The organism is Modestobacter sp. Leaf380, from assembly GCF_001424485.1.
Classification (GTDB): domain Bacteria; phylum Actinomycetota; class Actinomycetes; order Mycobacteriales; family Geodermatophilaceae; genus Klenkia.
The window spans coordinates 113,238-228,580 of record NZ_LMQC01000001.1; the positions used below are offsets into that span (position 1 = coordinate 113,238).

General features: G+C 73.9%; 94 protein-coding genes and 1 pseudogene (2 of these 95 cut by a window edge). 26 read left to right on the forward strand and 69 right to left on the reverse strand.

Annotated elements, in window-relative coordinates; genetic code table 11:
* The 4 genes from cimA to serA all read right to left on the reverse strand — a co-directional run.
* A protein-coding gene (cimA, locus tag ASG41_RS00570) for a citramalate synthase (protein WP_056288259.1) crosses the window boundary here: on the reverse strand, positions 1–922 show its 5' portion. It extends 686 nt beyond the left edge of the window; the window shows 922 of its 1,608 coding nt (coding positions 1–922); the start codon lies at positions 920–922; its stop codon lies off the left edge, out of view.
* A 520-nt stretch (positions 923–1,442) separates the two neighbouring features.
* Positions 1,443–2,465: a 3-isopropylmalate dehydrogenase gene (locus tag ASG41_RS00575; RefSeq protein ID WP_056288261.1), complete on the reverse strand. Its 1,023-nt coding sequence runs from the start codon at positions 2,463–2,465 to the stop codon at positions 1,443–1,445.
* Positions 2,466–2,574: 109 nt separating this feature from the next.
* Positions 2,575–6,081, reverse strand: coding sequence for a S8 family serine peptidase (locus tag ASG41_RS00580; RefSeq protein WP_056288265.1), 3,507 nt, complete (start codon positions 6,079–6,081; stop codon positions 2,575–2,577).
* A 505-nt stretch (positions 6,082–6,586) separates the two neighbouring features.
* Positions 6,587–8,188 (reverse strand): phosphoglycerate dehydrogenase, encoded by a 1,602-nt coding sequence (gene serA, locus ASG41_RS00590; protein ID WP_056288271.1) that lies wholly within the window; start codon positions 8,186–8,188, stop codon positions 6,587–6,589.
* A 185-nt stretch (positions 8,189–8,373) separates the two neighbouring features.
* On the opposite strand from serA, the gene ASG41_RS00595 reads away from it, so the two are divergent.
* From ASG41_RS00595 to ASG41_RS00605, 3 genes are all read left to right on the forward strand, one after another.
* Positions 8,374–9,288: a hypothetical protein gene (locus ASG41_RS00595; RefSeq protein WP_056288274.1), complete on the forward strand. Its 915-nt coding sequence runs from the start codon at positions 8,374–8,376 to the stop codon at positions 9,286–9,288.
* 92 nt (positions 9,289–9,380) lie between these two features.
* On the forward strand, positions 9,381–9,947 hold the full coding sequence (locus tag ASG41_RS00600) for a hypothetical protein (protein WP_056288276.1): 567 nt from the start codon (positions 9,381–9,383) through the stop codon (positions 9,945–9,947).
* Positions 9,944–10,369 carry a hypothetical protein gene (locus tag ASG41_RS00605; RefSeq protein ID WP_056288279.1) on the forward strand — a complete coding sequence of 142 codons (426 nt, stop codon included), beginning with the start codon at positions 9,944–9,946 and terminating at the stop codon, positions 10,367–10,369. The genes ASG41_RS00600 and ASG41_RS00605 overlap by 4 nt, the downstream gene beginning before the upstream one ends.
* An 87-nt stretch (positions 10,370–10,456) precedes the next feature.
* Here ASG41_RS00605 and ilvC read toward each other — a convergent pair whose 3' ends face one another.
* The 6 genes from ilvC to ilvD form a co-directional block, all read right to left on the reverse strand.
* On the reverse strand, positions 10,457–11,482 hold the full coding sequence (gene ilvC / locus ASG41_RS00610) for a ketol-acid reductoisomerase (protein ID WP_056288282.1): 1,026 nt from the start codon (positions 11,480–11,482) through the stop codon (positions 10,457–10,459).
* Between the two features lie 89 nt (positions 11,483–11,571).
* Complete coding sequence (gene ilvN, locus ASG41_RS00615) at positions 11,572–12,084, reverse strand: acetolactate synthase small subunit (RefSeq protein ID WP_056288286.1); 513 nt, start codon at positions 12,082–12,084, stop codon at positions 11,572–11,574.
* Positions 12,085–12,169: 85 nt separating this feature from the next.
* Positions 12,170–14,071: an acetolactate synthase large subunit gene (locus tag ASG41_RS00620; RefSeq protein ID WP_056288289.1), complete on the reverse strand. Its 1,902-nt coding sequence runs from the start codon at positions 14,069–14,071 to the stop codon at positions 12,170–12,172.
* A gap of 218 nt (positions 14,072–14,289) precedes the next feature.
* The gene (locus tag ASG41_RS25145) at positions 14,290–17,031 is read right to left on the reverse strand and encodes a bifunctional diguanylate cyclase/phosphodiesterase (RefSeq protein WP_157518883.1); all 2,742 of its coding nucleotides are present in this window, start codon (positions 17,029–17,031) and stop codon (positions 14,290–14,292) included.
* Positions 17,032–17,033: 2 nt separating this feature from the next.
* Complete coding sequence (locus tag ASG41_RS00630) at positions 17,034–19,667, reverse strand: bifunctional diguanylate cyclase/phosphodiesterase (RefSeq protein WP_157518885.1); 2,634 nt, start codon at positions 19,665–19,667, stop codon at positions 17,034–17,036.
* Between the two features lie 127 nt (positions 19,668–19,794).
* Entirely contained in the window at positions 19,795–21,516 is a 1,722-nt protein-coding gene (gene ilvD, locus ASG41_RS00635; RefSeq protein WP_235564280.1) for a dihydroxy-acid dehydratase, read from the reverse strand.
* Between the two features lie 80 nt (positions 21,517–21,596).
* Between ilvD and ASG41_RS00640 the strand changes: the two genes are divergently transcribed.
* Entirely contained in the window at positions 21,597–21,962 is a 366-nt protein-coding gene (locus ASG41_RS00640; protein ID WP_157518887.1) for a PH domain-containing protein, read from the forward strand.
* A gap of 175 nt (positions 21,963–22,137) precedes the next feature.
* Here ASG41_RS00640 and ASG41_RS24425 read toward each other — a convergent pair.
* Positions 22,138–22,728, reverse strand: a pseudogene (locus tag ASG41_RS24425) (NAD(P)-dependent oxidoreductase); the annotation flags it as partial.
* Between the two features lie 312 nt (positions 22,729–23,040).
* Here ASG41_RS24425 and ASG41_RS00650 point away from each other — a divergent pair.
* Positions 23,041–24,204, forward strand: a complete 1,164-nt coding sequence (locus ASG41_RS00650; protein WP_056288303.1) for a sorbosone dehydrogenase family protein — start codon at positions 23,041–23,043, stop codon at positions 24,202–24,204.
* A 55-nt stretch (positions 24,205–24,259) separates the two neighbouring features.
* On the opposite strand, the gene gatB is transcribed toward ASG41_RS00650, so the two are convergent.
* The 4 genes from gatB to gatC are packed head-to-tail and all read right to left on the reverse strand — an operon-like array spanning position 24,260 to position 27,769.
* Positions 24,260–25,759 (reverse strand): Asp-tRNA(Asn)/Glu-tRNA(Gln) amidotransferase subunit GatB, encoded by a 1,500-nt coding sequence (gene gatB, locus ASG41_RS00655; protein WP_056288306.1) that lies wholly within the window; start codon positions 25,757–25,759, stop codon positions 24,260–24,262.
* Positions 25,756–25,947, reverse strand: coding sequence for a hypothetical protein (locus ASG41_RS00660; protein WP_056288308.1), 192 nt, complete (start codon positions 25,945–25,947; stop codon positions 25,756–25,758). The genes gatB and ASG41_RS00660 overlap by 4 nt, the downstream gene beginning before the upstream one ends.
* The gene (gene gatA / locus ASG41_RS00665) at positions 25,944–27,458 is read right to left on the reverse strand and encodes an Asp-tRNA(Asn)/Glu-tRNA(Gln) amidotransferase subunit GatA (RefSeq protein WP_056288311.1); all 1,515 of its coding nucleotides are present in this window, start codon (positions 27,456–27,458) and stop codon (positions 25,944–25,946) included. Before gatA ends, ASG41_RS00660 begins: the two co-directional genes overlap by 4 nt.
* On the reverse strand, positions 27,455–27,769 hold the full coding sequence (gene gatC / locus ASG41_RS00670) for an Asp-tRNA(Asn)/Glu-tRNA(Gln) amidotransferase subunit GatC (protein WP_056288314.1): 315 nt from the start codon (positions 27,767–27,769) through the stop codon (positions 27,455–27,457). Before gatC ends, gatA begins: the two co-directional genes overlap by 4 nt.
* 206 nt (positions 27,770–27,975) lie before the next feature.
* Between gatC and ASG41_RS00675 the strand changes: the two genes are divergently transcribed.
* The gene (locus tag ASG41_RS00675; protein ID WP_056288317.1) at positions 27,976–28,638 is read left to right on the forward strand and encodes an ACT domain-containing protein; all 663 of its coding nucleotides are present in this window, start codon (positions 27,976–27,978) and stop codon (positions 28,636–28,638) included.
* Positions 28,639–28,688: 50 nt separating this feature from the next.
* Here ASG41_RS00675 and ligA read toward each other — a convergent pair whose 3' ends face one another.
* The 12 genes from ligA to ASG41_RS00735 form a co-directional block, all read right to left on the reverse strand.
* Positions 28,689–31,049 (reverse strand): NAD-dependent DNA ligase LigA, encoded by a 2,361-nt coding sequence (ligA, locus tag ASG41_RS00680; RefSeq protein WP_235564281.1) that lies wholly within the window; start codon positions 31,047–31,049, stop codon positions 28,689–28,691.
* A gap of 48 nt (positions 31,050–31,097) precedes the next feature.
* A complete protein-coding gene (locus tag ASG41_RS00685; protein WP_082556437.1) occupies positions 31,098–32,165 on the reverse strand; it encodes a methionine synthase in 1,068 nt (355 codons plus the stop codon).
* Positions 32,149–34,311 carry a bifunctional UDP-sugar hydrolase/5'-nucleotidase gene (locus ASG41_RS00690; RefSeq protein ID WP_235564283.1) on the reverse strand — a complete coding sequence of 721 codons (2,163 nt, stop codon included), beginning with the start codon at positions 34,309–34,311 and terminating at the stop codon, positions 32,149–32,151. Before ASG41_RS00690 ends, ASG41_RS00685 begins: the two co-directional genes overlap by 17 nt.
* 510 nt (positions 34,312–34,821) lie before the next feature.
* Positions 34,822–35,916 carry a tRNA 2-thiouridine(34) synthase MnmA gene (gene mnmA, locus ASG41_RS00695; protein ID WP_056288321.1) on the reverse strand — a complete coding sequence of 365 codons (1,095 nt, stop codon included), beginning with the start codon at positions 35,914–35,916 and terminating at the stop codon, positions 34,822–34,824.
* Positions 35,913–37,109, reverse strand: a complete 1,197-nt coding sequence (locus ASG41_RS00700; RefSeq protein ID WP_056288325.1) for a cysteine desulfurase family protein — start codon at positions 37,107–37,109, stop codon at positions 35,913–35,915. The genes mnmA and ASG41_RS00700 overlap by 4 nt, the downstream gene beginning before the upstream one ends.
* Positions 37,106–38,494, reverse strand: a complete 1,389-nt coding sequence (locus tag ASG41_RS00705) for an MFS transporter (protein ID WP_056288327.1) — start codon at positions 38,492–38,494, stop codon at positions 37,106–37,108. Before ASG41_RS00705 ends, ASG41_RS00700 begins: the two co-directional genes overlap by 4 nt.
* Positions 38,491–40,026 (reverse strand): ATP-dependent DNA ligase, encoded by a 1,536-nt coding sequence (locus ASG41_RS00710; RefSeq protein WP_056288329.1) that lies wholly within the window; start codon positions 40,024–40,026, stop codon positions 38,491–38,493. The genes ASG41_RS00705 and ASG41_RS00710 overlap by 4 nt, the downstream gene beginning before the upstream one ends.
* A gap of 188 nt (positions 40,027–40,214) precedes the next feature.
* Positions 40,215–41,177 (reverse strand): electron transfer flavoprotein subunit alpha/FixB family protein, encoded by a 963-nt coding sequence (locus ASG41_RS00715; RefSeq protein WP_056288332.1) that lies wholly within the window; start codon positions 41,175–41,177, stop codon positions 40,215–40,217.
* 39 nt (positions 41,178–41,216) lie between these two features.
* Positions 41,217–41,996 (reverse strand): electron transfer flavoprotein subunit beta/FixA family protein, encoded by a 780-nt coding sequence (locus tag ASG41_RS00720; protein ID WP_056288335.1) that lies wholly within the window; start codon positions 41,994–41,996, stop codon positions 41,217–41,219.
* A gap of 122 nt (positions 41,997–42,118) precedes the next feature.
* Complete coding sequence (locus ASG41_RS00725; RefSeq protein ID WP_235564285.1) at positions 42,119–43,225, reverse strand: PLP-dependent cysteine synthase family protein; 1,107 nt, start codon at positions 43,223–43,225, stop codon at positions 42,119–42,121.
* A 25-nt stretch (positions 43,226–43,250) separates the two neighbouring features.
* Positions 43,251–44,036, reverse strand: coding sequence for an enoyl-CoA hydratase/isomerase family protein (locus ASG41_RS00730; RefSeq protein WP_056288338.1), 786 nt, complete (start codon positions 44,034–44,036; stop codon positions 43,251–43,253).
* A 232-nt stretch (positions 44,037–44,268) separates the two neighbouring features.
* Entirely contained in the window at positions 44,269–45,081 is an 813-nt protein-coding gene (locus tag ASG41_RS00735; protein WP_056288341.1) for an ABC transporter ATP-binding protein, read from the reverse strand.
* 74 nt (positions 45,082–45,155) lie between these two features.
* On the opposite strand from ASG41_RS00735, the gene glgX reads away from it, so the two are divergent.
* Positions 45,156–47,300: a glycogen debranching protein GlgX gene (gene glgX / locus ASG41_RS00740; RefSeq protein WP_056288344.1), complete on the forward strand. Its 2,145-nt coding sequence runs from the start codon at positions 45,156–45,158 to the stop codon at positions 47,298–47,300.
* Complete coding sequence (locus ASG41_RS00745; protein ID WP_056288347.1) at positions 47,297–47,746, forward strand: cupin domain-containing protein; 450 nt, start codon at positions 47,297–47,299, stop codon at positions 47,744–47,746. Before glgX ends, ASG41_RS00745 begins: the two co-directional genes overlap by 4 nt.
* Positions 47,747–47,765: 19 nt before the next feature.
* Here ASG41_RS00745 and ASG41_RS00750 read toward each other — a convergent pair whose 3' ends face one another.
* From ASG41_RS00750 to glgP, 4 genes are all read right to left on the reverse strand, one after another.
* Positions 47,766–47,963 carry a YbdD/YjiX family protein gene (locus tag ASG41_RS00750; RefSeq protein WP_056288352.1) on the reverse strand — a complete coding sequence of 66 codons (198 nt, stop codon included), beginning with the start codon at positions 47,961–47,963 and terminating at the stop codon, positions 47,766–47,768.
* Positions 47,960–50,161 (reverse strand): carbon starvation CstA family protein, encoded by a 2,202-nt coding sequence (locus ASG41_RS00755; RefSeq protein ID WP_056288355.1) that lies wholly within the window; start codon positions 50,159–50,161, stop codon positions 47,960–47,962. Before ASG41_RS00755 ends, ASG41_RS00750 begins: the two co-directional genes overlap by 4 nt.
* Positions 50,162–50,209: 48 nt before the next feature.
* Positions 50,210–51,199 carry an FHA domain-containing protein gene (locus tag ASG41_RS00760; protein ID WP_056289994.1) on the reverse strand — a complete coding sequence of 330 codons (990 nt, stop codon included), beginning with the start codon at positions 51,197–51,199 and terminating at the stop codon, positions 50,210–50,212.
* Between the two features lie 211 nt (positions 51,200–51,410).
* Entirely contained in the window at positions 51,411–53,960 is a 2,550-nt protein-coding gene (gene glgP, locus ASG41_RS00765; RefSeq protein WP_056288359.1) for an alpha-glucan family phosphorylase, read from the reverse strand.
* A 141-nt stretch (positions 53,961–54,101) separates the two neighbouring features.
* Here glgP and ASG41_RS00770 point away from each other — a divergent pair, with 141 nt between their 5' ends.
* The 5 genes from ASG41_RS00770 to ASG41_RS00790 all read left to right on the forward strand — a co-directional run bounded on the left by ASG41_RS00770 (position 54,102) and on the right by ASG41_RS00790 (position 63,858).
* Positions 54,102–56,105 carry an alpha-1,4-glucan--maltose-1-phosphate maltosyltransferase gene (locus ASG41_RS00770; RefSeq protein ID WP_056288363.1) on the forward strand — a complete coding sequence of 668 codons (2,004 nt, stop codon included), beginning with the start codon at positions 54,102–54,104 and terminating at the stop codon, positions 56,103–56,105.
* A 102-nt stretch (positions 56,106–56,207) separates the two neighbouring features.
* On the forward strand, positions 56,208–58,058 hold the full coding sequence (gene treS, locus ASG41_RS00775) for a maltose alpha-D-glucosyltransferase (RefSeq protein ID WP_056288366.1): 1,851 nt from the start codon (positions 56,208–56,210) through the stop codon (positions 58,056–58,058).
* The gene (locus tag ASG41_RS00780; RefSeq protein ID WP_056288370.1) at positions 58,055–59,425 is read left to right on the forward strand and encodes a hypothetical protein; all 1,371 of its coding nucleotides are present in this window, start codon (positions 58,055–58,057) and stop codon (positions 59,423–59,425) included. The genes treS and ASG41_RS00780 overlap by 4 nt, the downstream gene beginning before the upstream one ends.
* A gap of 55 nt (positions 59,426–59,480) precedes the next feature.
* Positions 59,481–62,246, forward strand: coding sequence for a 1,4-alpha-glucan branching protein GlgB (gene glgB / locus ASG41_RS00785; protein ID WP_082556441.1), 2,766 nt, complete (start codon positions 59,481–59,483; stop codon positions 62,244–62,246).
* 175 nt (positions 62,247–62,421) lie between these two features.
* Positions 62,422–63,858, forward strand: coding sequence for a neutral zinc metallopeptidase (locus ASG41_RS00790; protein ID WP_056288373.1), 1,437 nt, complete (start codon positions 62,422–62,424; stop codon positions 63,856–63,858).
* Positions 63,859–63,892: 34 nt separating this feature from the next.
* On the opposite strand, the gene ASG41_RS00795 is transcribed toward ASG41_RS00790, so the two are convergent.
* The gene (locus ASG41_RS00795; protein ID WP_082556517.1) at positions 63,893–64,873 is read right to left on the reverse strand and encodes a tetratricopeptide repeat protein; all 981 of its coding nucleotides are present in this window, start codon (positions 64,871–64,873) and stop codon (positions 63,893–63,895) included.
* Positions 64,874–65,250: 377 nt separating this feature from the next.
* Here ASG41_RS00795 and ASG41_RS00800 point away from each other — a divergent pair, with 377 nt between their 5' ends.
* Together ASG41_RS00800 and ASG41_RS00805 are read left to right on the forward strand one after the other, a co-directional pair.
* Positions 65,251–65,805 (forward strand): C40 family peptidase, encoded by a 555-nt coding sequence (locus ASG41_RS00800; RefSeq protein WP_056288375.1) that lies wholly within the window; start codon positions 65,251–65,253, stop codon positions 65,803–65,805.
* Positions 65,806–66,009: 204 nt separating this feature from the next.
* Positions 66,010–66,885 (forward strand): hypothetical protein, encoded by an 876-nt coding sequence (locus ASG41_RS00805; RefSeq protein ID WP_056288378.1) that lies wholly within the window; start codon positions 66,010–66,012, stop codon positions 66,883–66,885.
* A 162-nt stretch (positions 66,886–67,047) separates the two neighbouring features.
* Here ASG41_RS00805 and ASG41_RS00810 read toward each other — a convergent pair whose 3' ends face one another.
* Genes ASG41_RS00810 through ASG41_RS00820 form a run of 3 tightly spaced genes read right to left on the reverse strand, consistent with a single transcriptional unit; the run spans position 67,048 to position 70,706 of the window.
* Positions 67,048–68,520, reverse strand: a complete 1,473-nt coding sequence (locus ASG41_RS00810; RefSeq protein ID WP_056288381.1) for an NAD(P)/FAD-dependent oxidoreductase — start codon at positions 68,518–68,520, stop codon at positions 67,048–67,050.
* A 24-nt stretch (positions 68,521–68,544) separates the two neighbouring features.
* A complete protein-coding gene (gene meaB / locus ASG41_RS00815) occupies positions 68,545–69,501 on the reverse strand; it encodes a methylmalonyl Co-A mutase-associated GTPase MeaB (protein WP_056288384.1) in 957 nt (318 codons plus the stop codon).
* A gap of 2 nt (positions 69,502–69,503) precedes the next feature.
* The gene (locus ASG41_RS00820) at positions 69,504–70,706 is read right to left on the reverse strand and encodes an acetyl-CoA C-acetyltransferase (RefSeq protein WP_056290004.1); all 1,203 of its coding nucleotides are present in this window, start codon (positions 70,704–70,706) and stop codon (positions 69,504–69,506) included.
* Positions 70,707–70,866: 160 nt separating this feature from the next.
* Here ASG41_RS00820 and mce point away from each other — a divergent pair, with 160 nt between their 5' ends.
* The 6 genes from mce to ASG41_RS00850 all read left to right on the forward strand — a co-directional run bounded on the left by mce (position 70,867) and on the right by ASG41_RS00850 (position 77,547).
* A complete protein-coding gene (gene mce / locus ASG41_RS00825) occupies positions 70,867–71,322 on the forward strand; it encodes a methylmalonyl-CoA epimerase (RefSeq protein WP_056290007.1) in 456 nt (151 codons plus the stop codon).
* Between the two features lie 116 nt (positions 71,323–71,438).
* The gene (ccrA, locus tag ASG41_RS00830) at positions 71,439–72,770 is read left to right on the forward strand and encodes a crotonyl-CoA carboxylase/reductase (RefSeq protein WP_056288387.1); all 1,332 of its coding nucleotides are present in this window, start codon (positions 71,439–71,441) and stop codon (positions 72,768–72,770) included.
* Between the two features lie 99 nt (positions 72,771–72,869).
* On the forward strand, positions 72,870–73,946 hold the full coding sequence (locus ASG41_RS00835) for a hypothetical protein (protein ID WP_056288392.1): 1,077 nt from the start codon (positions 72,870–72,872) through the stop codon (positions 73,944–73,946).
* 183 nt (positions 73,947–74,129) lie between these two features.
* Positions 74,130–75,896 (forward strand): hypothetical protein, encoded by a 1,767-nt coding sequence (locus ASG41_RS00840; protein WP_056288395.1) that lies wholly within the window; start codon positions 74,130–74,132, stop codon positions 75,894–75,896.
* 120 nt (positions 75,897–76,016) lie between these two features.
* Positions 76,017–76,880, forward strand: coding sequence for a DUF4397 domain-containing protein (locus tag ASG41_RS00845; protein WP_056288397.1), 864 nt, complete (start codon positions 76,017–76,019; stop codon positions 76,878–76,880).
* Positions 76,881–76,908: 28 nt separating this feature from the next.
* Positions 76,909–77,547 (forward strand): class F sortase, encoded by a 639-nt coding sequence (locus tag ASG41_RS00850; protein WP_082556443.1) that lies wholly within the window; start codon positions 76,909–76,911, stop codon positions 77,545–77,547.
* A gap of 30 nt (positions 77,548–77,577) precedes the next feature.
* On the opposite strand, the gene ASG41_RS00855 is transcribed toward ASG41_RS00850, so the two are convergent.
* The 5 genes from ASG41_RS00855 to ASG41_RS00875 form a co-directional block, all read right to left on the reverse strand.
* Positions 77,578–77,886: a hypothetical protein gene (locus ASG41_RS00855; RefSeq protein WP_056288400.1), complete on the reverse strand. Its 309-nt coding sequence runs from the start codon at positions 77,884–77,886 to the stop codon at positions 77,578–77,580.
* A 28-nt stretch (positions 77,887–77,914) separates the two neighbouring features.
* Positions 77,915–79,696 (reverse strand): 3-hydroxyacyl-CoA dehydrogenase family protein, encoded by a 1,782-nt coding sequence (locus ASG41_RS00860; RefSeq protein ID WP_056288403.1) that lies wholly within the window; start codon positions 79,694–79,696, stop codon positions 77,915–77,917.
* Between the two features lie 121 nt (positions 79,697–79,817).
* Positions 79,818–80,489, reverse strand: a complete 672-nt coding sequence (gene nucS, locus ASG41_RS00865) for an endonuclease NucS (protein WP_056288406.1) — start codon at positions 80,487–80,489, stop codon at positions 79,818–79,820.
* Between the two features lie 44 nt (positions 80,490–80,533).
* Positions 80,534–81,895 carry a dicarboxylate/amino acid:cation symporter gene (locus ASG41_RS00870; protein ID WP_056288409.1) on the reverse strand — a complete coding sequence of 454 codons (1,362 nt, stop codon included), beginning with the start codon at positions 81,893–81,895 and terminating at the stop codon, positions 80,534–80,536.
* Between the two features lie 162 nt (positions 81,896–82,057).
* The gene (locus tag ASG41_RS00875) at positions 82,058–82,831 is read right to left on the reverse strand and encodes an enoyl-CoA hydratase-related protein (protein ID WP_056288412.1); all 774 of its coding nucleotides are present in this window, start codon (positions 82,829–82,831) and stop codon (positions 82,058–82,060) included.
* Positions 82,832–82,909: 78 nt separating this feature from the next.
* Between ASG41_RS00875 and ASG41_RS00880 the strand changes: the two genes are divergently transcribed.
* Positions 82,910–83,626, forward strand: coding sequence for a YqjF family protein (locus ASG41_RS00880; protein ID WP_235564287.1), 717 nt, complete (start codon positions 82,910–82,912; stop codon positions 83,624–83,626).
* A 6-nt stretch (positions 83,627–83,632) separates the two neighbouring features.
* Here the strand turns inward: ASG41_RS00880 and ASG41_RS00885 are convergent, their stop codons facing one another.
* Positions 83,633–85,624: a protein meaA gene (locus ASG41_RS00885; protein WP_056288416.1), complete on the reverse strand. Its 1,992-nt coding sequence runs from the start codon at positions 85,622–85,624 to the stop codon at positions 83,633–83,635.
* A gap of 134 nt (positions 85,625–85,758) precedes the next feature.
* Between ASG41_RS00885 and ASG41_RS00890 the strand changes: the two genes are divergently transcribed.
* A complete protein-coding gene (locus ASG41_RS00890; protein ID WP_056288419.1) occupies positions 85,759–86,082 on the forward strand; it encodes a hypothetical protein in 324 nt (107 codons plus the stop codon).
* Between the two features lie 11 nt (positions 86,083–86,093).
* Here the strand turns inward: ASG41_RS00890 and murA are convergent, their stop codons facing one another.
* Positions 86,094–87,377 carry a UDP-N-acetylglucosamine 1-carboxyvinyltransferase gene (gene murA, locus ASG41_RS00895; protein WP_056288422.1) on the reverse strand — a complete coding sequence of 428 codons (1,284 nt, stop codon included), beginning with the start codon at positions 87,375–87,377 and terminating at the stop codon, positions 86,094–86,096.
* Positions 87,378–87,435: 58 nt separating this feature from the next.
* Here murA and ASG41_RS00900 point away from each other — a divergent pair, with 58 nt between their 5' ends.
* Positions 87,436–88,053 (forward strand): cob(I)yrinic acid a,c-diamide adenosyltransferase, encoded by a 618-nt coding sequence (locus ASG41_RS00900; RefSeq protein WP_056288425.1) that lies wholly within the window; start codon positions 87,436–87,438, stop codon positions 88,051–88,053.
* Here the strand turns inward: ASG41_RS00900 and ASG41_RS00905 are convergent.
* The 7 genes from ASG41_RS00905 to ASG41_RS00935 all read right to left on the reverse strand — a co-directional run bounded on the left by ASG41_RS00905 (position 88,050) and on the right by ASG41_RS00935 (position 93,135).
* Positions 88,050–88,454 carry a DUF2550 domain-containing protein gene (locus tag ASG41_RS00905; RefSeq protein ID WP_056288428.1) on the reverse strand — a complete coding sequence of 135 codons (405 nt, stop codon included), beginning with the start codon at positions 88,452–88,454 and terminating at the stop codon, positions 88,050–88,052. The two genes, ASG41_RS00900 and ASG41_RS00905, sit on opposite strands and share 4 nt — an antisense overlap.
* 47 nt (positions 88,455–88,501) lie before the next feature.
* Positions 88,502–88,891: a F0F1 ATP synthase subunit epsilon gene (locus ASG41_RS00910; protein ID WP_056288431.1), complete on the reverse strand. Its 390-nt coding sequence runs from the start codon at positions 88,889–88,891 to the stop codon at positions 88,502–88,504.
* Positions 88,892–89,048: 157 nt separating this feature from the next.
* Positions 89,049–89,342, reverse strand: coding sequence for a hypothetical protein (locus ASG41_RS00915; protein WP_056288434.1), 294 nt, complete (start codon positions 89,340–89,342; stop codon positions 89,049–89,051).
* A gap of 232 nt (positions 89,343–89,574) precedes the next feature.
* The gene (locus ASG41_RS00920; RefSeq protein ID WP_200938667.1) at positions 89,575–90,246 is read right to left on the reverse strand and encodes a trans-aconitate 2-methyltransferase; all 672 of its coding nucleotides are present in this window, start codon (positions 90,244–90,246) and stop codon (positions 89,575–89,577) included.
* Positions 90,243–91,082: a ChbG/HpnK family deacetylase gene (locus tag ASG41_RS00925; protein ID WP_056288437.1), complete on the reverse strand. Its 840-nt coding sequence runs from the start codon at positions 91,080–91,082 to the stop codon at positions 90,243–90,245. Before ASG41_RS00925 ends, ASG41_RS00920 begins: the two co-directional genes overlap by 4 nt.
* Positions 91,079–91,825 carry a glycosyltransferase family 2 protein gene (locus ASG41_RS00930; RefSeq protein WP_056288439.1) on the reverse strand — a complete coding sequence of 249 codons (747 nt, stop codon included), beginning with the start codon at positions 91,823–91,825 and terminating at the stop codon, positions 91,079–91,081. The genes ASG41_RS00925 and ASG41_RS00930 overlap by 4 nt, the downstream gene beginning before the upstream one ends.
* Positions 91,825–93,135: a hypothetical protein gene (locus ASG41_RS00935; RefSeq protein WP_056288442.1), complete on the reverse strand. Its 1,311-nt coding sequence runs from the start codon at positions 93,133–93,135 to the stop codon at positions 91,825–91,827. The genes ASG41_RS00930 and ASG41_RS00935 overlap by 1 nt, the downstream gene beginning before the upstream one ends.
* 197 nt (positions 93,136–93,332) lie before the next feature.
* Here ASG41_RS00935 and ASG41_RS00940 point away from each other — a divergent pair, with 197 nt between their 5' ends.
* Positions 93,333–94,223, forward strand: coding sequence for a hypothetical protein (locus ASG41_RS00940; RefSeq protein WP_157518889.1), 891 nt, complete (start codon positions 93,333–93,335; stop codon positions 94,221–94,223).
* Between the two features lie 139 nt (positions 94,224–94,362).
* On the opposite strand, the gene atpD is transcribed toward ASG41_RS00940, so the two are convergent.
* The 12 genes from atpD to ASG41_RS01000 all read right to left on the reverse strand — a co-directional run bounded on the left by atpD (position 94,363) and on the right by ASG41_RS01000 (position 105,494).
* Positions 94,363–95,808: a F0F1 ATP synthase subunit beta gene (gene atpD, locus ASG41_RS00945; RefSeq protein WP_056288448.1), complete on the reverse strand. Its 1,446-nt coding sequence runs from the start codon at positions 95,806–95,808 to the stop codon at positions 94,363–94,365.
* 64 nt (positions 95,809–95,872) lie between these two features.
* Positions 95,873–96,841 (reverse strand): F0F1 ATP synthase subunit gamma, encoded by a 969-nt coding sequence (locus ASG41_RS00950; RefSeq protein ID WP_056288452.1) that lies wholly within the window; start codon positions 96,839–96,841, stop codon positions 95,873–95,875.
* A 3-nt stretch (positions 96,842–96,844) separates the two neighbouring features.
* On the reverse strand, positions 96,845–98,482 hold the full coding sequence (atpA, locus tag ASG41_RS00955) for a F0F1 ATP synthase subunit alpha (protein WP_056288457.1): 1,638 nt from the start codon (positions 98,480–98,482) through the stop codon (positions 96,845–96,847).
* A 91-nt stretch (positions 98,483–98,573) separates the two neighbouring features.
* Positions 98,574–99,392 (reverse strand): F0F1 ATP synthase subunit delta, encoded by an 819-nt coding sequence (locus ASG41_RS00960; protein WP_056288460.1) that lies wholly within the window; start codon positions 99,390–99,392, stop codon positions 98,574–98,576.
* Complete coding sequence (locus ASG41_RS00965; protein ID WP_235564289.1) at positions 99,392–99,979, reverse strand: F0F1 ATP synthase subunit B; 588 nt, start codon at positions 99,977–99,979, stop codon at positions 99,392–99,394. The genes ASG41_RS00960 and ASG41_RS00965 overlap by 1 nt, the downstream gene beginning before the upstream one ends.
* Before the next feature lie 49 nt (positions 99,980–100,028).
* Positions 100,029–100,256 (reverse strand): ATP synthase F0 subunit C, encoded by a 228-nt coding sequence (gene atpE / locus ASG41_RS00970; protein ID WP_056288464.1) that lies wholly within the window; start codon positions 100,254–100,256, stop codon positions 100,029–100,031.
* Positions 100,257–100,346: 90 nt separating this feature from the next.
* Complete coding sequence (gene atpB / locus ASG41_RS00975) at positions 100,347–101,180, reverse strand: F0F1 ATP synthase subunit A (protein ID WP_056288467.1); 834 nt, start codon at positions 101,178–101,180, stop codon at positions 100,347–100,349.
* The gene (locus ASG41_RS00980) at positions 101,177–101,566 is read right to left on the reverse strand and encodes an AtpZ/AtpI family protein (protein ID WP_056288469.1); all 390 of its coding nucleotides are present in this window, start codon (positions 101,564–101,566) and stop codon (positions 101,177–101,179) included. Before ASG41_RS00980 ends, atpB begins: the two co-directional genes overlap by 4 nt.
* Before the next feature lie 2 nt (positions 101,567–101,568).
* Positions 101,569–102,069, reverse strand: coding sequence for a hypothetical protein (locus tag ASG41_RS00985; protein WP_056288471.1), 501 nt, complete (start codon positions 102,067–102,069; stop codon positions 101,569–101,571).
* The gene (locus ASG41_RS00990; protein ID WP_056288474.1) at positions 102,066–103,349 is read right to left on the reverse strand and encodes a glycosyltransferase family 4 protein; all 1,284 of its coding nucleotides are present in this window, start codon (positions 103,347–103,349) and stop codon (positions 102,066–102,068) included. The genes ASG41_RS00985 and ASG41_RS00990 overlap by 4 nt, the downstream gene beginning before the upstream one ends.
* Positions 103,350–103,409: 60 nt before the next feature.
* Positions 103,410–104,693 (reverse strand): serine hydroxymethyltransferase, encoded by a 1,284-nt coding sequence (gene glyA / locus ASG41_RS00995; protein ID WP_056288477.1) that lies wholly within the window; start codon positions 104,691–104,693, stop codon positions 103,410–103,412.
* 159 nt (positions 104,694–104,852) lie between these two features.
* Positions 104,853–105,494, reverse strand: coding sequence for an L-threonylcarbamoyladenylate synthase (locus ASG41_RS01000; RefSeq protein WP_056288480.1), 642 nt, complete (start codon positions 105,492–105,494; stop codon positions 104,853–104,855).
* Between the two features lie 33 nt (positions 105,495–105,527).
* On the opposite strand from ASG41_RS01000, the gene ASG41_RS01005 reads away from it, so the two are divergent.
* The gene (locus ASG41_RS01005; protein ID WP_056288481.1) at positions 105,528–106,289 is read left to right on the forward strand and encodes an endo alpha-1,4 polygalactosaminidase; all 762 of its coding nucleotides are present in this window, start codon (positions 105,528–105,530) and stop codon (positions 106,287–106,289) included.
* Here ASG41_RS01005 and prmC read toward each other — a convergent pair.
* From prmC to lysA, 8 genes are all read right to left on the reverse strand, one after another.
* Positions 106,265–107,125 (reverse strand): peptide chain release factor N(5)-glutamine methyltransferase, encoded by an 861-nt coding sequence (gene prmC, locus ASG41_RS01010; RefSeq protein ID WP_082556519.1) that lies wholly within the window; start codon positions 107,123–107,125, stop codon positions 106,265–106,267. The genes ASG41_RS01005 and prmC overlap by 25 nt on opposite strands.
* Positions 107,122–108,192 (reverse strand): peptide chain release factor 1, encoded by a 1,071-nt coding sequence (prfA, locus tag ASG41_RS01015; RefSeq protein ID WP_157518891.1) that lies wholly within the window; start codon positions 108,190–108,192, stop codon positions 107,122–107,124. Before prfA ends, prmC begins: the two co-directional genes overlap by 4 nt.
* Positions 108,193–108,324: 132 nt before the next feature.
* On the reverse strand, positions 108,325–108,549 hold the full coding sequence (gene rpmE / locus ASG41_RS01020; RefSeq protein ID WP_056288484.1) for a 50S ribosomal protein L31: 225 nt from the start codon (positions 108,547–108,549) through the stop codon (positions 108,325–108,327).
* Between the two features lie 223 nt (positions 108,550–108,772).
* A complete protein-coding gene (gene rho, locus ASG41_RS01025; RefSeq protein WP_056288487.1) occupies positions 108,773–111,367 on the reverse strand; it encodes a transcription termination factor Rho in 2,595 nt (864 codons plus the stop codon).
* Between the two features lie 252 nt (positions 111,368–111,619).
* Positions 111,620–112,537 carry a homoserine kinase gene (thrB, locus tag ASG41_RS01030; RefSeq protein WP_056288491.1) on the reverse strand — a complete coding sequence of 306 codons (918 nt, stop codon included), beginning with the start codon at positions 112,535–112,537 and terminating at the stop codon, positions 111,620–111,622.
* Between the two features lie 6 nt (positions 112,538–112,543).
* Positions 112,544–113,635: a threonine synthase gene (thrC, locus tag ASG41_RS01035; protein WP_056288494.1), complete on the reverse strand. Its 1,092-nt coding sequence runs from the start codon at positions 113,633–113,635 to the stop codon at positions 112,544–112,546.
* Entirely contained in the window at positions 113,632–114,984 is a 1,353-nt protein-coding gene (locus tag ASG41_RS01040; protein ID WP_056288497.1) for a homoserine dehydrogenase, read from the reverse strand. Before ASG41_RS01040 ends, thrC begins: the two co-directional genes overlap by 4 nt.
* Positions 114,981–115,343, reverse strand: the end of a protein-coding gene (gene lysA, locus ASG41_RS01045) for a diaminopimelate decarboxylase (RefSeq protein ID WP_056288500.1). It continues 1,119 nt past the right edge of the window; 363 of the gene's 1,482 nt are visible here — the last part of the coding sequence; its start codon lies beyond the right edge, outside the window; it ends in the stop codon at positions 114,981–114,983. The genes ASG41_RS01040 and lysA overlap by 4 nt, the downstream gene beginning before the upstream one ends.

Here is a 115,343-nt window from a genome sequence, read left to right on the forward strand (position 1 = left end):
CCTTGTGCGCGAACGCCGAGGCCCCGACGAAGGGCTGGTGGTCGTCGGGGGTCAGGTTGGCCAGCTCGGCGACCGCGTGGCTGACCCGGCTCAGCTCCGCCAGGCACTCCTCCGGCACGACCGGGAGCCCCATCTTGGTGACCAGGTTGCCGATCAGCGTGAAGGTGTCGGCGTTGCCGGCCCGCTCGCCGTAGCCGTTCGCCGTCCCCTGGACCTGGGTGGCCCCGGCCTCGACGGCGGCGAGGGAGTTGGCGACGGCGCAGCCGGTGTCGTCCTGGCAGTGGATGCCCAGCTGGCCCTCCACCCGGGCCCGGACGTCGGCGACCACCCGGCCGATGCCGCTGGGCAGCATCCCGCCGTTGGTGTCGCACAGCACGCCGACCTCGGCACCGGCGGCGAAGGCGGCGCGCAGGACGGCGACGCCGTGGTCGGGGTCGACGGCGTACCCGTCGAAGAAGTGCTCGCAGTCGACGAACACCCGCCGGCCGTGGCCGACCAGGAAGGCGACCGTGTCGGCCACCATCGCCAGGTTCTCCTCCGGCGTGGTGCGCAGGGCGTCCCGCACGTGCCGCAGGTCGGACTTGGCGACCAGGCAGACCACCGGTGCCCCGGAGTCCAGCAGCGCCCGCACCTGGGCGTCGTCCTCCACCGCGACCCCGGCCTTGCGGGTGGCGCCGAAGGCGACCAGCACCGCGTGCCGCAGCGTGAGCTCGGTGCGGGCGCGGGCGAAGAACTCGGTGTCCTTGGGCAGGGCCCCGGGCCAGCCGCCCTCGATGTAGGAGACCCCGACGTCGTCGAGCAGCCGGGCGACGGCGAGCTTGTCGGCCACCGAGTAGGTGATGCCCTCGCGCTGGGCGCCGTCGCGCAGGGTGGTGTCGAAGACCTGGACGACGGGGCCGACGGGGGTCTGCTGCTCGGTCACGGGGTGCCTCTCGAGGGGGGTGCGGGGCCGGACACGAAAAAACCCCCCGGGGTACGGAGGGTCGGCGCGCAGTCGGGGAGCTGACTGCGCGCTAGGTGATGATCGTGCCGGCGGTGTGCATCGCCGCAGATGGTGGCACCCGCGGTCCGCGAGGGGCAAGCGCCCGAGGGCGCCCGCCGTCCGCGACGCGCCGGTCCCGGCCCCTGTTCGGCGCACGGGTGCGCACCGACAGCGCGGGTGCGCGCCCACTCCGCCTTCCCGGGCCCGGGGCCCGCGTGGGCGCGCACCAGCCGCGCGGCTGCGCGCCCCGGTCCCCCGCCGCCGTCCCGGGCTCGCGACCCGCGTGGGCGCGCACCGGCGGCGCGCGTGCGCCACGAGGCCGCCCGGGTTCTCCGGACAGCAGCGTGGGCGCGCACCGGCGGCGCGGGTGCGCCACGAGGCCGCCCGGGTCCCCCGGACAGCAGCGTGGGCGCGCACCCGCGGAGGGGTGCGCGCCCACGGGGCGACGGTGCGGGTCGGGTCAGCCGCCGGCGAGGGCGGCCAGCCGGTCGCCGACCTCCGACGTGCGGACGGCGGCGCGCGGGTCCCGGGTGGACAGGTCGAAGGCGACCGCGGCGTTGACCCGGCGGGCCTGGTCGGCTCGGCCCAGGTGGTCCAGCAGCAACCCGACCGACAGCACGGTGGCCGTGGGGTCGGCCTTGCCCTGCCCGGCGATGTCGGGCGCCGAGCCGTGCACCGGCTCGAACATCGAGGGGTTCACGCCCGAGGCGTCCAGGTTGCCGCTGGCGGCCAGCCCGATCCCCCCGGTCACGGCGGCGGCCACGTCGGTGACGATGTCGCCGAAGAGGTTGTCGGTGACGATGACGTCGTACCGGCTGGGGTCGGTCACGAAGAACATCGCCGCGGCGTCGACGTGCTGGTAGGCGACCGCGACGTCGGGGAACTCCACCGACAGCTCCTCCACCGTGCGCGACCACAGCGACCCGGCGTGGGTCAGCACGTTGGTCTTGTGGATCAGCGTCAGGTGCTTGCGGGGGCGCAGGACGGCGCGCTCGAAGGCGTACCGGACGACCCGCTCCACCCCGAACGCGGTGTTCAGGCTGACCTCGGTGGCGACCTCGTGCGGGGTGTCGCGGCGCAGGACGCCGCCGTTGCCCACGTAGGGGCCCTCGGTGCCCTCGCGGACACACAGCATGTCGATCTCGCCGGGGCTGGCCAGCGGGCTGGTCACGCCGTCGTACAGCTTGGCCGGGCGCAGGTTGACGTGGTGGTCGAGCTCGAAGCGCAGCTTGAGCAGCAGCCCGCGCTCCAGGATGCCGGCGGGCACGCTGGGGTCACCGACCGCGCCGAGCAGGATCGCGTCGTGCTGGCGCAGCTCGTCGAGCACGGTGTCGGGCAGCAGCTCACCGGTCCGCTGCCAGCGCGCGGCGCCCAGGTCGTAGGTGGTGGTCTCGACGTCCGGGGCGACCTCGCCCAGGACCTTGAGGCCCTCGGCCACCACCTCGGGGCCGATGCCGTCTCCAGGGATCACTGCCAGGCGCATGAGGCAAGAGGCTAGTGCCCGCGCAGGTCAGGACCGGCACCCGGACGCACCGACGCCCCCCGCAGGTGGTTCACGCGGGGGGCGTCGGTGTCGGGGCTGCTGCCGGGGGTCAGCCGGCGGGCGGCGCCTCCGTGCTGGCGGGTGCCTCGGTGGCGGGTGCCTCCGCAGCGGGTGCCTCGGTGGCGGGTGCCTCGGCTGCCGGCGTCTGGGTCACCGGGGCCGCGGGGGGCTCGGTCACCTGCTCGTCCGGCGGCGTCGGGTCGACCGGGGTGCCCTCGGCCGGCGGCGCCGGTGTCACCGTGGCGTCCCCGGCGGCCGGCGCGATGCCGACCGACTGGGTCCGACCGGCTGCACCGCTGTTCTGGTGCAGCACGACCATCGCGCCCGCGTCCCCGCCCACCGCAGCGTCCGCGGCGTAGGAGGCGGCGTCCTGGGTGACGGTCAGCGTCGTCCCGTCGGTGACCGGCACCAGCAGCGCCGACTCGCCGTCGACGTCGAAGGACAGGCCCGGGGCGGTCGGGTCGAAGCTCATCGGCTGCGCCGCGAGCTCGGGCCCGGTCGGGGTGCTGACCGTGCCGACGTCGTCCACCGTGCCGGCGTAGCTGGCGGACTGGACCCCGAAGGTGATCCGGCCCGACACCTCCGGCAGCGCCGACAGCGGCACCCCGAGCACCTGGACGTCGGAGTCGAAGGCGTTGGTGTCGACGAGCCCGTCGTAGAGGTTCATCGGCGCCACGTACGGCTCCCCACCCGGCCCGACCAGGGCGAAGTCCCGGTCGGTGATGACGACCAGCGGGACGTCGTAGTCCGCGATCCGGGTGGTGGTGACCTGGTAGTCCCAGACGCCGTCACCGGTCGCGTCGAGGAAGACGCCGTAGTTCACGGCCGTCTCCGCCGAGGTGAACCGGCCGTGCGCGGAGACCGCGAAGTACAGGCCCGGGTCGTCGCCGGACTGCTGCACGTCGGAGGCGACCCCGACCGCGGCCAGGTCGACGGAGCGCTCCAGCTCGGTCTTGTAGCAGCTGCTCAGCGCCTCGGCGTCGCACCGCGGCATCTGCGGGCTGGTGCCCAGCTGCTCGAACCCGCTGACCAGCGAGGTGTAGCTGGTCGGGTCCAGGGCCGGGCCGTTGGCCACGCCCTCACCGGTGAGGGTGATGGCCGAGCCGTCCTCGGCGGCCGACGCGGTGAGCGTGGAGGCCGGCTTGGGGTTGGCGTGCACCGGCACCCGCAGCGTCTCGCCCCGGTTGTTGGCCGGGGTGAGGACGACGCGACCGCTGGCCTCGCCGAGGAACTGACGGCCGTCGTCGGTGACGACGGTGGGGTCGGCGACCTTGAGCAGCTGGTCCTGGGTGGCGGTCATCGTGATCGTCACCGTGCGGCTCTGCCCCGGGGGGACGGTGAGCCGCTGGGCCGACAGCGCGTACCGGACGCCGGGCTGGTCGACCAGGGCGTCGTAGGCGACCCGGTAGACCGCGGCGTTGCGGCCCTTGTTGTCCACGGTGATGGTCTTGGTCGCGGTGACCCACTCGGCGTCGACCTCGACCACGCCGAAGGACGCGGTCACGACACCGGACCCGGCCTCGGCGTAGGCCAGCACCTGGTTGCGCAGCGCAGCCGGGGCGTCGATGCGCCCGGCCCCGACCCGGTTGGGCCCGTAGACCTCACCGGTCTGACCCGGCTCGGTGTACAGGTCGTGGGTCGCCGTGTTCATCAGGTCGGCCTTGACCTCCTCGGTGGTCCAGTCCGGGTGCGCCGCACGGATGAGCGCGGTGACGCCGGCGGCGGTCGGGGAGGCCATCGAGGTGCCGGACTCGCTGACGCCGCCCGAGCCCGAGCCGACGGCCGCGGAGAACAGCGTGACGCCGGGGGCGCTCACGTCGGGCTTGGCGCCGTCCTCCTGGCGGGTGCCCCGCGAGGAGAACGAGGCCAGCAGGTCGACCTGGTCCGGGTTGGTGTAGGTCGACGCGCCGGCCAGGCTGGGCCCGAAGGTGACGGTGACCGTCTGCGCGCCGGCGACGGCGGCGCGCACGGCCTCGCCGTCGGTCGCGGTGACCAGGATCCCGGGGACCTGGGCGACACCGGTGATGCCGGTCTCGAGCAGGTCGTCGTCGGCGACGATGAGGAAGCCCGCGGCACCGGCGGCGGCGGCGTTGGTGCCCTTGGCGACGGACCCACAGGCGAAGCCGTCGGCCTCGATCAGCAGGACCCGCCCGGTGGCGTACCCGGCCGGGATCGGCGCACAGGCCGACTCGTTGCCCGCCGGGGGCAGCAGCAGGTCGCCGGTGACGTCGGGCTTGGTGGCCCCGGCGGCGTCCCGGTCGCTGTAGGCGATCGAACGCAGACCCGGCCGGACGCCGTCCACGACGCCGGTGGGCGCGGTGACCTGCCAGCCGTCGAAGACGCCGTAGCCGTCGTTGCTGGCGGCGACGCCGATGCCGCGCGGGGCGTTGCCCGGCGAGCCGCCGATGTCGTAGCTGTCCCCGGCGTTGCCGGCGGCGAGCACGGCCAGCATGCCCAGCTCCATGGCGCGGTCGATGGCCACGGAGTCGGCGTCGTCGGCCAGGCCGTAGTCCGAGCCGAGGGAGAGGTTGACGACGTCGAGGTGGTCGGAGGGGTCACCGTCGCCGTTGGGGTCCAGCGCCCACTCGATCGCCTGCATGGTGACGTCGGTCGAGCCGTCGCAGCCGAAGACCTTCAGCGCGTAGAGCTCGGCGCCGGGCGCCATGCCCGGGCCGATGCGCAGGTCCGCGGGGACGCCGCCGTCGTAGCCGGCGGTGTAGGTGGTGCCGTCGGCGTTGACGCCGTACCCGGCGGACGTGCCGGCGACGTGGGTGCCGTGGCCGTTGCAGTCCAGCGGGTTGAGGTCGGGCCGGGCCTCGGGCTGGTAGGTCGGGCTGGTCGGGTCGGCGTTGTAGCTGTCGCCGACGAAGTCGTAGCCGCCGACGACCTTGGCGTTGGGGTAGACCCCCGCCGGCGCCGGCTGCGCCTCGTAGGACTGCAGGGTCGTGAACTGGTCCACGCTCCCACTGCCGCCGAAGTCGCTGTGGGTGTAGTCGATGCCGGTGTCGATGACGCCGATCGAGACGCCCTCACCGGTGTTGCCGAGGTCCTGCCACGCCTGGACGGCCTGCACGACACCGGCGGCGCCGGTGTTGCTGACCTCCTTGGGCGTGATCGGGTGGACGGCGACGACGTCGGGCAGGGCGGCGAGCGCCTCGTAGTCCGCGGCGTCGGCGCGGACGGCGACCCCGGAGAGCACGGTGGTGGTCGTGTAGAGCACCTGGGCGGCGGGGACCGCGCCGGGCACCTCGGCGGCGACCCGGGACGCGGCGGCCTCGGCAGCCGGCTGCGCGGCGGCGGCGGCGGCACCGGCGGCGGCCTCGCCCGCGGGCAGCGTGTCGGTGAAGACCTCCGACGTGGACGGGGTGGCCGTCTCGACGAAGAACGACGCGGGGCCGCTGGCGGGGACGCCGGCGGGCCGGGAGCCGTCCCGGCGGGCGTCGAGCTGCTGCTGGACCTGCTGGAGCTGGTCGCCGGTGAGGGTGATCGGCTCCTGGCCGGCCCGCGCGGCGACGTCGGCCGGGGCGGCCAGCGACGTGCCGGCCCCCGCGGTCATCGTGAGGGCCGCCGCGATGGCGACGACCCCGCTCCGGGCGAGGACGCGGTCGCGTCCCTCCCGGGTGGTGCTTCTCGTCCTGGGAACCACGTGCACCCCTGTCAGCGGTGTTCTGGATCGGATCCGGCGGCGACTCCCCGTGTTCACCCGGTCGCCACCAGAGAGCACCTAGAGCGTGGTCGTGTGCATTGCTAAGGAGCAATGGGCCGAACGGCCCAGCGACGGCGTCCTGCGCTGTGCACACGGCCCAGCGGAACGACTCGTTCCTCCGATGTGCACGCAACCATCGGCAGACGGCCCGGGGACGTCGGCACTCGGCCCAACCGCCCGACGCCGGACGGCGGGGTGGACCAGCGTTCAACGACCCACCTGGCCGCCCGCTGGCAGTCCCCCGGCCGGGACCTGTGCAGACCGGGGAGGGCCGGACACGCCAGGAGGCGGCGCCGACCGTGTGGTCGACGCCGCCTCCCGGAGACGTGCGGTGCGCCCTTGCGGGCGCGGCGGATCAGATCGGGTCGAGGTCGGCCGCGCGGGCCTCACGGGCACCGATGCGACCGGCGATGTCGGCGAGCAGCTCACTGCTGACCTCGCTGTCGACGGTGACCGCCATCAGGGCGTCGCCGCCCTGCGTGGTGCGGCTGACCTGCGCCCCGGCGATGTTGACCCCGGCCTCGCCCAGCGCGGCACCCACCGTGCCCACGACGCCCGGACGGTCGGCGTAGGTGAAGAACAACAGGTGGCCCTTGGCTTCGAGGTCGATCTCGAAGCCGCCGACCTCGGTCAGCTTGGGCACCTGGTTCTTGCCGTAGAGCGTGCCGGAGACGGCCACCTCGGTGCCGTCGGCCATCGCCCCGCGGACCGAGATCAGGTTGCGGTAGTGCGGGCTCTCGACGTCCTGGCTCAGCGTGACGTCCAGACCGCGGGCCTCGGCCAGCAGCGGGGCGTTGACGTAGCTGACCTGCTCCTCGACGACGTCGGTGAAGACCCCACGCAGCACGGCGAGCTGGACGACGGAGACGTCGAACTCGGCGATCTTGCCCAGCACCTCCACCGACACCGACTGGGCCAGCCCACCGGCGACGGCGGTGAAGACCCGGCCCAGCTTCTCGGCCAGCGGCAGACCCGGGCGGACGTCCTGCGCGACGACCCCGCCGGCCTGGACGTTCACCGCGTCGGGCACGAAGTCGCCCTGCAGGGCCAGGCGGACGCTGCGGGCGACGGCGGTGCCGGCCTTGTCCTGGGCCTCGGTGGTGGAGGCGCCCAGGTGCGGGGTGACGACGACGTTGGGGAGGGCGAAGAGCGGGCTGTCCGTGCACGGCTCCTTGGCGTAGACGTCGATGCCCGCCGCGCCCACCTGACCCGACTGCAGCGCGTCGGCCAGGGCGGCCTCCTCGACCAGACCACCGCGGGCGGCGTTGACGATGATCACGCCGCGCTTGGTCATGGCCAGCTGCTCGGCCCCGATCATGCCCAGGGTCTCGGGGGTCTTGGGCAGGTGGATCGTGATGAAGTCCGACTCGCGGAGGAGGTCCTCCAGCGACACCAGCCGCACCCCGAGCTGGGCGGCGCGACCGGGCTGGATGTAGGGGTCGTAGGCGATGAGCGTGACGCCGAAGGCGGCCAGGCGCTGGGCGACCAGCACGCCGATGCGGCCCAGGCCGACGACGCCGACGGTCTTCTCGGTCACCTCCACACCGGTGAACTTCGACCGCTTCCAGGTGCCCTCGCGCAGCGAGGCGTCGGCGGCGGCGATGTGCCGGGCGGCGGCCAGCAGCAGCGCGACGGCGTGCTCGGCGGCGCTGACGATGTTCGAGGTGGGGGCGTTGACGACCATGACCCCGCGCGCGGTGGCGGCCGGGACGTCGACGTTGTCCAGCCCGATGCCGGCCCGGGCGACCACCTTGAGGTGGGGGGCGGCGGCGAGTGCCTCGGCGTCGATCGTGGTGGCGCTGCGGACCATCACGGCCGCGGCGTCGGCGAGGGCGGGCAGCAGCGCGGCCCGGTCGGCGCCGTCGACGTGCCGGATCTCGAACTCCGAGCCGAGCACCTCCAGCGCACTGGGGGCGAGCTCCTCGGCGATCAGGACGACGGGCGCAGACGTGGTCACGGCTGGACAGCCTAGGACCGAGCGGGTCGGAGGCCCGTCCTGGGTGTCCCCGGCCCACCCGCACGGCACACCGGCACCACCCCGCAGGGGGTGCGCTTCGCTTGCCCGTCGCCGGTGGCCCAGCCATCCTGGGCGTTCACCGCCGGTGGCCGCAGCGGCTTCCCCGGCCCCGCGTGGAGGAGACCATGAGCGACGAGAAGGACGAGACGAGCCGGACGGAGACCTCCCCGTTCGACCGGGGGACGTCGTCCGGGCAGGGCTCGTGGGAGCGCGACGCCACGCGGGAGTCCGCCGCCCCCCAGTACGGCCAGCAGCAGTACGGGCAGCCGCAGTACGACTCCCCCTCCTCCGGGCAGCCGCAGTACGGGGCGCAGCAGTACGGCGGCCAGCAGTACGGGGCGCAGCAGCACGGCGGCCAGCAGTACGGGGCCCAGCAGTACGGCGACCAGCAGTACGGCGGCCAGCAGGGCTACGGCCAGCAGAGCCCCGGGCCGGAGCTCTACGGCCAGCAGGGGTACGGGCAACAGGGATACGCGCAGCAGGGATACGGGCAACAGGGGTACGGCCAGCAGGGGTACGGGCCGGTCGCCTACGGGCAGCCCTTCGGCACCGGGCAGGCCGCGCCGGCCAAGCCCGGCGGGGTCATCACGGCCGCGGTCCTCGGGTTCGTGTTCGGTGCGCTGGGCGTGCTGGTGACCGGCCTGTTGCTGGTCGTGGGCTCGGTGGTCGTGGGTGCCGGGTCCGGCGTCGGCGCCGCCGAGCTCGACGACGTCGTCCCCGGCCTCGGCGGCGCGCTCGGTGCGATCGCCGGGTTCCTGATCATCGCCGGCCTGCTGGCCCTCGCCTGGACCGTGCTGGTCATCTGGGGGTCCGTCTGGGCGCTGAGCGGGCGCAGCCGGGTGCTGCTGATCGTCGCCGCCTCGGTGTCGGTCCTGGTGACCGGGATCGGCCTGATCGGCAACCTCGCCGACGCCACCTCGGCCGGTGACGTGGTGGTGTCGCTGCTGTTCTTCGGCGCCGCTGTCGCCATCGTCGTGCTGCTGTCGGTGGGCTCGGCGTCCCAGTACTTCGCGGCGCACCGCGCTCTGCGCGCCCGCTGACCCGCGCTCTGCGCGCCCGCTGACCCGCGCTCTGCGCGCCCGCTGACCCCCGCCTCCGGGCACCCACCACCCCACCACCGGGAGACCCCGACATGAGCACCCCCACCCCGCCCGACGGTCCGCGCGAGGACTGGCTGCAGCCCGGTCAGGGCGCCCAGCCCCCCTCCTACGGCTCCCAGCCGCCGGCGTACGGCTCCCAGCCACCGGCCTGGGGCCAGCCCGGTCCGGGCAACGCGCCCCTGACGCCCGGGGGGTACACCACCGGGGTCCGGCCGCCGCAGGTCACCTCGGCCTCGGTGATCGGCATCGTGATCGGCGGGCTGTCCGTGCTGCTCAACGTCGTCGGCCTGCTGGCGGCCAGCTCGGTGGGGGTGGAGATCTCCGGCTTCGGCATCGTGCTCACCGTCATCGGCATCGCGGTGTCGCTGGCTCTGCTGGTGGGCGGGATCCGCACGCTCAAGGGCGGCCGGCCCGAGCTGCTGCTCTACGGCGCCTTCGGGGTCATCGCCATCTGGGTGCTGACCCTGGCGCTGAACATCGTGCTGGGCAACGGCTTCACCGCCTCGGGCCTGCTGGGGCTCATCGGCGCCGGCGCCATCGTGTTCCTGGTGCGCCAGCCGCCGGCGCAGCAGTGGTTCGCCTCCCGCGGGACCCCGTGACCTCCCCCTCCGCACCCACCGGCGGGGTCGCCGGCCGTCGTCCCCCGCCGGCGGTGGTCGCGGCCGCGGCGCTCGCGGCCCTGCAGGCGCTGTTCTGCCTGTTGCCGGGCCTGTCCGGGCTCAGCTTCGGGATGGGCGGCAACCTGCCGGCGCTCGCCGTCGGGCTCGGTTACCTGGTGCTGTCCGCGGCGTCGGTGCTGGGCGCGGTGCAGGCGGTGCGTGGTCGCAGCGGCCGGGTGCTGACCGTCGTGGGCCTCGCGCTGGCCGTCGTGTGGGCGGTCAACCTGGTGCTGTCGCTGGTCCTGGGCATCGGTTTCGACGTGCTGTCGGTGCTGCTGCTGGTCCTCGCGGTCGGGGTGGTGCTGTGCATGCGCCGTCCCGAGGTGCAGGCCTGGGCCCCGCCGCGCGGCACCCCGGTCTGATCGCCCGGTCCGAGGACCCCCCTCCCCCACGAACGGCCGACGGCCGCCTCCCCACACGGGGAGGCGGCCGTCGTCGTCGGGCGGGGGTCAGCGCTGGGCGCTGCCGGTGTAGTCGTCGGACGCCGAGACCCAGGACATCAGGCCGCGCAGCTGGCGGCCGGTCTCCTCGATCGGGTGCGCCTCGGCGGCGGCCCGCTTGGCCGTGAAGTCAGGGGCGCCGGCGTCCTGGTCGGCGATGAACGCCGCGGCCCAGGTGCCGTCCTGGATGTCCTTGAGGACCTGGCCCATCGTCTCCTTGACGCGCGCGTCCACCACCCGGGGGCCGGAGGTGTAGTCGCCGTACTCGGCGGTGTCCGAGACCGACCAGCGCTGCTTGGCGATGCCGCCCTCGTACATCAGGTCGACGATCAGCTTGAGCTCGTGCAGGCACTCGAAGTAGGCGATCTCGGGCTGGTAGCCGGCCTCGGTGAGGGTCTCGAACCCGGCCTGCACCAGGGCGGACATGCCACCGCAGAGCACGGCCTGCTCGCCGAACAGGTCGGTCTCGGTCTCCTCGGCGAAGGTCGTCTTGATGACGCCGGCGCGGGCGCCGCCGATGGCCTTGGCGTAGGACAGCGCCAGGGCCTGGGCCGAGCCGGAGGCGTCCTGGTCGACGGCGATGAGGCAGGGCACGCCCTTGCCGTCGACGAACTCGCGGCGCACCAGGTGACCGGGGCCCTTGGGGGCGACCATGGCGACGTCGACGCCGGCCGGGGGCTTGATGTAGCCGAAGCGGATGTTGAAGCCGTGGCCGAAGAACAGCGCGTCGCCGTCCTGCAGGTTGGGCTCGATCGACTCGGCGTAGAGCTTCCGCTGCACGTGGTCGGGCGCCAGGACCATGATCAGGTCGGCCTCGGCGGCCGCCTCGGCGGGGGTGACGACGCGCAGGCCCTCGGCCTCGGCCTTGGCGCGGGACTTCGAGCCCTCGGGCAGGCCGACGCGGACGTCCACGCCGGAGTCGCGCAGCGACAGCGAGTGGGCGTGGCCCTGGCTGCCGTAGCCGATGACGGCGACGGTGCGCCCCTGGATGATCGACAGGTCGGCGTCGTCGTCGTAGAAGATCTCGGCGGCCATGCGGTGGGGCTCCTTCGGTAGGTGAGCGGGTGGAACGGCCCCCTCGCGGGGGCCTCATGAGGGGCTGCGTGCGGGGCTGGGGTCTTCGGCTACGCGGAGCGCAAGGTACCGGCGCCGGACATGGACCGCGGACCGCGGCCCAGGGCGACGGTGCCCGACTGCGCCATCTCCTTGATCCCCATCGGGGCGAGGACGGCGAGCAGGGCCTGGAGCTTCTCGGGGGTGCCGGTGGCCTCGAGGGTCACGGTGTCGGTGTTGACGTCGATCACCCGGGCCCGGAAGAGCTCGGCGGTCTGCAGCACGGTGACCCGGTCGGCCAGCGGCGCCCGGACCTTGACCAGCAGCAGCTCGCGCTGGACCGAGGCACCGTCGAGCTCGACGATCTTGATGACCTCGATCAGCTTGTTCAGCTGCTTGGTGATCTGCTCCAGCGGCTGGGCATCGACGTCGACGACGATCGTCATCCGGGACAGGTCGGGGTTCTCGGTCGGCCCGACGGCGAGGGACTCGATGTTGAACCCGCGGCGGCTGAACAGCGCCGAGACGCGGGCCAGCACACCGGACTTGTTCTCGACCAGGACGGAGAGGGTGTGGCGGGGCATGGGGTGGACCTCGTTCCTTCGTGCAGTGCCGGCCCCCTCTCAGGGGCCCGCGGCGAGCCTGCGAGTCGTGGGGGGAGAGAGGGTCCTACACCTGGTCGGCGCCGAAGACCGGACGGAGGTCCCGGGCGGCGAGGATGTCGTCGTTGCTGGCGCCGGCGGCGACCATCGGCCAGACCTGGGCGTCGGAGCCGACGATGAAGTCGATGACCACGGGCCGGTCGTTGATCGCCATGGCCTTCTCGATCGTGGCGTCGACGTCCTCGGCGGTCTCGCAGCGCAGGCCCACGCAACCCAGCGCCTCGGCCAGGGCGACGAAGTCCGGGATGCGCACCGAGCGCGGCGCGGTGGTGTCCCCGCCGCCCGAGCCGCGGTGCTGCAGCTTGGTGTTGGAGTAGCGGCCCTCGTAGAAGAGGGTCTGCCACTGCCGCACCATGCCCAGGTTGCCGTTGTTGATCACGGCGACCTTGACCGGGATGCCCTCGATGGCGCAGGTGGCCAGCTCCTGGTTGGTCATCTGGAAGCAGCCGTCGCCGTCGATCGCCCACACGGTGGCCTCGGGGCGACCGGCCTTGGCGCCCATGGCCGCGGGGACGGCGTAGCCCATGGTGCCCAGGCCGCCGCTGTTGAGCCAGGTGCCCGGCTTCTCGTACTTCACGAACTGGGCGGCCCACATCTGGTGCTGGCCGACGCCGGCGCAGTAGACGGCGTCGGGACCGGCGATCGCACCGAGGCGCTCGATGACGTACTGCGGGCTCAGCGCGCCGTCCTCGGGCAGGTCGTAGCCCAGCGGGTACGTCTCGCGCCAGCGGTCCAGCTGGACCCACCACTCGGCGAGGTCGGGGCGGCCCTGCTCGGCCTGCAGCGCGGTCAGCGCGGCGATCAGCTCGGTGATCGTCTCCTTCGCGTCGCCCACGATCGGCACGTCGGCCTTGCGGTTCTTGCCGATCTCGGCCGGGTCGATGTCGGCGTGCACGACGGTCGCGCCGGGGGCGAAGCTGGACAGCTGCCCGGTGACCCGGTCGTCGAAGCGGGCGCCCAGGGCGATGAGCACGTCGGCCTTCTGCAGCGCGGTCACCGCGGTGACCGTGCCGTGCATGCCGGGCATGCCCAGGTGCTGGGGGTGGCTGTCGGGGAACGCCCCGCGGGCCATCAGCGTGGTGACGACGGGGGCACCGGTCAGCTCGGCCAGCTGTGCCAGGACCTCGCTGGCGCCGGCCTTGAGCACGCCACCGCCGACGTAGAGCACCGGCCGGGAGGCCGCCTGGACGACCGAGGCGGCCTCGCGGACCTGCTTGCCGTGCGGGCGGGTGGTCGGCTTGTAGCCGGGCAGGTCGATCCGCGGCGGCCAGGAGAAGTCGGTGGTGGCCTGCAGGACGTCCTTGGGGACGTCGACCAGGACCGGGCCGGGCCGGCCGGTGGAGGCCAGGTGGAAGGCCTCGGCGATCCGCTGCGGGATCTCGGCGGCATCGCTGACCAGGAAGTTGTGCTTGGTGATCGGCATCGTGATGCCGCGGATGTCGGCCTCCTGGAAGGCGTCGGTCCCGATGAACCCGCTGGCGACCTGGCCGGTGATGGCGACCATCGGCACGGAGTCCATGTAGGCGTCGGCCAGCGGCGTCACCAGGTTGGTGGCGCCGGGGCCCGAGGTGGCGATGCAGACGCCGACCCGGCCGGTGGCCTGGGCGTACCCGGTGGCGGCGTGCCCGGCACCCTGCTCGTGGCGGACCAGCACGTGCCGGACGCTGGAGTCGAAGAGCGGGTCGTACAGCGGCAGGATCGCCCCGCCGGGGAGACCGAAGACCAGGTCGACGCCGACGGCCTCGAGCGAGCGGACCAGGCTCTGCGCCCCGGTGATCCCGGTGGCGGGCTGGTGCGCGGCCTCGGCGAGGGAGCGGTCGGTGGACTCCACACCGGCGACGGACTCGGCGGCGATCTGGGTGGGGGCGTCCTCACCAGCAGCGGCGGTGGCGGTGGCGGTGGTGCTCATCTGGTCGATCTCCCTGGGCGAGGGGGTGGGCGTGCGGCGCGGTGTGGTGTCCGTGGGGGTCCCTGGCGGTCCCCGGTCATGAAAAAACCCCTCGTGCCACGGGCACGGAGGGGCGAGCGCGTCGGTCGGTGGACCGGCGCGCTAGTCGATGAGTACGAGGAGGGTGGGGATCCCGGAACGCAGCACGACGACACTGTGCGCCTCGTACGGCACCGCCGTCAACCAGCCCGTCCCACTCCGTGGGACGGGACCGTCCGCACCGTGGGACGGTCGAGGACCGTCGGGTCGAAGGCGTCGATGACGCCGGGCAGGTCGGCGGCCTCCGTGGGGCGGGCCAGCAGGAAGCCCTGCACGAAACGGCAGCCCAGGTCGACCAGCGCGGCCAGCTCCCCCGGGGTCTCCACGCCCTCGGCCACGACGTCGATGGACAGCCGCCGGCCCAGCTCGATGACGCTCTGCACCACGGCTGCGCCGCGCTCGTCGGTCTCGATCCCGGCCAGGAACTCCCGGTCCATCTTCAGCACGTCCACCGGCAGCCGGGCCAGGTAGGCGAAGGAGGAGTAGCCCCGGCCGAAGTCGTCCAGGGAGACGACGCAACCCAGGTCGTGCAGGGTCTGCAGGTCGCTGCCCAGCCGGTCCTGCTCGCTCATCAGCACCGACTCGGTCACCTCCAGCATCAGCCGGTGCGCCGGCAGACCGGAGGCGGCGAGCGCGGCGGCCACGTCGGGCACCAGGCAGCCGGCCTGCAGGTGACGCACGCTGATGTTCACGCCCAGCTGCAGGTCCCGGCCCGCCGCCAGCCAGCCGGCCACCTCGGTGCAGGCCCGGCCCAGCACCCAACGCTGCAGCGGGACGATCAGGCCGTCGTCCTCGGCGAGTGGGACGAACTCGTCGGGGCCGACCTCACCGAGGTCGGGGTGGTCCCAGCGGACCAGTGCCTCCAGCCCCAGCACCCGCCGCTCCGCCAGGCCCACGACGGGCTGGTAGACCACCCGCAGCTGGTCCCCGGCCAGCGCCGCGGGCAGGTCGTGGGCCAGCCGGGTCCGCCGCGTGGTGGCCGCGTCGGCGGCGTCGCCGTGGCTGCGCACCCGGCCCTTGCCGGCCGCCTTGGCCGCCCGCAGGGCCAGGTCGGCCTGGCGCAGCGTGGTGGCGACGTCGTCCTGGGGGCGCAGCTCGGTGACCCCGATGCTGCCGGCGACGGCGAAGACCGGGCCGTCGTGCGCGCCGTCGGGCCCGGTCGCCTGGTGGTCGCGGTCCAGCCCGGCCACGACCCGGCGGGCCAGCGCCGCGGCGTCCTCGAGCCCGGACCGCACCAGGACGGCGAACTCGTCGCCGCCCAGCCGGGCCACCAGATCCGGCTCCCGGACCAGGTCGCGGAGCCGGTCGGCGACCTCGACCAGCAGCAGGTCGCCGGCCTCGTGGCCGGCGACGTCGTTGACGGCCTTGAAGCCGTCCAGGTCCAGCAGCAGCAGGCTGGCGACCTCGCCGTCCCCGGTGCGGGCCCGGGCGGCGGTGAGCGCGGCGGTCAGCCGGGCGCGGTTGGGCAGCCCGGTCAGGTAGTCGGTGAAGGCCATCCGCTCGAGCTCGCGCTCGGCGTCCCGGCGGGCGGTGACGTCGCGCAGGTGCAGCACCCTGCCCTGCCCGGTGTCCCCGCCCAGGGCCCCGCCGCCGACGCTCTCGACCTCCCGCCACTCCCCCGCCCGGGTGCGCAGCCGGAAGCCCTGCCCGCCACCGGGCGTGGCCACCGCGGCACGGACGGCGGCGGCGTCGGCCGGGTGCACCACGTCGGTCAGCCGGCGGCCGGCCAGTTCGCGCGGGGTCCAGCCCAGCCGCGGGCGGACGCTCTCGGAGACCCAGCCCATCCGGCCGGCGTCGTCGAGGACGACGGTGACGTCGTCGGTGTCCAGGACCAGGGAGCGGAACCAGGACTCGGTGCGGGCCAGGCGCCGGGTCAGCCGGGCGCCGTCCACGGCCCAGAGCAGGCTGCGCGCCAGGGTCAGGACGAGCAGGAGCGAGGCGGCCACCGCCTCCAGCCCCGAGACCGGCCGCCCGACGGCGACCCCGCAGACCAGCAGGACGCCGACCCCCGAGGCGGCGCAGTAGCTGAACACGACGCCGGCCAGCGGCAGCTGGGTCTGCACCGAGGCCTCGGGGGTGCCGCTGTCGGCGGCCGCGGCGAGCAGCCCGGCGGCCAGCATCACCGACCAGGCCACCACCGTGACCAGGTCGAGCACCCGCAGCCCCAGGGCGACCGCGATCGCCCCGCTCACCGCGACGACGCCGAGCGCGAGCCAGGCGGTCATCAGCCAGGCGGCCGCGGCCCGGCGGCGCGCGGGCGCGGTGGCGAAGGTGAGCAGGCCGACGGCACACAGCAACGCCCCGACGGCCGGGTAGCCGACCGAGACGAGGGTGTCGACGTCGGCCACCGACCCGGCCAGCGCGTCGTGGACGACGACCTCGCCCAGCACCGCCACGGCCACCAGCACGACGGCTGCGTCCAGCCACACGCGGGAGTCCGCGGACCGAGGTCCACCGCCCTCGACCAGGCGGGCACAGGCCAGCAGCGCGCAGGGGACGGCCAGCAGCAGCGGCAGGTCCTGCACCCCGGCGGAGGTGGTGTTCACCCCGACGCCCCGGACGGCGCTGAGGGTCTGACCCAGCGAGATGAGCGCGCAGGCGGCCGCGAACGCCGTCCAGGGGCGGCCGTCGGCGCCCCGGGCGCGGGCGCCGCGGACGAGGACGACGGCGGTCGCGCCGCTGAGGACGGCCAGCACGGCCGGACCGGTGCGCAGTCCGGTGCCGGCGCCCAGCAGGGCGTCCAGCCCGGACAGCAGCAGGGCGCCGGCGATGACGGTCAGCAGGCCGCGGGTCTCCCGGACGGTGCGTGCGGCCGGGTGCGCCCCGGGCCGGGAGCCGCCGTCGCGGCGGTCGCGCAGCGGGAGCGGGACCTCGGTGAGCACGGTCAGACCCGGCCGACCAGCCCGGGCCACAGCATCCCCGCCGTGCCGTCGACGAGGGCGACGAAGCGGGGCAGGGACAGCGGGCGGGACAGCAGGAAGCCCTGCGCGAAGCCGCAGCCCATGCTGCGCAGCACGGCCAGCTGGCTGGGCGTCTCCACGCCCTCGGCGACGACGTCGATGCCCAGGGCGCCACCGATGCCGATGACCGACTCGCACAGCGCGCGGGTCTGGGCGTCCTTGTCGATGCGGGCCAGGAAGGTGCGGTCCAGCTTGATGATGTCGACGGGCAGCCGGGTCAGGTGGGCCAGCGAGGAGTAGCCGGAGCCGAAGTCGTCCAGGGCGACGTGCACGCCCATCAGGCGCAGCGCCGCGAAGTCGGTCTCCACGTGCGGGCCGTCGGCGAGCACGGTGGACTCGGTGATCTCGATGACCAGCCGCTCGGGCTGCAGGCCGCTGGCCTTGAGCGCGTGCGAGACGTCGCCGACCAGCGTCCCGCTGGCCACGTGGACGGCCGAGACGTTGATGCCCAGCCGCAGCGGCTCCCCGTGCACCGGCAGCGCCGCGGCAGCCGTGGTCGCCTCGACCAGGACCCAGCGCTGCAGGTCCCCGATCAGCCCGGCGCGCTCGGCGATCGGGATGAACTCCTCGGGCTCGAGCTCCCCGAAGGACGGGTGCCGCCAGCGCAGCAGGGCCTCCACGCCGGTGACCCGCTGGTCCGACAGCGACACGATCGGCTGCCAGGCCAACGCCAGCTCACCGCGGGCGCGGGCCCCGACGAGGTCCCCGCGCAGGCGCTCCCGACGGTCCCGGGCAGCCCCCAGCGCAGGCTCGTAACGGCGCACGGTGCCCGGCCCGGCGGCGCGGGCGGCGAGCACGGCCAGCTCGGCGCGGTCGGTGACCACGCCCGCGGACAGCCCGGCGACGAGCGGGACCAGACCGACCGCCGCGGTCAGGTCGACCAGGCCGAGCTCGGTGGTGATCGGCTGCTCCACCACCGACAGGCAGCGGGCGGCGACCAGGTCGGGCTCGCCGTCGACACCGTGGGCCAGCACGGCGAAGAGCTCCGGGCCGACCCGGGCGACCTGGTCGTCGCCACGGACGGTGGCCCGCAGGCGTCGACCGACCTCGATGAGGGAGACGTCGACGACGTCACGGCCCACGTTCTCGCGGGCCTCGTTGAGGCCCTCGACCTCGAAGAGCAGCAGCGCGACGGCCGGTGTCTCCCCCGCCTCCGCGAGCTCGTCACCGAGCACGCGCAGGTGCGCGGCCCGGTTGGGCAGGCCGGTGACCGGGTCGGTGAAGGCCAGCGAGCGCAGCTCGTCCTCGGTGTCGGACCGCACGGTGACGTCGCGGCAGTGCAGCACCAGCGCGCGGACGTCGAGGTCGCGCCGCAGGTCGGTGACACCGGCCTCGAGCACCCGCCAGGTGCCGTCGGCGGCGGGCAGCCGGAAGCTGCGCAGACCGGAGAGCGTGCCCTCCTCGACGGCGGGTGCCTCCAGCCAGGCGCGGACGGCGTCGGCGTCCTGGGGGTGCACCGACTCGGTGACCGGCACGCCGACGAGCGGCCGGCCGGCCTCGAGCGCGGGGCCCTCGAGTGCCGGCGCGGCCCAGGTGACCACCAGGTCGGGGCCCAGCACCAGCACCGGGTCGCTGCTGGAGCGCACCAGCGACCGGAACCACGCCTCGCTGCGCTCCAGCCGGACGCCGACCCGCACCTCGTCACGGGCGGAGACGCCACGGTGCACGGCGGTGAGCAGCAGGCCCAGGGCCACCGCGACCAGGGCGGCCGGGGTGGGGGTGCCCACGAGCAGGGCGGAGCCCAGCAGCAGCACGGCGGCGACGGTCATCACCAGGTGCGGCAGCAGGTGACCGGCCAGGGTGAGGCCGGCGGTGAGCCGGTCCCCGCGGCCGTCGGTGCCGGTGCTGCCGGGGTCGCCGACCGCGGCCAGCGCCAGCAGCACCAGCCCGACGACGAAGACGGCGCGGGTGAGGAGACCGGGCACGCCGAAGGGGGTGGTGGACCCCAGGGCGGCGAGCGCGTCGGCCACCGTGACGCCGGTGAGCCCGGCGAGGGTGACGGCGCCGGTGGTGCGCCGCGCACCCCAGGTGGCGGTCAGCAGGGTGAGACCGGCCCCCAGCAGGACCGTGGCGGCCAGGCAGCTGGCCTCCAGGGCGACCCGGGAGGCGAGGGACAGCCCCGCGTCGCGGACCAGCGGCCCGACGACCAGCACCTGGGCGAGCACGAAGGAGGAGGTGCAGAACAGGGCGCTCTCGGTCAGCAGCCGGGCTCCGCCGGCCCGCAGGCGGGACCAGCCCAGCAGGCTGAGCACGCCGACGGCGGCGATGAGGTGGGCCGGGACCGAGGCCGCGGTCCGGGCCGGGTCGACGGGTGCGTCGGCACCGCCGAGCACGTCGGCGACGGCACTGACGGTGACGCCCAGCAGCAGACCACCGGCCACCAGCGTCCACCCGCGGCGGGAGGCGCAGGTGCGCCGTCCCGAGACGAGCAGGACGCCGGCGACGGCGAGGGAGACGAGTCCGACGAACACGTCGGCAGCCACCCGCCGCTCCCCGGTCGGCAGCGCCAGCACGCCGGTCAGCAGCACGAGGCACACCAGCCCGAGGGCCGGTGTCACGCGCCGGGTCTGTTCCACACGCTCAGTGTCGGCAGGTCGACGGAGCGTGAACAGCCGTGGCTCGCCGGGAGTCACCCGTTCGGGCGGTCCCGGCGAGCACGCGGTGTGCTCGTGTGCTGGGCGGTGACTACCCGCAGATGGCGCCCTGGGCGGCGGAACCGACCAGCTTGGCGTACTTGGCGAGGACGCCGCGGGTGTAGCGGGGCGCCGGCGGGGCCCAGCCCTCCCGACGGGCGGCCAGCTCCTCGGCGTCCACGTGCAGGTCCAGGGTGCGGGCGGCGAGGTCCAGCACGATCCGGTCGCCGTCGCGCACGAACGCGATCGGGCCGCCGTCGGTGGCCTCGGGGGCGATGTGGCCCACGCACAGGCCCGTCGTCCCCCCGGAGAACCGGCCGTCGGTCAGCAGCAGGACGTCCTTGCCCAGCCCGGCGCCCTTGATGGCACCGGTGACGGCGAGCATCTCGCGCATGCCGGGGCCACCGCGCGGGCCCTCGTAGCGGATGACGACGACGTCGCCGGGCTTGAGCGTGCCCTCGGTGACGGCGAGCATCGCGCCGGCCTCGCCGTCGAAGACCCGGGCGGTGCCGTCGAAGACCTCGGCGTCGAAACCGGCGCTCTTGACGACCGCGCCGTCGGGCGACAGCGAGCCACGCAGCACGGTGAGGCCACCGGTCTTGTGGATCGGGTTGTCCATCGCGTGGATGATCGCGCCGTCGGGGTCCGGCGGGGCGATGTGCGCGAGGTTCTCCGCCATCGTCGCGCCGGTGACCGTCAGGCAGTCCCCGTGCAGCAGACCGGCGTCCAGCAGCGCCTTCATGACGACCGGCACGCCGCCGATGCGGTCGATGTCGCTCATCACGAACCGGCCGAAGGGCTTCACGTCGGCCAGGTGCGGGGTGCGGTCCCCGATCCGGTTGAAGTCGTCGAGGGTGAGGTCGACGTCGGCCTCGTGCGCGATGGCCAGCAGGTGCAGCACGGCGTTGGTGGAACCACCCAGGGCCATGACGACGGTGATGGCGTTCTCGAACGCCTCCTTGGTCATGATGTCCCGCGCGGTGATGCCCCGGCGGAGCAGCTCGACGACGGCCTTGCCCGACTCCACGGCGTAGCCGTCGCGGCGGCGGTCCGGGGCCGGCGGGGCAGCGCTGCCGGGCAGGCTCATGCCCAGCGCCTCGGCGGCGCTGGCCATCGTGTTGGCGGTGTACATGCCACCGCAGGCGCCCTCACCGGGACAGGTGGCCTTCTCGATCGCGGTGAGCTCCTCGCGGGTGATCTTCCCCGCGGCGCAGGCCCCGACGCCCTCGAAGACGTCGATGATCGTGAGGTCGCGGTCCCCGAGCTTGCCCGGCAGGGTCGCCCCGGCGTAGAGGAACACCGCGGCCAGGTCCAGCCGTGCGGCGGCCATCAGCATCCCGGGCAGCGACTTGTCGCAGCCGGCCAGCAGCACCGAGCCGTCCAGGCGCTCGGCGAACACGACGGTCTCGACGGAGTCGGCGATGACCTCGCGGGACACCAGCGAGGCGCGCATGCCCTCGTGACCCATCGAGATGCCGTCGGAGACCGAGATCGTGCCGAACTCCAGCGGGAAGCCACCGCCCTCGTGCACCCCGGTCTTCACGGCCTTGGCCAGCCGGTCCAGGCTCAGGTTGCACGGGGTGATCTCGTTCCAGGACGAGGCCACACCCACCTGGGGCTTGGCGAAGTCGTCGTCCCCCATGCCGACGGCGCGCAGCATGGCGCGGGCCGGGGCCTTGGCGTCGCCGTCGGTCACCTCGTGGGAACGGGGCTTGATCGAGCGGGTCGTGCCCGGGGTGGAGGTGCTGGTGCGCGGTTCGTCCACGGTCGTCACGACGCAGGATGCTATGCCCGTCCGGCGACGCCCCGGTCGGCGCGGCACCTCCCGGGCGTCGTCTGGGAACATCGGGAGCCGTGGACACAGCTCGTGTGCGGATGAACCGGACGGCCCTGGTGCCCGTCGTGGTCCTGCTGGTCTGCGTGCTGCCGGTGGCCGCCGCCGCGTGGTGGGGCCTGCCGGTGCTGCTGGTCCCGGCCGCCGCGGCCGCCTGGGTGCTGCGCGTGGGCGTCGACGTCGGCCCGGCCGGGATCACCCCCCGCACCCTCTTCGCCGGCGACACCGTCCCGTGGGACGACGTCGCCGGCATCCGGGTCGGCGAGAACCAGGACCTCTGGGTGGTGCGCGCCTCGGGCACCGAGGTCCGGATCCCGGTGCTGCGGGCCCGCGACCTGCCCCGCCTGGCCGCCGTCTCCGACGGCCGGATCCCCGACCCGACCTGAGTCCCCCCGGCGCGGCTGCAGGGCCCCGCGGCGCGCGCAGCGTGTCGCGGGGGGGGGGGGGGGGGGGGGCGACCACGTTGACCAGCGGCTGACCGGCCAGCACCCGGTCCAGCTGGTCGCGGACGGCGGCGGTGGCCCGCTCGGTGGTCTGCGGCACGGCGCCGGCGACGTGCGGGGTGAGCAGCAGCCCCGGCGCCTGCCACAGCGGGTGGCCCTCGGGCAGCGGCTCGGGCTCGGTGACGTCGAGGGCGGCCCGCAGCCGGCCGCTGGTGAGCTCGGCGAGCAGCGCGTCGGTGTCGACGACGACGCCGCGCGCGGCGTTGACCAGCAGGGCGCCGTCGGGCATGGCGGCCAGGAACGCGGCGTCGACGAGCCCGGTGGTCTCCGGGGTGACCGGGACGATGACGAACACGACGTCGGCGTCGGGCAGCAGCCCGGGCAGCTCGTCGGTGGAGCGCACGCCCTCGCGGGCGGTCCGGGCGACGTAGGTGAGGTCGACGTCGAACCCGGCGAGCATCGCGCCGATGGTCCGGCCGATGTCGCCGGCGCCGAGCACGAGCACCCGGGCGCCGACCATCGAGTGGTGGGTGCCGGGGCTCCAGCGGCCCGCGTCGGCCTCCCGGACGTACTCGGGGATGCCGCGCTGGGCGGCGAGCGCCGCGGTGACCGCCCACTCGGCGGTCGAGGGCGTGTGCGCACCGCGGGCGTTGCACAGGGTCACCCCCTCGGGCAGCCGGCCGACGAACTTCTCGGCCCCGGCGCTCATCAGCTGGACCAGGCGCAGGTGCGGCAGCCCGCCCAGGAAGCCCTCGGGGAGGGAGGTGAGGCCACCGGGCACCCACACCTGGGCGAGCGCGGCGTCGCCGGTGGGCGCGCCGTCGGCGGGGTCGACCCGGTGCGCGTGGACGCGCGGGGAGAGCGCCTCCAGGGCGTCGGCCAGGGCGCGGGAGGGGACCAGCACGTGCAGGTCCTGGTCGTCGGGGAGGTCGAGGACGAGGCTGTCGGACACGGGTCCCGACGGTAGGGGGCCCTCGCGCGGACGGCGATCCGGGCCCCGCTCCTGCGTACCCTGGGCGGGGTGACCCGGGGGACGAGACGCACGCCGTGGCTGGTGGCCGCGACGGCGTCGGTCCTGCTGGTGGCCGGGTGCGGCGGTGGGTACAGCCCCAGCGGCCCGTTCGAGGCCGTCCCGGAGGGCCCCGGCCCCCAGGTCGGCCCGCCGACGCAGGGCACGCCGGCCCCTGCCCCGGGCGATCCCTCCACCCCCGGCACCGACGACCCGGACGCCGGCGACCCGAACGTGGTGGCCACCGACCTCGCCGTCCCCACCGGGCTGGTGCTGCTGCCCGACGGCAGCGCGGTCGTGGGCGAGCGGGAGACCGGCCGGCTGCTGCAGGTGTTCCCGGACCGCTCGGCCCCGCGCGAGCTGATGACCGTGTCGGGCATCGACACCACCGGCGACGGCGGGCTGCTGGGCCTGGCCCTGTCGCCCACGTACGCAGAGGACGGCCTGCTCTACGCCTACCTGTCGACCGCGACCGACAACCGGGTGGTCCGCTTCCCGGTGGGCGGCACGCCCAACCCGGTGGTCACCGGCATCCCGCGCGGCGAGACGCGCAACGGCGGCGGTCTCCTCTTCGGCTTGGACGGCACGCTGTACGTCGGCACCGGGGACACCGGCTCGGCCGGGCTCGCGCAGGACCCGGCGTCGCTGGCCGGCAAGGTGCTGGCCTACGACGTGTTCGGTCAGCCGGTCGGCGCGAGCCCGGTCTTCAGCCAGGGCCTGTCGAACGTGACCTCGCTGTGCCAGGGCGGGGACGGCACGGTGTACGCCACCGACGACTCCCCCGGTGAGACCCCCGACGAGTTCGACGCCCTGGTGACCGGCGGCGACTACGGCGCCCCGGCCGCGCTGCCGGGCAGCCTGCCCGCGGTGCTGAGCGTGCCGGGTGCGGCTGCCGGGCTCGCCGGGTGCGCGGTGTCCGGCGACTTCGTCTACCTGGGCGCCCTCGACGGCCGCCGCGTCGTGCTGGCGACCCTGGGACCGGACGGCGCGCCCACCGAGGAGCCGACGGACTTCCTGGCCGACGAGTACGGCCGGCTGCGCAGCGTGCTCGTCGACGCCGAGGGCGCGCTGTGGGTCACCACGTCGAACACCGACGGGCTGGGCACGCCCGCCGAGGACGACGACAAGGTCCTCCGCGTGCAGCCCCCGGCCTCGGACGCCACCAGCCCGCTCTGAGGGCCCTGCCGCGCCGGCGACGAGGAGCCCTCGCACCGGCACGGCAGCGGGACGGTCAGCCGAGCACGCGCTCCTCGAGCATCCGGCGCACGGTGGCCGCATCGGCCTTGCCGCGGGTCTCCTTCATGACCGCACCCACGAGCGCGCCCAGGGCCGCGGTCTTGCCACCGCGGACCTTCTCCACGACGTCGGGAGCACCGGCGATGGCGGCGTCCACGGCCGCACCGAGCTCGTCGGAGTCGCCCATGACGGCCAGGCCGCGGCTGTCCACGACCTGCTGCGGGGAGCCCTCGCCGGCCAGCACACCGTCCAGGACCTGGCGGGCCAGCTGGTCGTTGACCGTGCCGGCGGCCACCAGCGCGGTCAGCTCGGCCACCTGGGCCGGGGTGACGGCGAGGTCGGTGAGCTCGGTGCCGGCGTCCTTGGCGCGCCGGGACAGCTCTCCCAGCCACCACTTGCGGGCATCGGCCGGGTCGGCCCCGGCGGCGACCGTGTCGGTGACCAGACCCAGGGCGCCGGCGTTGACCAGCCAGGCCATCTCGGTGTCGGAGATGCCCCACTCCTCGCGCAGCCGGGCCCGGCGGGCGGCCGGCAGCTCGGGCAGGTCGGCCTGCAGCTGGGCGACCCAGTCGGCGTCGGGAGCCATCGGCACCAGGTCGGGCTCGGGGAAGTACCGGTAGTCGGTGGCCTCCTCCTTGCTGCGCCCGGCCGAGGTGGAGCCGGTGTCCTCGTGGAAGTGCCGGGTCTCCTGCAGGATCCGCACGCCGTCGTCGAGCAGGGCGGCCTGGCGGCGCATCTCGTAGCGCACCGACCGCTCCACCGAGCGCAGCGAGTTGACGTTCTTGGTCTCGGTGCGGGTGCCCCACTCCAGTGACCCGGTCGGGGCCAGGGAGGTGTTCACGTCGCAGCGCAGGTTGCCCTGCTCCATCCGGACCTCGGAGACGCCCAGGGCCAGCAGGATCTCGCGCAGCTCGGCGACGTAGGCGCGGGCGACCTCGGGGGCCTTGGCGCCGACGCCGGGGACCGGCCGGGTGACGATCTCGACCAGCGGGATGCCGGCCCGGTTGAAGTCGACCAGCGAGTGGTCGGCCCCGTGGATGCGACCGGTGGCGCCACCGACGTGCAGGTTCTTGCCGGTGTCCTCCTCCAGGTGCACCCGCTCGATCTCCACCCGGTAGGTCTCGCCGTCGACCTCGACGTCCAGGTGCCCGGCCGTGCACAGCGGCTCGTCGTACTGGCTGGTCTGGAAGCCCTTGGGGATGTCGGGGTAGAAGTAGTTCTTCCGGGCGAAGCGGCACCAGGTGGCGATCCGGCAGCCCAGCGCCAGGCCGATGCGGATGGTCGCCTCGATGGCGGCCGCGTTGGCCACCGGCAGCGCGCCGGGCAGGGCCAGGCACACCGGGCAGGTGTGCGTGTTGGGCTCGGCACCGAAGGTGGTGGCGCAGCCGCAGAACATCTTCGAGGCGGTGCCCAGCTCGACGTGGGTCTCCAGGCCGAAGACGGGCTCGTACCGGGCGACGACGTCGTCGAACTCGAGCAGACGGTCGGTGCTCACTGCTTCCCCTGCTTCCTGGCTGCTTCTCGGGTCTCGGCGCGCCCGGTGACCACGGCACCGACGGCGGTCAGGACCCCGAGGACGATGAAGACGGCGAAGACGGGCCGGCCGCTGAGGGCCCAGCCCAGGATGCCGGCGAGGACGACGAACGCGGTCAGTCCCCAGGCGGCCTTGAGGGCGGTGCTCATCGCGCTGCCCCCAGCTGGCTGAGGAACGTGCCGCCCCGGGCGGCGTCCCCGGCTGCCTCCAGCGCGGCGGCGACCCGGTAGCAGCGGTCGTCGGCCAGCGCCGGGGCCATGACCTGCAGGCCCACCGGCAGACCCTCGGACAGCCCGACGGGCACCGAGATCGCCGGGGTGCCGGCCAGGCTGGCCGGCAGGGTGCACAGGTCGGCGGCGTACATCGCCAGCGGGTCGTCGACCCGCTGGCCGATGGGGAACGCCACGATCGGCGACGTCGGGCTCACCAGGACGTCGACCCCCTCGAACGCGGCGACGAAGTCCCGGCTGATCAGGGTGCGGACCTTCTGCGCCTGCCCGTAGTAGGCCTCGTAGTAGCCCGAGGACAGCGCGTAGGTGCCCAGGATGATGCGGCGCTTGACCTCGGGGCCGAAGCCCTGCTCCCGGGTGAGGGCCATGACCTCGTCGAGGTCCCGGCTGCCGTCGTCGCCGACCCGCAGGCCGTAGCGGACGCCGTCGAAGCGGGACAGGTTGGAGGAGGCCTCGCTCGGCGCGATCAGGTAGTAGGCGGCCAGCGCCAGGTCGAAGCTGGGGCAGGAGACCTCGCGGACCTCCGCGCCCAGCGCCCGCAGCTGGTCCACCCCGGCCTCGAACGCGGCGAGGACGCCGGGCTCGTAGCCGTCGGTGTGGCCCTCCCCGCCCAGCTCGCGGACGACGCCGACGGTGACCCCGGACAGGTCACCGGTCGCACCCTGCTGGGCGGCGGCGACGAAGGGGGCGGCCGGGGCGTCGATGCTGGTGGAGTCCCGCGGGTCGTGGCCGCCGATGACCTCGTGCATGAGGGCGGCGTCGGCGACGGTGCGGGCCATCGGGCCGGCCTGGTCCAGGCTGGAGGAGAACGCGATCAGCCCGTACCGGGACACCGAGCCGTAGGTGGGCTTGTGCCCGACCAGGCCGGTGACGGCGGCAGGCTGGCGGATCGAGCCACCGGTGTCGGTGCCGATCGACCACGGCGCCAGGTGCCCGGCGACCGCGGCCGAGGACCCGCCCGAGGAGCCGCCGGGGATCCGGTCGTGGTCCCACGGGTTGCGGGTGGGGCCGTACGCGGAGTTCTCGGTGGAGGACCCCATGGCGAACTCGTCCATGTTGGTCTTGCCCAGCAGCACGGTGCCGGCGGCCTTGAGGCGCGCGGCCACGGTGGCGTCGTAGGGCGGGACCCAGCCCTGGAGGATCTTCGACCCGCTGGTGGTCGGCACCCCGTGGGTGACCACGACGTCCTTGAGCGCGACCGGGACGCCGGCCAGACGGCCCAGCTCCTCCCCGGCGGCGCGGCGGCGGTCGACGTCGCCGGCGGTCGCGAGCGCGGCCTCGCCGTCGACGTGCAGGTAGGAGTTCAGCGCCCCGTCGGTGGCGGCGATGGCGTCCAGGTGGGCCTGGGTGACCTCGACGGCGCTGGCGCTGCCCTCGGCCAGGGCGGCCTGCAGCGCGGTGACGTCGAGGTGGGTGAGGTCGGTGCTCATGCTTCTTCCTGCAGGATGCGCGGGACCCGGAAGCGGTCGTCCTCGGCGGCCGGGGCGCCGGCGAGCGCCTGCTCGCGGGTCAGGCTCGGGGTGACGACGTCGGGCCGGTACACGTTGGTCAGCGGCACGGCGTGCGTGGTCGGCGGGACGTCGGCGGTCGGCGCGTCCTGCACCCGGGCGACGGCGCCGAGCACGACGCCGAGCTGACCGGCGAAGAGGTCCAGCTCCTCGTCGGTGACGGCGAGGCGGGACAGCCGCGCGAGGTGCGCGACGTCGTCTCGGGAGAGGCTGGTGCTGCTGTCCGTGCTCATGCGCTGGCGGGACCCCACTGTCGGTCTGCTCGGTGCTCTGACGGCGGGAGCCGGTACCGGCCCCCAGCCAGGTCACTCTACGTGGGGCGGGACACCGGCCCCGGTCCGCGAGCCGGGTTGGCCTCCGGGGGGCCTGATGGGGCAGGCTGGCCGCACCCACGATCGACGCAGATCGGCCGCCACCCCACCGTCCCGCGGAGGTCGACGTGTCCTACCTCCTGCGCCTGGTCGTGCCCGACCGGCCCGGCATCCTCGGCGCCGTCGCGACGGCGCTGGGCCTGGCCGGCATCGACATCGTCTCGGTGACGGTGCTGGAGCGCGGTGGCGGCGTCGCGGTCGACGACATCGTGGTGGAGCTGCCCACCGACCGGGTGGCCGACAGCCTGATCACCGCCGTGATGACCGTGGAGGGCGTGCAGGTCGAGTCCCTGCGACCCTTCGCCGGCGCGCTGGACACCCACCGCGAGCTGGAGCTGCTGGAGTCCCTGGCCCGCGCCGGGGAGGGCACCTCCAAGCTGCTGGCCGCCGAGCTCCCCCGGGTGCTGCACGGCGGGTGGGCCGCGGTGCTCACCGGCACGCCCGACGCCGTCACCGTGCTGGCCGCCTCCGACGCGGCTCCCGTGCTGGAGGGCCTCCGGCTGCCCTGGCTGCCGCTGCACGCCCCGGTCCTGCTGCCCAGCGACGCCGACTGGGTCCCCGTCCGCTGGCGGGAGATGGCCATCGAGATGATGGCGGCCCCGTTCGACGGCGGCGGCACCGCGGTGCTGCTGGGCCGCTCGGGCGGGCCGGTCTTCCGCCGCTCGGAGCTGCTGCGACTGGCCCACCTGACCGGCATCGCCGCGACGGTGGCCCAGCTGCCGGAGGCCTGAGGCCCGGCCCCGTCCGCACCAGGACGGGGACGGGGCCGGGCGTCGTCCGGTCACTCCTGGGCCGGGGCCTCCACGGTCTCGGGATCTGCGGCCGAGGCCTCTGCGGCCGCGGTGTCCTCGACGGCGGCGGCCTCGACCGCGCTGTCCTCGACCGCGGTGGCCTCGACCGCGGCCTTCTTCTTCCGGGGGGCGCGCTTCTTCGGGGCGGGGGCCTCGCCGCCGGCCGCGGGGGCGGGCTCGGGCTCGCTGCCGTCGCCGACGGTGGCCACGGCACGGGCAGCCTCGGGACCCTGCTCGAGCAGCACGGTGAAGCCGTCGTCGTCGAGGACCGGCGCCTTGACCGCGACGGCCTTGTCGTACTTGCTGCCCGGGTCCGCGCCCACGACGACGAAGCCGGTCTTCTTGGACACCGAGCCGGTGACCTTGCCGCCGCGCTCCTGGATCGCCGCGATGGCCTGGTCCCGGCTGTGGTCGCGCAGCGAACCGGTGACCACGACGGTGACCCCGGTCAGCGGGCCTGGGCCGGCGTCGGAGGCCTCGTCCTCCATCCGGACGCCGTCCCGGCGCCACTTGTCCACGACCCCGCGGTGCCAGTCGACGGCGAACCAGTCCCGCACGGCGGTGGCGATGGTCGGGCCGACGCCGTCGGCGGCGGCGAGCTCCTCCTCCGACGCTGCCTCCAGGCGGTCCATCGAGCGGAACTCGCGGGCCAGCGCCTGGGCGGCGGTGGGGCCGACGTGCCGGATGGACAGCCCGACCAGCACCCGCCACAGCGGGACGTCCTTGCGGGTCTGCAGGTTGGTCAGCAGCCGGGCACCGTTGGCCGACAGCCTGCCGTCCTTCTTGGTGAAGAACGGGGCGCGCTGCAGCTTCTCGGCGTCCAGGGAGAACACGTCGCCCTCGTCCTCGAGGAGCTGGCTGTCCAGCAGCGCGATCGAGGCCTCGTAGCCCAGCACCTCGATGTCGAAGGCACCCCGGCCGGCGACGTGGAAGACCCGCTCCCGCAGCTGCGCCGGGCAGGACCGGGCGTTGGGGCAGCGGATGTCGGCGTCGCCCTCCTTCTCGTGCCGCAGCTGCGTGCCGCACTCGGGGCAGTGCGTGGGCATGACGAACTCCCGCTCGTCACCGGTCCGCACGTCGACGACCGGCCCGAGGATCTCGGGGATGACGTCACCGGCCTTGCGGATGACCACGGTGTCGCCGATCCGGACGCCCTTGCGCGCGACCTCGCTGGCGTTGTGCAGCGTGGCCAGCTGCACGGTGGAGCCGGCCACCTTGACCGGCTCCATGTAGCCGAAGGGGGTGACCCGCCCGGTGCGCCCGACGTTGACCCGGATGTCCAGCAGCTTCGTCGTCGCCTCCTCGGGCGGGTACTTGAAGGCGATGGCCCAGCGCGGGGCACGACTGGTGGACCCCAACCGGCGCTGCAGCGCGACCTGGTCGATCTTGACCACGACGCCGTCGATCTCGTGCTCGACGGAGTGCCGCTGCTCCCGGTAGCGCTCGATGTAGGCCCAGACGGCCTCCAGGTCGGGCACCACCTCGTACCGGCTGCTGGTGGGCAGGCCGAGCGCGGCCAGCTTCTCGTAGGCCTCCGACTGGCGCTCCAGGTCGAAGCCGGTGCGCGCGCCGATGCCGTGCACCAGCAGCCGGAGCGGGCGGGTCGCGGTCACCCGGGGGTCCTTCTGGCGCAGCGAGCCGGCGGCGGCGTTGCGCGGGTTGGCGAAGGGCGGCCTGCCGGCCTCGACCTGGGCGGCGTTGACCTCGTCGAAGGCGGCGACCGGGAAGTAGACCTCGCCGCGCACCTCGACCAGCTCGGGGACGTCGTCGCCGCTGAGCTGCTGGGGGACGTCGTCCATGGTGGCGACGTTCGCCGTCACGTCCTCGCCCGTGGTGCCGTCGCCCCGGGTGGCGGCCCGGACGAGCCGGCCGCGCTCGTAGACCAGGTCGATGGCCAGCCCGTCGATCTTGAGCTCGCAGAGGTAGCCGGCACCCGCGGCGCCGTCCCGGTCGGCGCGCGCGGCCCAGGCGGACAGCTCGTCGGAGCTGAACGCGTTGTCCAGGCTCTGCATCCGCTCCAGGTGGGTGACCGGGGAGAAGGTGGCGCCGAAGCCGCCGTTGACCTTCTGGCTCGGGGACTCCGGGGTGACCAGCGCGGGGTGCTCGGCCTCCAGCGCCTTGAGCTCGCCCATCAGCTCGTCGTACTGGCCGTCGCTGACGACGGGGGCGTCCTTGACGTAGTAGGCGAAGGCGAGGCGGTCGAGCTCCTCGGACAGCTCGCGGTGCCGGCTGCGTGCGACCTCGGGCACCTCGGTGACGTCGGCCTGCTCGGGCGCGGCCGTCGTCCCCGGCAGGTTCTCGGGGGTGCTGTCGGGGGTGTCGGCGGGGTCCGCCACGGCCTCGGTGCTCACGACCGGAGACGGTAGCCGGGGGCACCGACAGGGACCCCCGGCGACCGGTCACTCCGGCAGCAGGTACCGCGCCGCCTCGCGGACGTGCGCCATCGCGGCCCGGGCGTAGGCCGGGCTGGCACCGGCCAGCCCGCAGCTCGGCGTGAGGGTCACCGCGGTGTGCAGGTCCTCGGCGGGGAAGCCGAGCTCGTTCCACCAGGCCCGCAACCGGCTCGCCGTCGCCCTGGGGGCGGGCAGCGTGGTGTCGGTGCCGGGGACGACGCCCAGCACCAGGTGGGTGCCCGCGTCGACCGCCGTCCCGATCGCGTCGAGGTCCTGCACGAGGGAGTGGTCGAGGGAGACCGCGTCGGCGCCCGCGGCACGCAGCAGGGCGATGGGTGCGCGCGGGGCGCAGCAGTGCACGACGGTGGGGACGCCGAGGGTGGCCAGGAACGCGCCCAGCTCCTCCTGGACCAGGGTCGCCTCGACCGCGGCCAGCTTGCCGAAGCCGCTGACGGTCGGCAGGCCACCCATCAGGACCGCGGGCAGCGAGGGCTCGTCCAGCTGGAGGACGACCTGCGCGCCGGGCACCCGGGCGGACACGGCCTCGACGTGGGCGCGCAGCCCCTCGGCGAGGGACTGGGCGATGTCGCGGCGCGCCCCGGGGTCGGTGACGGCGCGGTCGCCGCGGGTGCGCTCGAGACCGGCGGCCAGCGTCCACGGGCCGGCGGACTGCAGCTTGAAGGGGCCGGTCCAGTCCGCGGCGACGTCGTGCAGGGCGTCCAGGTCGCGGGCCAGGAACTCCGTGGCCCGCTGCAGGTCCCGGCCCGGGCGCGGGACGAGCCGCCAGCCGGCCGGGGTCAGGTCGACGAACACGTCCACGAGGAGCGCCGCGGTGCGCCCGGTCATGTCCGAGCCGGGCCCACGGGCCGGCAGCTCGGGCAGGTGCGCGAAGCCCGGCAGCTCCCCCACGACCAGCCGGAGGGCCTCGGCGGGGTCGGTGCCGGGCAGGGACCCGACGCCGGAGGCCGGCCCCCACACGGTGGTGGGGACCGGCCTCGGGTCGTCGGTGCGGTTCTCGGTGGTGCGGTTCTCGGTGGTGCCGTTCTCCGGGGTGCTGTTACTCGGCGATGCCACGCTGGCGACGGTAGCCCGCCGCGGTCGCCACCCCACCGGTCAGCAGCAGCAGACCGGCGACGCCCAGCATCTGCCCGGTGGCGGTACCCGTGTTGGCCAGCTGGCCGGTCGGGATGCCGTTGCCGGGGTTCGCGATCGGCTGGGTGCCCGGGGTGGGCGCCGGGGCCGGAGCCGGTGCCGGTGCCGGGGCGGGGGCTGCAGCCGGGCAGGGGTAGCCGGCAGCGGCGGCGCCGGTGGTCCCGGTCGGGCCGGTGGCCACCGCGTTGCCGCCGTTCTCACCGCTGCCGCTGCCGCCACCGGCCGGCGGCGTCGCCGGGGCCGCGGGGCGGGCGTCCGTCACCGGCGTGCCGTGCCCGATGGCCGGGGCGGTGTACGGGTCGACACGGGTGAAGAAGGCGATGGCGGTCTCCACGTCGACCGGGCCGGTCACCTGCGCCGTCCCGTTGCGGAAGGCGGTGAAGCTGTCGCCACCGCCGGCCAGGAACGAGTTGGCCACGACGCGGTAGGTGGTGCCGGGCACGAGCACCTGCGGGTCGACGGCCGGGGTGCTCGGGTCGTCGATCCGGATGGACGCCGGGTCGACCCGGTCGTAGGCGGGCCGGGCCAGGTCGTAGGAGTAGGAGAACCCCTCCGACGTGCCCAGGTACAGCTGGGAGGTGCGGCCCGCGGTGTTGAACTGCTGCTCCAGCAGCAACCGGATGTCGGCACCGGTCAGCGTGATGGCGTTGGCGTAGTTGCCGAAGGGCTGGACGGCGAACGCCTCGGCGTAGGTGATCGGGCCGGCGTCGATGTTGGCCCGCAGACCGCCGGGGTTCATGAACGCCACGGCGGGGAGGCCACCGCCGAAGGTGGCCGCGGGGTCCCCGTAGGCCACCTGGTCGGCCTGCAGCGCGGTGAGCTGCGCCTGGGCGACGGTGTTGCCCAGGGTGGACTCGGCACCCCGGTTCTCGGTGCCGGCCGTGTTGGTGGCACGCGCCAGCGGGGTCGTCGTGTTGCCGACGGTCCGGCTGCCGACCGCGGTCGCCTGGGTGGTCCAGTAGGACACGATCGCGGCGGTCCCGGCGTCCGGCGTGCGGGCTGCCCGGTCGGTCGGCACGTTGGTCACCGAGTAGGTGCCGCAGAGCCGGTCGACGTCGCCGGTCTCGCCGTCGATGACGAACCGGACGTCGCCGACGAGGCGGCCGTAGTAGCCGGACTGGGCGACCAGCCGGGGCTGCCCGGCCGGATCGGTGAGGTAGCAGCTGTAGTTCTGGTGCGTGTGGGCGGACAGGACCACGTCGACGGCGGGCACGGTGCGCTCGTTGATGTCGACGATGGAGCCCGACAGCTGACCGCAGCCGTTGACGTCGGTCGGGGTGGAGGGCGTGCCGCCCTCGTGCACGACGGCGACGATCGCCTCGATGCCCTGGGCGCGCAGCTCGGGGACGTACCGGTTGATCGCGTCGGCCTCGTCGACGAACTCCACGTCGGCGATGCCGGTCGGCGCGACGATCCCCGCGGTGGTCTCGGTGACCACCCCGATGAATCCGATGCGCTGCCCGTCGACCTCACGGACGGCGTAGGGCGGGAGCATGGGGGTGTCGGTCCCGGCCATGACGACGTTGGCCGCCAGGTAGGGGAAGTCGGTGCCCCCGAAGGGCGCCCCGGTGCTGTCGGGGAAACAGCCGTCCACGCCGGCGGTGACACCCTGGCAAGCGGTCTGGTCGTCGGAGAACGTGCGGTCGGTCGGACCGGAGAGCCGACGCAACTCGTCGGTGCCGCGGTCGAACTCGTGGTTGCCGACGACGGAGAGGTCCATCTCCATGTCGTTGAGCACCTCGATCGTGGACTCGTCACGGAAGCCCGCCGAGTCGAACGGCGAGGCACCCACGAGGTCGCCGAGGCCGATGAGCAGCGAGTTGTCGGCGACGCCCCCGCCGGCGACGAAGGCGTCCCGGGTGGCGGTGACGGTGCTGGCCACGTTCGCGGCCCCACCGACGGTCGCGGTGCCCAGGGTCGCGTCGGCGCTGGTGGTGTTGCCGATCCGACCGTGGAAGTCGTTGACCGTGAGGAGCTGGACCGGCACGTCCGGCGCCGGTGCGGCGGCGGGCGCGGCCTGCGCCACGGACGGGATGCCGACGACCGCGGCCGAGGCGACCATGGTCATGGCGAGAGTGAGGCGCGTTCTGCGCAAGGGTCCTCCGAGGTGTGGGCCCGTCCCGGTGACTCCCCGAAGTCGACCGATCACTGAGCTTGTCTACGTAGCGAGGCGAACGAACGCCTCGCAGCAAGCTAGCCCGACCCCGTGACGAAACCAAGGGCCCGCTGTGAACCGACGTCGAGCGTTCACCGTCCGGAAACTCGTCCGGCGAGACCGCTGTAGGCGCGCACCCGGCCCCGACCGCGCGCCCCAGCGGGGTCGGCGCGACGGTGAGCAGCTCGGACGCGCATCCACGCAGACGGTGCGCGCGCGGACCGGGCTCGGCCGGAGGTGGGCGGCATGGGCGCGCCGTGGAGGAACGAGTGCGCGCCGGTGCGCGCGGCCGGGGCCCAGCGGGACGGCGACCTGGAGCGGGCAGAGACCCGCAGCTGGCACAGACCCGCAGCTGACGAGCACCCGCCGCTGACGGGCACCCGGAGTTGACGAGGACCTGTGACCGGCGGCGGCCCCGGGGGTCTAACCGGCGACGGCGCGGCTGCCGGCCAGCGACACGGCGGCCTGGCCCAGCACGCGGTCCCCGCGCTCGGCGTCGGGGGCGTACAGCACGGCCGACTGTCCCGGGGCGACCCCGCGCTGCTGGTCGTGCAGCTCGATGCGCAGCCCGGCCGCCCCCTCGCGCGCCGACACGGTGCACGGCACCGACGCCCCGTGCGCCCGCAGCTGCACCACGGCGGGGAACGGCAGCTCGGGCACCGGTCCGGTCCAGGACGGCGTCCCGGTCAGCACCTCGTCGACGCCGGCCTGGTCGGCGGTCCCGATCGTCACCGTGCGGGAGACCGGCTCGATGCCCAGCACGTAGCGCGGCCGCTGGTCCCCCACCGTGACGCCCAGGCCCTTGCGCTGGCCGATCGTGAAGCCGTGGGTCCCCTGGTGCTCCCCCACCGTCGCGCCGGTCGCCGCGTCGACCACCGGTCCCGGTGCTGCGCCGAGCCGGCGGTCCAGGAAGCCGCGGGTGTCCCCGTCGGGGATGAAGCAGATGTCGTGGCTGTCGGGCTTGGTCGCGACCGCGTAGCCGCGCTCGGCGGCGATCTCCCGCACCCGCTCCTTGGTCATCTCCCCCAGCGGGAACAGGGCGCCGGCCAGCTGCCGCCGGGTGAGCACCCCGAGGACGTAGCTCTGGTCCTTGGCGGCGTCGACCGAGCGGCGCAGCTCGCCGTCGACGAGCCGGGCGTGGTGCCCGGTGACGACGGCGTCGAAGCCCAGCGCCTGCGCCCGGTCGAGGACCGCGGCGAACTTGATCTTCTCGTTGCAGCGCAGGCACGGGTTCGGCGTCCGGCCGGCGGCGTACTCGGCGACGAAGTCGTCGACGACGTCCTCGGCGAACCGGTCGGCCATGTCCCACACGTAGAACGGGATGCCCAGCTCGTCGGCGACCCGGCGGGCGTCGTCGGCGTCCTCGACGCTGCAGCACCCGCGCGAGCCGCTGCGCAGCTGCTGCCGGTGCTGGGACAGCGCCAGGTGCACGCCGGTCACGTCGTGCCCGGCCTCGACGGCGAGCGCCGCGGCGACGGCGGAGTCCACGCCGCCGCTCATGGCCGCGATGAGCCTCACGCCGACCGCCGTCCCAGGCCCGCCCGCCGGGCCCGCTCGACGACGGGCCCGACCACGTCGAGGACGGCGTCCACGTCGGCCTCGGTGGAGGTGTGGCCCAGGCTGAACCGCAGCGAGCTGCGGGCCCGGTCGGGCTCGGCGCCGGTGGCCAGCAGCACGTGGCTGGGCCGGGCGACCCCGGCCGAGCAGGCCGAGCCGGTCGAGCACTCGATGCCCTTGGCGTCCAGCAGCATCAGCAGCGCGTCGCCCTCGGCACCGGGGAAGGACAGGTGCGCGTTGCCCGGCAGCCGCCCCGGTCCCCCGGCGACGACGGCGTCCAGGGCGGGGCCGTTGAGCTGCACGTCGGGCACCCGGGCCACGACGCCGGCCACCAGCCGGTCGCGCAGCGCGGCGACCCGGGCGGTCCGCTCGACCCGGTCGGCGACGGCGCGCGTGGTCGCCACGGCGAGGCCGACGATGGCGGCGACGTCCAGGGTGCCCGAGCGCACGTCGCGCTCCTGGCCGCCGCCGTGCAGCAGCGGGGTGCACTCGGCGTCCCGGCGCAGCACCAGCAGCCCGGCACCCATCGGGCCGCCCAGCTTGTGGCCGGTCATGGTGAGGGCGTCCACGCCGCTGGCGGCGAAGTCCACCGGCACCTGACCGACCGCCTGCACCGCGTCGGTGTGCAGCGGCACCCCGACCGCGTGGGCGACGACCGCCAGCGACGCGAGGTCACTGACCGCGCCGATCTCGTTGTTGGCCCACATGACGCTGGCCACCGCGACGTCGGTGCCGTCGCCGAGGGCCTCGGCGAGCGCCTGCGTGGTGACCTCGCCGGTGGGTGAGACGTCGAGCCAGGTGACCTCGGCGCCGTCGTGCTCGACCAGCCACTCGACGCTGTCCAGGACGGCGTGGTGCTCGGCGGGGCTGACGACGATGCGGGTACGGCGCGGGTCGGCGTCCCGGCGGGCCCAGAAGAGGCCCTTGACGGCGAGGTTGTCGCTCTCGGTGCCCCCGCCGGTGAACAGCACCTCCGACGGCCGGGCCCCGAGGGCCTCGGCGAGCCGCTCGCGGGACTGCTCGGCGGTCCGGCGGGCGCCCCGGCCGCTGGCGTGCAGCGAGGAGGCGTTGCCGACCCGGGCCAGCTGCTCGGTCATCGCGGCGACGGCCTCGGGGATCATCGGCGTGGTGGCCGCGTGGTCGAGGTACGTCATGACGTCGCCAGGGTAGTCGCGCGCGGGGAGGACACCGTCGGGGCCGCGGCCCGGCCGGCGATGAGCGACCCGAGCAGCGCCAGGGCACTGAAGACGGCGATGGCGATCAGCAGCGCCGTGGTGAGCGACAGCACCCCGACGGCCGCTGCGGCGACGAGCACACCGCCGAGGCCCACGCACAGCGCGGAGCCGACGACGTCGGAGATCTGCAGGGACGCCGAGTCGGCTCCGCGGCGGTGCTCGGGCGACTGCTCGAGCAGCAGCACGCTGAGGCTGGGCATGCCCAGGCCCATCCCGAGGCCGGCCACCGCCCAGCTGAGGTAGGCGGTCCAGCCGCCGGTCCCGGGCAGCGCGGCGAACGCGGTGCCGGCGAGCCCGACCGCCAGCAGCACGAACCCGGCCTGCAGCAGTCGCACCCGGGACAGGTCGGGACGACGTCCGGACAGGGCCGAGGCCAGCGACCAGCCGATCGCTCCGGTGGTCAGCGGGATGCCCGCCGTGGTCGCGTCGAAGCCGTGCACCTCGGTGAGGGTCAGCGGCAGCAGGGTGTCGATCCCGAAGAAGGACCCGGCGAGCAGTCCGCGGGAGGCGACGACGGTGGGCATCCCGCGGCGCGCGAGCACCGTGCCGCGCGGCAGCAGCGGGCGCAGGCCGGCGGCCAGGGCCACGACCCCGACCACCGCGACACCGAGCGCGAGGAGGTCCAGCCGCTGCCCGGCGTACTGCAGGGCGCCGATGCCGACCCCGGCCAGCAGGGCCCACCAGCGCCGGGAGACCGGCGGGCGGGCCGTGCCGTCGGGGACGGCGAGCCGGGCGATGGAAGGCAGCACCAGCAGCAGGCCCACGGCGACCAGCGGCAGGATCCCCAGGAAGACCCAGCGCCACGACGTGTGGGTGGTGACCGCCCCGGCCACGAGCGGGCCGAAGAGCGCGGGCAGCACCCAGGCGGCCGCGAACGTCCCGAACAGCCGGGACCGCAGCGCCGCCTCGTAGGCCTGCCCGGCCACGACGTACAGCGACACCGTGATCAGCCCACCACCCAGGCCCTGGACCGCGCGGCCGCCGACGAAGAGCGCCATGTCGGCGGCGGTCCCGGAGGCGAGCAGGCCCAGGGAGAAGAAGCCGACGCCCCACAGCAGCGCGACCCGGGCACCGCGCCGGTCGCTGACGTCGCCGCCGAGCACCATGCCGACCACCTGGGCCACCAGGAACGCGGTGAACGGCCACGCGTACCAGGCCAGCCCGTCCAGCTCGCGGACGACGGTGGGCATCGCGGTGGAGACCGCCATCGACTCGAACGCGACGAAGGTGATGAGCACCAGCAGCCCGGCGGTGGTCAGCCGGTGGGTGCGGTCGAAGACGCCTGCCCCTCCGCCACTGCTCACCCGTCCGCCAACGCCGGGCCGGCCGCGCCTCTTCCCGGCAGCAGCGCCCGGACGGCGTCGACGGTGTCGGCGTCGGCGGCCTCCTTGTCCGGCCGGTACCGCAGCACGCGGGCGAAGCGCAGTGCGACGCCGCCGGGGTAGCGGGTGCTGCGCTGGACACCGTCGAGCTCGATCTCCACCACCAGCTCGGGTCGCAGGGCCACCACGCCGCGCTCCTCGGCGGTGACCAGCGCCGGGAAGGTGGCGGTCTGCCAGGCCAGCAGCTCGTCGGTCATCCCCTTGAACGTCTTGCCGACCATCACCGGCGGCCCGCCGTCGGGGTCGCGGGCGGCCAGGTGGATGTTGGACAGCGACCCGGTGCGCCGGCCGTACCCCCACTCGGCGCCGACGACGACCAGGTCCAGGGTGTGCACCGGTTTGACCTTGCGCCAGGCGCTCCCCCGCCGGCCGGCGGCGTACGGGCTGTCGAGGGTCTTGACCACGACGCCCTCGTGCCCGGCCGCCAGCGCTGCGGCGGAGAACGCCTCGGCCTGCGCGGGCGTCGGTGCGACGACGCCGGGCATCCGGTGGTCGGGTGCCACCCGGGCCAGCGCCTCCTGCCGGACGGTGAGCGGCTCGTCGACCAGGTCGGTGCCGTCGACGTGCAGGCAGTCGAAGAAGAACGGCCGCAACACCAGCTCGGAGGTGTCCGCGCCGAACCGGGCCGCGGTCTCCTGGAAGGGGCGCGGCCGGCCGTCGTCGGTCAGCGCCAGGGTCTCCCCGTCCAGCACCAGCCGGGTCGCCGGGAACGACCGGACCACGGCGACCAGCTCGGGCACCCGGGCGGTGACCTCCTTGAGCGTGCGGGTCCACACCCGCACCTCGTCACCGTCGCGGTGCACCTGGATGCGGGCGCCGTCCATCTTCTGCTCGACGACGACCTCGCCGTCCCCGAGCGCGTCGGCCAGGGACTCCGCAGGTGAGGCCAGCATCGGGCGCAGCGGCCGGCCGACCTCCAGCCGGACCGCCTCCAGCGCCGGCACTCCCCCGGTCAGGGCCAGCTCCGCGACCGCGGACAGCTCACCGGACAGGAAGAACGCCCGCCGGACCACGGCCGCCGGGGCCTCCGCCGCAGCCGCGACCGCGTCCAGGACGACGCCCTCCAGCGCACCGTGCCGCAGCTCGCCACCCAGCAGCCGCAGCAGGAAGGACTGCTCGTCGGCGGTGGCCGCACCCAGCAGCTCCCCCAGCAGCGCCGCGCGACGGGCGGTGGAGCCGGTGCCGGACACCCCGGCCAGGGCGTCCAGGGCCTGCTCGACGTCGGTCACCGTGAGCGCGGGCGCCGCCGCCGGGGGCGCGTCGACCGCGGACAGCGTCCGCCAGCCGGCGCCGAGCCGGCCCTGCCGCGGGGCGCCGGACAGCCAGGCGGTGACCGGCCCGACCTCGTCGGGGGACGCGGTCTGCAGCAGGGCGGCGACGGTGGAGCTCTTCGCCGTCCGGGCGCGGGTGGCGCCGACCTGGGTGGAGGCGGTGACGACGTCGGCGAGGAGCACGGTTCATCCTCACGCGCGGGCAGGCGAGCCGCCCGTCGTCGTCAGCGCAGGGTCCTCCCACGCGAGAGTCCGCCCTCCCCCACGAGCGCTCGTGGGGAGGACGGACTCCCGGTGGCGTGCTGGGACGGCCCCCTCGCAGGGCCCCGACCCGCGCGGAGCGTGGGCCGGGGGGCGAGGGGGTCCTCTTCCTACTTGCGGGCGGTGATCTGCTCCGTCGCCGCGGGGACGACGGTGTTCAGGTCGCCCACGACGCCGAAGTCGGCGAGCTCGAAGATCGGCGCCTCGGTGTCCTTGTTGACCGCGACGATGGTCTTCGAGGTCTGCATGCCGGCCCGGTGCTGGATGGCACCGGAGATGCCGACCGCCACGTAGAGCTGCGGGGACACCGTCTTGCCGGTCTGGCCGACCTGGAAGGTGTGCGGGTAGAAGCCGGAGTCCACCGCGGCGCGCGAGGCGCCGACGGCGGCACCGAGGGAGTCCGCGAGGCCCTCGATGACGGCGAAGTTCTCCGCCGAGGCCACGCCACGACCACCGGAGACCACGATGGAGGCCTCGGTGAGCTCGGGGCGGGAGGACTTCTGCTCCACGACCCGGTCCAGCACCCTGGTCTGCTTGGCGGCCTCGGACACCGAGACGGTGACCTGCTCCTCGGTGGCCGCACCGGCGGAGGCCTCGGGGGTGACCGAGTTGCCGCGCAGGGTGTAGATCGGGGTGCCGGTGGTGACCTTCGAGTGCACGATCGTCGCGCCGGCGAAGGCCACCTGGGTGGCGGTGCCGTCGGCGGCGATGTCGGTGACGTCGGTCAGGAACCCGGAGCCGGTCTTGATCGCCAGGCGGCCGGCGATCTCCTTGCCCTCGGGGGTGGAGGGGATGACCACGGCGGCCGGGGACTTCTCGGCGACCAGCTGGGCCAGCACCTCGGCCTTGGGGGCGACGAGGTAGGCGTCGATGTCCTCGGACTCACCGACGTACACCTTCTGCGCGCCGTACTCGGCGAGGGTGTCCTTCACGGTCGCGGCGGTGCCGGGGGCACCGAGCACGACCGCGGAGGGCTCACCCAGGACGCGGGCGGCGGTGAGCGCCTCCAGCGTGGTCTTGCGGACGCCGGAGCCGTCGGGGGCGACCTCGACCAGGACCAGTACTTCAGCCATGTCTGCTGTTCTCCTCAGGGGCGGTGGTGGTCGGGGCCGTCAGACGATCTTCTGGCTGGCCAGGTAGCCGACCAGCTTCTCGGCGCCGTCGCCCTCGTCGGTGACCTTGACGCCGGCGCCCTTGGGCGGGCGACCCGCGAAGTCGAGCACCTGGCTGGTCGCGCTGGCCAGGCCCACGGTGGCGGGGTCGAGGCCCAGGTCGGCCAGGGTCTTGGTCTCCACCGGCTTCTTCTTGGCGGCCATGATCCCCTTGAAGGAGGGGTAGCGGGGCTCGTTGATGGTGTCCCAGGTGGACACGATCGCCGGGGTCTGGGCCTCGAGGGCCCAGAAACCGCCGTCGGTCTGCCGCTCGACGTGCAGCGTGGTGCCCTCGACGGTGAGCTTGCGGGCACCGGACAGGTGCGGGACGCCCAGGCGCTCGGACAGCAGCGCGGGCATCACCGAGACCTGGCCGTCGGTGGACTCGGCACCGCAGATGACCAGGTCGTACTCCAGCTGGGACAGCGCCGCGGCGATGACCGCCGAGGTCTGCACGGCGCAGGAGCCGTGGATGGCGTCGTCGGTGACGTGGACGGCCTTGTCCGCGCCCATCGACAGCGCCTTGCGGATGGCGTCGGTGGCGCCGGCGGGGCCGACGGTCAGCACGGTGACCTCGCCGCCCTGCGACTCCTTGACCGTCAGCGCCTCCTCGATGGCGTACTCGTCCATCTCGTTGATGACGTTGTCCGCGCTGGCGCGGGCGACGGTGTTGTCCGAGCTGTCCAGCGCACGCTCGCTGCCGGAGTCGGGGACCTGCTTCACAAGAACGACGATGTTCATCGCACCTCCGCGGGGGCGTTCGGGGTGGGCGCGGGCGCACGGGGTGCGCCTGCTCTGGCTCCGATGATGGACGTTACTCGTCGGTAACGTGAGGGCGGCAGCTCAGGTGCCGGTGACCCCGGTCACGACCAGGCGCCGGTTGCCGCGAAGTGCTCCAGCACCGCGGTGTGCGGGGCCAGGTCCATCCCCTGCGCGGCGATCCAGTCGTCGGAGTAGTAGGTGTCGGCGTACCGCTCGCCGCCGTCGCACAGCAGGGTGACGACGCTGCCCGTGCGGCCGGCCGCGACCAGCTCGGCGACGAGCTGGAAGGCCCCCCACAGGTTGGTCCCGGTGGACCCGCCGGCCCGACGGCCGGTCGCACGCTCCAGGTGCCGCATCGCGGCCAGCGACGCGGCGTCGGGCACGCAGAACATGCGGTCCACGATCGTCGGGACGAACGAGGGCTCCACCCGGGGGCGGCCGATGCCCTCGATCCGGGACGGTCGGCCGACCGCGGCCGGGTCGCCGTCCCGCCAGCCGGGGAAGAACGCCGAGCCCTCCGGGTCGACGACAGCCAGCCGGGTGGGCAGCCGGCGGTAGCGCAGGTACCGGCCGATGGTGGCGCTGGTGCCCCCGGTGCCGGCCCCGACGACGACCCACTCGGGCACCGGGTGCTCCTCGGCGGCCAGCTGCTCGAAGACCGACTCGGCGATGTTGTTGTTGCCCCGCCAGTCGGTGGCCCGCTCGGCGTGGGTGAACTGGTCCAGGTAGTGCCCGCCGGTCTCCGCGGCGATCCGGCGGGCCTCGTCGTAGACCGTGCCGGGGTCGGCCACCAGGTGGCAGCGGCCGCCGTGGAACTCGATGAGCGCGATCTTCTCCGGGCTGGTGGTGGCCGGCATGACCGCGACGAAGGGCAGGCCCAGCATCCGGGCGAAGTAGGCCTCGCTGACCGCCGTCGAGCCCGAGGACGCCTCGACGACCGTGCTCCCCCGGCAGATCCAGCCCGAGCACAGCGCGTGCAGGAACAGCGATCGGGCCAGCCGGTGCTTGAGGCTGCCGGTCGGGTGCGTCGACTCGTCCTTGAGATACAGCTGGACGCCCCACTCCGGGGGCAGCGGGTAGACCAGCAGGTGGGTGTCGGCGCTGCGCCGGGCGTCGGCCTCGACCAGCGCCACCGCCCGCTCCAGCCAGGCCCGGCCGTCGTCGTCACAGCGGTCGAGGTGGGCGGGACGGTCCAGGGGTGCGCTCACCCGCCCATCCTCACAGCCGGCGTGCTCAGCGACCGGTGAAGGTGGCCTTCCCCGGACCCTCGGCCAGGAAGGAGGCCATCCCGGTCTTCTGGTCCTCGGTGTCGAAGAGCCCGGCGAACAGCTGGGACTCCAACCGCAGCCCGTGGTCCAGCGTCCCGTCCAGGCCCTCGTCGATCGCCCGCTTGGCCGCGGCCAGCGCCAACGGCGGGCCGGCGGCGAACTTGCGGGCCATCGCCACGGCGGTCGGGTAGACGTCGGCGTCGGGGACGACGGCATCGGCCATGCCCAGCTCGAGCGCCTCCTCGGCACCCACGTGCCGGCCGGTGAACACGATGTCCTTGGCCTTCGCCGGGCCCACCAGCCGGGCCAGCCGCTGGGTGCCGCCGGCACCGGGGATGACGCCCAGCAGGATCTCGGGCTGGCCGATCTTCGCGCCCTGGCCCATCACCCGGAAGTCCGCGCACAGCGCCAGCTCGTAGCCACCGCCCAGCGCGTAGCCGGTGATCGCCGCGACCACCGGCTTGGGGATGCGGGCCACCTCGGTGAAGGAGGCGGTGAGCTCGCGGCCCCAGGCCACCATCGAGGAGCCGGTCAGCTGCGCCATGGCCTTGATGTCGGCGCCGGCGGCGAAGACCCGCTCACCGCCGTAGAGCACCACGGCCCGGACGTCGTCGCGGCGGGCGGCCTCCTGGGCGGCGGTGCGGACCTCCCAGTGCAGCTGCTCGTCGATCGCGTTCATCTTGCCGCGGTCCAGGCGGATGGTGCCCACGCCGTCCTCGACCTGCAGCGTCACGAACTCCGGCTCGGCCATGGGTGCTCCTCGGGTGGGGACGACGTCGTCCCCCCGACCCTAGGCAGGGCAGGCCCCGCCCACACCCGGGGCCCCCTCCGGGGGAGGGCCTCACCTGTTGGCGAGTGGGTGGGGGTCGGGCGCGGGATGTCTGGCAGCCGCGGCCCGAGACCACCCACACGGTGCCGGCGCCATCAGCACCCCGAAGGTCGACCAGCGGCCCGGCGGTCCACCCCGCGCAGTCGCCGCAGGGTCACGCCTCGGGACGGTCCGCGCGCCGGGCCGTGAACCGCCCGCGCACCCGGCCCAGGGCCAACGGCAGCCCGAAGGTCTCGCTCAGCCGCTCCGCGGTGACGACCTCCTCGATCGGTCCGGCCGCGACCACGCCCCCGGCGCGCAGCAGCAGCGCGTGCGTGTAGCCGGGCGGGATCTCCTCGACGTGGTGGGTGACCAGCACCTGGGCCGGGGCGTGGTCGTCGCGGGCCAGGTCGGTCAGCCTGGTCACCAGGTCCTCCCGGCCACCCAGGTCCAGCCCGGCGCCGGGCTCGTCGAGCAGCAGCAGCTCCGGGTCGGTCATCAGCGCCCGGGCGATCTGGGCGCGCTTGCGCTCGCCCTCGCTGAGGGTGCCGAACTGCCGGGAGGCGTAGGGCGCCACGCCCCACTGCTCCATCAGCAGGGCGGCCCGGGTCAGGTCGTGCACGTCGTACCGCTCGCGCCACCGGCCGACCACGGCGTACCCGGCGGAGACGACGACGTCCCCGACCCGCTCGGTGGGGCTGATCCGCTGGGCCAGCGAGGCGCTGGTCAGCCCGATGCGCGGACGCAGCTCGAACACGTCGACGGCACCGAGGGTCTCCCCCAGCAGCGTCACCTCCCCGCGGGTGGGGTGCATCTGCGCCGACAGCAGCTGCATGAGCGTGGTCTTGCCGGCGCCGTTGGGCCCCAGCAGCACCCAGCGCTGGTCGGCCGACACCGTCCAGTCGACCCCGCGCAGCAGGTACGACTCCCCCCGGACGACGTCGACACCGCGGACCCGGACGACCTCTTCGGCTGACACGCCCCCCATCCAACCAACCCCCGCGGGCGGGCCCCGGCACCCGCGTCCCGGTCGCGCGCCCCCGGCTCGGGCACGATGCCTGCGTGACCGATCGCGCGGGCGTCCCGCAGACCGAGGTGTGGCCGGGCAGTCCGGCGCCGCTGGGCGCCCACTGGGACGGCACCGGCACCAACTTCGCGCTCTGGTCGGCGGGTGCCTCGGCGGTCGACCTGTGCCTGTTCGACCCCGACGGCACCGAGCACCGGCACCGGCTGCGCGAGTCCACCCACCAGGTCTGGCACGGCCGGCTGCCCGGCGTCGCGCCCGGCCAGCGCTACGGCTACCGGGTGCACGGCGGCTACGACCCCGCCTCGGGTGCCCGCTACAACCCGGCGAAGCTGCTGCTGGACCCCTACGCCCGCGCGGTCGACGGCGAGCTGACCCTGGACCCCTCGCTGTTCGGCTACGCCGACGGCCACCCCGACGCCGCCTGGGCCGACCAGCGGGACTCGGCCGCCGCCGTCCCGCGCGGGGTGGTCATCCACGACTCGTTCCCGTGGGACGGCGACCACCACCCGCGCACCGCCTGGTCGGACACCGTCATCTACGAGGTGCACGTCAAGGGCGCGACCATGACCCACCCCGACGTCCCCCCGGCGCTGCGCGGCACCTACGCGGGCCTGGCGCACCCGGCCTTCGTGGAGCACCTGGTGTCCCTCGGGGTCACTGCCGTCGAGCTGCTGCCGGTGCACCACTTCGTCTCCGAGCCGCACCTGCTGCGCCGCGGGCTGACCAACTACTGGGGCTACAACACCCTGGGCTACTTCGCCCCGCACGCCGCCTACTCCTCCGCCGGCACCGCCGGCCAGCAGGTCACCGAGTTCAAGGCGATGGTCAAGGCGATGCACGCCGCGGGCATCGAGGTCGTGCTCGACGTGGTCTACAACCACACCGCCGAGGGCGACCACACCGGGCCGACGCTGTCGTTCAAGGGCATCGACAACGCCGGCTACTACCGCCTGCAGGGTGGCGACGGCGCCCGGTACACCGACTACACCGGCTGCGGGAACACCCTGGACGTCCGCCGTCCGCAGGTGCTCGCGCTGCTGATGGACTCGCTGCGCTACTGGGTCACCGAGATGCACGTCGACGGCTTCCGCTTCGACCTGGCCTCCGCGCTGGCCCGCTCGATGCACGACGTGGACCGGCTGTCGGCGTTCTTCGACGTCGTCCACCAGGACCCGGTGGTGTCCCAGGTGAAGCTGATCGCCGAGCCCTGGGACGTCGGCGAGGGCGGCTACCAGGTCGGCAACTTCCCGCCGCTGTGGACCGAGTGGAACGGCAAGTACCGCGACACGGTCCGCGACGTGTGGTCCGGGGCGCACGTCGGGGTCCGCGACCTGGCCTACCGGCTCACCGGGTCCTCGGACCTCTACCGCTCCGACGGCCGCAAGCCCGTTGCCTCGGTCAACTTCGTCACCGCGCACGACGGGTTCACCCTGCGCGACCTCTACACCTACGAGGTCAAGCGCAACGACGCCAACGGCGAGGAGGGCCGGGACGGCGAGAGCCACAACCGCGGCTGGAACGCCGGTGTGGAGGGGCCCAGCGACGACCCCGCCGTGACCGGGGCGCGGCAGCGGCAGGTGCGCAACGTGCTGGCCACGCTGCTGCTGTCCACCGGCGTCCCGATGCTCACCGCCGGCGACGAGTCCGGGCGCACCCAGGGCGGCAACAACAACGCCTACTGCCAGGACAACGAGGTCTCCTGGCTGGACTGGGGCTCGATGGACGCCGACCTGTGGACCTTCGTGTCCCGGCTGGTGGCGCTGCGCAAGGCCTCCCCCGTGCTGCGCCAGGAGGCCTTCTTCGACGGCCACGAGGTGCCCGGCACCGGCGGCACCCGGGACCTGGCCTGGTTCGCCCCCGGCGGCGGGCAGCTGACCACCACCGACTGGTTCGACGCCGGCCTGCAGACCATCGGCATGTACCTCGACGGCCGCGGCATCCGGCACCGCGACGAGCGCGGCCGCCCGGTCACCGACGACTCCTGGCTGGTCTGGCTGCACGCCGGCCCCGACCCGGTGACCGTGCACCTGCCCGGCCCGCCGTGGGGCGACGGCTACGAGTTCGTCGTCTCCACCGAGTACGCCACCGGCGCCCCGCCCCGACCGGCCGTCGTGGGGCCCGGGCCGATCACGATGCCGGGGCGCTGCGTGTGGGCGCTGCGCGTCCTGCGGCGCCCGTGACCGGGGCCGTGGTGGTCCGCGCCGGGGACCGCGAGCAGGTCGCGGCCGCCGGCGTGCAGCACCTCTTCGCACTCACCGGGGACGCCAGCGGGGGGCGGCTGGGCGTCGAGGAGTTCCTCGTCCCGCCGGCGACGGTGGGCGCTCGACCGCACGTGCACACCGCGCACGACGAGTGCTTCCTGGTGCTGGCCGGCACGCTGACCGTGCAGACCGACGACGGGGACGTCGAGCTGGCGCCGGGAGACCTGGCCTGGGCCCCGCGGGGTGCGCTGCACGGCTTCGCCAACACCACCGACACCGAGGTGCGGGCGCTGTGCCTCTACACCCCGGCCGGGTACGAGCAGTACTTCCGCGACGTGCACGCCGCCGAGGCCGAGCACGGGCCGGCCACCCCGGAGCTGCTCGCGCAGCTGCGGGCCCGGTACGCGACCCACAGCCCCGGCTAAGCTCGGCCGCCGGCGAGCCTCAGCAGCAGCGTTCGTGCGCGTGGGCCGCCGCGACGTCGGTGCGGTGCCGCTCGAACTCCCGGCGGGTCATCGGCGTGCGGCCCTGGGCGGCGCAGAGCTCGACGTGCCGGTCCCACCGGTCCTCCCCGGTCAGGGCGCGCAGGTACCACCGCACCGCGGCGGCACCCCGGGACAGCCGGGCGATGACCGCGCTCACCGGCTGCTGCCCGCCTTCTCGCGGTCCAGCCGATCGCGCTCGGCGGCCAGCAGGGCCCGCTCCTCCGCGGTCGGGAACAGCCCCGCGGGCTCGACGATCCGGGAGGGCTCGGCCGGCGCCTCCGTCGTCGGCAGGCCACCGGCACGCACCGCACGGACGACGACCAGCACGCCGTTGGCGACCACGACCAGGGTCAGCAGGGCGAAGACCGACTGCAGCACACCGTTGACCGTGGAGTTGGTGACCACCTGCTGCATCGCCGAGGCGTCGACGGCCGGGGCCAGCACCTCCCCGCGGTCCAGGGCATCGGCGTACCGGGCGCGCTGGGCGAAGTAGCCCACCGCCGGGTCGGCGGAGAAGACCTTCTGGAACGACGCGGTCATGGTGACGACGAGGACCCAGACCAGCGGCACGCCGGTGACCCAGGCGTGGCGCAGCTTGCCGTGCTTGACCAGCAGCACCGTGCACAGCGTCAGCGCGATGGCCGCCAGCAGCTGGTTGGCGATGCCGAACAACGGGAAGAGCTGGTTGATCCCGCCCAGCGGGTCGGTGACGCCGATGTAGAGGATGCCGCCCCAGGCCCCGACGACGACCGCGGAGGCGATCCAGCTCGCCGGCCACCAGGTCAGGTCCCCGAACTTCTTCCACACGTTGCCCACGGTGTCCTGCAGCATGAAGCGGCCCACCCGGGTGCCGGCATCCACCGCGGTGAGGATGAACAGCGCCTCGAACATGATCGCGAAGTGGTACCAGAAGGCCTGCAGCCCGCCGCCGAACGCGGTCTCGAAGATCTCGGAGATGCCGTAGGCCAGGGTCGGCGCCCCACCGGTGCGGGAGACCAGGGTGGCCTCCTCGATGGTGTCGGCCGCCGCCTGCAGCTCCGCCGGGGAGATGCTGAAGCCGAGGTTGGCCACGAACGTCGAGGCCCCCTCGACGGTCGCGCCGGTGGCCCCGGCAGGGGCGTTGATCGAGAAGTAGAGCGCCGGGTCCAGGACGCAGGCCGCGATCAGCGCGCTGATCGCGACGAAGGACTCCATCAGCATGCCGCCGTAGCCGATCACCCGGACCTGGCTCTCCTTGGCCAGCATCTTCGGCGTCGTCCCGCTGGAGATCAGCGCGTGGAAGCCCGACAGCGCGCCACAGGCGATGGTGATGAAGACGAAGGGGAACAGCGACCCGGCGAAGACCGGGCCGTTCCCGGCGAGGGCGAAGCTGCTCACCGCGTCGTTGCGCAGCACCGGCATCGCGATGACCAGCGAGACCGCCAGCAGCACGATCACGCCGATCTTCATGAACGTGGACAGGTAGTCCCGCGGGGTCAGCAGCAGCCACACGGGCAGCACCGAGGCCACGAACCCGTAGACCACCAGGGCCAGGACCAGGGTCGTCTTGTCCAGGGTCAGCGCGTCACCCAGCGGGGTGCCGTCGACCATGCCGCCGCCGATGATGGCGGCCAGCAGCAGCACCACGCCGATCAGGCTGGCCTCCAGCACCCGGCCCGGCCGCAGCACCCGCAGGTAGACGCCCATGAAGAGCGCGATGGGGATGGTCAGGGCGATGGAGAAGACGCCCCAGGGGGACTCGGCCAGGGCGTTGACGACGATCAGCGCCAGCACCGCCAGGATCAGGATCATGATGGCGAAGACCGCGATGAGGGCCGCGATGCCGCCGACGACGCCGATCTCGGCGCGGATCATCTGGCCCAGGCTCTGGCCGTTGCGGCGCATCGAGAAGAACAGCACGACCATGTCCTGGACCGCGCCGGCCAGCAGGACGCCGACGATGATCCACACGGTGCCCGGCAGGTAGCCCATCTGGGCGGCCAGCACCGGCCCGACCAGCGGTCCGGCCCCGGCGATGGCGGCGAAGTGGTGGCCGAAGAGCACCCGGCGGTCGGTGACCTCGAAGTCCCGGCCGTTCTCCAGGCGCTCGGCGGGCGTGGCCCGGTGGTCGTCGACCTGCAGCACCCGGCGGGCGATGAACCGGGAGTAGAAGCGGTAGCCGATCGCGTAGCTGGACAGCGCCGCGAAGAGGATCCACAGCGCGCTGACCGACTCCCCCCGGGAGAGCGCCAGCACGCTCCAGCAGACCGCGCCGACGACGGCGACGGCCGACCACACCAGCACGGTGCGCAGCGAGGGGCGCCGTCGCCCCGTCGTGGGTGGGGACGAGGGGCCGGTCGCTGTCTGCTGGCTCACATCGGGACCCTAGCCCGCCGCACAGCCCTCACACAGCGACCGGCCCGACTACTCCGCGGACTGCTCGAAGGTGATGACGGTCCAGCCCAGCAGCAGCCGGTCCCCGTCGGACAGCGCGTGCGGGACGCCGGGCTCGAGCTGGGTCCACTCGGTGGCCTCGGGGCCGGCGACGTGGGTGCCGTTCAATGACCCCAGGTCCACCAGCGAGACCTCGCGGCCGGCGCGCTGGATGGCGGCGTGCGAGGAGGACAGCACGTTCTGGGTGTCCGCGATCGGCACCGGGACCGCCGTGCCGGAGGTGACCAGCTCGTGGCCGTCGGGGCGGCGGCCCAGCACCAGGTCGTTGTCGACGGTGACGACCATGCCGTCGTCGAAGCGCAGAACCGGGGCGGCCGGCGGGTCGGGCTGCCAGAAGGCGGTCTGCTCGCCGGCCTGCGCGGGGGGCTGGGCGGCGACGGGCCCGGACACCGGGGCGGCGGAGGGCGCACTGAACCCGGAGTCCGAGGAGGCGGTGAACCGCTCGGCCGGCGGGGCGCTGGGGGCGGCCGGCGGCACGGCCACCGACGGCGGGGTCGCCGCGGTGAGGGTCAGGGTGGCGCCGCTGCCGGGGACGGTGCCCGCGGTCAGGTCGAACGCGACGCCCGGGGGCACCGGAGAGGGCGCGGAGCCCGGGCCGACGTACAGGCTGGAGCCCAGCGAGAAGCCGGTGGCCAGGCTGCAGCCGTCCACCGGGCGGCCGGAGACCGGCACGCCGTCCACGGCCGGCTGGCCCTTGCCCGCCCACAGCGCGACACCGGAGCCGGAGCCGTCGGCGGTGTCGGCGAGCACCAGGGCGAAGGAGGCACCGGAGTCCGCCAGGGCGGACACCTGGGCGGCGACGGCGGTCAGCACGCGGTCGGCGCCGGGGCCGGAGACCCCCAGGCAGGCGTGCAGCGTGGCGACGAGCGCCGGCGAACCGGGGGCGTCGACCCACAGCAGTCCACCGTCGCGACGGGCGACGACGTTGTCTCCGGGGAGTACCTCACAGCGGTCGGGCATGACGGTCACAGTAGTGACGGAGGGCCGCCGAACCCGGCGGACGGCGCCAGCCACGCCGGACAGTGACCACCGACATGTCCTCGTGGTCACCAGGAGTCACTGCTGTCTCACGGTCTGGTCGTCCGGGGGCCCGTTCGTCTCACCCTCCCCGGCGCTCCCCGAGGCAGGTGGACGATCGACCCCCCGGACGTCCAGACCGGGTCGACCGGGGTCAGGCGTTGGTGACGACGCCCAGCTCGGCCTGGTCGGCGAGGTGGTCCGAGGCCGGCAGCACCCGCACCGTGTAGCCGAAGGCCCCGGTGCGCTCCAGCGGCACGGTGGCGGTGAACCAGTGCCGGGACCCCTCGGTCGCCTCGTGGGCCATCGCCACCGTGGTGACCTCGTGCAGCCCGTCGGCGTCGTCCACCCGGCCGTAGGCGGCCTGCACGCCGACGTCGGAGGGCTGCAGCCCCGGCAGCTCCACCTCGGCCCGTAGGTCGATGGTGGACCCGATCTCGGGGGTGTCCCCCACCCCGGTGGCCTCGACGTGGGCCACCCGGATGCCCGACCAGTTGGCCAGCAGGTGCTGGCGCCAGGCGGCCTGCTCGCGAGCCACCGCGTAGCCCCGCTCGGCCAGCGCACGGCTGCTGTGCGCGGCGGGCACGTACAGCTGCTGCACGTAGTCGGCGACCATCCGGCTGGCCAGCACCCTGGGGCCGAGGTCGGCGAGCGTGTGCCTGACCATCTCGACCCAGCGGGTGGGCACGCCGTCCCGGTCGGTCTCGTAGAACCGGGGCAGCACCTGGCGGTCCAGCAGGTCGTAGATGGCGTGGGCCTCGACGTCGTCGCGGCGGTCGGGGTCCTCGACGCCGTCGGCTGTGGGGATCGCCCAGCCGTTCTGGCCGTCGAACCACTCGTCCCACCAGCCGTCCTTGATCGACAGGTTCAGCCCGCCGTTGAGCGCGGACTTCATGCCCGAGGTGCCGCAGGCCTCCAGCGGCCGCAGCGGGTTGTTCAGCCACACGTCGCAGCCCCAGTACAGGTGGCGGGCCATCCCGATGTCGTAGCCGGGCAGGAAGGCGATCCGGTGCCGGACCTCCGGGTCGTCGGCGAACGCCACCATCTGCTGGATGAGCCGCTTGCCGCCGTCGTCGGCGGGGTGGCTCTTGCCGGCGATGACCAGCTGGATCGGCCGCTCGGGGTCCAGCAGCAGCGCCTTGAGCCGGGCGGGGTCGCGCAGCATCAGGGTGAGCCGCTTGTAGGAGGGCACCCGGCGGGCGAAGCCGATGGTCAGCACGTCGGGGTCGAAGACCTGGTCGGTCCAGCCCACCTCGGCCTCCGAGGACCCCCGCGACAGGGCGGTCTCCCGCACCCGGCGGCGGACCTCCTCGACCAGCCGCCCCCGCAGCAGCCGACGGGTGGCCCACAGGTCGCCGGCGTCGATGCGGTCCACCCCGTCGAACCGGACCGGGCCGTCGACGTCGGTCGGGTCGCCCTGGCTGGAGGACTGGGTGCCCAGCTCGACCAGCTCGCGGGCGGTCCACGTCGGGGCGTGGACGCCGTTGGTGATCGAGGAGATCGGCACGTCGTCGGCGTCGAAGCCGGGCCACAGGTCCCCGAACATGCCCCGGCTGACCTGGCCGTGCAGCTCGCTGACGCCGTTGGCCCGCTGCCCCAGCCGCAGGCCCATGTGCGCCATGTTGAACTTGCTGGGGTCCTCCTCGGCGCCCAGCGGCAGCAGCTGGTCCACCGGGACGCCGAAGCCGGCGAAGTAGCGCTCGATCAACGCCCGCGGGAACCGGTCGATGCCCGCCGGGACCGGGGTGTGGGTGGTGAACACGGTGCCGCCGCGGACCGCCTGGAGCGCCTCGGCGAAGGACAGCCCGTGGGACTCGGTGAGCTCGCGGATCCGCTCGACGCCCTGGAAGCCGGCGTGGCCCTCGTTGGCGTGGAAGACCTCGGGCTGGGGGGTGCCGGTGAGCTGGCACCACGCGCGCACCGCCCGGACCCCGCCGATGCCCAGCAGCATCTCCTGGCGCAGCCGGTGGTCCTCGCCGCCGCCGTAGAGCCGGTCGGTGACCCCACGCTCGGCCGGGGCGTTCTCCTCGATGTCGCTGTCCAGCAGCAGCAGGGAGACCCGGCCGACCTGGGCCCGCCAGACGTGGGCGTGCAGCGTGCGGCCCTCGGGCAGCGGGACGGTGATGACCACCGCGGCTCCGTCGGCGTCGCGCAGCAGCTTCACCGGCAGCCCGTGCGGGTCCAGCGCGGGGTAGTGCTCGAGCTGCCAGCCGTCGGCCGACAGGCCCTGGGAGAAGTAGCCGGCCCGGTAGAGCAGCCCGACCCCGATCAGCGGCACACCGAGGTCGGAGGCGGCCTTGAGGTGGTCCCCGGCCAGGATGCCCAGGCCGCCGGAGTACTGCGGCAGCACCTCGGTGATGCCGAACTCGGCGGAGAAGTAGGCGATCGAGGCGGGCGGGGCCCCGGGCAGCGACTGGTACCAGTGCGGGGCGTCCAGGTACTCCTGCAGGTCGTCGCTGACGTCGGTCAGCCGGCGCAGGAACCGGCGGTCGCCGGCCAGCGTGGCCAGGCGTTCGGCGGACACCTCGCCCAGCACCCGGACCGGGTCGCTGCCGCAGCTCTGCCAGAGCTGTGGGTCCAGCGCCTCGAAGAGGTCGCGCGTCTCGGGGTGCCAGGACCACCGCAGGTTCATGACCAGCGAGGACAGCGGGGACAGCGCCTCGGGGAGCGAGGCTCGGACGGTGAGTCTGCGGAGGGCACGCACCTCCCCGACCCTAGCGGCCGACGCGCGCCCGGGCGGCCCGGGAGGAGGGCTGGGTCACACCGGGGGCGCCGGTCGGCGGGCTGTGACGCCTCCCTCCCGCGCCGATGTGCCCGGCGGCGCGGACGTCGATAGCGTGGCCGGGTGACTGGCCGCGCTGACCTCCGTCTGGGCATCACCGATGTCGCTCCCGTCGTCTCCTGTGGGTCGTTCTCGGCCCGCGCCGTGGTGGGTGAGAGCCTGCCGATCTCCGCCACCGTCTTCCGCGAGGGCCACGACGCCGTCGCGGCCAACGTCGTCTGGAACCCCCCGGCCACCCCGGGCAGGCGGGCCACCCGCCCGCCACTGGTCCGGATGGAGCCCGCCGGGCCCGAGCCCGACGTCTGGGCGGCAACCGTCGTCCCCGACCGGGAGGGCCTGTGGACCTTCCAGATCGAGGCCTGGGACGACCCGATCAGCACCTGGCACCACGCCGTCGAGGTCAAGGTCGAGGCCGGCCAGGGGGCCGGCGAGCTGGCCAACGACCTCGAGGAGGGGGCCCGCCTGCTGGACGCCGTCGCCAAGACCGCGCCGCGGGAGCACCGCGCCGCCCTCACCCAGGCCGCGGTCGCGCTGCGCGACGAGACCCTCGAGCTCACCGCCCGGCTCACCCCGGCCCTGACGCCGTCCCTGCAGGACCTGATGCACGCCCACCCGGTCCGCCGGCTGGTCACCCGCTCACCGCGCTACGAGGTGTGGGTCGACCGGGTCACCGCGCTCTACGGCTCCTGGTACGAGTTCTTCCCCCGCTCGGAGGGCCCCGTCGTCGACGGCAAGCCCACCCACGGCACGTTCGCCGACGCCGCGAAGCGGTTGCCGGCCATCGCCGACATGGGCTTCGACGTCGTCTACCTGCCCCCGATCCACCCGATCGGCACGGTCAACCGCAAGGGCAAGAACAACACCCTGGTGACCGAGGAGGGCGACGTCGGCTCACCGTGGGCGATCGGCAGCGCCGACGGGGGCCACGACGCCGTGCACCCGGAGCTGGGCACGATGGCCGACTTCGAGGCCTTCGTCGCCCGCACCCGCGAGCTGGGCATGGAGGTCGCGCTGGACTTCGCCCTGCAGGCCGCCCCGGACCACCCGTGGGTCACCGAGCACCCGGAGTTCTTCACCACCAAGCCCGACGGCACGATCGCCTACGCGGAGAACCCGCCGAAGAAGTACCAGGACATCTACCCGATCAACTTCGACAACGACCCGGCCGGCATCTACGCCGAGGCGCTGCGGGTGCTGCGGGTGTGGATCGCCGCGGGCGTGAAGGTGTTCCGGGTCGACAACCCGCACACCAAGGCGCTGAACTTCTGGCACTGGCTGATCTGGGAGGTCAAGAAGACCGACCCGGACGTGCTCTTCCTGGCCGAGGCGTTCACCCGGCCGGCGATGATGCACCAGCTGGCCCGGGTCGGCTTCACCCAGAGCTACAGCTACTTCACCTGGCGGACCCAGAAGGGCGAGATCGAGGACTACGGCCGCGACCTGGCCTCGACCGCGCACTACATGCGGCCGAACTTCTTCGTGAACACCCCGGACATCCTGCACGCGTCGCTGCAGTTCGGTGGCCCGCCGATGTTCAAGATCCGCGCCGTGCTGGCCTCGATGATGAGCCCGACCTGGGGCGTCTACTCCGGCTTCGAGCTCTACGAGCACGTCGCGCTCAAGCCCGGCAGCGAGGAGTACCTGGACACCGAGAAGTTCCAGCTGCGTCCCCGCGACTACGCCGCCGCCGAGGCCGCCGGCCGCTCCCTGGCGCCCTACCTGACCATGCTGAACCGGGTCCGCCGCGAGCACCCGGCGCTGCAGCAGCTGCGCACGCTGCACTTCCACCCGATCGACAACGACCAGCTGCTGGTGTTCTCCAAGACCGACCCGGCCTCGCAGGACACCGTGCTCGTCGTCCTCACGCTGTCCAGCCACCACACCCAGATCGGGACGACGGCGCTGGACATGGCCGCCCTGGGCATGGACTGGTCGGACCGGTTCACCGTCACCGACCAGGTCACCGGCGCCGCCTACGAGTGGGGCCAGTTCAACTACGTCGAGCTGGACCCCTACCGCGAGCCCGCCCACGTCTTCACGGTCCGCCGGCACACCCCGCCGTCCTGACCCCGCCGTCCTGACCGGGGCGCACCTGATCGGGCCCTCCCGACCGGCGACCCCCTCCCCCGACACACCTCCAGCCCACGAGAGTCGAGGACCGACCTCCCCATGACCGTGCCCGTCCCCAACGCCGCCCGCCCCGGGCTGCCCGCCCCCGGCGCCGACCCGGAGTGGTACAAGCGCGCCGTCTTCTACGAGGTGCTCGTCCGCGGGTTCGCGGACAGCAACGCCGACGGCATCGGCGACCTCCGCGGGATGATCGGCAAGCTGGACTACCTGCAGTGGCTCGGCGTCGACTGCATCTGGCTGCCGCCCTTCTTCGCCTCCCCGCTGCGCGACGGCGGCTACGACGTCGCCGACTACACCGCGGTGCTGCCCGAGTTCGGCGACATCGACGACTTCACCGAGCTCGTCGCCCAGGCCCACAGCCGGGGCATGCGCGTGATCATCGACTTCGTCATGAACCACACCTCGGACCAGCACCCCTGGTTCCAGGCCAGCCGCAACGACCCCGAGGGGCCCTACGGCGACTTCTACGTGTGGAGCGACGACGACACGACGTACTCCGACGCGCGGATCATCTTCGTCGACACCGAGGTCTCCAACTGGACCTTCGACCCGGTCCGCAAGCAGTACTTCTGGCACCGCTTCTTCTCCCACCAGCCCGACCTCAACTTCGAGAACCCCGCAGTGCGCGAGGCGATCATCGACGCGCTGCGGTTCTGGCTGGACCTGGGCATCGACGGCTTCCGCCTGGACGCCGTGCCCTACCTCTTCGAGGAGGAGGGCACCAACTGCGAGAACCTCCCCAAGACCCACGAGTTCCTCAAGCACGTCCGCCGGGTGGTCGACGCCGAGTACCCCGACCGCGTGATGCTGTGCGAGGCCAACCAGTGGCCGGCCGACGTCGTCGAGTACTTCGGCGAGGACGGCGACGAGTGCCAGATGGCCTTCCACTTCCCGGTCATGCCGCGGCTGTTCATGGCCGTGCGCCGGGAACAGCGCTTCCCGATCTCGGAGATCATGGCGCAGACGCCGGCCATCCCGGACAACTGCCAGTGGGGCATCTTCCTGCGCAACCACGACGAGCTGACCCTGGAGATGGTCACCGACGAGGAGCGCGACTACATGTGGGGCGAGTACGCCCAGGACCCCCGGATGAAGGCCAACATCGGCATCCGGCGCCGGCTCGCCCCGCTGCTGGACAACGACCTGGACACCCTCGAGCTGTTCACCGCGCTGCTGCTGTCGCTGCCCGGCTCGCCGGTCATGTACTACGGCGACGAGATCGGCATGGGCGACAACATCTGGCTCGGTGACCGGGACGGCGTCCGCACCCCGATGCAGTGGAGCCCCGACCGCAACGGCGGGTTCTCCACCGCCGACCCGCAGCGGATGCACCTGCCGCTGGTCGCCGACCCGGTGTACGGCTACCAGGTCACCAACGTCGAGGGCCAGCTGCGCAACTCCAACTCGCTGCTGCACTGGACCCGCACGCTGATCTCGGTGCGCAAGGAGCACCCGACCTTCGGCGTCGGGAGCTTCACCGAGATCGGCTCGCGCAACCCCACCGTGCTGTCCTTCGTCCGCGAGTTCGGCGACGACGTGGTGCTGTGCGTGAACAACCTGTCCCGGTTCCCGCAGCCGGTGGAGCTGGACCTTCGCCGCTTCGAGGGGTGCGTGCCGGTGGAGCTCACCGGCCGGGTGGAGTTCCCCGCGATCGGCGTCCTGCCCTACATGCTCACCCTGGCCGGGCACGGCTTCTACTGGTTCGAGCTCTCCAAGCCCGCGGCGCCGGAGACCGACGAGGACGACGAGGCCTGGGAGACCGCGACCAGCTCCTCGGTCGCCCAGTCCCTGATGGCCGCCGGCATCGTCGGCTCCGCCGAGGACGCCCCCGGCGGCAGCGGCGGACTGGGACTCGAGGGCACCACCGACCACACCGGAGGCACCCGATGACCGCGCTGACCGACCTGCTCGCCGAGTGGATGCCGCACCAGCGCTGGTTCGGCGGCAAGGGCCGCGAGTGGGCCGGCATCTCCGAGGACGGCTTCTTCCTGGACGAGTCGACACCGGCACTGTCGGTGCACCGGGTCCGAGTGGCCTACACCGACGGGGCGACCGAGACCTACCTGGTCCCGCTATCCTGGCGGGACACCCCGGTCGACGAGCTCACACCGGTGTTCGTGGGCGCGATCGCCGGGGCCACCGGGGAGAGCTACGCCTACGACGCGATGCGCGACCGGGACGCCACCCTGCCGTGGCTGACCCACCTGGTCGCGGCCTCCACCGTGGGGCCGATGCACTTCCACCCGGCCGGGGTCGCCTACATCCCCGAGGGACTGCCCGGGGACGTGATCTCCACCGAGCAGTCCAACACCTCACTGGTCTACGGCGAGACGGCGATCCTCAAGCTCTTCCGCCGACTGGAGCCCGGGCTCAACCCCGACGTCGAGGTGCACGACGCGCTGCGGACGACGGAGAACCCTCACATCGCCCCGCTGCTGGGCCACATCGAGATCGACGACCCCGAACCCGGCGTCCCCCCGGCCACCGTCGCGATGCTGCAGGCGTTCGTGCCCAACGCCAGTGACGGCTGGCGGTTGGCCACCTCCTCCGTCCGCGACCTCTACGCCGAGGGGGACCTGCACGCCGACGAGGTGGGCGGGGACTTCGCCGGGGAGAGCGAGCGGCTGGGCGAGGCCACCGCGCTGGTGCACCGCGACCTGGCGGCGGTGCTGCCCAGCCAGCCGGCCGCGGCCGGCTGGTACGCCGAGGTGGCCACCCAGCTGACCGCCCGGCTGGAGGCGGCGACGGCGATCGTGCCCGAGCTGGCCGAGCACGGGGACGGTCTGCGGGCCCTCTACGCCTCGATCGCGGACGCCACCGAGCCGGTGGCCCTGCAGCGGGTGCACGGGGACCTGCACCTGGGCCAGGTGCTGCGCACCACGCAGGGCTGGATCGTGCTGGACTTCGAGGGCGAGCCGGCCCGCGCGCTGGCCGCCCGCCGGGAGCTGGACTCCCCGCTGCGCGACGTGGCGGGGATGCTGCGCTCCTTCGACTACGCCGCCCGGCACATGCTGGTCGAGCAGCCCGACGACCCGCAGCGCGCCTACCGGGCCCAGGAGTGGGCCGAGCGCAACCGCACCGCCTTCTGTGCCGGGTACGCCGCGGCCAGCGGCACCGACCAGGGCGGGGACTCCCCGCTGCTGCGGGCATTCGAGGCGGACAAGGCGGTGTACGAGTGCGTCTACGAGGCGCGCAACCGGCCGCACTGGCTGATGATCCCGCTGACCTCGCTGTCCCGACTGGCCGCCGGCAGCTGAGCCGCCCCACCCCCATGCGAGCCACCACGACGCGAGCGAGACGGACGGAGCGACGATGACGACGCAGGACGAGACACCCGACGACCCGATGACCCGGGAGGAGCTGCAGCGCTCCGTGGAGCGCAAGGCGGAGGAGTTCGCCGAGAAGCTCGAGGCCGCCGAGCGCGAGCGGCCCAGCAACCCCGGGCAGGGCATCACCGCCACCCCGGTGGTGGCCCCGGCCCCGATCGCCGAGCCCGGCGTGCAGTCGGCCCCCTCGGCACCCCAGCCCGAGGCACCCGACGGCGACCCGGCCGAGGTCTCGCACCCGACCCCGCGGGAGGACGGCGAGCACGCCGGCACCGGCGGGGACTCCCCGGCCGAGACCACCGAGATCAGCCCGGCCAGCACCAGCCCGGACGAGGACGGCGAGCGGGACGACACCCCGGCCACCGACACCCCGGCCGCCGACGCCCCCGCCGAGGGCTCCCCCGCCCCCGACGCGGCGCCCCCCGGTGACCAGGCGTCGGCCGCGGAAGCACCGGGCCGGCACGCCGCGGTGATCGGCACGCCGGCCGCCACGCCGGGGCCCAGCGTCTACGACGCCCCGCAGGAGGCCCCGCCGGTCGAGCTGGCCCCCGTCACCGAGAGCCCGGCCGGCCCGGAGCCGGTCGACGGCGAGGCCGTCCGCGCCGTCGTCGAGGGCTGGTCGCACGACCCGCACGCCGTCCTCGGCGCCCACCAGGCCGGCTCGGGCTGGGTGGTCCGCACGCTGCGCCCGGACGCCGTGTCGGTGACCGTGGTGGACCAGGACGGCAGCCGGCACGAGGCCTCCCAGCTGCACGGCGGTGGCGTCTACGAGGCCGCCCTCCCCCAGCAGCCCGGGGACTACCGGGTCGAGGTCGTCTACAGCGACGGCGAGGGCGGCACGAACACCGTGCTCGCCGACGACCCCTACCGGTGGCTGCCCACCCTGGGCGAGGTGGACCAGCACCTGATCCGCGAGGGCCGGCACGAGCGGCTCTGGGAGGTCCTCGGTGCCCACCCGCGCTCCTACGAGACCCCCGGTGGCACCGTCACCGGCGCCTCCTTCGCCGTCTGGGCGCCCAACGCCCGCGGCGTGAAGGTCACCGGCGACTTCGACTGGTGGCAGGCCCGCGCCCTGCCGATGCGCTCGCTGGGCTCCTCCGGCGTCTGGGAGGTCTTCGTCCCCGGTGTCGAGGTCGGCCAGCGCTACCGCTTCCACGTGCTGGGCGCCGACGGCGTCTGGCGGGAGAAGTCGGACCCGATGGCCTTCGCCACCGAGGTGCCGCCGCTGAACGCCTCGGTGGTCACCGAGTCCACCTACACCTGGGACGACGACGCCTGGCTGGCCGACCGCGCGGAGGGCAACTGGCACGCCCGCCCGGTCAGCGCCTACGAGGTGCACGTCGGGTCCTGGAAGCAGGGGCTGTCCTACCGTCAGCTGGCCGACGAGCTGGTCGAGTACGCCACGTACGCCGGGTTCACCCACCTGGAGTTCATGCCGGTCGCCGAGCACCCCTTCGGCGGGTCCTGGGGCTACCAGGTCAGCGGCTACTACGCCCCGTCCTCCCGCTTCGGCGTCCCCGACGACTTCCGTTACCTGGTCGACAAGGCCCACCAGGCGGGCCTGGGCATCATCATCGACTGGGTGCCGGCGCACTTCCCCAAGGACGAGTGGTCGCTGGGCCGCTTCGACGGGACCGCGCTCTACGAGCACGGTGACCCCCAGCGCGGCGAGCAGATGGACTGGGGCACCTACGTCTTCGACTTCGGCCGCTCCGAGGTCCGCAACTTCCTGGTCGCCAACGCCCTGTACTGGCTCAAGGAGTTCCACGTCGACGGCATCCGGGTCGACGCCGTCGCCTCGATGCTCTACCTGGACTACTCCCGCGAGGAGGGCCAGTGGACGCCCAACGTGCACGGCGGCCGGGAGAACCTGGAGGCGGTGGCGTTCCTGCAGGAGATGAACGCGACGGTCTACCGCGAGGTGCCCGGGGTCATGACGATCGCGGAGGAGTCGACCGCGTGGCCGGGCGTCACCCGGCCCACCTACCTGGGCGGCCTGGGCTTCGGCTTCAAGTGGAACATGGGCTGGATGCACGACTCGCTCGGCTACGTCGAGAAGCAGCCGGTGCACCGCGTCTACCACCACAACCAGCTGACGTTCTCCCTGGTCTACGCCTACAGCGAGAACTACGTGCTGCCGATCAGCCACGACGAGGTCGTGTACGGCAAGGGCTCGCTGCTGCGCAAGATGCCCGGTGACCGCTGGCAGCAGCTGGCCAACGTGCGCGCCTACCTGGCCTACATGTGGGCCCACCCGGGCAAGCAGCTGCTCTTCATGGGCCAGGAGTTCGCCCAGGACGGCGAGTGGGCCGACTCCCGCTCGCTGGACTGGTGGCACCTGGACGACCCGGCGCACCGCGGCGTGCTCTCCCTGGTCGCCGACCTCAACGCCCGGTACAAGGAGACCGAGGCGCTGTGGAGCCAGGACGTCGACCCGGCCGGGTTCCAGTGGATCGACGCCAACGACGCGACCAGCAACGTGCTGAGCTTCCTGCGTTACGGCAGCGGCGGCCAGGCACTGGCCTGCGTCGCCAACTTCGCCGGCACCCCGCACGAGGGCTACCGGATCGGCCTGCCGCGCGGTGGCCGCTGGCGTGAGGTCCTCAACACCGACGCCGAGGCCTACGGCGGCTCCGGGGTGGGCAACCTGGGTGGCGTCGACGCCGTCGCCGAGCCGTGGCACGGGCAGCCGTTCTCCGCCACCCTCAGCGCCCCGCCGCTGGGCACCGTCTGGTTCCTGCACGAGAGCTGAGCCGCCCCACCGGGCGACCGCACCCAACGCCCGCCGTCCCACCCGGGACGGCGGGCGCTGTGCGTCCACCCCTGCCGGGTGGCGCACGGACTCGCCTCGTCGCGGAGCCGCAGCGGGTCGGCCATGATGGTGGCGTCGGCCGGTCCCCCGGTCGGCGCGCGGAGAACGGGAGCCCATGACGTCGACGTCCCGCCTGGTGGCTGTCGCTGCCGGCGCCCTGTCCCTGAGCGTGCTGCTCACCGGCTGCTCCTCGACGCTGGTGCCCGGCCAGGCCTCCCCCGCGGGGCCCGCCATCAGCGACGTGGCACCCGGGGACTTCCCGATCACCGGCGCGGCCGAGACCGAGGTCGACGTCACCATGCGCAACGCCCTCGCCGACCTCGACGCGTACTGGAAGGCACAGTTCCCCGACGTCTACGGCGAGGACTTCCCGTCGCTGACCGGTGGCTACTACTCCGTCGACCCGAATGACGTCGACGAGTCGCTGTACCCCGAGGGCGCCATCGGCTGCGGTGCCGATCCACGAGAGGTCGAGCAGAACGCCTTCTACTGCCCTCCGGGTGCCAGCGGGGTCAACGACGACTCGATCAGCTACGACCGGGACTACCTGCAGGAGCTGGCCGGCGAGTTCGGGGGCTTCCTGCCGGCGCTGGTGGCGGCCCACGAGTTCGGGCACGCCGTCCAGGGCCGGGTGGGTTACCCGGCCGGCAACGCCTCCATCAACACCGAGACCCAGGCAGACTGCTTCGCCGGGGCCTGGACCCGCTGGGTCGCCGACGGCAACTCCTCGCACCAGACCATCCGGTCCACCGACCTGGACGACCTGCTGCGGGGCTACCAGCTCCTGCGCGACCCCGTGGGGACGGCCGCGGACAACGAGCAGGCACACGGGTCCTACTTCGACCGGGTCTCTGCTGTGCAGGAGGGGTACGACGGCGGCCCCGCCGCCTGCCGGGACAACTACGAGGGCGACCGGCGGTTCACCCAGGCCGAGTTCACCGAGGAGAACGGAGGCGCATCCGGGGGAGACGCCGAGCCCGAGGCCCTGGTCCAGCTGATCGAGGACTCGTTCCCGACCTACTACGAGGACAGCTTCCCCAGCGACCTGGGCACCGAGTTCAGTGCTCCGACGATCAGCCCGTTCGAGGGCACGGCACCCTCCTGCGAGGGCGTCTCACCAGAAGCCGACGTCTACTTCTGCGCCGCCGACGACACCGTCGGGTACGACGTGACCGACCTCGCCGACCCGGCCTACTCCGACATCGGCGACTACGCGGTCCTCACCGCCGTGGCCATCCCCTACGGGCTCGCTGCCCGCGAGCAGCTGGGTCTGTCGACCGACGACCAGGACGCCATCCGCTCGGCGACCTGCCAGGCCGGGGCGTTCTCCGGGGCCGCGCTCAACGGGGAGATCGCTGTCACCGACGACCAGGGACAGGTCGTGTCCCGCCTGACCATCTCGCCCGGGGACTTCGACGAGGCCGTCCAGTTCCTGCTCAGCTACGGCAAGGACCCGCGGGTCTTCCCCGACGTCAGCCTGTCCGGCTTCCAGCTCGTCGACGTGTTCCGCACCGGCTACCTGCAGGGGCTGACCGCCTGCGGCCTCAGCTGAGCCGAGGCCGCCGGCGGGTCCGACCGCGAGCGGGTCAGAACAGGGCGGCCGACAGCTGCCGGCGGGCGGCCCCCACCCGGGGGTCCTCGTCACCGACGACGCTGAACAGCTCGACCAGGTGCACGCGGGCGACGTCCCGGTCCTCGCCGGCGGTGCGCCGCACGACGTCCAGCAGCCGGGCGAACGCGGCGTCGACGTCGCCGGTGCCCAGCAGGAAGTCCGCGGCCCGGGTCTGGGCGGCGACGTCGTCGGGGGCGGCGTCGGCGGCGGCCAACGCGTTCGGGCCGGCCTCCTCCGCGCGGCGGAACAGCTGCACCTGCTTGAGCGCCAGGCCGGCGACCGGGTGCGTGGGCTCCGCGTCCAGGATCGCCTGGTAGGCGGCCTCGGCGGCAGGCAGGTCGCCGCGGTTCAGCGCGTCGTCGGCGGCGTCCAGGCGCGGGTCCTCGGGCTCCTCGCCCTCCTCGCCCTCGGCAGCGCCGGGCACGCCACCACCGGTGGTCGCGCCGACCAGCTCGGTGACGAACTGGCGGGCCTGCTCCTCGGGGATGGCCCCGGTGAACTCGGCGACCAGCTGGCCCTGCCAGACGGCCTTGACCGCCGGGATGCCCTGCACGCGCAGCCCCTGGGACAGGTTGGGGTTGGCATCGACGTCGACCTTGGCGAGCACCCAGGCACCGCCGCCCTCCAGCGCCAGCTTCTCCAGCACCGGGGACAGCTGCTTGCACGGCCCACACCACTCTGCCCACAGGTCCAGCACGACCGGCACCTGGAAGGAGCGGTCGATGACCTCGGTCTGGAAGGTGGCCTCGTCGACGTCGATCACGGCACTGCCGGCGGCACCCACGGGGGCATCGGCGCTGGGTGGCGGCGCGGCGGCGGCCCGCGCGGCGGCGTCCGAGCGGGCCTTCACCGCGGCCAGGTCGACAGCACCGGCCAGCGACGCGGCCATCTGCGCCTGCTGCGCGGCGGCGCGGGGGTCGGTGGGTCCGGGTCGAGCGGGGCGGTTCGGCTGCATGAGGACGATCATCCCACCGGCCGGGGCGCCGACGCTCGCCACGGGGAGGCCGCCGCTGTGCCCCGGATCACCTCCGCAGGCAGCTCCGGGGGTGACCTGCCCGGACGCCGCGCTCCCCGCTCCCCCGGCCGCCCGTGGGGTTGCGGGGTCCCCCGGGGGGCTGCCTACGGTCGTCGGGCCGATCGGGAGGTCGTCGTCCCCACCGGACGGCCCCGACCCGGCACCGCCGGAGTGCCGCCCCAGCCCGGGGCCAGGCCGAGGGTCGCGAGGTGCCCGTGAGCACCCGACCCGCTCCGCCACTGCCCCCCGCCCGCCGTCCGGTGTGCGCCCGGCGCGTGGTGTCCCGGCGGACGACGCGAGAGGAGCGAGTGCCGCCCATGGCGACCACCCACCCCACCGAGCTCGACCAGCACCACACCAGCAACGACCACCCCCGGGACCACCGCAGCCCGCTGCGGTCCCGGCTGGCCCGGGTCCTCGTGACCGGCGCCGCCGCGGCCACGCTGTCGGTCGGCGTGCTGCCCGGCACCGCGAGCGCCCGGACCGCGGCCCCGGTCGCCGCGACCGCTGCCGCCGGCCAGTCGCCCGCCGCGCAAGCCGCCGTCGACGCCGCGATGACCCAGGTCGGCAAGGGCTACGCCTACGGCGGCAACGGCCCGGACGCCTACGACTGCTCCGGCCTCACCACCGCCGCCTACGCCGCCGCCGGGGTCGCACTGCCGCGGACCAGCAGTGCCCAGTCCCAGGTCGGCACCCCGGTCTCCCGCGCCGACCTCGTCCCCGGTGACCTGGTCTTCTTCTACTCCCCGGTCAGCCACGTCGGCATCTACGTCGGCGACGGCCAGATGGTCAACGCGCTGAACTCCAGCACCGGCGTCGTCGTCAGCAGCGTGGACATGCCCGGCTTCGCCGGCGCCTCCCGCATCGCCTGACGGACCGCCCGGGCAGGGCCGTCCCCCCTGATGTGACATCGAGCGGAGTCCAGGCGGGTCCATCCCCCCGGTGTGACATCGAGGGGGGTCTTCAGGCGTTCGAGCCCCTGGATGTGACATCGAGGGGTTCCGGCTCCTGTCTGCGGGCCTCGGCCTGTGGACGACGGCGCACACGGCCGGGCCGTGTGCAGGCAGGCTCCCCCGGTGGCACCCACCCCGAGCTGTCCGCCCGAACTGCGCGGGGTCGTGTTCCGCGGCTCGCACGCCGTGCGCCGGGGGCAACTGACCACCACGCACCTGCGGTCGAGGGCCTTCGTCCGGCTGTTCCGCGACGTGCGCGCCGGACCCGACGTCGTCGTCGACCACCGGGTGCGGGCCGTCGCGGCAGCGCAGCTGCTGCTGCCCGGCGCCGTGGTCGCCGGTCGCAGCGCTGCCGTCCTGTGGGGCGTCCCCCTCGCCGGGCTGACGGACGACGTCGAGCTGGTCCTGCCGCCCGGGTGCACCTCCGGGCGCGTGGACGGGGTGCGCGTCCGACGCGAACGGATCGCGGTCGAGGAGACGGTGCTCCGGTCCGGCGTCGCCGTCACGTCCTTGGTGCGCACCGCCTTGGACCTGGCCCGCGCGCGCCCGGTCGAGGAGGCGGTTGCCCTGGTGGACCGGTTCCTGCTCGCCGTGCCGGTGGGTCAGGCGGAGGTGCTCGCCGCCGCCCGCGCCGACCCCAGCCGCGGCGCACGCCGTCGCGAGGCCGTGGTGCGACTCGCCGACGGGCTGGCCGAGTCACCCCAGGAGACCGTCGTGCGCCTGCTGCTCCAGCGCGCCGGGCTCCCCGCGCCGATCCCGCAGTTCCGGGTGCTGCACGAGGGGCGGGAGGTGGCCCGGGTGGACCTCGGCTGGCCGGCTCACCGGGTCGCCGTCGAGTACGACGGCCGGTGGCACGGAGGGACCGCACAGTTCGCCCGCGACCGGGCCCGGTTGAACCGGCTCACCGCTGCCGGCTGGCGGGTGGTCTTCGTGACCGCCGAGGACCTGAGGGACCCGGCGTCCGTCGTCGGCCGCGTTCGCGCCGAGCTGGCCCGCTGACCCACGCAGCCGTCACACGGGGCCATCGAACAGCCCCGAGCCGCAGACACCCCTCGATGTCACATCGAGCAGCCCCGAGCCGGGGCGACACCCCTCGATGTGACATCGAGCGGCCCGGGGCGGGGCGACACCGCTCGCTGTGACTTCGAGCTGGGCCGGGGGTCAGGCGGGGGGTGCGGGGCGGAGCGGGGGCGGGGTGCGGACGCCGAAGACCTTCCGCAGCGCCACCTTGGCTGCGTTGTCACCGCACATGCCGTGCACCGCGGGACCCGGCGGGGTGGCGGCGGAGGCGAGGAAGACGCCGTCCAGCGGGGTCGAGTAGGTGTTCCAGCGCGGCACCGGGCGGGCGAGCATCTGGCGGAGCGAGGCCTCGCCGTTGGAGATGTCGCCGCCCACGTCGTTGGGGTTCCACTGCTGCATCTGCGGGGCGGTCATGGTCGCCCGGGCCAGGATCGTGTCCTTGAAGCCGGGGGCGAAGCGCTCGACCTGGGTCTCGATCTCGGCGGTCATGTCGACGTCGGAGCCGTGCGGCACGTGCACGTAGGCCCAGAACACGTGCTTGCCCTCGGGCGCCCGGGTGGGGTCGACCACGGTGGGCTGGACGGCGAGCACGTAGGGGCGGTCGGTCAGCCGACCGGCGGCGGGGGCGGCCTCCCCGGCGATCGTCTCGGACAGCGTGCCGGCGACGTGCACGGTGCCGGCCCGGCGGACGTCGGGGTTGGTCCAGGGCACCGGGTCCGACAGCGCCCAGTCCACCTTGAAGACGCCGGGGCCGTGCTTGTAGCGGTTCACCCAGCGCGCGTACCCGGGGTGCATCCGGTCCCCGGCCATCGCCACGAACGCACCCGGCGAGGTGTCCAGCAGCACGGCCGGGACGCCGTCGAACTCGCGCAGGTCGGTGACCTCGTGGCCGAGTTCGACCGAGCCGCCCTGCTGCTCCAGCGCGGTGACCATGGCGTCGGCCATCGTCTGGGTGCCGCCCTCGGGCAGCGGCCAGCCGCGGTGGTGGGCCAGCATCGACAGCACCATCCCCAGCCCGGCGGTGAGCGGGCGGGTCAGGTCGAGCATCCCGTGTGCGGCGGCGCCGCCGATGAGCGAGCGGGCCTTCTCCCCCTCGAAGGCCTTGTGCGCCAGCCACCGCACGTTGGGTAGCGCGTTGAGGGCGAACCGGGTGATCGCCGGGATGCTGCGGGTGGGCAGCCGGCGGAAGGCGGAGGACAGGAAGAAGTCGATGACGTCGTCGCCGTGCTCGACGAGCTGGCTGAACAGAGCCCGGTAGGCGTCCCCGTCGGCACCCAGGCCGGCGGCGGTCTGCTCCAGCGAGCGGTACGCGACGGCGGCGTCCCCGCCGTCGAGCGGGTGGGCGTAGGCGACCTCGGGGTGCAGCATGCGCACGCCCCGGGACTCCCAGTCGAACTCCCGGAAGAACGGGGAGGCGACGCCCATCGGGTGCACCGCGGAGCAGATGTCGTGTGCGAACCCGGGGAGGGTGACCTCCTCGGTCCGCATCCCGCCACCGGGGCGGTCACCGCGCTCGACGACCTGCACGCGCAGGCCCGCGGCCGACAGGCGCAGGGCAGCGGCCAGGCCGTTCGGGCCGGCTCCGACGACGACGGCGTCCGGCTTGGTGGTCACCTCCCCATCCTCCCCCGGCGGGGGTCAGAGCCGCCCGACGAGCTCGTCGGCCGCGGCGTAGGGGTCCAGCTCGCCGACCAGCACCCGGCCGGCCAGGGCGTCCAGCGCCTCGGCGCCGCCGACGTCGCCCATCCGCCGGCGCAGCTCGCCGACGGCGATGGCCTCCACCTCGCGGGCGGCCCGCAGCCGTCGCCGGCGCTCGCCCTCCCCGGAGGTGGTGAGCCAGGCGCGGTGGTCCTCGACCGCGGCGAGCAGGTCGTCCACCCCGTTGTCGGCGTCCCGGGAGGCCACGGTGCGCACGACCGGGGGCCGCCAGCCGGCATCCGGGGCCATGGTGAGCATGGAGCGCAGCTCGCGGGCGGTGCGGTCCGCGCCGTCCCGGTCGGCCTTGTTGACCACGAGGACGTCGGCGACCTCGAGGATGCCGGCCTTGGCCGCCTGCACGCCGTCGCCCATGCCGGGGGCGACGAGCACCAGGGTGGTGTCGGCCAGCGAGGCGACCTCCAGCTCCGACTGCCCCACCCCCACGGTCTCGACGACGACGACGTCGCAGCCGGCCGCGTCGAGCACCCCCAGCGCCTGCGGGGTGGCCCAGGACAGCCCGCCCAGGTGCCCGCGGGAGGCCATCGAGCGGATGAAGACCCCGGGGTCGCCGGCGTGGTCGCCCATCCGCACCCGGTCGCCCAGCAGCGCCCCACCGGAGAACGGCGAGGACGGGTCGACGGCGAGGACCCCGACCCGCAGGTCCCGGGCACGCAGCCCCCGGACGACAGCCGTGGTGGTGGTCGACTTGCCGACGCCGGGCGGGCCGGTGATGCCCAGCACCCGGGCGCCGCCGGTGTGCGGGGCCAGCGCTGCGGCCACCTCGCGGAGGACCGGGCTCTCGTCCTCGACCAGGCTGATCAGCCGGGCGACCGAGCGGGGGTCGCCGTCCCGGGCGCCGGCGACGAGTGCGCCGACGTCCGGGGTGCGGCGTCCCACGGTCAGGCGGGGACGTGCAGGACCAGCGCGTCGCCCTGGCCGCCGCCACCGCACAGCGCGGCGGCGCCGACGCCGCCACCGCGGCGCTTGAGCTCCAGGGCCAGGTGCAGGGCGATCCGGGCGCCGCTCATGCCGACCGGGTGGCCCAGTGCGATGGCCCCGCCGTTGACGTTGACGCGCTCGGGGTCCAGGCCGAGCTCGCGGGTGGACACGATGCCGACCGCGGCGAACGCCTCGTTGATCTCGACCAGGTCCAGGTCGGTGGGGCTGATGCCCTCGCGGGCGCAGGCCTTGGCGATGGCGGCCGAGGGCTGCTGCTGCAGCGTGGCGTCCGGCCCGGCCACGACGCCGTGCGCGCCGATCTCGGCCAGCACGGTCAGGCCCAGCTCGGCGGCCTTGGCGGCGCTCATCACCACGACGGCGGCGGCGCCGTCGGAGATCTGCGAGGCCGTGCCGGCGGTGATGGTGCCGTCCTTCGAGAAGGCCGGCTTCAGCTTGCCGAGGGTCTCGGTGGTCGTGTCGGCCCGGATGCCCTCGTCCTCGCGGAACTCGATCGGGTCGCCCTTCCGCTGCGGGATGGACACCGTCACGATCTCGTCGTCGAACAGACCGTTCTTGTGCGCGGCCGCGGCCCGCTGGTGGCTGGCCGCGGCGAAGGCGTCCTGCTCCTCGCGGGTGAGCTCGTAGCGGCTGTTGGCCTGCTCGGTCAGCAGACCCATCGCGACCTGGTCGAAGGTGTCGGAGAGCCCGTCGTGGCTCATCGAGTCCACCAGCGCGGTGTCACCGAACTTGGTGCCCGAGCGGCTGTTGGCCAGCAGGTGCGGGGCCTGGGTCATCGACTCCATGCCCCCGGCGACGACGACCTCGAACTCACCGGCGCGGATGAGCTGGTCGGCCAGCGCGATGGCGTCCAGCCCGGACAGGCAGACCTTGTTCAGCGTGAACGAGGGCACCGACATCGGGATGCCGCCGGCGACCGCGGCCGGGCGGGCCGGGTTCTGGCCGGCGCCGGCCTGGATGACCTGGCCCATGATCACGTACTCGACCTGGTCGCCGCTGATGCCTGCCTTCTCCAGGGCGCCCTTGATGGCGACGCCCCCGAGGTCGGCGGCGGAGAAGTCCTTGAGCGAGCCGAGCAGCCGGCCCATCGGGGTGCGGGCGCCGCCGACGATCACGGAGCGGTTCTTCGCTGCAGGCTGGGTCATGCCGTCCTCCACTCGGTCCGGCCACCCTCGTTGGCGACCTCGTCCGGCCCTCCAGCGTAGGGCTGCCCGGGGTCCGACGCCGACGGCTGGTGACCGAGGTCACCGGGCTGGCCCCCGCCCGGGGGTGCCGGTCCCGCGGGGCGACCGGCAGCATGCCGGCATGAGCGTCGACGGAGCCGCCACCGGCCTGCCCACCGAGCTGTTCACCACGATCGACCACGTGGGGATCGCCGTCCCCGACCTGGACGAGGCGTTGGCCTTCTACGACCGGGCCTTCGGGATCGTGTCGGTGCACGAGGAGACCAACGAGGAGCAGGGCGTCCGCGAGGCCATGCTCGCCGTCGGCGACGGCCAGACCCGGATCCAGCTGCTCGCGCCGCTGACCCCGGAGTCCACGATCGCGAAGTTCATCGGCCGCTCGGGCCCGGGCCTGCAGCAGCTGGCCTTCCGGGTGGTCGACGTCGAGGCGGTCAGCGCCGTGCTGCGCGAGCGCGGACTGCGGCTGCTCTACGACGAGCCCCGTCGCGGGACGTCGGGCAGCCGGGTCAACTTCGTGCACCCCAAGGACGCCGGGGGCGTGCTGGTCGAGCTGGTCGAGCCCGCCCCGACGTCCTGACGGCGCACTGAGGCGCCGCTCACACTGCCTTGCCACTTCCCTACTGGTCAGTAACATCCGGCACCACCTGCAGGACCCCGCACGACTCCGAGCCAACGACGACCCGGGAGCACCGCGTGAACGAGATCAGGGACGCCATCCTCGCCGACCACCTCAGCGACATCGGGGGCCTGGCCGTGCCGGACTCCTACCGCGGTGTGCTGGTGCGCAGGGACGAGCAGGACGTGTTCGAGGGCCTGCCCACCAAGGAGAAGGACCCCCGCAGGTCCCTCCACGTGGAAGAGGTGGCCACCCCCGAGCTCGGCCCGGGCGAGGCGGTGGTGGCGGTGATGGCCAGCTCGGTCAACTACAACACCGTCTGGACGTCGATCTTCGAGCCCGTGAGCACGTTCGGGTTCCTGGCCCGCTACGGCAAGCTCTCCGAGCTCACCAAGAAGCACGACCTGCCGTACCACGTGGTGGGCTCAGACCTGGCCGGCGTCGTCCTGCGGGTGGGCCCCGGGGTGAACAAGTGGAAGCCCGGCGACGAGGTCGTCGCGCACTGCCTGTCCGTCGAGCTCGAGGACCCGGCCGGCCACGACGACACGATGATGGACCCGCAGCAGCGGATCTGGGGCTTCGAGACCAACTTCGGCGGCCTGGCCGAGCTGGCCCTGGTCAAGAGCAACCAGCTGATGCCCAAGCCCGGCCACCTCACCTGGGAGGAGGCCGCCGCGCCGGGCCTGGTGAACTCCACCGCCTACCGGCAGCTGGTCAGCCACAACGGCGCGAACATGAAGCAGGGCGACACCGTGCTCATCTGGGGCGCCTCGGGTGGCCTGGGCTCCTACGCCACCCAGATGGCGCTCAACGGCGGCGCGATCCCGGTCTGCGTCGTCTCCAGCCCGGAGAAGGCCGAGATCGTCCGGCGGATGGGCGCCGAGCTGGTCATCGACCGCTCCGCCGAGGGCTACCGGTTCTGGAAGGACGAGCACGAGCAGGACCCCAAGGAGTGGCAGCGGCTGGGCAAGAAGATCCGCGAGCTCACCGGCGGCGACGACCCCGACATCGTCTTCGAGCACCCCGGCCGGGAGACCTTCGGCGCCAGCGTCTACGTCGCCAAGAAGGGCGGCACGATCGTCACCTGCGCCTCCACCAGCGGCTACATGCACTCCTACGACAACCGCTACCTGTGGATGAACCTCAAGCGGATCGTCGGCTCGCACTTCGCGAACTACAAGGAGGCGTGGGAGGCCAACCGGCTCATCGACAAGGGCCTCATCCACCCGACGCTGTCCAAGGTCTACCCGATGGAGGAGGTCGGGCAGGCCGCGCTGGACGTCCACCGCAACGCCCACCAGGGCAAGGTCGGGGTGCTGACGCTGGCCCCCGAGGAGGGTCTCGGCGTCCGGGACACCGCCAAGCGGGAGCAGCACCTGGAGGCCATCAACCGCTTCCGCGGGGTCTGAGCACACCGCGCCGGGCCGGTCCTGCGCACTGCCTGTGAGAGTGCGACGGACCGGCCCGACACGCCCGACAGGGCCCCGGGTGTCTGGGAGGATGGGCCCATGAGCGACCCCCACGCCGACCTGCTGCCGCTCCGCGAGGCCACCTACTCCTTCGAGGTGGTGCGCAAGGGGTACGACCGCGACCAGGTCGCCGAGGCGATCGAACGCCTGGACGCGGACCTGCGGGTCACGATGGCCGACCGGGACGCCGCGGCACAGCGGTCCTCGGAACTGGCCTCGCAGCTCAACGCGCTGCAGAGCGAGATGGAGGGGCTGCGCCGCAAGGCCGCCTCGGCCGGGGCGCCCACCTTCGAGAACATGGGCGAGCGCATCTCGCACATGCTGCGGCTGGCCGAGGAGGAGGCCGCGGAGATCCGTCGTGCCGCGGAGGCCGACGCCGAGCAGGTCCGGGCGCGGGCCACGGCCGACGCGCAGGCCGCCGACGAGCGGACCCGGGCCGGCCAGACCGAGACCGAGGAGCTGCTCGCCGGCGCCCGGCAGCAGGCCGGCGAGGTCACCGCCGCCGCTCAGGCGCACGCCGACGAGCTGGTCACGGCCGCCGAGGAGCGCGTCGCGCGGCTCGACGCCGACTCCCAGGCCCGGCGGACGAAGATCGAGGAGGACTTCGAGATCGCCCAGCGGGCCCGTCGCAGCGAGGCGGCCCGGCTCGAGGAGGAGCGCGACCGCTCCTCGCGGCAGGCCGCCGAGCAGCGTGTCGCCGCGGCCGAGCAGCACGCCGCGGGCCTGGTCGCCGACGCCGAGGCGCGGGCGGCCTCGATCCGCCGGGTGCGCGACGAGCTGACCTCCCGGCTGCACGACGTGCGGGCCCTGCTGGGCCAGCTCCCCGACCTGGGCGACCGTCCCGACCCCGAGGCGCCGGCGGAGCCGGCGTCCGACCCGGCGGGGGCGACGCCGGCACCGACCGGGCCGGCCGGGCCGGCCGTGCCGGCCCAGGCCGCCGGGCAGCAGCAGGGGCCGCCGGCCCCGGGCGCCACCCGCGCCCCGGGTCGTCCCGCCGTCCCCACCCCGGCGGGCGACGACGGTCCCTCCACCGCGGTGCAGCCCGCGGTGCGCTCCGTGCCCGCCTCCACCGGCAGCGTCCCGGCCCAGCCGCAGGGCAGCTCACCCCGCCGCTGACCCCGCACCACCAGCACGCCCCCGGACGCCCGCCTGCTCCCCGGAGCAGGCGGGCGTCCGTCGTCCGACTGGCCTTCCGTGACTCAGCGTGTCAAGATCAACACAGGAACGGGCGGGTCTCCGATCGTCGACCCGCGCATCGGTCACGGGGTGACCGACCCCCCGGCGGCCAGGAGGGACGACGTGCCCGAGCAGTCCACCCTGGACGACGCCGCACCTGCACAGGCGCCCTCCGACCGCGCCGACCGACCGGCCCGCCACCGGTCCACCCGCGCCGCCCCTCCCCGCTGGTCGGCGCTGGCCCCGCTCGCCGCCGTGCTGGTCAGCGCCCTGCTGGCCGCCCGGACGCTGCGCAGCAGCCCGCTCGCCGACGACGGCGCCCTGACCGGTCCGGCCTGGGCCTGGCTGGACGGCGGCCCCACTCCGGCACTGCTCACCCCGGACGGCCTGGCCACGGTGCACACCGCCGGCTGGGCGCTGGCGACCCGGGCCTTCGACCGACACGACGGGCTCGCCGCAGCCGGGCGCGAGCTGCTCTGGACCACGCTGGTCGTGTCCTGCCTGCTCCTCTGGGCTCTGGCCCGCCGCGCCGGCCTCGGGGACGGCGCCGCCGCGATCGCCGTGCTGGCCTTCGGTGCGGTGCCCGGGCTGGTGCTCCTGCACGCGGTCAGCTCCCCCGCCTCACTGGCCGTGCCCTGGGTGCTGCTCGCCGGGCTGCTGGCCACCCGGCACCGACGCCGCGGACCCCGGACGGCCGCGGCGCTGTGCCTCGCCCCCGCGGTGCTGCTGGCCCCCGACGTGGCCCTGCTCCTGGTCGCCGCTGCGGCCGGGGCGCTGTCGGCCGGCCGGGTCCGCCCGGACTGGTCGCCGACCGTCCGGGTGGTCGCAGCGGGCCTGCTCGCGCCGGTGTTCGTCGCCCTGGTGCTGCTGCTCCCGGGATGGGACCCCCAGCCCCCGGTGACCACGCCCTGGGCGGCCGGGGAGACGCCGTCGGTCCTGCTGACCGCGGGCCTGCTCACCGCCGGCGCCCTCGCCGCCTGGCTGCTGCCCCGCTGGCGGCCGCCGGCGGCTGCACTGGCGGTCACCACCCTGGCCGCCGTCGCTCCCCCCGGACGGTTCGCGGCGCTCGTGGTGTGCCTGCCGGTGGCCGCGGTCCTGGTCAGTGCCCTCGTGCAGCGCCTGGTGACGGTGCCCGGCGTGCACCGGGCGCGGCCCGTGCTGCTGGTCGTGGGCGGCGCGACGCTGGCCACCGCGGTCGCCCTGGCGGCGGTCGTGCTGCCCTCCGCACGGGCCGACGACTTCGGGGCTGCCGACCGGGCGGAGCTGCTGGACTGGCTGGGCTCCGAGGTGTCCCCGCAGACCCCGGTGGCCGCCGACGGGCTGCTCGCCGACGAGCTGGACCGCGCCGGCGTCACCGTCGGCAGCGGTGGGCTGGAGGTCCTGCGCGGGGAGCCGGCCGACGAGGCCGTCCGCGAGGACGTGGTCGCCCGCTTCGGCGACGACGACACCGCCCTCGTCGTGGTGGACCCGGGCCGGGCCGAGCCGACGGCCGACCAGCGCGCCCTCCGCCGCCAGCTGGCCGCGGCCCTGCTGACCAACCCGACCACCGCCGAGGCCGGTCAGGCCACCGGCGCCCTGCTCTCCGGCGACGTCGACCCGCGTCTGCTCACCCTGCTGGCCGGCATCGCCGCCCAGTACGGCGTCGGCATCTCCTCGTTGCCCGCGGTCCCCGGCGAGGTGGGCACCCCGGTCCGCCGGGTCGTCGTGGACTCCGTAGCCGGTACGCCACTGCGCGAGGACCCCGGCCTCGTCGTCCTGGTCACCACCTGGCTGTCGGCGCAGCTGCCGCCCTACGCGCCGGCGTCGGTGACCCCGCTCGAGGACGGCCTGCTCATCTCCTACGGCTACGCCTCCGACCCCGACGGCCTGGTCGTCGCCGCAGGTGGGTAGGCGGTCGGCCACCGCGACGTGCATCATGGGGACGGACCGTTCCCGGTCCGGGAACCGCCTCGCAGCGCCCCCGCAGCACACCCCGCAGCACACCGCAGCCCCAGCCCAGGAGGCCCCCTCGTGACGACCCGGCTCACCCGAGGACTCGGCGTCCTCCTGCTCGCCGGGTTGATCGCACTCGTCGGCGGCGCCTCGGCGGCCGGGGCGGCCGACGGCGGGGTGCTCCGCCTGGCGCACCTGAGCCCGGACACACCCGCGGTGGACGTCTACGTGGACTCCGTCGACACCCCGGACTCCGGCATCCTGCTGACCGGCGTCTCCTACGGCACGGTCTCGGACTACCAGTCGGTGCCCGCCGGCACCTACACGGTGTCCATGCGCGCGGCCGGTGCCGCGGCCACCTCGGCCCCGGTGCTCTCGACGACCGTCACCGTCGCGGCCGGCAGCGCCTACACCGTCGCGGGCGTCGGCGAGTTCGCCTCCCTCGGCCTCGAGGTCATCCCGGACGACCTGGCCCTGCCCGCCGAGGGCCAGGCCCGGGCCCGGGTGGTCAACGCCGCGTCCACGCTCACCCCGGCCGACGTGTCGCTGGCCGACGGCGACGAGCTGGCCGGCGGCCTGGCCTTCGCCGCCCAGACCGGCTACGTCTCGGTCCCCGGCGGCCAGACCACCCTCGAGGTCAGCGGCGGCTCCTCGGCCGGCACCGACCTGCCCGTCGAGCTGACCAGCGGGTCCACCTACACCGTGCTGCTGCTGGACAGCGACGCCGGTGTCGAGGTCCGCGCCGTCCTGGACGCGGCCAGCCCGGGCGTCGTCCCGACCGGTGGCGTCGAGGCCGGTGGCGGGGGCGCCGACGGCGGGTCCCCGGTCCTGCCCCTCGCCCTCGGCGGCATCGCGGCCTCCGCGGTGCTCGGCCTGCTGGTCACCGCCGGCCGCCGACTGCCGCACCGGCACGCGGTCGCCGGTCGGCACGCTGCCGCCTGAGCGCGACCGCCCCACCTCCCGCCCGTCCGTGCCCAGGCACACCCCGCACCGTCACCGCACCCGGCGGCGTCCCGGCCTGACCGCCGTGCGCTGGGTGCTGGCGCTGGTGGCCGTCGTCGCCGGCTCCGTCGCCCTGCTGGCCCCGCGCGGCCCCCAGGACGTGGGGCCCACCGTGGCCGGGTCGCCACCGGCCCCGGTCGTGGTGGCCGAGCAGGTCGCCTCGGACGTCCCCGTCCCGGTCTCGGTCTCCGTGCCGGCCATCGGACTGACCAGCAGCCTGGTGACCATCGGCGTCGACCGGACCGGCGCCCTGGTGCCCCCGGCCGACTACGCCCAGGCCGGCTGGTTCGCCGACGGCCCCGCGCCGGGTGCGGTCGGACCGGCCGTGCTGGCCGGCCACGTCGACTCCCGCTCGGGGCCCGCGGTGTTCTTCCGGCTCGAGGAGCTGCAGCCCGGCGCCCGGGTCGAGGTCGGCCGCAGCGACGGCAGCACACTGGCCTTCGAGGTCACCCGGGTCGCGGAGTACCCCAAGTCCGACTTCGCCACGGCCGAGGTCTACGGCCCCACCGTGGACGCCCAGCTGCGGCTGATCACCTGCGGCGGGGAGTTCGACCGCAGCCGGCGCAGCTACACCGACAACATCGTGGTCTACGCGACCGCCGTCTGAGGACGCCGCCCGGGACGACGCCGTCGGGTCCTAGCGGTGTCGGCGGTCTCGCGTGCGCCAGCAGACGCTGTGCCAGTGCCGACGCCAGTCCAGCGAGGACTCGGTGTCCCAGGGGTCCAGGTCGGAGTCCCGGGCGTAGACCGGCCAGGTGACCACGTGCGGCGTCCCCGGCCGGATCTCCTGGTCGCAACCCGGGCAGCGGTAGGTGCGCTGGCTCGCCGCGCCGGTGACCTGCCGGACGACCCAGTCGCCGTCGGCGGCCTGCTCGACCGGTTCGGGCCGGGTGAGCGGAGGACGGGTGGCGCGGCCGGTCCGCCGCTGCCCCCGTCCTCTGCCCATGTCGGCCCCGACGCTACCCGGCGCCGGACTACCGGGCCGTGTGGTCCCGGAAGCCCCGCCCGGTCTTGCGGCCCAGGTAGCCGGCGGTGACCAGGTGCTCCAGCAAGGGGGCCGGGGCGTACCCGGGCTCCCGGAACTCCGCGTAGAGCTCGCGCTCGATGGCCAGCGAGACGTCGAGACCGACGACGTCCAGCAGCTCGAAGGGGCCCATCGGGTACCCGCAGCCGACCTTCATCGCCGCGTCGATGTCGTCGGCGCTGGCGTAGTGCGCCTCGAGCATCCGGACCGCGTCGTTGAGGTAGGGGAACAGCAGGGCGTTGACGATGAAGCCCGCCCGGTCCGCGCAGGACACCGCGTGCTTGCCCAGCTGGGCGCACACCGCGTGCGCGGTCGCGGCGACGTCGGGCGCGGTGGCGATGGTGGAGACCACCTCGACGAGCTTCATCACCGGCGCCGGGTTGAAGAAGTGCAGCCCGACGACGTCCCCGGGTCGCTCGCTGGCCTTGGCGCACTCGATGACCGGCAGGCTGGACGTCGTGGTGGCCAGCACGGCACCGGGCCGGCAGATCTCCCCCAGGGCGGCGAACAGCGTCTGCTTGACCGGCAGCGACTCCACGACCGCCTCGACGGCCAGGTCGACGTCGGCCAGGTCGTCCAGCGAGGTGGTGCCGGTGACCCGGGCGAGGACGACGTCCCGGGTGGCCTCGTCCAGCCGGCCGCGGACGACCTGCTTGTCCAGGCTCCTGGCCAGGGCTGACCGCACGGCCTCGACCTTCTCCGGGGAACGGGCGACGAACACGGTGTCGTAGCCGCCCTTGGCGAAGACCTCGATCATCCCGGTGGCCATCGTCCCGGAGCCGACGACGCCGACCCGGCGGACGGCGCGGGCCCCCTCGGCGGCACCCCCGGGCTGCGGGGTCGCGGCGTCGGGCACGACCTCGGCCTCGTCCCGGCCGGCGTAGCTGTAGAAGCCGCGGCCGGACTTCCGGCCCAGCAGGCCCGCGGTGACCATCTGCTTGATCACCGGGCTGGGGGCGTGCAGCCGGTCCCGGGACTGCCGGTACATCGTGTCCAGGATCTCGTAAGCCGTGTCGATGCCGATGAGGTCCATCAGGGCCAGCGGGCCCATCGGCAGGCCGCAGCCCAGCCGCATGGCCGCGTCGATGTCCTCGCGGCTGGCGTAGCGGGACTCCAGCATGGCCACCGCGTGGTTGAGGTAGCCGAACAGCAGCGCGTTGGCGATGAACCCGGCCTTGTCCCCGATGGTGACGTCGGTCTTGCCCAGCCGGGCGGCCAGCGCCTCGACGTCCTCGACGACGGCGGGCTCGGTGACCACGGTGCGCACGACCTCGACCAGCTTCATCACCGGCGCGGGGTTGAAGAAGTGCATGCCGACGACCTTGCTGGGCCGGCCGGTGGCCACGCTCAGCTCGGTCACCGACAGGCTGGAGGTGTTGGTCGCCAGGATGGTGTCCGGCGGGCAGATGCCGTCCAGCTCGGCGAACAGCGCGGCCTTGAGCTCCAGGCGCTCGGGCACGGCCTCGACCACCAGCTCGGCCTGGGACAGGTCGGCCAGGGCGGTGCTGAAGCGGATCCGCTCGAGCACCGCGGTGCGCTCGTCGGCGTCGAGCTTGCCGCGCTCGACGGCCTTCTCGGTGGACTGCTCGACGTGCGCCCGGCCCCGGGCCAGCGCGTCCTCGTCGATCTCCACGGCGGTCACCGACAGCCCGGCGCGGGCGAGCACCTCGGTGATGCCGGCGCCCATGGTGCCGAGTCCGACGACGCCGACCTCGCTGAGTTCTCTGGCCACGTTGCCACTCCCTCGTCCGGGTGCGACCTCGTCGTCGCAGCCCGTGCGGCCGGAGTCTGCCAGAGCTGGTTACCGACGGGTAACCACCAACGGACGTGAAGGGGGTCACGTCCCCCGGGACTCAGAAGAGCCGGGCGGAGGGGTCGTCGGTGCCCTTGAGCACGGCGTAGTCGACGGTCAGGCAGTCGATCCCGCGGTCGGCGGCGAGCACCCGGGCCTGCGGCTTGATCTCCTGGGCGGCGAAGACGCCCTTGACCGGGGCCAGCAGCGGGTCCCGGTTGAGCAGCTCGAGGTAGCGGGTCAGCTGCTCGACACCGTCGATCTCCCCGCGCCGCTTGATCTCGACCGCGACGACGCCACCGGCACCGTCCCGGCAGAGCAGGTCGACCGGCCCGATGGCGGTGGGGTACTCCCGGCGGACCAGCGACCAGCCCTCGCCGAAGGTCTCCACGTGCAGGGCCAGCAGCCGCTGCAGCTCGGACTCGACGCCGTCCTTCTGCAGGCCGGGGTCGGGGCCCAGCTCGTGCTTCACGTCGTGGACCACCGACTCGATGGTCACGATCAGCTGCTCACCGGCCTTGTTGGTGACCGTCCAGGTGCCCGCGCCGTCCACGAGCTCGTCCTTGAGGGAGCAGGGTGGGCTCATCCAGTTCAGCGGCTTGTAGGCCCGGTCGTCGGCGTGCACCGACACCGACCCGTCGGCCTTGACCAGGAGCAGCCGGGTGGCCAGGGGCAGGTGGGCGGTGAGCCGGCCGACGTAGTCGACGGAGCACTTCGCGATGACCAGACGCACGGGCGCCGACGCTACCGCGCCGGCGCCCGGGTGCCCGCAGGTCCTCAGACGGCGGCGGGCTCGCGCTCGTTGGTCTCACCCAGCGAGCGGACCGGGTCGACCGTCGTCGTCGAGTCGAACGCAGCCTGGTCCAGGATGCCCTCGCGCTTGGCCACGATGGTCGGGACCAGGGCCTGACCGGCCACGTTGGTGGCGGTGCGGCCCATGTCCAGGATCGGGTCGACGGCCAGCAGCAGGCCGACACCGGCCAGCGGGAGGCCCAGGGTGGACAGCGTCAGGGTCAGCATGACGACCGCGCCGGTGACCCCGGCGGTGGCCGCCGAGCCGACGACGGAGACCAGCGCGATGAGCAGGTAGTCGGTGATGCCGAGGTCCACGCCGAAGAACTGGGCGACGAAGATCGCGGCCAGCGCCGGGTAGATCGCCGCGCAGCCGTCCATCTTCGTCGTCGCGCCCAGCGGGACGGCGAAGGAGGCGTAGCTGCGCGGGACGCCCAGGTTGGCCTCGGTGACCCGCTCGGTCACCGGCAGCGTGCCGATGGAGGACCGGGACACGAAGCCGAGCTGGATGGCCGGCCACGCACCCGCGTAGAAGCGCCGCGGGGACAGCCCGTGCACCTTGAGCAGCACCGGGTAGACGACCAGCAGCACGATGGCCAGGCCGGCGTAGACGGCACCGACGAAGACACCGAGGGAGCCCAGGGACTCCCAGCCGTAGCTGGCCACGGCGTTGCCGATCAGGCCCAGGGTGCCGATCGGGGACAGCAGGATGACCCACCAGAGGACCTTCTGCACGATCGCCAGCGCGGAGCGGGTGACCGACAGGAACGGCTCGGCGGCCTCACCGACCTTGAGCGCGGCGATGCCGACGGCGACCGAGATGACGATCAGCTGGAGGACGTTGAAGGAGATGGACCCGTCGGTGGAGCCCTCCAGGCCCAGGATGTTGCCGGGCACCAGACCGGTGAGGAAGTCCCACCAGCCACCGGAGGAACCGTCGAAGGTGGCCGCCGACTCCGAGACGGAGCTGTTGCGACCGGGCTGGGTGATCAGGCCCAGGCCGATGCCGATGGAGACCGCGATCAGCGCGGTGATCGCGAACCACAGCAGCGTCTGGCCGGCGAGGCGGGCGGCGTTGCCGACCTCCTTGAGGTTGGCGATGCTCACGATGATCGCGGTGACGATCAACGGGATCACGATGACCCGCAGCAGCCCGACGAACGTCGAGCCGATCGTGTCCAGCGTCGAGGTCAGCCAGTTCTGGTCGGTGCCCTCGACGAGCTGACCGTCGACGACGGTGCCGGGGACGGTGCCGATGGCGCGGGCGAGCAGGCCGAGGCCCACGCCGACCACGAGGGCGATGAGGACCTGGGCCGCGAAGGGGGTGCGGCGGAGGCGGGAGAGCACGAGGGGAGGCCTTTCGGAGCGGGAGGGAGGGCGGCGGTCAGCGCCGTCGTCAACCACCCGTGGTCGCTCGACCGAAGTCGATGACCCGCCTCTTCGTCAGCCACAGCTCGCGCACACGAGGGTCAACCGCTCCCCCGCGGCGGTGTTCCCGGGTGTGAGCCGTCAGTCGGTCCAGACCGCGGGCCGCTTGCCCAGGAACGCGGCCATGCCCTCGCGGGCGCCGTCGAGCTGGGAGGCGGCGGCCATCGTCACGACCGCCTGCGCGTAGGCGTCGGCCTCGGGACGGTCCAGCTGGGCGTACATCGCCTGCTTGCCCCAGGCCTTGCTCGCCCGCGAGCCCCGGGTGGCCCGGTGCACCAGGTCGGCGACGGCGTCGTCGAGCTCGGCGTCGGGCACCACCCGGTTGATCAGGCCCCAGTCCAGCGCCGTCCGGGCGTCGATGACGTCGCCGGTGAGCGCGAGCTCCATCGCCCGCTTGCGCCCCACGTTGCGGGCGATCGCGACCATGGGGGTGTGGCAGAACCAGCCGCCCTTGCCGCCGGGGGCGGCGAAACCGGCGGACTCGGCGGCCACCGCGAGGTCGCAGGAGGCGACCAGCTGGGCGCCGGCCGCGGTGGCCAGGGCGTGCACCCGGGCCACGACGACCTGCGGCACCTCGTGCAGGGTCTGCATCAGCTCGGTGCACAGCGCCAGCAGCGAGCGGACGTCGGCCAGCGGCGCGCCGGCGACGTCGGCGAAGTCGTGGCCGGCGCTGAACACCGGGCCCTCGGCCGCCAGCACGAGTGCCGATGCGTCGGTGCCGGCCACGTCTTGCACCGCGGCCAGCAACTGGGTCAGGTGCTCGCGGGACAGCGCGTTGCGCTTGGACGGGCGGGACATGGTCACCGTGACGACGTCGTCGTGCCGCTCGACCCGCGGCGCTGCCAGCTGGCTCATGTGATCGACCACACCACGGCGGCGGGCCGGTGTCGAGCCCGCTGCGGTGGGCACCCTGGGGACGTGCACCCAGAACCGGTGACCCCCACCGCCCCGCGCCCCCTCACCTCGACCCTGTTCACCCAGGGCTGGCGGGACCTGGCCTTCCTGCACTGGGCGGTCGACCCGGCCCTGGTCGCCCCGCACCTGCCTGAGGGCACCCGCCCGGACACGATCGACGGCGCCACGTACGTCGGGCTGATCCCCTTCCGGATGCGCCGCATCGGCTTTTTCGGCCTGCCGGGCCTGCCCTACCTGGGCTCGTTCGCCGAGACCAACGTGCGGCTGTACTCGGTCGACTCCCAGGGCCGCCGCGGCGTGGTGTTCGCCTCGCTGGAGGCCGATCGGCTGCTGCCGGTGCTGGCCGCCCGGTGGGTCGCGCGGCTGCCCTACGTCTTCGCCCGGATGCGGGCCACGGCCGACGGCGACCTGCGCCGCTACACCTCGCTGCGCCGCTGGCCCGGCCCGCGCACCGCCTCCAGCGCGGTGACCGTGCGGGTGGGCGAGCGCATCGCCGACCCCGGCCCGCTCGAGCGCTTCCTGACCTCGCGCTGGGGGCTGCACGAGCCCTTCCTGGGCCGGACGGCGTACTGGCCCAACGAGCACCCCGAGTGGCCGCTGCACCGCGCCGAGCTGGTCGAGCTCGACGAGTCGCTGACCGCCGCCGCGGGGCTCCCGATGACAGGAGCCCCGGACAGCGTGCTGTTCTCCCCCGGCGTGGACGTGCGCTTCGGCCCGCTGTCGTCCCGCCGCTGAGGTGCCCTAGAGGCCGTTGGCCTCGCGGACGACGTCGACGATCTGGCCCATGATGTCGGTCATCCCGAAGTCCTTCGGGGTGAACACCCGCGCGACGCCCTGCTCGCGCAGCCGCCGGGCGTCACCGTCGGGCACGATGCCGCCGACCACCACCGGGACGTCGTCCAGCCCGGCGGCGCGCAGGCCCTCGAGCACCGCCGGCACCACCTGCAGGTGCGAGCCGGACAGCACCGAGAGCCCGACCACGTGGACGTCCTCCTCGACCGCGGCCGACACGATCTGCGCCGGGGTCAGCCGGATCCCCTGGTAGACCACCTCGAAGCCGGCGTCCCGGGCCCGGACGGCGATCTGCTCGGCACCGTTGGAGTGCCCGTCGAGCCCGGGCTTGCCGACCAGCAGGCGCAGCCGCCCACCCAGCTCCTCCCCGGTGGCCCGCACCCGCTCCCGGACGTCGGCCAGCGAGGCGTCGGCGGAGCCGGTGGAGGCTGCGGAGACCCCGGTGGGGGCCCGGTACTCCCCGAACACCTCGCGCAGCACGCCGGCCCACTCCCCCGTCGTCACGCCCGCGCGGGCGCACTCGAGGCTGGCGGGCACGAGGTTCTCCTCGGTGCCGGCTGCGGCGCGCAGCGCGTCCAGCGAGGCGGCGACCCGGGCGTCGTCCCGGCCGGCCTTCCAGGTCTCCAGCGCTGCCTGGGCCGCGACCTCGACAGCCGGGTCGACGGTCTGGATGGCGGTGTCCAGGTCGGCGATGAGCGGGTTGGGCTCGGTGGAGGTGAACCGGTTGACCCCGACGACGACGTCCTCGCCGGACTCCATCCGGCGGCGGCGCTCGGCCAGCGAGCCGACCAGCTGGCCCTTCATGTACCCGGACTCGACGGCCGCGACGGCACCGCCCATCTCCTGCACCCGGGCGATCTCCGCGCGGGCACCCTCGACGATCTCGGCGACCTTGGCCTCGACGACCACCGAGCCGGTGAACAGGTCGTCGTACTCCAGGAGGTCGGTCTCGAAGGCCAGCACCTGCTGCAGGCGCAGGGACCACTGCTGGTCCCACGGCCGCGGCAGCCCCAGCGCCTCGTTCCAGGCCGGGAGCTGCACCGCGCGGGCCCGGGCGTCCTTGGACAGGGTGACCGCGAGCATCTCCAGCACGATGCGCTGCACGTTGTTCTCGGGCTGGGCCTCGGTCAAGCCCAGGGAGTTGACCTGCACGCCGTAGCGGAAGCGGCGCTGCTTGGGGTCCTGCACGCCGTACCGCTCCAGGGTGAGGGAGTCCCAGAGCTGGCCGAAGGCGCGCATCTTGCACATCTCCTCGACGAACCGGACGCCGGCGTTGACGAAGAAGGAGATCCGGGCGACCACCTCGCCGAAGCGCTCCTGGGGCACCTGGCCGGAGTCGCGCACCGAGTCCAGCACCGCGATGGCCGTGCTGATCGCGTAGGCGATCTCCTGCACCGGCGTCGCGCCGGCCTCCTGCAGGTGGTAGCTGCAGATGTTCGTCGGGTTCCACCGGGGCATCGTGGTGACCGTGTAGGCGACCATGTCGGTGATCAGCCGCATCGACGGCGCCGGCGGGAAGACGTAGGTCCCCCGTGACAGGTACTCCTTGACGATGTCGTTCTGCGTCGTGCCGGTCAGGGCCGCGACGTCGTGACCATGCTCCTCGGCGACGGCCTGGTACAGCGCCAGCAGCCACATGGCGGTCGCGTTGATGGTCATCGACGTGTTCATCTCGTCCAGCGGGATGCCGTCGAAGAGCGCACGCATGTCCCCGATGTGGCTCACCGGCACCCCGACCTTGCCGACCTCCCCCACGGCCAGCTCGTCGTCGGGGTCGTAGCCCGTCTGGGTCGGGAGGTCGAAGGCCACCGAGAGTCCGGTCTGGCCCTTGCTCAGGTTGCGCCGGTAGAGGGCGTTCGACTCGGCCGGCGAGGAGTGCCCGGCGTACGTCCGCATCACCCAGGGGCGGTCGCGGTCCTTCGGCGCTGAAGGGGTCGGCATGACCGCGGAGTGTAGGGCTACTGGCCAGTAACCGCGGTGTCGCGCAGACCACACCGGAGCCGCACGCGGCGTGCACAGCGGTGGCACACTCGGGGACCGGGGGTCCACCGCGGACCCGAGGGAGGGGTGCCGTCGTGCCCATCGACGCCGGGAGCCTGCACTTCCTGGTCGGACCGGTCATCGCCGGTCTCGCCCTGCTCGTGCTGGCGCTCTTCCTCCGCTGGGCGTTCGCCCCGAGCACCCCGAAGGCCACCAGGCGCCCCTCCGCGGAGGACGGGCTGCTGACCCGGGTCGCCACGCTGAGCAAGAAGGAGTCCGCGCTGGCGCTGCGCGCGGTGCTCTCCGACGCCGGCATCCGCTCGACGATCCGCTACCCCGCCCCGCTGCGTGCCGACGTGCTCGTCTTCCCCGAGGACGCCGGCCGCGCCCGGGTCCTGGCGGGCAGCTTCCAGAGCTGAGGGCCCGGCCCTCAGTCCTCGGTGACGCGCTCGATCGTCGCGCCCAGCCCGCGCAGCTGCTCCACGAAGTCGGGGTAGCCACGGTCCACGTGGTGCACGTCGGCGACCTCCGTGACGCCGTCCGAGCAGAGACCGGCCAGCACCAGCCCGGCACCCGCGCGGATGTCGGTGGCCAGCACCGGGGCGCTGGACAGCGCCTCCCGGCCACGGACGACGGCGTGGTGCCCGTCGATCCGCACGTCGGCGCCCAGCCGGACCAGCTCGTTGACGAACATGAACCGGCCCTCGAAGACGTTCTCGGTGATCAGCGCGGTGCCCGTGGAGACCGCGGCCAGCGCGACCGCCATGGGCTGCAGGTCGGTGGGGAAGCCCGGGTAGGGCAGCGTGACGACGTCGACGCAGCGCGGCCGGTCCTCCATCGAGACCCGGACACCGCCCTCGACCTCGGTGACCGAGGCACCGGCCGTCCGCAGCTTGTCCAGGGCCACCCGCAGGTGCTCGGGCACGGCCCGCTCGATGACGACGTCCCCGCGGGTCATCACCGCACCGATGGCCCAGGTCCCGGCCACGATCCGGTCGGGGACGGTCGTGTACTGCACCGGGTGCAGCTCGGTGACCCCGTGCACGGTGATCGTGGAGGAGCCCGCGCCCTCGATGGAGGCGCCCATCGCGGTCAGCATCAGGCACAGGTCGACGATCTCGGGCTCGCGGGCGGCGTTGTCCACCACGGTGGTGCCCTCGGCGAGGACGGCGGCCATCACCAGGTTCTCCGTCGCCCCCACGGAGGGGAAGTCCAGCCAGATCGAGGTGCCCACCAGCCGCGGGGCGGTGGCGATGAGGAAGCCGTGCTCGCTGACCACCGTGGCACCCAGGCGCTCGAGGCCGGCCACGTGCATGTCCAGCCCGCGCGAGCCGATGGCGTCACCGCCGGGCAGGGCCACCTTGGCGGTGCCGCAGCGGGCCACCAGCGGACCCAGCACGCTGATCGAGGCGCGCATCCGGCGGACCAGGTCGTAGTCGGTCTCGCTGGAGGGCGTCTCCGGGACGTCGACGACCACCCGGCCACCGCCACCACCGCGGCCGTCGGTGTAGCGCTCGAACGTCACGCCACAGCCCAGCCGGCGCAGCACCTCGCTCATGATCGCCACGTCGAGGATGTCGGGGACCTCGTCGATCGTCGTCTCGCCGCTGGCCAGCAGCGCGGCCGCCATCAGCTTCAGCGCGCTGTTCTTGGCACCGGTCACCCGGACCCGTCCGCGCAGCGCCGTTCCGCCGGTCACCTGGAAGCACTCCACCGGTCCACAGTAGGAGCAGCGGGAGGCCGCCGCCGGACCGGGCACTTAGGGTGCGGACATGACCGTCCGGCTGACCCGCATCTACACCAAGACCGGCGACGCCGGCCAGACGCACCTGGGCGACATGAGCCGGGTGTCCAAGACCGACGTCCGGCTGGCCGCCTACGCCGACGTCGACGAGACCAACTCGGTGATCGGCGTGGCCCTGGCCCTGGGCTCCCCCACCGAGGAGCTCACCGCCCTGCTGCGCAGCGTGCAGAACGACCTCTTCGACGTCGGCGCGGACCTGTGCACCCCGGTCACGCCCGACCCGGAGTACCCGCCGCTGCGCATCACCGAGGCCTACACGCAGCGGCTGGAGGCAGCCTGCGACGAGCACAACGAGGCGCTGCCGAAGCTGTCCTCGTTCATCCTGCCGGGCGGGACGGCGCTGGCCGCGCTGCTGCACCAGGCGCGCACGGTGGCCCGCCGGGCCGAGCGCCGCGTGTGGGCCCTGCTGGAAGCCGATGCCGAGCGGACCAACGAGGAGACGGCGAAGTACCTCAACCGGCTCTCGGACCTGCTCTTCATCCTGTCCCGCGAGGCCAACCCCGGCGGGGACGTGCTCTGGGAGCCCGGCGCACACAGCGGGGTGCACGCCCAGCGGGCCGCCCGCTCCCAGCAGACCGGGGACTAGCGCCCGACCGGCGGGGCCGACTCGATCCAGGACAGGAAGCCGGTCACCGTCGAGGTGTCCATCGCCAGCTCCTGCGGACCGGCCCCGGTGCGGCAGATCAGCACCTGGCTGTCCTGGGGCACGGCGCCGTCCTCGACGGTGGGCCGGCGCCGCCCCTCGACGTGGAACTCGGTGCGGCACAGCCGCTGGTTGGGCCGCACCGACAGCGACAGCGCCCGGTACCAGAGCAGTTGCTCACCGGAGTACCAGGCCACCCCGACCGCCCAGCGGGGTGCGCCCACCGGGCGCAGCCACATGGTGACCGCGCCGAGACCGGACAGCAGGAACCGGCGGCGCAGCAGGAAGGTGGCCACCAGGGCCACGAGCAGGACCCCGGCCACGACCAGCAGCAGCGTGGTCACGGTCGCGGGGTCCGGGGCTCAGACGAGGAGTGTCGGGGCGGGGAGGCTCAGGAGTCCTGGCCGGCGGCACGCAGGCGGGACTGGGCGCGACGCGCGGCGGCCAGCGACTCCTCGTCCTCGTCGGCGGCCTCGGCCCGGCGGAGCGCCTCGCGTGCCCGCTCGACGTCGATCTCGGTGGAGATCTCCGCCGTCTCGGCCAGGATGGAGACGCCCTGCTCGGTCACCGAGAGGAAGCCACCGTGGGCGGCGACGACCAGCTCCTCGCCGTCGACGGGCTTGATCCGCACGACGCCACCGGGAGCCAGCTCACCGAGCAGCGGGGCGTGACCGGGCAGGACACCGAGCTCGCCCTCGGTGGTCCGGGCGATGACGGTGCTCGCCTCGCCGGACCAGATCTTGCGCTCCACGGCCACGAGCTCGACCTGCAGGGTCGCCACGACACTCCTCGGGGTCCACCGGCCGGGCCGGTGCGGGTCGCCGCGGACGGCGACGGGTCAGCTGCCACTGTAACGGCTGGGGGCCACACTCCCCCGCCCGCTCCCGTGGGCACGGGTGTGGGACCGGCGAGGGACCGGTGCGGGACCGGCGGGTGGCTCAGTGGCCGCGGCGGTACAGCAGGGTCCAGCGCCCCACGCGCAGCAGCGGGCGGCGCACGATCGAGCTCGGTGCCCAGTCCTCGCAGTCGAACCGGCGGCCCCCGGCGGGCTCGAGCGGCGCGTACGGCGGCCAGCTCCAGTCCATCGGGTCGTCGACGGGCAGGACCACCGGACCACGGTCGACCGGCTGCTCGGCGACCGGGACGGGCCCGGGCGCGGCCGCCTCGTCGTCGACCACCACGGGGTCGGCCACCACGGGGGTCGCCGTCCCCACCTGCAGGTCGTCCGTCACGCTCGTTCTCCCACCCGTGCACCGGCGGGAGCCGGCGCGTCGCCCACATGTTCGGTCGATCGGTCCCCCGCGGACCGTGCAGTGCACGGACTCCACCCGAACGGGTGGGGCGGTCTGCCCAGGGGGTCGACGGTGCGCGGCGCTGCAACCCGTCACCGGCGATGCTAGCGGCGCCCGGGGGGCCCTGCCGCCCCGTCGACGACCCGTCCCCGGACCGGACCGGTGAGTCCGCTCACGCCGGCGCGCGGGCCGCCAGGAGGTGGTGCGGGTGGGCCCGCCCGCGGTCCAGCCGCCGGGCCCGGACATCAGTGAGACCCGCCTCCACGAGCCACCGGGCCCGGACGTCGGGATCGACGAACGCGAAGTCCCGCGACCCCTCGGTGATGCCCAGGACCCGGACCGAGACCGACTCCTGCAGGGCGTTGAGCCGGGCCTTCCAGCGCGGGCGCGTGGCCATCTCCTTGACCACCAGCCGGCCACCGGGCGCCAGCCGGGACGCGCACTCGACCAGCAGCGCCCGCTGGCCCTGCTCGTCGAGCAGGTAGAGCACGTCGACCAGCACGATGCCGTCCCAGGGGCCCTCCGGCACCGCACCCGACGGGCTGGCCCCGAAGGACAGGCGGGTCTCCCCTGCGGGCACGCTGGCCCGGGCCACCTCGATCTTGTCCACGTCGATGTCGACCCCGTGCACCGTGACACCGGGACGACGGGCGGCCAGGTAGCTGCTGAGGAGACCGTGCCCGCAGCCGACCTCCAGCACGCGGCCCACGGCGGGCAGCGCCTCGACGACCGGCGGGAACGGGCAGGTCAGCCACCGCACCAGCAGGTGCAGCCGGTCACCGGTCGGCGCGTCGCGGTAGGCCGCCATCGCCGCCCGGGCGGCCCGGTCGGGCAGCCGGCTCACCGGGCACCGGCCAGGTCCGCGAAGGTGCCCAGGCGCCAGTCGGCCGCCTCGACCACTGCCCGGGTGGCGGGGTCGGTCAGCACGGCGAGCTCCTGTCCCCACCGGTAGTCCCAGTCGAAGCGGGCGAGGTCGGCGTCCCCGGGCTCACCCGGGTGTGCGTTCACCTCCAGGCTGGTGGCCCCGGCGGCGCTCGCCCGGGCAAGGGCGGCCGACAGGTCGGCGACGTCCAGTCGACCGGCCTCGTCGAGCCCGGCGTAGCCGGCCGTGGTGGCCAGACCCGCCGTCGCCAGCCGGCGCCGCAACCGGCCGGCCAGCACCCGCACCCCGACGCCCAGCGGTCCACGTCGGGCACTGGTGGGCAGCCGGACGGTGCCGATCCCGGCCTCGCGGGCCAGCTCCACCACGACCCGGGCCACCGTGGGCCACAGGTGGGTGTGCTGGTGGGTGTCCAGGTGCGTCAGCGGCACCCCGATGCTGCGGACGCGGTCCAACTGGGCCCGGAACTCCCGGGCGACGTCGGCGGCGTCGATGCGACCGGCCAGCCCCCGGGCCACGACCGTGCGGTAGGACAGCGGGAACCGGCCGTCCCGGTCGACGAGGGAGGGGACCTCGCGGGCCGACAGCAGCGGCCGGTCCTCCCCCACCAGGGCCAGGTGGGCGCCGAGCCCGAGCGTCCCGGCGTCCCGGACGGTGCTGGCCGCCCGGTCGAACGCCTGCCCGACCGCCAGCACCGACGTCGAGGTCACCACGCCGTCCCGGTGGGCCCGGGCGACCGCGCGGCAGACGCCGTCGGTCAGCCCGAGGTCGTCGGCGTTGACCACCAGCAGCCCGGTCACCGGGTGACCGGGGTGACCTGCGCCAGGTCCGAGCGGAGCTCGCGCATCTCGGTGAGCATCCGGCGGATCGTGGACGCCGAGCTCAGGGTGGAGATGCCGCGGGTGCGCGGGAAGTAGTCCACCCCGATCTGCACGATGTGGAAGCCCAGCCGCTGGGCGCGGATCACCAGCTCGGCGTCGATGAACGAGCCCTCGCTCACCGGCCGGGCGGCGTCCAGCACGTGCCGGCGGACGAGCTTGAACGCGAAGTTGACGTCCCGCACCCGGGTGCCGAAGACCGCCTGCACCAGCGAGTTGTAGACGAAGGAGTAGACGGCCCGGCGGGGGCCCTCCCCGGTCCGGTCCAGCCGGTAGGCGCTGACCATGTCGGCCTCGTAGTGCCGCAGCACCCGCAGCGCCCGGCCCAGCTCCAGCATCTCGAAGGGCAGGTCGGCATCGGTGTAGAGGACGACGTCCCCGCGCACGGAGTCGAAGCCGGTCTTGATGCTGCCGCCCAGCCCCCGGTTGACCTCGTGGTGCACCACCCGGACGTGCGGGTCGGCCGCGGCCAACCGCTGCGCGATGGCGGCGGTGTCGTCGGTCGAGCAGTCGTCGACGATCACCAGCTCGTAGTCGCCGATCTCACCCAGCCCCTGCAGGCGCTGGCACTCGTCCTCGGCGGCCCGCACCGCCCGCTCGACGTAGTCCTGCTCGTTCCACATCGGGAAGAAGACCGAGAGCAGGGGCACCGGTGGTGCTGACATCAGGAGACCTCCACGCCGTTCACGTAGGCGACCGTCGCGATCGCGAGACCGACGGCCAGCAGCACGAGCACCACGGGCAGCAGCCAGCGCGGCCGACGCTCCCCGGTGAGGACGACGGCTGCGGCCGCGAGGAGAGGGTAGGCGGCCAGGACGTAGCGGCCGGCACCCATGAAGTCCTTGGTGCCGATGATCGGGATGGCGATGGAGACGGCGGCGAATGCCGTGTACCCCCAGCCGAAGCGCCGCCAGCAGGTGCGCACGAGCAGCACCGCCACCAGGCAGCACAGCGCCTGCGGGATCAGCAGCACCATCACGTCCCAGCGACCGGCCAGCGCCGTCCCCACGAAGACGCCCTTGAACCAGGTGAAGGGACCGCTGCCCTGGTCCCACCCCGGCGCCCCCTGCACCGTCGCGAACGCCAGCGGGTCCCCGAACCGGGTGCCCAGGTAGACCGTCCAGGCGATGAGCCCGGCCAGCGAGACCAGCAGGGACACCTCGCGGACCCGGACGTCGCGCAGCGCCGTCACGAGGTCGCGGAACGGCACCGGCCAGCGCCCTGGTGCCGTGCCCCCTCCCGCCGCCGCGTCGTCGGGGGGCCCGGCTCCACCTGCGCCCACGCCCACCGGGACGGCGACCTCGGCTGCCTCGCGGCGGCGGGCCCGCTCCTCGGCCAGCATCTCCACCGCCCGCACCACCAGCCCCGCGGTCACCGCGATGCCGATGGGGCGACCCGCGGTCGCCGCGATCGCCACGATGCCCGCCAGCAGGTACAGCCGGCGCTCCAGCAGCGCGAAGGACGCCATGGCACTGAGCAGGAAGAGCGCGTCGCTGTAGCCGGACCCGTAGAGGAAGAAGCTGTAGGGGTACAGCAGCAGCAGCGCGACGGCGACCACCGCCGTCCGGGCCGGCAACCGGGTCCGCACCCAGGAGGCGAACAGCCACACCGCCCCGGCGGCGCACACCAGGGTCACCAGACCGGCCGCGGTCGAGAAGTCCCCGCTCATCAGCTCCCCGACCAGCTCGACCAGCAGCGGGTAGGCCGGGAAGAACGCGATCGGCGACTGCTGCCCGGGGGTGTAGCTGTAGCCGTCGGCAGCGATCGAGTAGTACCAGCCGGAGTCGCCGTGGAACCAGGCGTCCAGCCACAGCGGACCGTCCAGGAACGGGTAGCCGTTGGCGGACCCGACACCGTCGTAGGCCGCCACCGCCAGCGCACCCGTCAGCGTGGTGAGCAGCACGAAGGCGCCCAGGGCGAGGAGCGGCAGTCTGCGGACGAGGACGTCCCACCGACCGCCGAGGGTCGGCGTCACGGTGCGGAGGGTAGGTCACCCTGCCCTCCGGACAACAGAGACCCGCGGGGGCCGGGACTCCTGGGACGGATGGGTTCACACTCCGTTCACCACCTGTACTGACACCTGTGAGTTCCTGGGCGCGACGGCCGCCGTGCGGCATGCTGCGCACGGCGCTCGCCCATCCCGGGCCCGCCAGGACGGGGGACCTCGTGGTCGTGTCGGTCGTCGCGCTCGTCGTGGCCGCGCTGTGCTCCGGCGCCGCGGCGGTGTGCCAGGCCTCGGCGGTGGCCCGCAGCGCCCGCCAGGACCTCACCGGACTCCTCGGCGGCCTGGTGCGCGAGCCCCGCTACCTGCTGGGCACCGCCCTCGTGGGCGCCGGCTTCCTGGCCTCCCTGGTCGCCGTCCGCGAGCTGCCCCTGTTCCTGGTGCAGGCCGGCCGCGCCTCCAGCCTGGGGGTCACCGCGGTCCTCGCTGCCCTGCTGCTGGGCAGCCGGCTGCACCGCCGGGAGGTCCTCGCCCTGGCCGGTGTGGCCGCGGGCCTGGTGGCCGTCGCGCTGGCGGCCGCCCCACGCGCGGCCGGCCTCGTGGACCCCGACGTCCGCTGGTCGGCCCTCGCCGGGGCGATCACCCTGCTGGCCGCGGTCGTGGTGTGCACCCGCGTGCCCGCGACCCCCACCGGCTCGGTGCTGGTCGCCGCACTCGCCGGCAGCTGCTTCGCGGTCGTGTCCCTGGGCGCCCGCGTGCTGGGCCCGGTCACCGTGCCCGGTGTGCTCGCCGACCCCAGCGCCTGGGCGATCGGCCTGTCGGGCGTCGCGGGGCTGGTTGCGGGCGCGCTGGCCCTCCAGCGGGGCTCCGTGGTGCTGGTGACCACGACGATGGTGGCGACCGAGTCGGTGCTGGGCTCGGTGCTGGGCGTGCTGGTCGGGGACCGCCCCGCCGAGGGTCTCGGCGGCCTCGCCGTGGCCGGCTTCGCCGTGACGATCGGGAGCGCGCTGCTGCTGGCCCGGTTCGGTGCCGTGCCCGCGCCCGCGGTCGCCGACGGGCAGCTCCCCGCCGGCGAGGACGTGTTCGCCGTCGACCAGGACGTGCCGGCACCCCGTCACTGAGTCCGGCATCCCCCCGCCGGTCGGGCGCAGGCCGCACCACCCTCCCCCGGGCTCCCCCGGGGACGCGCGGACGAACGGGACACGACGACGGCCGGGCCCCCCTGGGGGGACCCGGCCGTCGTGGCGGTGCTGGGGCTGGTCAGCCCTTCTTGAGCTTGGCGGCGTTGGCCTCGAGGTCCTCGAGTCCACCGCACATGAAGAAGGCCTGCTCCGGCACGTGGTCGTACTCGCCCTGGGTCAGCGCCTTGAACGCCTGCAGGGTCTCGGTCAGCGGCACGTAGGACCCCGGCTGACCGGTGAAGGCCTCGGCCACGAACATGTTCTGGGACAGGAAGCGCTCGATGCGACGGGCCCGGTTCACGGTGACCTTGTCCTCCTCACCGAGCTCGTCGATGCCGAGGATGGCGATGATGTCCTGCAGCTCCTGGTAGCGCTGCAGGATCCGCTTGACCTCCGACGCCGTGTCGTAGTGCTCCTGACCGACGTACTGGGCGTCGAGGATCCGGCTGGTGGAGTCCAGCGGGTCCACGGCCGGGTAGATGCCCTTCTCCGAGATGGGCCGCGACAAGTTCGTCGTGGCGTCCAGGTGGGCGAAGGTGGTGTGCGGCGCCGGGTCGGTGATGTCGTCGGCGGGCACGTAGATGGCCTGCAGCGAGGTGATGGACCGGCCTCGGGTCGAGGTGATCCGCTCCTGCAGCTCGCCCATCTCGTCGGCCAGGGTCGGCTGGTACCCCACGGCGGAGGGCATGCGCCCCAGCAGCGTGGAGACCTCGGACCCGGCCTGGGTGAACCGGAAGATGTTGTCGATGAAGAGCAGCACGTCCTGGTCCTGCTCGTCGCGGAAGTACTCCGCCATCGTCAGGGCCGAGAGGGCCACGCGCAGACGCGTGCCCGGCGGCTCGTCCATCTGGCCGAAGACCAGCGCGGTCGAGTTGATGACGCCGGACTCGGTCATCTCGGTGATGAGGTCGTTGCCCTCACGGGTGCGCTCGCCGACACCGGCGAACACCGACACGCCACCGAACTCCTGGGCGACGCGACGGATCATCTCCTGGATGAGGACCGTCTTGCCCACGCCGGCACCGCCGAACAGGCCGATCTTCCCGCCCTTGATGTAGGGCGTGAGGAGGTCGATGACCTTGATGCCGGTCTCAAGCAGCTCGGTCCGACCCTCGAGCTGGTCGAACTTGGGGGCGTGGCGGTGGATCGTCCAGCGCAGCCCGTCCTCGCCGTAGCCGGGGGTGTCCAGGCACTCGCCGAGGGCGTTGAAGACGTGCCCGGTCACCTGGTCGCCGACGGGGACGGAGATGGCCGAACCGGTGTCGCGCACCTCGGCGCCGCGGACCAGACCGTCGGTCGGGGCCATGGAGATGGTGCGGACGACGTTGTCGCCCAGGTGCTGGGCGACCTCGAGGGTCAGGGTCTTGCCCAGGTCGGCGAGGGTGACGTCGACATTGAGGGCGTTGAACAGCTCGGGCATCGAGTCACGGGGGAACTCGACGTCGACGACCGGGCCGGTGACCCGGACGACGCGGCCGGAGCCGGTGGTCTCGCTCGTGCTCGGACGGTCCTCGGTGAGGGTCATCGTGTCGCTCTCCTGGCTCGGTGGGTCGTGCTCGCGTGCGTGAACGTGGTGGCGGGCGACGGCATCAGGTGTCCGACCCGCTGGAGACGAGGGCGTCGGCGCCGCCGACGATCTCGCTGATCTCCTGGGTGATGCCCGCCTGGCGGGCCGCGTTCGCCTGCCGGGACAGGTTCTTCGCCAGCTCCTCGGCGTTGTCGGAGGCCGACTTCATGGCCCGACGACGGGACGCCGACTCCGACGCGGCGGACTCGAGCATCGCCGCGTAGATCCGGGTGGAGATGTACTTGGGCAGCAGCGCGTCCAGCAGCGCCTCCGCCGAGGGCTCGAACTCGTAGGAGGTCGGGATGTCGGTCGTCTTCTGACCGGCGGCGGCGTCCTCGCGCTCGTGCTCGAACTCCTCCACCTCCTCGACCTCCAGCGGGGCCATCCGCTTGGCGACGGGGACCTGGGCGAGCAGCGAGCGGAACTCGGTGTAGACGATGTGCAGCTCGTCGACGCCCTCGATGCCGTCGGCACCGCCGCCGACCTCGTCGTCGTCCTCGCCGGCGGTGAACGCCTCGATCAGCGTCCGGCCCACGTCCTGTGCGTCGGTGTAGTTGGGCTGCTCGGAGAACCCGGTCCAGGTCTCCTCGACGGCCCGGTCACGGAACCGGTAGTACGTCTCGCCCTTGCGGCCGACGACGTAGAGGACCGGCTCCTTGCCCTCGCTGCGCAGCAGGCCGAGGAGCTCCTCGGTACGGCGCAGCACGTTGACGTTGTAGGAGCCCGCGAAGCCACGGTCGGAGGTGATGACCAGCACCGCCACCCGACCCGGCTTCTCCCGCTCGGTGAGCAGCGGGTGGTCCAGGCTCGCCGAGGACGCCAGCGCCGAGAGCACCCGGGTGATCTCCCGGGCGTAGGGCTTGGAGGCCTCGACCCGGTTCTGCGCACGCACGATGCGGGCACCGGCGATCAGCTCCTGGGCCGAGAAGATCTTCTTCGTCGACCGCGTGGAGCGGATGCGGCGCCGCAGCGCGCGGAGAGAGGCAGCCACGGGTCAGGCCTTCTTCTTGACCTGGACGCGCTCCTGGCCACGGTCAGTGGCGGCCATGGCCTCGACCTCGGGCTCGTTGACCTTCAGCGACTCGCCGTCGCTGGTGGTGAACTGGCCGTAGAAGGCCTCGACCGCGGACTCCAGGTTCGCGACGGTGTCGTCCTCGAGCTTCTTGGAGTTGCGGATCGCGTCGAGCGCGCCCGTCTCGCCCCGGGACAGGTAGTCCAGGAACTCGCCCTCGAAGCGCCGGACGTCGGCGACCGGGACGACGTCGAGCTTGCCCCGGGTGCCCAGCCACAGCGAGACGACCTCGCGCTCCAGGGAGAACGGGGCGTACTGGCCCTGCTTGAGCAGCTCGACCAGACGCTGACCGCGGTCCAGGGTGGCGCGGGAGGAGGCATCCAGGTCCGAGGAGAAGGAGGAGAAGGCCTCCAGCTCACGGAACTGGGCCAGGTCCAGGCGCAGTCGGCCGGCGACGGCCTTCATGGCCTTCGTCTGCGCCGAGCCGCCGACGCGGGACACCGAGATGCCCACGTTGATGGCCGGGCGGACACCGGAGTTGAAGAGGCCGGTCTCCAGGAAGATCTGGCCGTCGGTGATCGAGATGACGTTGGTCGGGATGTACGCCGAGACGTCGTTGCCCTTGGTCTCGATGATCGGGAGGCCGGTCTGCGACCCGCCACCGAGCTCCTCGGACAGCTTGGCGCAGCGCTCGAGCAGACGGGAGTGCAAGTAGAAGACGTCGCCGGGGTAGGCCTCGCGGCCCGGCGGGCGACGCAGCAGCAGGGAGACAGCGCGGTACGCCTCGGCCTGCTTGGACAGGTCGTCGAAGACGATCAGCGTGTGCTTGCCCTCGTACATCCAGTGCTGGCCGATCGCCGAGCCGGTGTAGGGGGCGATGTACTTGTAGCCGGCCGAGTCCGAGGCGGGCGAGGCGACGATGGTCGTGTACTCCATCGCGCCGGCGTCCTCGAGCGCGGCCTTGACACCGGCGATCGTGGAGCCCTTCTGGCCCACGGCGACGTAGATGCAGCGGACCTGCTGGGCCGGGTCACCGGTGGCCCAGGCGGCCTTCTGGTTGATGATCGTGTCGATCGCGATCGCGGTCTTGCCGGTCTGGCGGTCGCCGATGATCAGCTGACGCTGGCCGCGGCCGATCGGGGTCATGGCGTCGATGGCCTTGATCCCGGTGGCGAGGGGCTCGTGCACCGACTGGCGCTGGACCACCGAGGGGGCCTGCAGCTCCAGGGCGCGGCGCTCGGTGCTGTGGATGTCGCCGGCGCCGTCGATCGGCACGCCGAGCGGGTCCACGACGCGGCCGAGGAAGCCGTCGCCGACCGGCACCGAGAGGACCTGACCGGTCCGGCGGACCGTCTGGCCCTCCTCGATGGAGGCGAAGTCACCCATGACCACGACGCCGACCTCGCGCACGTCGAGGTTCAGCGCCAGACCACGCACGCCACCCTCGAACTCCAGGAGCTCGTTGGTCATGACCGAGGGCAGGCCCTCGACACGGGCGATGCCGTCGCCGGCCTCGGTGACGATCCCGACCTCCTCACGGGAGACGTCGGAGTCGTAGTCGCTGACGTAGTTCTGGATGGCACTGCGGATCTCGTCCGCGGAGATCGTGAGCTCGGCCATGGCCCTGGGTGTCCTCTTCCCTGCTCAGGTGCTGTCTGGGGTCGTGCTGCGTGCTCGGTCGGTGCTCGACTGCCGCGCTGGTGGCTGCGGGTCAGCCGGTGAAGCGCCGGCCCGCTGCCTCGAGACGGTGCGAGATGCTGCCGTCCACGATCTCGTCGCCGACCCGGATGACCAGGCCCCCGACGATGGAGGGGTCGACCTGGACCTGCAGGCCGATGCTCCGGCCGTACGTCCTCTCCAGGATCCCGGTCAGCCGCTGCTCCTGCGCGTCGGTCAGGGGCAGGGCGCTCGTCACGTGCGCGACCGACTGGCCACGTCGTGCCGAGGCCGCGACCGAGATGCGCTCGACGGCGTTGGCTGCGTTGTGCACGTGCGAGCTGGTCAGCGAGTTCCGGACCAGCCGCTCGGTGACGGGTGAGACCCGGCCGGCCAGCAGCCGGTCCAGCAGCGCGGTCTTGCCCTCGCGGGACGCGCTGCGATCGCCGAGCAGTCGGGCCAGGTCGTCGTCGCCGTCGATGATCCGGCCGAACCGGAACAACTCGTCCTCGACGGTGTCGAGCTCCCCGCGGGCGTCCGCGGCGTCCAGCGCCGCATCGGTCGCGAGGGTCTCGACGGCCTCGACCAGGTCCAGCGGGCGCGACCAGCGCTGCCGGGCCACGGTCTCGACGACGTCGACGGCACCGGCGGAGAGCTGGGAGGCCAGCAGTCGCTGGGCCAGCCCGGCCCGGTCGTCGGGCCGCACCGACGCGTCGGCCAGGGCGCGCCGGAGCGAGACCTGGCCCTCGAGCAGGTGCGCGACCGAGAACAGCTCGTCGGCCAGGCCCAGGCGGGCCTCGCCGTCGGTGCCCCGGACGCGGTCTGCCAGGCGCTCGCGCGACTGCGCGAGCGCCTCGCGGCTGGCGGCCTGCATCAGCGGTCGCCCTCGGGCGAGTAGACCGTGCTGCCACCGGTGGTGCCGGCGGCCGCAGGGGTGCTGGCCGACATGCCGTCGAGCTCGTCGAGGAAGCGGTCGACCGTCCCGCGGCGACGGGCGTCGTCCTCGAGGGACTCCCCCACCACGCGGCCGGCCAGCGTCACGGCCATGGAGCCGATCTGCCCGCGGAGCTCGTTGACCACCTGCTGGCGGGAGGCAGCGAGCTGCTCCTCGCCACGGGCGGTGATCCGGGCGGACTCCTCCTGGGCCTGGGTGCGCAGCTCCTCGAGGATCTGCTGTCCCTCCGCCCGGGCGGCGTCACGGATCTGAGCGGCCTCGTTGCGGGCCTCGGCGAGCTGGGCGCGGTACTGCTCCAGCGCTGCCTTGGCCTCGGCCTGGGCCGCCTCGGCCCGTTCCATGCCGCCCTCGATGGCCTCGCGCCGCGCCTGGAACGTCTTCTCGATGACCGGGAAGACGTACTTCATGACGACGAACGCGAGGATCGCGAAGGTGATCAGGCCGACGATGATCTCGCCAACCGGGGGCAGCAGCGGGTTGACCGACTCAGCGGCAGTCAGGTCCACGTGGTCACTCCTCATCCGAGCTCAGGTTCGGCGTGCTGACCCAGCAGGGTCACTGACCGAAGATGAAGGGAACGACCAGGCCGATGAGCGCGAGCGCCTCGGACAGGGCGGCGCCCAGGAAGGCGTAGGTACGGGTGAGACCGGCCGACTCGGGCTGGCGGGCGGTGGCCTGGATGTAGGCCGCCCACACGATGCCGACACCGATGCCGGGGCCGATCGCGGCCAGGCCGTAGCCCACCGAACCGATGCTGCCGGTCAGCTCTGCCAGAACGTCCATTGCGGGGTGTTCCTCCTGTGTCGGTCACCCGGGGTTCCGGGTGGCTGGCGGGGTGGTGCGTCTTGGGGTCGAACGGGTCGCTGGAAGGCCTCAGTGAGCCTTCTCCACGGCCCCGTTCAGGTAGGTGGCGGTCAGTACGGTGAAGACGTAGGCCTGCAGCACGATCACCAGGACCTCGAAGAAGGTCATGAACAGCGCCATGAGGAAGGAGAACGGCGCGAAGACCACGGAGAAGTTCTCGTCGAACTTCCCCAGCAAGTAGACGGTCCCCAGAGAGAAGACCACCAACAGCATGTGGCCGGCGAAGAGGTTCGCGAAGAGTCGCACGGCCAGCGTGAACGGCCGGATGACGAACATCTGCAGCAGCTCGATCGGGGTGACGAGCACCAGGAAGGGGATGGGCACGCCCGGCGGGACGGCCACCTCCTTGAGGTAACCCCCCAGCCCCTTGTTCTTGATCGAGACCACGTTGTAGAGCACGTAGACCAAGAGCGCCAGCACCAACGGGTAGGCGAACTTGCTCATCGGTGAGATCTGGAAGAACGGGATGATGCTCATCGCGTTGTTCGCGAGGATGAAGAAGAACAAGGCACCCAGGAAGGGTGCGTACGTGCGGAACTTCGGACCGATGACGTCCCGGCCGATGTTGTCCCGCACGAGGCTGTAGCCGCTCTCCATCAGCCACTGGGCCTTGCGGGGCACCAGCGTGGTCTTCCGTGTTGCGAGGACCATGAAGAGGAGGATCGCGGCGGTGGCGATCCAGGAGATCACCGTGATGCGCGTGATCGAGAAGTCGATCCCGAGGACCGAGAACTCGGCCAGTGACGGGGGGTAGAACTCTTCGATCGTCGGGGAGACGAAGCCTCCGCCGGGGTCGCTCTCGACCGCGAGCACGCTGGAGAGCGCGTGGGCGCTGGAGGTCACCGGTGTCCCTTCTGCGTCCTGGGCTGGCTCCGTCGTCCGCCCGAGGTGTTGCGGTACGTGCTGTAGCTCTTCGAGCTGATCTTGCTGTAGCTGGTGTGGCTGATGGCCTGGGTCTGCTGGACCGGTCCGCCGTACTTGACGGTGATCAGGTAGACCGACAAGCCGAGTCCGACGACCACGCCGATGAGGGCGAAGACCTTCGTGTCCAGCCACCGGTCCACCAGCAGCCCGGCCCCGCCGTAGACGACGAGTCCGGCCAGGAGGGTCCCGGTGATGCCCCAGCCGACATCCGCACCGCTGGGGTGCGGGGTGTCATCGGGGGCGTCTGCCGGTCGAGGCCGTGGGCCACCGGCACGCGTGGCGGCCTCGTCCATCAGTTCGGACACTATCAGCCGCCTGTGACCTTGCGGACCGGGTGTTCTACAGCGTGTGGCAGAACGTCCGTCGAGGGCGGGGCCGGCGGGGTCGTGTAGTAGAGCTGTCGGGTCCACACCCAGCGGGCCTGCACCCCGCTCCACAGGAGGGCGCCGGCGATGACGGTCCACGCCGTCGCCACCCGGTCGGGCCACCCGTCGGCGGGCAGGGCCTGGAGCAGGGCGAAGAAGCCGAGCACCTTGACCATGAAGGCACCGAGGGCCGCCGGCAGGGTGAAGGAGTCGTCGATCTTGCCGGCCCAGGCGATGGCGAAGCCGGAGAGGCAGAAGAACAGGGTGACGATGGCGGCACCCAGCACCACCCCCAGCGCCTCGGCCCAGCCGCTCAGCAGGCCGACCACCGGGACGGCCACCGCGGTGACCACGAGGGTCACCAGCGAACCGGCCCGCAGGAACGACAGGTCCCACGGGCCGGCGGCGCTTCGCGGCGCATCGGGGCGGGCGGGACGGGTCATCGACGGACTCCGGTGGTGTCGGGGGTGCGGGTGTCGGGGGTGCGGGCGGCCGGGCCGGGGGCGCCGGCGGCGCCCGGGGCGGGCACGACGCGGGTGGCGGGCGCCGGCCGTCGCCGCCAGCGGCGGGAGCGGACGCTGCGTCGGGCGGTGCTCTCGGACTCGGCGACCTCGATGGCGGTCCGCTCGGCACGGCGGGCCCGGGGGCTCAGCACCGCCAGCACGCCGATGACCAGCAGCGTGGAGACCACCACGAGCACCTCCAGGGTGCCGCCGGTGATGGACAGCGCGATGACGCCGAAGGACAGCAGCGCGGCCCAGAAGTACATGATCAGGACGGCCCGGCGGTGCGAGTGCCCGATGGTGAGCAGCCGGTGGTGCAGGTGCATCTTGTCCGGGCTGAAGGGCGACTGGCCCTTGCGGGTCCGGCGGACGACGGCGAGCACCAGGTCGGTGAAGGGGATGAAGAGCACCGCGAGCGGGACCAGCAGCGGCAGCGCCAGCGGCAGCACGCTGGCGGCGGAGTCGAAGCTCTGGGTGTCCACCCGACCGGTGGCCGAGACGGCGGCCGCGGAGAGCATCAGCCCGACCATCATGGACCCGGAGTCGCCCATGAAGATCCGCGCCGGGGAGAAGTTGTGCGGCAGGAACCCCAGGCAGGCCCCGGCCAGGATCGCGGTGATGAGGGCGGGGGCGCTCGCGGTGTCGTCGTAGCCGACCAGGCCCAGGTTGTAGCTGTAGGCGAACAGCGCCAGTGCCGAGATCGCCGAGACCCCGGCGGCCAGGCCGTCCAGTCCGTCGATGAAGTTGAGGGCGTTGACCACCAGGACGGTCACCAGGATGGTCAGCGGCACCCCGGCGTCGCCCAGGGACAGCGTCCCGATGTCGGCGAAGGGCAGGAAGACGAAGAGGAACTGGACGCCCAGCAGCACCATGACCCCGGCGCACGCGATCTGGCCGGTGAGCTTGGTGAGCGCGTCGATGCCGAACCGGTCGTCGAGCACACCGAGCAGGCAGATCAGCCCGCCCGCCACGAGCACCGCGTAGGTCTGGCTGTCCTCGAAGGTGCGCTGCAGGGCCGGTAGCCGGGAGGCCACCAGCACCGCGGCCGCGACCCCGGCGTACATCGCCACCCCTCCCCCCCGTGGGGTCGGGATGACGTGCACGTCGCGGTCGCGGACCGCGGCGACGACCTTGAACCGCATCGCCAGCATCCGCACGACGGGCGTGGTCAGGTAGGTGACCAGCGCCGCGACGAGGCAGACGACGAGGTACTCGCGCACGGGCGGCTCAGGCTCCTGGGGTGGTCGGGCGGGCGGTCCGGGCGGTGGCCCGGGCCCGCCTCAGCGGACGGGCTCGGGGTAGGCCGGGTGGGCCGAGACCAGCTCGCGGACCGCGGCCGACACCTCGGCGGACCGCGACCCGTCGGCGTCGCGGATCGCCGTCCCGATGAAGGTGGCGATCTGGGCCATGTCGGACTCGGTCATGCCCTGGGTGGTGACCGACGGGCTGCCGACCCGGATGCCCGAGGCGATGGAGGCCGGCTGCGGATCGAAGGGGATCGCGTTCTTGTTCAGCACGATCCCGGCGGCGTCGCAGCGGGCCTCGGCGTCGGCACCGCTGACCCCGGTGGACTGCAGGTCCAGCAGGGCCAGGTGGGTGTCGGTGCCACCGGCGACCGGACGCAGTCCCTCGGCAGCCAGGCCCTCGGTGAGGGCCTGGGCGTTGGCGATGACCTGGCGGGTGTAGGCCTGGTACTCAGGTGTCAGGCACTCCTTGAGGTTCACCGCCTTGGCGGCGACGGCGTGCATCAGCGGCCCACCCTGCATCATCGGGAAGGCGGCCTTGTCGATGGCCTTGGCGTGCTCGGCCTTGCACACGATGGCGCCACCGCGGGGCCCGCGCAGCACCTTGTGCGTGGTGAAGGTGACGACATCGGCGTGCGGCACCGGCGAGGGGATGGCCTTGCCGGCCACCAGGCCGATGAAGTGCGCGGCGTCGACCATGAAGACGGCCCCGACCTCGTCGGCGATCTGCCGGAACGCGGCGAAGTCGATCAGCCGCGGGATCGCGGACCCGCCGGCGATGATCAGCTTGGGCCGGTGCTCGCGCGCGAGGTCACGGACCTGGTCGTAGTCGATGTGCTCGGTCTTCGGGTCCACGCCGTACTGCACGGCGTTGAACCACTTCCCCGAGAACGAGACCTTGGTGCCGTGGGTCAGGTGCCCGCCCATCGGCAGGGCCATCCCGAGCATGGTGTCGCCGGGCTTGAGGAAGGCCCCGTAGGCGGCCAGGTTGGCGCTGGCGCCCGAGTGCGGCTGCAGGTTGACGTGCTCCGCGCCGAACAGCTCCTTGCCGCGCTCGATCCCGAGGGACTCGGCTCGGTCGACGACCTCGCAACCGCCGTAGTACCGCTTGCCGGGGTAGCCCTCGGCGTACTTGTTGCTCAGCGTGCTGCCCAGCGCTGCGAGGACGGCGGGGCTGGTGAAGTTCTCGCTGGCGATCAGCTGCAGGCCGGTGCGCAGCCGGTCCAGCTCGTCGGTGACGACGCCGGCGATCTCCGGGTCGAAGGAGGCCAGCGCGTCGAAGTCGGGCCCCCAGTACGGGGTGGCTGCAGGGGTGCTCATGCGGGGCGCGCTCCGGGAGAGAGGGGCGCCGCGCACCCGGGAGGGGGCACGCGGAGGTCGGACCCACGGTATCGCCCCCGTCGGCGGCCCCGGGCCGACGTGCTGGGACGGGGCCGGCTCGACGGCGCGGTGCGGGCGCAGCGCGGTACGGGGACCTGCTCAGTCGGTGATGCCGGGCACGACCGCGCGCAGCCGGTCCACGTCGACAGCACCCACCCGCAGCACCCGGGGCACGGGTCCGGTGCAGTCCACGATCGTGCTGGCCCCACTGCTCTCCCGCGGGCCGCCGTCCAGGACGACGGCTGCGTGCTCGCCCAGCTGGTACTCGGCCTGCTGTGCGCTGGTGGCGGCGGGACGGCCGGACCGGTTCGCGCTGGAGACGGCGAGGGGGCCGGTGCGCCGGAGGAGGTCGCGGGCCAGGTCGTCGTCGGGCAGCCGGACGGCAACGGTCCCCTCGGCCTCGCCCAGGTCCCAGCTCAGCGTCGGGGTGTGTTCGAGCACCAGGGTCAGCCCGCCGGGCCAGAACGCCTCGGCGAGGGCGTGGGCGTCGGCGGGGAACGCCGTCACCAGGCCGGCCACGGTGGAGGCCTCCCCGACCAGCACCGGGACCGGCATGTTGCGGCCCCGGTTCTTGGCAGTGAGGAGCCGACCGACCGCCTCGGGGGTGAAGGCGTCGGCGGCCACCCCGTAGACGGTGTCGGTGGGCAGCAGGACCAGCTCGCCGCGGGAGAGCGCGGCGGCCGCGGCGGTCAGGCCCGCGGCGCGCTGGTCCTCGTCGGAGCAGTCGTAGACGTCGGCCACACCGGCAGTCTCCCCCACGTACCGTCGGCGCCCATGCGGTGGTGGCTGGTCCCGGTCGGACTGCTGCTGGGCGGCTGCGCGGCGCCGGTGCAGCTGGACACCCCGATGGGTGCCCGGGTCGACTACCAGCTCGGCGGGCAGTACGAGCCGGCCGACGGGGTGACCGGCGTGGTCCGGGACCGCACCGACTCCCCCGCCCCTGGTCTGTGGTCGGCCTGCTACGTCAACGCCTTCCAGACCCAGCCGGGCACCGACGACGTGCCCGAGGACCTGCTGCTGCACGACGCGACGGGGGCCCGGGTCGAGGACCCGGACTGGCCCGGGGAGTTCCTCCTCGACATCAGCACCCCCGCCCAGCGCGAGCGGGTGCTCACCGAGGTGGGCGGCTGGTTCGACGGGTGCGCGGCGGACGGCTTCGACGCCGTCGAGCCGGACAACCTGGACAGCTGGACCCGCTCGCAGGGGCTGCTCACGGTGGACCACGCCGTCGCGATGGCGGGTCTGCTGGTCCGGCGGGCGCACGCCGCGGGCCTCACCATCGCGCAGAAGAACGCCGCCGACCTGGCCGGGCGCGACCTGGGGTTCGACTACGCGGTGACCGAGCAGTGCCAGGTGTACGGCGAGTGCCAGGTCTACACCGACGCCTACGGCGACCTGGTGCTGGAGGTCGAGTACAGCGACGCGGCCTTCGACGCCGCGTGCGCGGCACGGGGCACGGAGGTCGCCGTGCAGCGCCGGGACCGGGACGTGTCCGTCCCGGGGACCGAGGGCTACGTGTCGCGCTTCTGCAGCTGAGCGGTGGTGAAGCGGGGCCGCCCGGCCAGGTCGGGGTGGTCGGCGACGTCGACCCACCCGCCGTGCGCCCGGACCAGCGCCGGCAGCGAACCGCCCTGGACGTCGGCGTGCTCGACGGCCAGCAGCCCGCCGGGGCGCAGCAGCCGTGCGGCGGTGTGCAGCAGCCCGCGGACGACGTCCAGGCCGTCGGGGCCGCCCCACAGCGCCAGCGGCGGGTCGTGGTCGGCGACCTCGCGCGGCAGTCGCGCGTCGTCGGGCACGTACGGCGGGTTGGAGACGACGACGTCGACCCGACCGTCGAGGTCGGTCAACAGGCCCCGGTCGGTCATGTCCCCGGCGAGCACGGTCACCGGGGTGTCCCCCGCGGCGGCGCGAGCGTCGGCGTTGTGCCGGGTCCAGGCGATGGCGTCGGGGTCGCGTTCGACGGCGGTGACCCGAGCACCCGGGTGCTCGTGGGCGACCGACAGCGCGATCGCCCCGGAGCCAGTGCCCAGGTCGACGACGACGGGGGCGTCGAGCCCGGCCACCTGCTCGAGCACCCAGCCGGCGATCTGCTCGGTCTCCGGGCGGGGCACGAAGACCCCGGGGCCGACTGCCAGCTCCAGGTGCCGGAAGGCTGCGGAGCCGGTGAGGTGCTGCAGCGGCACCCGGGCGACGCGCTGGTCCAGCAGGTGGCTGAACCGGGTGCTGTCCGGGACGTCGTCCAGGGTGACCAGCCGCGCCCGGGGCACCCCGAGGGCGTGGGCCAGCAGCAGCTCGGCGTCGACCCGGGGGGACTCGACCCCGGCCTCGGCGAGCCGTCGGGCCGCCTGCTGGAGCAGTTCGCGCGGGGTCAGCTGCCGACCTCGAGCAGCTCGGCGGTGTGCGCGGTGGACAGCGCGTCGATGACGGGGTCCAGCTCGCCGTCCAGGACCGCGTCCAGGTTGTGCGCCTTGAAGCCGACGCGGTGGTCGGAGATCCGGTTCTCGGGGTAGTTGTAGGTCCGCACGCGCTCGCTGCGGTCCACGGTGCGGACCTGGCTGCGACGGGCGTCGCTGGCGGTCGCGGCGGCCTCCTCGCGGGCCGCGGCCAGCAGCCGGGAGCGCAGCACCCGCAGGGCGGACTCCCGGTTCTGCAGCTGGCTCTTCTCGTTCTGCGAGCTCACCACGGTGCCGGTGGGCAGGTGGGTGATCCGGACGGCGGAGTCGGTGGTGTTCACGCTCTGCCCGCCCGGGCCCGAGGACCGGAAGACGTCGATCCGCAGGTCGGCGGGGTCGACGGTGACGTCGACCTCCTCGGCCTCGGGCAGCACCAGCACGCCGACGGCGGAGGTGTGGATGCGGCCCTGGCTCTCGGTGACCGGCACCCGCTGCACCCGGTGGACGCCGGCCTCGAACTTCAGCCGGGACCATATGCCCTCGTCGGTGCGGGACTTCACCGCGACCGCGACGTCCTTGTAGCCGCCGAGCTCGGCGTCCACGGCGTCGAGGACCTGGGTGGCCCACCCGCGGCGCTCGGCGTAGCGCAGGTACATCCGGAGCAGGTCCCCGACGAAGAGCGCGGACTCCGCGCCGCCCTCGCCGGCCTTGATCTCCAGGATGACGTCCTTGTCGTCGTCGGGGTCCTTGGGCAGCAGCTGCTCGCGCAGCCGGTCTTCCAGGACGGCGATCTGGCCCTGCAGCTCGTCGGCCTCGGCGGCGAACGCCCGGTCCTCCTGGGCCAGCTCACGGGCCGCGGCGAGGTCCTCCCGGGCCGCCTCGAGCGCCCGCGAGGTCTCCACGAGGGGGGCCAGCGAGGCGTAGCGGCGGGCCAGCCGGCGGGCCCGGGACTGGTCGGCGTGCACCGAGGGGTCGGCGAGCTCGAGCTCGAGGCCGGCGTGCTCGGCGAGCAGGTCGGCGAGGCCGCCGTCGGGTGTCCCGGTCACGGTGCTCCCCTCCCAGTGCTGATCGTCGGGCTGCTGGCGCCCTGTCCACGCGTCCCGACCGGGTGGCCGGGACACGACGACGGCGCCCGCCCCGGCCCCTGGTCGGGGGCGGGACGGGCGCCGTCGGGAGTGCTACTTGCTGGCTGCGGTCTCGCGCTTGCCGAAGCGCTTCTCGAAGCGGGCCACGCGGCCACCGGTGTCCAGGACACGCTGCTTGCCCGTGTAGAACGGGTGGCAGGCCGAGCACATCTCGACCGACAGCGTGCCGCCGGAGATGGTGCTGCGGGTGGTGAAGGTGTTCCCACAACCGCAGGTCACAGCGGTCTCGTGGTAGTCGGGGTGGATGTCGGGCTTCATGTCCCTCGCCCTCTCTTGTCTGGCGGGCCGGGTGGCCAGGGTGCTGGCCGGTCGACCGGGTGCGAATGGTGGAACGTCGTCAGCAGGTCGCGTTGTTCCACGCGGGTCCCGCCCTCGACGGGGCTCGGTCCGTCAGTCTCCCACAACCTGGTGAGCGACTGGCCGGCCCCCTCGCAGGGTCCCGGCTCGCGCGGAGCGCGTGCCGGGGCGAGGGGGTCCGCTGTCAGAGGTCCTTGTCGTTGCCCAGCGTCGTCTTCTGGACCTGCATGAGGAACTCGATGTTGTTGCGGGTCTTCTTCAGCCGGCCCAGCAGCAGCTCGAGGGCCTGCTGGGGCTCCAGCGCGGCCAGCACCCGGCGGAGCTTGATGACGATGGCCAGCTCGTCCGGGCTCATCAGCAGCTCCTCCTTGCGGGTGCTGGAGGCGTTGACGTCCACGGCCGGGAAGACCCGCTTGTCCGCCAGCCGGCGGTCGAGCTTGATCTCGGCGTTCCCGGTGCCCTTGAACTCCTCGAAGATGACCGTGTCCATCGTGGACCCGGTCTCCACCAGCGCCGAGGCGATGATGGTCAGCGAGCCGCCGTTCTCGATGTTGCGGGCGGCGCCCAGGAAGCGCTTGGGCGGGTAGAGCGCGGTGGAGTCGACGCCACCGGACAGGATGCGCCCGCTGGCGGGGGCCGCCAGGTTGTAGGCGCGGCCCAGCCGGGTGATCGAGTCCAGCAGCACGACGACGTCGTGGCCCATCTCGACCAGCCGCTTGGCCCGCTCGATGGACAGCTCGGCCACGGTGGTGTGGTCGGTCGCGGGCCGGTCGAAGGTCGAGGCGATGACCTCGCCCTTCACCGAGCGCTGCATGTCGGTGACCTCTTCGGGCCGCTCGTCGACCAGGACCACCATCAGGTGGCACTCGGGGTTGTTCGTGGTGATCGCGTTGGCGATGGCCTGCAGCACCATCGTCTTGCCCGCCTTGGGCGGGGAGACGATCAGCGCGCGCTGGCCCTTGCCGATGGGCATCACCAGGTCCAGGACCCGGGTGGTGAGCAGGTGCGACTCGGTCTCCATCCGCAGGCGGTCCTGCGGGTAGAGCGGGACCAGCTTCTGGAACTCGGGGCGGGTCTTGGCCTGCTCGGGGTCCAGCCCGTTGACCGAGTCCAGCCGGACCAGCGCGTTGTACTTGTCCTTGCGCTCGCCCTCGCGCGGCTGGCGGACGGCACCGGTGATGGCGTCGCCGCGGCGCAGGCCGTAGCGCCGCACCTGGGACAGCGAGACGTAGACGTCGTTCGGCCCGGTCAGGTACCCCGAGGTCCGGACGAAGGCGTAGTTGTCCAGGACGTCGAGGATGCCGGCGACGGGCAGCAGCACGTCGTCCTCGTCCACGGTGGGCTCGCCCTGGTCGAAACGGTCGCGTCCGCCCTGGGTGCCCGTGGTGCCGCGACGGTTGCGGTCGCGGTAGCGACGCCCGCGGCGACGGCCGTTGCCCTCGAAGTCGTCGTCGTCCTCGTCGGGGCCGGCGTCCCGGTCGTTGCGGGGGGCCTGCCCGGCGGGCTGGCCCTGGCCGTTGCGGTCGGTCCGAGCGCGGCCGCCACGGTCGTCGGGCCCGTTGCCGCCGCGGTCGTTGCGGTCGCCGCGGTCGTTGCCCCGGTCGCGGTCGGTGCGGTCGGCCCGGTCGCGGTCGTTGCGGTCGCGGTCGTTGCGGTCGCGGTCCTGCCGGTCGCCACGCTCCGCGCGGTCGTCCCGGTCCTGGCGGTCCCGGTCCTGGCGGTCCCGGTCCTGGCGCTCCTGGCGCTCGGCGCGCTCGGCGGCGGCCCGCTCGGCGCGCTCGGCCCGGCTGGGACGCTCGGGCCGGTCGCCGCGGGTGCGCTCCGAGGGTCCGCCCTCGTGCTGTCCGCGGTCGCCCTGGTCGCGGTCGGCCTGGCTGCGGTCGCTCTGACTGCGGTCGCTCTGGTTGCGCTCGCCCTGGCCGCGCTCGGCCTGGTTGCGCTCGCCTTGGCTGCGCTCACCCTGGCTGCCCTCGCCCTGGCTGCGGTCGGCCTGGTCGCGGTCGTCGCGCTCGGTGCCGGCCTGCTCCTCGCGGGCCCGCGACCGGCTGCGGCCGGTCCGCTCGGCGGGGCGCTCGTCGGCGTGCTCGTCGGCGGTGGCGTCCGCGGCAGCCGTGGTCCCCGGCTCGGCGGCGGTGGTCTGGCGCTCGTCGCGGCTGCGGTTGCGGCTGCGGGCCGGGCGGTCGGCCTGGGGTCGCTCGGCCTGGGGTCGCTCGGCCTGGGGTCGCTCGGCCTCGGGTGCGGCCTCGACAGGAGCCACGTCGGCCGCGGGGGCGCCGCCGACCTGCGGGGCGCTCGTGGTCTCGGCCTGCGCCGGGGCGTCGGCGACGGCCTCGGGAGCACCAGCCGGCCGGCTGGCGGCCCGGCGACGGCGCGCGACCGGCGGGGCGTCGGCGACCGGCGGCGCGGTGACGGCCGGCGCGGTGACGGCGGACTCGGCCGCCGGCGCGGCTGCGGCGTCCGTGGCCTCCGCGACCGGGGCCGCGACGGGCGCGTCCGGGGTGGTCTGGGGGGCGGTGGCAGTGGCGTCCGTGCGGGCGGTGCCGTTGCCGTTGCCGCCGATCTGGCGCGCCTCGATGGCGGTCACCAGGTCGCCCTTGCGCATCCGGCCGGTGCCGGGGATGCCCAGCTCGGTGGCCAGGCGCTGGAGCTCGGGCAGCAGCATCGACGACAGCCCGGTGCCGCGACGGCGCTTGCCGGCGGCGGCCTCGGTCCCGGCGGTGTCGGCCGACCCGGTGGAGTCGGCGGCGCCGTCGGCGACGAGGGAGGTGGTCTCGCTCACGTACAGGTCCTTCCCTGCGGTGACCTGCGCCTACCAGCGCAGGGGATGACCGGCGCCCTCTCGGGTTCGCCCCGGGTTTCTCGAGGCGGGACCGAGGAGGGTGCGGGTCTGTGGAAGCGGGACGAGGAGCGGCGGGATCCCGCGCGTCTGCAACGCCTCACGTAATGCTCGCCCGGAGGGCGGCTGGTCGTCAGCCTAGACACGGGCTGACGCGCCGACGACGCTGGCTGCCCCCAGCGTCTTCCCAGGCGGTCACGACGATACAACACGGTCCGCTGGGCGGACGCGGACGCCGTCGTGGTCGACCGCGAGGTCACGCAGGTGCCAGTCCTCCCCCACCAGCGCGGCGACCGCGGGGACGACACCGGGTCCCGCGCCCAGCACGAGCACGCTGGGTCCGGCACCGGAGACGACGGCGGCGTGGCCGGCGTCGCGCAGCCGCTCCAGCAGCTGGGCCGTACCGGGCATCGCGGCGGCACGCTGGTGCTGGTGCAGCCGGTCCTCGGTGGCGGCCAGCAGGAGCGTGGGGTCGCTGGTCAGGGCGTGGACCAGCAGCGCGGCCCGGCCGGCGTTGAAGGCGGCGTCGACGTGCGGCACGACCGAGGGCAGCAGGCCGCGGGCGACGTGGGTGGACAGCGTCGCGGTGGGCACCAGCACCAGGGGGTGCACGCCACCGTCGACGGCCAGCGAGGCCGCTGCGGCACCGTGGCCGTCGGACCAGGACAGGGTCAGCCCGCCGAACACACAGGCCGCCACGTTGTCCGGGTGGCCCTCGATCTCGTCGGCCAGCCGCAGCACGCGGGCCCGGTCCAGCTCACCGACGTCGGGGCACAGCGTGTGCGCCGCGACGATGCCGGCCACGACGGCCGCCGCGGAGGAGCCCATCCCCCGGCCCTGCGGGATGCCGTTGCGGGCGACCAGGCGCAGGTTGCGCGGGTGCCAGGCCAGCTCGTCGCAGGCGGCCCGGAACGAGCGGACCACCAGGTGGGTCTCGTCGCAGGGCAGCTCGCCGGCACCGACGCCCTCGACGAGGACCTCGAGCTCGTCGGCGACCGACACCTCGAGCACGTCGTGGCAGGTCAGCGCCAGGCCGGCGCTGTCGAAGGCCGGGCCCAGGTTGGCGCTGGTGGCCGGGACCCGGACCTGCCACACCTCCGGCGGGGGTGCCACGACGGCCTACAGGCCGAGCTGGGCGGCCGCGGCAGCGGCGTCGACCGGGATGGTGACCGGGGCGGGTGCGCCCGAGATCGCCCACTCCGGGTCCTTGAGCCCGTTGCCGGTGACCGTGCAGACCACGGTCTGACCGGGCTCGAGCTCGCCGGCGGCCGCGACCTGCAGCAGCCCGGCGACCGAGGCGGCCGAGGCGGGCTCGACGAAGACGGCCTCGGTGCGGGCCAGCAGCCGGTAGGCCGCCAGGATCGCCCGGTCGGTGACGGCGTCGATGCGTCCGCCGGAGTCGTCGCGGGCGGTCAGCGCCTTGGTCCAGGACGCCGGGTTGCCGATCCGGATCGCGGTGGCGATGGTGCTGGGCTGCTCGACGACGGCGCCGTTGACGATCGGGGCCGCGCCCGCCGCCTGGAAGCCCCACATCCGCGGGGTGCGGGTGGCCGGGCCGGGGGTCTCGGAGGAGGTCGTGTACTCCCGGTAGCCCTGCCAGTAGGCGGTGATGTTGCCGGCGTTGCCGACCGGCAGGCAGTGGATGTCGGGGGCGTCGCCCAGGACGTCGACGATCTCGAAGGACGCCGTCTTCTGGCCCTCGATGCGGAACTGGTTGACGCTGTTGACCAGGCTGACCGGGTAGTCGATGGCCAGCTTGGAGGCCAGCGCCAGGCAGTCGTCGAAGTTGCCCTGGACCTGCAGCAGCGTCGCCCCGTGCACCAGCGCCTGGGCCAGCTTGCCGGTGGCGATCTTGCCCTGCGGGACCAGCACGGCGCAGACCAGCCCGGCCCGGGCGGCGTAGGCCGCCGCGCTGGCCGAGGTGTTGCCGGTGGAGGCGCAGATGACTGCCTGCGCGCCCTCCTCGACGGCCTTGGTGATGGCCATCGTCATGCCGCGGTCCTTGAAGGAGCCGGTGGGGTTGGCGCCCTCGACCTTCAGGTAGACGTCGCAGCCGGTCCGCCGGGACAGCTCGGGGGCCGGGACGAGCGGGGTGGCGCCCTCCTGCAGCGTGATGACCGGGGTGGTCTCGCTGACCGGGAGGCGGTCCCGGTAGGCCTCGATCAGACCGGGCCAGAACGGTGAGGCCGGACGGGGCGGGGCGGTGGTCATGAGAGTCCCTCCACACGGAGCACGCTGGTCACGGCCCGGACGGCCGGCATCTCGCGGAGCCGGGAGATCGTGGCAGACAGGGCGGCGTCCGGTGCCCGGTGGGTGACGATCACCAGCGTGGCGGCCTCGCCGGCGCCGTCCTGACGGACGGTGGAGATGGAGACGTCGTGCGCGGCGAACTCCTGGGCGACCGTGGCCAGCACGCCCGGGCGGTCCGCGACGTCGAGGCTGACGTGGTAGCGCGTGGGGGTGTCGGCCATCGGGGCGACCGGCAGTCCGGCGTACCCGGTGGTACCCGGCCCCGCGACGCCGGCGACCCGGTTGCGAGCCACCGCGACGAGGTCGCCGAGGACGGCCGACGCGGTCGGCTCCCCGCCGGCGCCCTGGCCGTAGAACATCAGCTGGCCCGCGGCCTCGGCCTCGACGAACACGGCGTTGAACGCACCGCCCACCGCGGCCAGCGGGTGCGTGGTCGGGATCATCGCCGGGTGCACGCGGACGGCGATGGCGTCGCCGTCGTCCCCGGTGACCTTCTCGCAGATCGCCAGCAGCTTGACCGTGCAGCCGATCTCGGCGGCCCGGGCCACGTCGGTGGAGGACACCGCGGAGATGCCCTCGCGGTAGACGTCGGCGGCGGTGACCGGGGAGTGGAAGGCCAGCGAGGCCAGGATCGCGGCCTTGGCGGCGGCGTCGAACCCGTCGACGTCGGCGGTGGGGTCGGCCTCGGCGTACCCGAGCTCGGTGGCCTCGGCCAGCGCCTCGGCGAACCCGGCGCCGGTCTCGGCCATCCGCGAGAGGATGTAGTTCGTCGTGCCGTTGACGATGCCGACCACCCGGGTCAGCTGGTCCCCGGCCAGGGACTCCCGCAGCGGGCGCAGCAGCGGGATCGCCCCGGCGACGGCGGCCTCGTAGTACAGGTCCACCCCGGCCGCAGCGGCCGCGGCGTGCAGCGCGACACCGTCGTCGGCCAGCAGCGCCTTGTTGGCACTGACCACGGACTTGCCGGCGGCGAAGGCGGCCAGCATCAGCGAGCGGGCCGGCTCGATGCCGCCGACCACCTCCACGACCAGGTCGACGTCGGGCCGGGTGACGAGCGCCTGCGCGTCGGTGGTGAGCAGCTCGGCGGGCACCTCGGGGTGCCGGTCGGGCCGCCGGACGGCGACGCCGGCCACCTGCACCGGGCGCCCGACCCGGGCGGTGATGTCGGCGGCCTGGTCGGTCAGCAGCCGCAGCACGGCCGAGCCGACGGTGCCGCAGCCCAGCAGCGCGACCCGCAGCGGGGGCTGCTCCGCGGGGGTCGCGGTGGGGGTCGCAGTCGAGGTCGCAGTCGGGGTCGCAGTGGCGGTCACGAGGCGGTCCCGACGGCGGGCTGGGAGGGCGCGGGCACGGGGGCGGGGACGTCCGCGAGGACGGCGTCGAGGGCGAACACGTCCGACAGTGTCTGTCGTCGGACGATCTCGGCCGACACCCCGTCCCGCACGGCGACCACCGGGGGCTTGAGCAGGTAGTTGTAGTTCGAGGCCATCGACCAGCAGTAGGCCCCGGTGGCGGCGACCGCGAGGAGGTCCCCGGCGGCCACGTCGGAGGGCAGCCACAGGTCGCGGACCAGCACGTCCCCGCTCTCGCAGTGCTTGCCCACCACGCGGCACAGCGCCGGCGGGGCGGTGGAGACCCGGTTGGCCAGCACACAGGTGTAGGCGGCGTCGTA

Bases quoted from the DNA above. Each gene is read 5' to 3' on its own strand.
- ASG41_RS00575 (WP_056288261.1), bottom strand. From the start codon at position 2,465: ATGCGCCTGGCAGTGATCCCTGGAGACGGCATCGGCCCCGAGGTGGTG.
- ASG41_RS00580 (WP_056288265.1), bottom strand. From the start codon at position 6,081: ATGACCGCGGGGGCCGGCACGTCGCTGGCCGCCCCGGCCGACGTCGCC.
- ASG41_RS00595 (WP_056288274.1), top strand. From the start codon at position 8,374: ATGAGCGACGAGAAGGACGAGACGAGCCGGACGGAGACCTCCCCGTTC.
- ASG41_RS00600 (WP_056288276.1), top strand. From the start codon at position 9,381: ATGAGCACCCCCACCCCGCCCGACGGTCCGCGCGAGGACTGGCTGCAG.
- ilvC (WP_056288282.1), bottom strand. From the start codon at position 11,482: ATGGCCGCCGAGATCTTCTACGACGACGACGCCGACCTGTCGATCATC.
- ilvN (WP_056288286.1), bottom strand. From the start codon at position 12,084: ATGCCCCGCCACACCCTCTCCGTCCTGGTCGAGAACAAGTCCGGTGTG.
- ASG41_RS00620 (WP_056288289.1), bottom strand. From the start codon at position 14,071: ATGAGCACCACCGCCACCGCCACCGCCGCTGCTGGTGAGGACGCCCCC.
- ASG41_RS00660 (WP_056288308.1), bottom strand. From the start codon at position 25,947: ATGAGCACCGCCCTCAAGGCCGCCTGGGGACTGACCGCGTTCGTCGTC.
- gatA (WP_056288311.1), bottom strand. From the start codon at position 27,458: ATGAGCACCGACCTCACCCACCTCGACGTCACCGCGCTGCAGGCCGCC.
- gatC (WP_056288314.1), bottom strand. From the start codon at position 27,769: ATGAGCACGGACAGCAGCACCAGCCTCTCCCGAGACGACGTCGCGCAC.
- ASG41_RS00690 (WP_235564283.1), bottom strand. From the start codon at position 34,311: ATGACCATGGTCGCCTCGGCCGCGGTCGTCGGCATCCCGTCCGTGGCG.
- ASG41_RS00700 (WP_056288325.1), bottom strand. From the start codon at position 37,109: ATGACGTACCTCGACCACGCGGCCACCACGCCGATGATCCCCGAGGCC.
- ASG41_RS00715 (WP_056288332.1), bottom strand. From the start codon at position 41,177: ATGGCTGAAGTACTGGTCCTGGTCGAGGTCGCCCCCGACGGCTCCGGC.
- ASG41_RS00720 (WP_056288335.1), bottom strand. From the start codon at position 41,996: ATGAACATCGTCGTTCTTGTGAAGCAGGTCCCCGACTCCGGCAGCGAG.
- ASG41_RS00730 (WP_056288338.1), bottom strand. From the start codon at position 44,036: ATGGCCGAGCCGGAGTTCGTGACGCTGCAGGTCGAGGACGGCGTGGGC.
- ASG41_RS00735 (WP_056288341.1), bottom strand. From the start codon at position 45,081: ATGGGGGGCGTGTCAGCCGAAGAGGTCGTCCGGGTCCGCGGTGTCGAC.
- ASG41_RS00760 (WP_056289994.1), bottom strand. From the start codon at position 51,199: ATGCCCGACCGCTGTGAGGTACTCCCCGGAGACAACGTCGTCGCCCGT.
- treS (WP_056288366.1), top strand. From the start codon at position 56,208: ATGACCGTGCCCGTCCCCAACGCCGCCCGCCCCGGGCTGCCCGCCCCC.
- ASG41_RS00780 (WP_056288370.1), top strand. From the start codon at position 58,055: ATGACCGCGCTGACCGACCTGCTCGCCGAGTGGATGCCGCACCAGCGC.
- glgB (WP_082556441.1), top strand. From the start codon at position 59,481: ATGACGACGCAGGACGAGACACCCGACGACCCGATGACCCGGGAGGAG.
- ASG41_RS00790 (WP_056288373.1), top strand. From the start codon at position 62,422: ATGACGTCGACGTCCCGCCTGGTGGCTGTCGCTGCCGGCGCCCTGTCC.
- ASG41_RS00795 (WP_082556517.1), bottom strand. From the start codon at position 64,873: ATGCAGCCGAACCGCCCCGCTCGACCCGGACCCACCGACCCCCGCGCC.
- ASG41_RS00800 (WP_056288375.1), top strand. From the start codon at position 65,251: ATGGCGACCACCCACCCCACCGAGCTCGACCAGCACCACACCAGCAAC.
- ASG41_RS00820 (WP_056290004.1), bottom strand. From the start codon at position 70,706: ATGACCCAGCCTGCAGCGAAGAACCGCTCCGTGATCGTCGGCGGCGCC.
- mce (WP_056290007.1), top strand. From the start codon at position 70,867: ATGAGCGTCGACGGAGCCGCCACCGGCCTGCCCACCGAGCTGTTCACC.
- ASG41_RS00835 (WP_056288392.1), top strand. From the start codon at position 72,870: ATGAGCGACCCCCACGCCGACCTGCTGCCGCTCCGCGAGGCCACCTAC.
- ASG41_RS00855 (WP_056288400.1), bottom strand. From the start codon at position 77,886: ATGGGCAGAGGACGGGGGCAGCGGCGGACCGGCCGCGCCACCCGTCCT.
- ASG41_RS00875 (WP_056288412.1), bottom strand. From the start codon at position 82,831: ATGAGCCAGCTGGCAGCGCCGCGGGTCGAGCGGCACGACGACGTCGTC.
- ASG41_RS00885 (WP_056288416.1), bottom strand. From the start codon at position 85,624: ATGCCGACCCCTTCAGCGCCGAAGGACCGCGACCGCCCCTGGGTGATG.
- ASG41_RS00900 (WP_056288425.1), top strand. From the start codon at position 87,436: ATGACCGTCCGGCTGACCCGCATCTACACCAAGACCGGCGACGCCGGC.
- ASG41_RS00930 (WP_056288439.1), bottom strand. From the start codon at position 91,825: ATGTCAGCACCACCGGTGCCCCTGCTCTCGGTCTTCTTCCCGATGTGG.
- atpD (WP_056288448.1), bottom strand. From the start codon at position 95,808: ATGACCCTCACCGAGGACCGTCCGAGCACGAGCGAGACCACCGGCTCC.
- atpA (WP_056288457.1), bottom strand. From the start codon at position 98,482: ATGGCCGAGCTCACGATCTCCGCGGACGAGATCCGCAGTGCCATCCAG.
- ASG41_RS00960 (WP_056288460.1), bottom strand. From the start codon at position 99,392: ATGCAGGCCGCCAGCCGCGAGGCGCTCGCGCAGTCGCGCGAGCGCCTG.
- atpE (WP_056288464.1), bottom strand. From the start codon at position 100,256: ATGGACGTTCTGGCAGAGCTGACCGGCAGCATCGGTTCGGTGGGCTAC.
- ASG41_RS00985 (WP_056288471.1), bottom strand. From the start codon at position 102,069: ATGACCCGTCCCGCCCGCCCCGATGCGCCGCGAAGCGCCGCCGGCCCG.
- glyA (WP_056288477.1), bottom strand. From the start codon at position 104,693: ATGAGCACCCCTGCAGCCACCCCGTACTGGGGGCCCGACTTCGACGCG.
- ASG41_RS01005 (WP_056288481.1), top strand. From the start codon at position 105,528: ATGCGGTGGTGGCTGGTCCCGGTCGGACTGCTGCTGGGCGGCTGCGCG.
- rpmE (WP_056288484.1), bottom strand. From the start codon at position 108,549: ATGAAGCCCGACATCCACCCCGACTACCACGAGACCGCTGTGACCTGC.
- thrC (WP_056288494.1), bottom strand. From the start codon at position 113,635: ATGACCACCGCCCCGCCCCGTCCGGCCTCACCGTTCTGGCCCGGTCTG.